Below are 93,726 nucleotides of genomic sequence, written 5' to 3'. Positions count from 1 at the left end.
GGCAGGAAGAGGGAGAGGGGCAGCGGGGGAAGGCGCGGGGGCAGCGGGCGCTGGGTGAGGGCGGTGGGGCGGCGGGTGCCGGGGTGTCGGGTGGCGGGGCCTCGCGTGGTGGGGGCGGCGGTGTTTCCGGCAGCGCGGTCGCCAGATCCGTCGCCGAGAGGAGTACGGCCAAGGCCGCGGCCAAGAGGACCGCCACCAAGTCGGCGACGGCGAAATCGGCCACCGCGCGGAAGGCCGCCGGGAAGGCGGCCACCGCGCGCGGTGCGGTGAAATCGACCACCACGCGGGGCACTGCCGCGAAATCGACCACCGCGCGCGGTGCTGTCACCAAGTCGGCCACCGCGCGCGGCAGTGCCGCCCAGTCCGCCACCGCGAGCGGTGCCGCGGCGAAGACGAGCGCCGCGAAGAAGGTCGCCGCCGCGAAGTCCGCGGCCGCCGAGACCAGGGGCGCCAAGGCCGTGTCGGCGAAGTCCGCCGCCAAGTCGGCCACCGCGCGCGGTGCTGCCAAGTCCGCCGCCGAGTCCGTCGCCAAGAAGACGGCGTCACCCACGCGGAGCAGCGGGCGGGCGGCGGCCAAGGCGGCGGCCGGGCGGTCCTCCCGGAGCGGCCGTCGTCGGGCGGGCTCCGCCTCCCGCACCCGAACCACGGGCTGAGCGCAGCGATGGTCGGTGCGCTTCTGACGCGGTCCCAGGACGCCGTCTCCGGGTTCGTGCTGGCCGGACCCCGCCTGCTCGCGCGCGGCACCGCGCCCGCCGTGGGTGCCGCGGCCGGCGCGGTCGCGGGCACCGCACGGGCCGGGGTGCGCGGCGCCGACTTCGCCGCGCGGGCCGCCCGGGTGGCCCGCGCGGCGCTGCCGGGCGGCAGCCGGGAGTGGCGGGCCGGGCCCCGGGCGCACCTGGCGCTCAGGCCGGTCTCGGCGGACGAGGCCCGCCTGGCGGGCGGCACGGAGCACCTGGCGCGGCGGGTGGCGGCGGAGCTGGCCGAGCACCCGGACGTCCTGCTCGCCTACTGGGACACCGGCCTCGCCAGGCTGGTGGTGACCGCCACCGAGGACGCGCTCACCGACCGCGTCGTGGAGCGCGCCACCGGCATCGCCGAGCGCCACGGACTCACCCGGTCGGAGCGGCCCGAGCGGCGGGAACAGTCGGACGCGGAGGTGTCGGCGGACGAGCCGGACCACCCCGGCGACCCGGTCTCCGTGCGGGTCGCGGCGGCCGCGCTCGGGGCCGACGTGCTGGGCATCGCCGCGGCCGTGACCGGTGCGCGCCTGCGGCTGCCCGCGTCGCCGCGGCTGGTCACCGCCGTGGCGACGCTGCTGCGCGAGAACCCGGCGTTCCGCGCCTGGCTGCGCGAGCGGCTCGGCGACCACCGCACGGACGTGGCGCTGGCCGCCGCCAACGCGGTCGTGCACGGAGCCGGGCAGAGCCCCACCTCGCTGGTGCTCGACGGGGCGCTGCGCACCTGCCAGTTGACCGAGGCCGTGGCGCGGGCGGCGGCCTTCGAGGGCGTGCACGACCAGCTCTGCGCGCCCGGACGCGGCAGTCTGCCCGCCGCGGGGGAGCTGCGCCCGCCGCCGCTCACCTCCCCGGCCCAGGACTACGCCACCCACGCCTCGGCCGGCAGCGTCGCGGGTGCCGCGGCCACCCTGCTGGTCAAGCACGACCTGTCCGAGGCGGCGGAGGCGGTGCTCGCCGGTTCGCCCAAGGCGGCGCGTTACGGGCCCGCCGCGTTCCACGCCGTCCTGAGCGCCGCGCTGTCCCGTACCGGAGTGCTGGTGCGCGATCCCGCCCGGCTGCGGCAGTTGGAGACGGTCCGCACGGTCGTCCTGCACCCCAGCGCGCTGCGGGCGCCGGGAGCGGGCGCGGACCCGTGGACCGAGGACGTGCTGGACGCGGCGCGCCGTGCGGGCCTGCGCGTGGTGATGGTCGAGGACCCGGCGCTGGCCGACTTCACCGGCCTCGCGGACCAGGTCGTCGGCGCCGGGCGCCCGTGGGGCGAGGTCGTCGCCGGTCTCCGTGCCGAGGGCGGCGGCGTCGTCACCGTCGTACGGCCGCGGGCCGGGGACGGCCCGGAGGTGCCGGCCGGGCTGCTCGGCGGGGACGTGGCGGTGGCGCTGGCCGACACCGACGGCCCGGTGGCGTGGGGCGCGGACGTGATCGCCACGCAGGGCCTCGCCGACGTGTGGCGGCTGCTGCGGGCGGTTCCGGCGGCCCGCGCGATCGGGCGCAGGTCGCAGACGCTGGCCCGGTCCGGGGCCGCGCTGTCGGGACTGCTCGTGGCGGTCGGCGAGGCGCGCGGCAGACGCCGGGGCGGTGTGTCGGCGCTGCTGGGGATGCGGCACGCGCCGGTCGACGCGAGCGCGGCGCTGGCCCTGCTGTCGGGGACGCGCGCGGCGCTCGGCGTGGCGGCGGCCCGCGCGCCGCGCCCGCGGCCCAGGGTGGCGTGGCACGCGCTGGACCCTGACGCCGTACGGGACCGGTTGGAGCGGGAGGGCGGGCCCGAGCCGTCCGCCGCCGAGCAGGCCGCGGCGCGGCTGCGGGCCGCCGCCGACCGGGCGGGCCGGGTGCGGGTGCTGGCCCCGGCACGCTGGTCGTGGCAGCTGGCCCGGGCCGTGCGCGGTGAGCTGGACGACCCGCTCACCCCGGTCCTCGCGGTCGGCTCGGCCGCCTCCGCGATCCTCGGGTCGGTCGTGGACGCGTTGCTCGTGGTCGGCGCCCTGGATCTGAACGCGCTGGTCGGCGGCTTCCAGCGGCTGCGGGCCGAGCGGGCGCTCTCCGGGCTGCTCGCGGAGCAGAAGCAGAAGGCCCGCCTGGCGGAGGACCCCGCATCGGGGGACGGGCACGTCGGCCTCGGCGAGGAGCCTGGCGCGGAGGGGGAGTACCGCGCCCCCGGGCGGTCCGGCGGCGGGGGATCCTCGGTCCCGGCCGAGGCGCGCCCGTCGCGGACCGGCGGGACCGGTGGGACCGGTGGGACCACGGTGCCGGTCGGGGACGGGCCGCGGGAGGCCCCCGGAGAGGCCCCCGCGCGGGGCGAGCCGCGGATCGTGGACGCGGCCAAGCTGCATCCCGGGCACGTGATCGAGCTGAAGGCGGACGACGTGGTACCCGCCGACGCGCGGCTGCTGTGGGAGGACGGTCTGGAGGTGGACGAGTCCGCGCTGACCGGCGAGTCGCTGCCGGTGGACAAGTGCGTGGACCCGGTGCCCCGTGCTCCGGTGGCCGAGCGGTCCTGCATGGTCTTCGAGGGCACGACCGTGGTGGCCGGGCGGGCCCGGGCCGTCGTCGTCGACACCGGCGACCACACCGAGGCGGCGCGGGCGGTCGCGCTGGCCGCCCGGACCCCCTCGGCGGCCGGGGTGCAGGCCCGGCTCCAGGAGCTGACCCGCAAGGCACTGCCGCTCACCCTGGCGGGCGGCGCCGCGGTGACCGGCCTCTCGCTGCTGCGCGGGGCGCCGGTCAGGCAGGCCGTCGCGGGCGGCGTGTCGGTGGCGGTGGCCGCCGTGCCCGAGGGGCTGCCGCTGGTCGCGACGGTGGCGCAGCTCGCGGCGGCCCGCCGCCTGAGCCGCCACGGCGTCCTCGTGCGCACCCCGCGCACCCTGGAGGCGCTGGGCCGCATGGACACCGTCTGCTTCGACAAGACCGGCACGCTCACCGAGAACCGCCTGCGGCTGACGCGGGTCGCGGGCCCCGACGGCACGGTGCGCCGGGTCGGCGACCCGGACGCCGCCGACGCCGTACGGACCGCCGCGCGCGCCTGCCCGCGGCTGAACGGCGACGGTGCCCGGCCCACCCACGCCACCGACGAGGCGGTCCTGGAGGCGGCCGGGGACGACCCGGAGTGGATGCAGGAGGAGGGCCTGCCCTTCGAGACCTCCCGCGGCTACGCGGCCGCCGTGGGGCGCGAGCGCAAGGGCGAGAGCGGGGGCGGATCGGCCGTGCTGGTGGTCAAGGGTGCGCCGGAGACGGTGCTGCCCGCCTGCGCCGGTCTGCCCGCGGACACCGCCGGCGTGGCGCAGCGGCTGGCCGGTGCCGGGCTGCGCATCATCGCGGTGGCGCGGCGTTCCCTGGCCGAGGGCGAGAAGGCGGCCGACGTCCTCGAACAGCCGCCGTCCGGGCTGGAGTTCACGGGGCTGCTGGCGATCGCCGACGTGCCCCGCGAGACCTCCCCGGCGCTGGTGCGCGGGCTGCGCGAGGCGGGCGTACGGCCCGTGGTGCTGACCGGCGACCATCCGCAGACCGCCCGCGCCATCGCCGTCGACCTGGGCTGGCCCGAGGACGCGGTCGTGGTCACCGGCGACGAGATCGCCGCGGCCGACCGCACGGCGCGCTCGCGGATGCTGCGCGACGCGGACGTCGTGGCCCGCGTGGCGCCGGAGCAGAAACTCCAGGTCGTCGAGTCGATGCGGGACGCCGGGCGGGTCGTCGGCATGGTCGGGGACGGCGCCAACGACGCCGCCGCGATCCGCGCCGCCGACATCGGCGTCGGTATCAGCGCCCGCGGCTCGGCCGCCGCCCGCAACGCCGCAGACCTGGTCGTCACGGGCGACGACCTGCTGGTTCTGGTGGAGGCGGTGCGGGAAGGCCGGGCGCTGTGGCACAGCGTCGCCGACGCCATCGCCATCCTGATCGGCGGCAACGCGGGCGAGGTCGGCTTCGGCATCCTCGGCACGGTGCTGGGCGGCGCCTCGCCGCTGTCGACCCGGCAGATGCTGCTGGTCAACCTGTTCACCGACCTGTTCCCGGCGATGGCGGTCGCGGTGACGCGGACGGGCGACCCGGAGCAGGAGGCCGCCGACGCGGGCGCCCCCCTCGGGGCGGCGGTCCTGGGCGAGCCGCTGCTCCGGGAGATCCGGCACCGGGCCCTGACCACCGCGCTCGGCGCGACCGCCGCCTGGCTGTTCGGCCGCTGTACACCGGGCACGCGGCGCCGCTCGACGACGATGGCACTGTGCGCGGTCGTCGGCACCCAGCTCGCCCAGACCCTCGCCGACCGGCGCGAGAGCCGCCTGGTGCAGGTGACGTGCCTGGGCTCCGCCGCCGCGCTGGTCGCCCTCGTGATGACGCCGGGCGCTAGCCGCCTCTTCGGCTGCACACCGCTGGGTCCGGTGGCCTGGACGGGCGTGGCCGCGGCGATCGTCCTGGCCCTGGCGGGACAGCGGGCGCTGCCGGGCGTGGAGGCCGCGGTGACGCGGTACTGGCCGAAGGTGGCGGAACGGCTGCCGGCGGCGGTGCGCTGACGTCGCCCGGCAACACGGGCGCCCACGCCGGCCGGACTGACGTCTCCGTGCCGGCACGGTGCTGCCGGCTGGACTGACGTCTCCATGGCGGCACGGTGCTGCCGGGCCGGACTGGCGTCCCCCTGGCAGCACGCCGCCCGTGCCGGCCCCTGGCAGCACGCCCCCCCCCGTACCGGCCGGGGAGGGTTCAGGCCCCCGTCCGGGACGCCTCCCGTACCTCCGGGGCCGCCAGGCGCTGTGCCGTGCGTTCCGCCGTGCGGTGGGCCCAGCGGCCGTTGGTGACGGCGCCCAGGACGAGGACCGCGAGGCCGCAGGCGGCCAGGATCCACCAGCCGGGGCGGGAGGCGGAGACGAAGGTGTCCCGGTACGCCGAGGCGCTCACGCCCGCCGCCAGGACCGCGCCGACCACCGCCACGCCCAGCGTCTGGCCCAGCTGGCGGCTGGTGGAGGCGACCGCCGCGGCGACCCCGGCCTGGGCGCGCGGCATGCCGGAGACGGCGGTGTTGGTGATGGGCGCGTTGACGAAGCCGAAGCCGACGCCGAACAGGACGTAGCCGACGAAGAGGGTGACGTCGGAGGTCTCGGCCTCGAACGCGGCGAACAGCGCCCCGCTCACGGTCAGCGCGCCGCCCGCGATCAGCAGCGGCAGCCGCGGCCCCCGGCTGCCGACCAGCCGCCCGGACAGCGGGGCGCAGAGGAAGGTCGGGACGGCCATCGGCAGCATCCACAGACCGGCCTCCAGGGCGCTGAGTCCGCGTACGTTCTGCAGGTACAGCGTGGACAGGAAGAGGAAGCCGCCCAGCGCGGCGAAGGCGCTGATCGCGATGACGGTGGCCCCGCTGAACGGCGCCGACCGGAAGAAGCGCAGCTCGATGAGGGGCTCGGCGCGCCGGGGCTCGTACAGGAGCAGGCCGGCGAGGGCGGCGAGCGCCAGCACGGCGAACGGCAGCACCGTCGTGAGTCCGGCGTTCGGTGCCTCGATGATGGCGTAGGTGAGCGAGCCGAACAGGACGATCACCATCAGCTGGCCCAGCGGGTCGGGGCGGCGGCCCTTCGGCGCGCGGGACTCGGGGACGAAGCGCAGGGTGAGCAGGAGGGCGGCCAGGCCCACCGGCAGGTTGACCCAGAAGATCGAGCGCCAGCCGACCGACTCCACCAGTACGCCGCCCACCAGCGGACCGGCGGCCATGGATATGCCGACCACCGCGCCCCACACGCCGATCGCGCGGGCGCGCTCGCGCGGGTCGGTGAAGGTGTTGGTGATGATCGACATGGCGACCGGGTTGAGCATCGAACCGCCCACCGCCTGCATCATCCGGAAGACGACCAGCGAGGACAGGTCCGGCGCCAGGGAGCACAGCAGCGAACCGAGGGTGAAGACCACCAGGCCCGTCATGAAGACCCGCTTGCGGCCGATCCGGTCGGCCGTGGAGCCGGAGAGCATGAGCAGGGCGGCCAGCACGAGCGTGTACGCGTCGATCGCCCACTGCAGGCCCGAGGTGCTCGCGTGCAGGTCGCGCTGCATGGAGGGGAGGGCGACGTTGAGGATCGTGTTGTCGATGCTCACGATCAGCAGGCTCATGCAGCAGATGGCGAGCACGAGCATCCGGCGGCGGTGGGTGAGCTCGGGCATGGACTTCATCGTACGCCCATTTCGATAGTGCGGTTAACTAATGACCCATGCATGGTCTTTGTCCACAGGCTGTGCGGGGCATCGGCGCACGTGCGTGACAATGGGGGAATGTCCACGCTCACCACGCCCGCCCCCGGCACCGCCGCCGCACCGCTGCGGATCGGTCCGCACACCGTCGCGCCGCCCGTGGTCCTGGCCCCGATGGCCGGGATCACCAACGCGCCGTTCCGCACCCTGTGCAGGGAGTTCAGCGGCGGCAAGGGCCTGTTCGTGAGCGAGATGATCACCACCCGCGCCCTGGTCGAGCGCAACGAGAAGACCATGCAGCTGATCCACTTCGACGCGACCGAGACCCCGCGCTCGATCCAGCTGTACGGCGTCGACCCCCTGACCGTCGGCAAGGCCGTCCGCATGATCGCGGAGGAGAACCTCGCCGACCACATCGACCTGAACTTCGGCTGCCCCGTCCCCAAGGTGACCCGCAAGGGCGGCGGCTCGGCGCTCCCCTACAAGCGGAACCTGCTGCGGGCCATCGTCCGCGAGGCCGTCACCGGCGCCGGTGACCTGCCCGTCACCATGAAGATGCGCAAGGGCATCGACGACGACCACCTCACCTTCCTCGACGCCGGCCGGATCGCCGTCGAGGAGGGCGTCGCCGCCATCGCCCTGCACGGCCGCACCACCGCCCAGCACTACGGCGGCACCGCCGACTGGGACGCCATCGCCCGCCTCAAGGAACACGTCCCGGAGATCCCGGTGCTGGGCAACGGCGACATCTGGTCCGCCGAGGACGCGCTGCGGATGGTGCGGGAGACGGGCTGCGACGGCGTCGTGGTCGGACGCGGCTGCCTGGGGCGGCCGTGGCTCTTCGCCGACCTGGTCGCCGCCTTCGAGGGGCGGACCGACGCCTATGTGCGGCCCGCCCTGCGCGAGGTCGCCGACGTGATGGTCCGGCACGCGACGCTGCTGGGGGAGTGGATCGGCGACGAGGCGCGCGGCGTCATCGACTTCCGCAAGCACGTCGCCTGGTACCTCAAGGGCTTCGCCGTCGGCTCCGAGATGCGCAAGCGGCTCGCGATCACCTCCTCGCTCGCGGCACTGCGTGCCGGTCTCGACGAACTGGACCTCGACCAGCCCTGGCCCGCCGGCGCCGACGGCCCCCGCGGCCGTACCTCCGGCAACAACCGGGTGGTCCTGCCGGACGGCTGGCTGAAGGACCCGTACGACTGCGCGGGCGTCGGCGAGGAGGCCGAGCTGGACACCTCCGGCGGCTGACCGGCCCCTTCCGGCGGCCGACCGGACACCCAGGGGGCTGACGAGCCCCGGAGGCTGGACACCTCCGGCGGCTGACCGGACACCCCCTCCGGAGGCTGACCGGCCCCCGCACGCGGGCCCCGGACCGGTCAGCCCGTCGGGTGCGGGGTGGAGCCGTACGCCGTCAGGAAGGCGTCGCGGAAGGAGCTCATCCGCCACACCGGTGCGTCGTGGGCCGGCTTGAGGCCCTTCGTCCAGTTCCAGTCGTCGATCGCGTCGAGCACCTTCGGGTCCTTCGCGACGACCGACACCGGCACGTCCCGGCTCGCCTTGTCGCCGCTCACGCGGGCGATCGGCTGGTGGTCGCCGAGGAAGACGAGGACGGTGTCGTCGGTGCCGTAGCGCTCCAGCCACTGGGTGAGACTGGTGACCGAGTACTGGACCGACTTGCCGTACTCCTCCTTCGAGCGCCGCGAGTCGGTGAGAACCTCCGACGGCTCCACGCCCGCCGCCTCGATGCCGTCGTACACCGAGCCGTCGCCGATCCCGTCCCAGCCGACCAGCTCCGGGATCGGCGCCCACGGCTGGTGGCTCGACGTCAGGACGACCTCCGCCATCAGCGGCCTGTCGCGCTTCTTCCCGTGCTCCAGGCGCTGGAACGCCTCCAGTGCGTACTGGTCCGGCATCGTCGACCAGCTGAACTTCGGCCCCCGGTAGCCCACGTCGAAGGCGTCGTAGACCTTGTCGAGGCCGTACCACTTCGCCTCCGGCCACCCCTTCTGCACGCCCGGCATGACGCCGACCGTGTCCCAGTCGCCGGTCTTGCGGAACGCCTTGGTGAGGGTGAGGTGGTCGCCGGCGGTGACGGTGCGGTAGCGCTGCTGATTGTCCACCCACAGGCCCGACATGAAGGTGGAGTGGCCGAGCCAGCTGCTCCCGCCGTACGTCGCCGACGTCAGCCAGCCGCTCTTCGCCCGGAAGCCCGCCTTCTCCAGCGCCGCCGTGCCCGTGTCCAGCGTCCGGTCGACGCCCGGCGCCGTCACCGGGTCCTCGATCGCGGTGCGGCCGTAGCTCTCGATGAACGTGAAGATCACGTCCTTGCCGCGTAGGTCCGGCACCAACTGGGCACCGGGCGTGGCCCCGAACCGGTCCGACTTCGCCTCCTTCGCGAAGGCCGCCTCGTCCCGCAGGGTGTCCCGCACCCGGTTCGCCTGCGCCTCGACCGCCCGCGAGGCGCTGGTGGTCGCGACCGCCGGGCCGAAGGTCTGCACACCGAGCGCCGCGCAGGCCAGCCACACGGTGGCCGCCATCAGCGCGCCCCGGTTCGTCCGCTCCCGGTGCGCCACGAGCAGCTCCCCGAGCCGGACCACCGCCAGCGCCATGACGACCAGCAGCAGCACGGTGAGCACGACCGCGCCGACGGAGGCCCAGAACGCCGCCGCCCCGCCCATCGAGTCCGCCACGTAGGACTGGGCGTCGTCGAGCAGGCCCCAGTCGAGGACGACGTTGAAGCCCCGGCCCAGGTACTCGGTGAATCCCATGTCGAGCAGGTTCAGCACGGTCAGCGCGCCCAGACCGGTGCCGAGGAACGCCGCGAGCACCAGGCGCGGCACGCGCGGCAGTTGCAGCAGCAGCACCGCCGCGACGACCGCCTCCGCCGGGATGCGCGCGAACCGGCTGGGTTCGAGCGCGGCGAAGCTGTTCGGCAGCAGCAGCGCCCCGAGCACGAGCACGGCCGCGAGGACGGTGGTGGTCCGGCGCAGGACGAGCGCCGCACGCGGGTGCCGGGCGCGCCAGGCCCGCCAGTGGGCGAGGCGCGCCCGGAGGGCCGAGGACGGCGACGGCGGTGGGGTGGGTTCGGGTGAGTCGGGGTCGTCGGCGGCGTTCTGCGGCGGCCGGCGGAAAGGCGTGGAGACGGGCACCCGAAGGTCCTTCCGTGCGAAACCCGGTGGGTGGCGGGCCCCGGCGAGGGGGCCGGGAGCCCGCCGCACTCTCGTACGTCGGCGGGGAGCGGTCCGTTCACCGGCCCGGTCATCCCGGTCGTCCGGTGCCGTCCAGCGGTCCGCATGGTGGAATCCGGCGGCTCTCGGCAGGGTGATTCTCGCCACGCTTGATAGCTGACCTGCTCAGATGAGCGGATCTTGAGCGACTCCACTTCCCTAAGCTGTGGCACTGAGTGCCAGCCCTTGATCGTTCATCGATCGAACTCGGACGTGCGGAATGCTGCTCATGTGAGCGGATTGAGGGGTGTCTCTCGCTCCATCCCTTCAAGAGGTGAAAACACCGCTCGCCACTCGCTTGCCAAGCCTTGACTTTCGATCCACTGGCGGACGGGTGGTTACAGGCGCATGACGCACAAGTGGACGTACCCAGGTGCCTTTGATCTGGGTACATTCCTCGCCGTCAGGGCAGCCACCGCGTCCTCGAGGAGTCGAGACCCGTGTCGGAAAACAAAGATCCCCAGGTAGCGCACACGGCGAAGTTCGTTTACGACTTCACCGAGGGCAACAAGGACCTCAAGGACCTCCTCGGTGGCAAGGGCGCCAACCTCGCCGAGATGACCAACCTGGGCCTCCCGGTCCCTCCCGGCTTCACCATCACCACCGAGGCCTGCAAGACCTACCTCGACAGCGGCGAGGAACCGGCGGCACTGCGTGACGAGGTGAGTGCGCACCTCGACGCCCTCGAAGGGAAGATGGGCAAGAAGCTCGGCCAGGCCGACGACCCGCTCCTCGTGTCGGTCCGCTCCGGCGCCAAGTTCTCCATGCCCGGCATGATGGACACGGTCCTCAACATCGGCCTCTCCGACCGGTCCGTGCAGGGCCTGGCCCAGCAGGCCGGCGACGAGCGCTTCGCCTGGGACTCCTACCGCCGCCTCATCCAGATGTTCGGCAAGACCGTCCTGGACGTCGACGGCGACCTCTTCGAGGAGGCCCTGGAGAAGGCCAAGCAGGCCAAGAAGGTCGCGGTCGACACCGAACTGGAGGCCGCCGACCTCAAGAAGCTCGTCACCGTCTTCAAGAAGATCGTGAAGAAGGAGGCCGGCCGGGACTTCCCCCAGGATCCGCGCGAGCAGATGGACCTCGCCGTCAAGGCGGTCTTCGAGTCCTGGAACGGCGAGCGTGCCAAGCTCTACCGCCGCCAGGAGCGCATCCCGCACGACCTCGGCACCGCCGTCAACGTCTGCTCCATGGTCTTCGGCAACCTCGGCCCCGACTCGGGCACCGGCGTCGCCTTCACCCGCGACCCCGCCTCCGGCCACCAGGGCGTCTACGGCGACTACCTCCAGAACGCCCAGGGCGAGGACGTCGTCGCGGGCATCCGCAACACCGTCGCGCTGGCGGAGCTGGAGCGGATCGACAAGAAGTCGTACGACCAGCTGATGCAGATCATGGAGACGCTGGAGAACCACTACCTGGACCTCTGCGACATCGAGTTCACCATCGAGCGCGGCCAGCTGTGGATGCTCCAGACCCGCGTCGGCAAGCGCACCGCGGGCGCCGCCTTCCGCATCGCCACCCAGCTCGTCGACCAGGGCCTGATCGACGAGGCGGAGGCCCTCCAGCGGGTCAACGGCGCCCAGCTCGCCCAGCTGATGTTCCCCCGCTTCGACGACGAGGCGAAGGTCGAGCAGGTCGGCCGGGGCATCGCCGCGTCGCCGGGCGCGGCGGTCGGCAAGGCCGTCTTCGACTCGTACACCGCCGTCAAGTGGTCCCGCTCCGGCGAGAAGGTCATCCTGATCCGCCGCGAGACCAACCCCGACGACCTGGACGGCATGATCGCCGCCGAGGGCATCCTGACCTCGCGCGGCGGCAAGACCTCCCACGCGGCCGTGGTCGCGCGCGGCATGGGCAAGACCTGTGTCTGCGGCGCCGAGGAGCTGGAGGTCGACACCAAGCGCCGCCGGATGACCGTGCCCGGCGGGCACGTCGTCGAGGAGGGCGACGTCGTCTCCATCGACGGCTCCTCCGGCAAGGTCTACCTCGGCGAGGTGCCGGTCGTGCCGTCGCCGGTCGTCGAGTACTTCGAGGGCCGCATGCACGCGGGCGCCGAGGACGCCGACGAGCTGGTCGAGGCCGTGCACCGCATCATGGCCTTCGCCGACCGCAAGCGCCGGCTGCGGGTGCGCGCCAACGCCGACAACGCCGAGGACGCGCTGCGGGCCCGCCGGTTCGGCGCCCAGGGCATCGGGCTGTGCCGCACCGAGCACATGTTCCTCGGCGACCGGCGCGAGCTGGTGGAGCGGCTGATCCTGGCCGACACGGAGGCGGTGCGCGAGGAGTCCCTGAAGGAGCTGCTCCCGCTGCAGAAGCAGGACTTCGTGCAGCTCTTCGAGTCGATGGACGGCCTCCCGGTCACCGTCCGCCTCCTCGACCCGCCGCTGCACGAGTTCCTGCCCGACATCACCGAACTGTCGGTGCGCGTCGCGCTCGCCGAGTCCCGCCAGGAGCCGCACGAGAACGAGCTGCGCCTGCTCCAGGCCGTGCACCGGCTGCACGAGCAGAACCCGATGCTGGGCCTGCGCGGCGTCCGCCTCGGCCTCGTCATCCCGGGCCTGTTCACCATGCAGGTCCGCGCCATCGCCGAGGCCGCCGCCGAGCGCAAGGCGGCCAAGGGCGACCCGCGCGCCGAGATCATGATCCCGCTGGTCGGCACGGTCCAGGAGCTGGAGATCGTCCGCGAGGAGGCCGACCGGGTCGTCGCCGAGGTCGAGGCCGCCACGGGCACCAGGCTCAAGCTGTCGATCGGCACGATGATCGAGCTGCCGCGCGCCGCGCTGACCGCCGCCCAGATCGCGGAGGCCGCCGAGTTCTTCTCCTTCGGCACCAACGACCTGACCCAGACCGTGTGGGGCTTCAGCCGCGACGACGTCGAGGCCAGCTTCTTCACCGCCTACCTGGAGAAGGGCATCTTCGGCGTCTCCCCGTTCGAGACCATCGACAAGGACGGCGTCGGCTCCCTGGTCGCCGCCGCCGCGCAGGCCGGCCGCGCCACCCGGCCCGACCTCAAGCTCGGTGTCTGCGGCGAGCACGGCGGCGACCCGGAGTCGGTCCACTTCTTCCACGAGGTGGGCCTGGACTACGTCTCCTGCTCCCCGTTCCGCATCCCGGTGGCCCGCCTGGAGGCCGGCCGCGCGGCGTCGCGGTCCAAGGGCAGCGACCACAGGTAACCCTCAAGGGGTCCCAGGCCCCGGAGCCGCCGTCTGTCACCCGACCCTCACCGATCGGCGGCGGCTCCGGACCACGGGAAAGGGCGGCACCCGTGCGGGGGTGCCGCCCTTTCGTGCGTCCTGCTGCCGCGTGTCCGTGCGCCTACCGGCTCACGGTCAGCCCGCGCCGTTGCTCCGGCGGCGCCGGGCGGCCAGCAGCAGACCGCCGCCCGCGAGCACCACGGCACCGCCGGCCGCCGCGATGTACGGCGTGTTGTCGTTGCCGCCGGTCTCGGCCAGGTCGGTGCCCTGCGCTCCGGCGGCCTGGTCCCCGTCCTGACCCGAGTCCTTGCCGCTGCCGGCACCGGCAGCGTCGTCGCTGCCGTCCTTGTCACCGGCGGGCACGAAGCCGGCGGGCGGGTTGTCGCAGCCGGTGCCGTCGTTGTCGCGGTCCAGGTGCTTGCCGTAGTGCTCGTCGGTCGACGGGATGTCCTTGTACCCGGCGGCGTACGCCTCGGAGCAGTTCTTGAACGGGTGGGCGCCGTCGTGCGCCTGGGCGGCGGCGGTCGGCAGGGCGGCCAGGGCCAGCGCGGCGACGGCCACGGCGGCGGGCTTGCGGATGAGGTTCATCAGGAGTCCCGTGAATGGTGTGGATGAGCGGATAAGAAGTGACGAATCACTGAGGTGACGAAGGTATTGAGAGGGGGAAGCTGTGGGGGAGATATGAAGGACTCGTGATGCGAACGTGACGTGACCGGACGGTAGCTCTCCGCTCAGGGGTGCCGGACGCGTACGGTGGACGGGTCCGGACCAGGGTCGGAGCCGGGAAGGAGCCGCGGATGACCGGCTGGAACACGGGCGACATCCCCGCCCTGAGCGGGCGGGTGGCCGTCGTCACCGGCGCCAACGGCGGCCTCGGCCTCGTGATCTCCCGGGAACTGGCGCGCAAGGGCGCGACCGTGGTGCTCGCCTGCCGCAGCGAGGCGCGGGGGAGAGCGGCTGTGGAACGCCTCCTCGGCGAGGTGCCCGGCGCCGCCGTGGAACCGGCGCGACTGGATCTCGGGGACCTGGCGAGTGTGCGCGAGTTCGCCCACGGGCTGCCGTACGAGCGGATCGATCTGCTCGTGAACAACGCCGGCGTGATGGCGATGCCCCACGGGACGACGGCGGACGGCTTCGAGACGCAGTTCGGCGTCAACCACCTGGGTCACTTCGCCCTCACGGGGCTGCTGCTGCCCACCCTGCTCGCCACGCCGGGCGCCCGTGTCGTGACCGTCTCCAGCTTCATGCACCTGCTGGCCAACGTCGACGCGCGCGACCTCAACAGCGTACGGCGGTACGGCCGTTGGACCGCCTACGCCCGCTCGAAGTCCGCCAACCTGCTCTTCACGCACGAACTCTCACGCCGGCTCGCGGCCCGGGACGGAGCCTGGGACGTGCGCGCGGTCGCGGCCCACCCCGGATACGCGGACACCGACCTCTCGGTGGTCGGGCCCCGCGCCGAGGGACGCCATCTCGTCGAGCGGCTGGCGCGGCTGCGCAGCCGGGTCCTCGCCCAGTCCCCGGAGGCCGGCGCGCTGCCCATCCTGTACGCGGCGACCGCGCCCGGGGTCCCCTCCGACTCCTTCACCGGCCCGTCCTTCGCGATGTGGCGCGGGGCACCCGCCCCGTCCCGGCGGGCGCCCTGGACCCGCGACGACACGACGGGCGAGCGGCTGTGGGCCGCCTCCGAACGGCTGACGGGGGTCACGTACGAGGCCCTGCGGGCCTGAGGCGCCGCCGCCCCCCCCCATGCGGTGGTGCCCTACGCCGCCTTGACCTCGTACGCCGTCACCCGTACCGCCTCGTCGTCCAGGCACTCGCCGGTCGTGAGGTCGAAGCGCTGCTTGAGGAGCGGCGAGGCGACGAACGGGCGTCCCCGGTGGGTGCCGGTCAGGCCGCGGGACAGGACCGCCGCGCCGGTGAACGGATCGCGGTTGTCGATGGCGTACAGCTCGCCGTCGCGGCCGCGGAAGAGCGCGACCTGGCCGCCGTCCGGCAGCAGGGCCGCCACGCCCCGGCCCGGGAGCAGGGCGCCGAGGTCGCAGGCGGTGAACCAGTCGTCGGTCAGCCGGAGTTGCACCTTCAGATCGGTCGGGCGGGGCGCGAGGGTTTCGGGAGCCAGGGTCATCGGCGGGTGCTTCCTTCCAGGAGGTCGTCGCGGGAGTCGTCGCGGAGGTCGTCTCGTCGGCCGTCTTCCGTGGGGCGCCGCAGGCCGATGTCCAGCAGCGGCAGGTCGGGCTTCACCTGGTCGCGCTCGGGCACGAAGCCCACGACCGGGTCGGGGGTGTCGGGCGCGTTCACGAAGGACACGAACCGGGCCAGTTTCCCGGGGTCGTCGAGGGTCTCGGCCCACTCGTCGCGGTAGTGCGAGACGTGGGCGGACATCAGGGACTCCAGCTCGTCGCAGATGCCGAGCGAGTCGTGCACGACGACGTCCCGCACGTGGTCCAGGCCGCCCGGGACGCGCTCCAGCCAGGTGGAGGTGCGCTCCAGCCGGTCGGCGGTGCGGATGTAGAACATCAGGAACCGGTCGATCAGGCGGACCAGTTCGGCGTCGGAGAGGTCCTGCGCGAGGAGGTCGGCGTGGCGCGGGGTGGCGCCGCCGTTGCCGCCGACGTACAGGTTCCAGCCGCCCGCCGTGGCGATCACGCCGAAGTCCTTCGACTGGGCCTCGGCGCACTCGCGGGCGCACCCGGAGACCGCCGACTTCAGCTTGTGCGGGGAGCGGAGCCCCCGGTAGCGCAGCTCCAGGTCGATCGCCATGCGCACGGAGTCCTGGACGCCGTACCGGCACCAGGTCTGCCCCACGCAGGACTTCACCGTGCGCAGCGACTTCCCGTACGCGTGCCCCGACTCGAAGCCGGCGTCCACCAGCCGCGCCCAGATCACCGGCAACTGCTCGACGCGGGCGCCGAACATGTCGATGCGCTGACCGCCGGTGATCTTCGTGTAGAGCCCGAAGTCCCGGGCGATCTCGCCGATGACGATCAGCTTCTCCGGCGCGATCTCACCGCCGGGTATGCGCGGGACGACGGAGTACGAGCCGTTCTTCTGGAGGTTGGCGAGGAAGTGGTCGTTGGTGTCCTGGAGGGCCGCCTGCTCGCCGTCCAGGACGTAGCCGCTCGCGCCGATGCTCGGGGCGAGGGAGGCGATGATCGAACCGACCGTCGGCTTGCACACCTCGCAGCCCTCGCCGCCCCGCGCGCCCTCGCGGCCGTGCCGGTCGAGCAGGTCCCGGTAGGAGGTGATCCGCAGGGCGAGGACGATCTCGTACAGCTCCTCGCGGGTCTGCGCGAAGCAGCCGCACAGGCCCTTGTCGACCTCGACGCCGCCCGCCTCCAGTTCGGCGGTGACCAGTTGGCCGAGCACCTTGACGCAGGAGCCGCAGCCCGTCCCGGCTCTGGTGCACTTCTTCACCTCGGGCACGGTCGTGCAGGAGTGCTCGGTCACCGCGCCCCGGACGGCGCCCTTGGTCACGTTGTGGCAGGAGCAGATCACCGCGTCGTCGGGGAGCGCGGACGGTCCGAGCCGGGCCGGGGCACCCGCACCGGCGGGCAGTACGAGCGACTCGGGGGAGACGGGCGGGACCGAGCCGGTGAAGGCGCGCAGGGTGCCGTACGCCTCCGCGTCGCCGACCAGGATGCCGCCGAGCAGCGTGCCGTCGCGGCCCACCACCAGCTTCTTGTAGAGGCCGGCGCGGGAGTCGGAGTAGACGACGTCCAGGCAGTCCTCGGCGGTGCCGTGCGCGTCGCCGAAGGACGCCACGTCCACGCCGAGCAGCTTCAGCTTGGTGGACAGGTCGGCGCCGGTGAAGGACGCCTCCTGGGCCGCGATGGTCGCGGCGGCCGTCTCGGCCTGCTCGTACCCGGGGGCCACCAGCCCGTACACCCTCCCGTCGGCCGCCAGCGCGCACTCGCCGATCGCGAAGACGCGCGGGTCGGTGGGCGTTCGGCACTGCTCGTCGACCGTGATGCCGCCGCGCTCGCCGACCGCGAGCCCGCAGTCCCGGGCGAGTTGGTCGCGGGGCCGGACACCGGCGCTGAACACGACGAGGTCGGTGGCGAGTTCGGAGCCGTCGGACAGCTTCATGCCGGTGACGGCACCGTCCTCGCCGGTGACGATCTCCTGGGTGCCGACGCCCGTGTGCACGGACAGGCCCATCCCCTCGATGGTGCGCAGCAGCGCCGCGCCGCCGCCCTCGTCGACCTGCACCGGCATCAGGCGGGGCGCGAACTCCACGATGTGCGAGGTGAGTCCGAGGCCCTTGAGCGCGCCGGCCGCCTCCAGGCCGAGCAGCCCGCCGCCGACCACGGCGCCGGTCGTCGCCCGTGACGTCGCGTACTCCTCGATGGCGAGCAGGTCCTCGATCGTCCGGTAGACGAAGCAGCCCTCGGCGTCCTTGCCGGGGACGGGCGGGACGAAGGGGTAGGACCCGGTGGCGAGGACGAGCACGTCGTAGCCGACGACGAGCCCGGAGCGCGCGGTCACCTTCCGCGCGTCGCGGTCGACGGCCACCGCCGGGTCGCCGACGTGCAGTTCGATGCCCTGCTCGTCGAGGAACGCGAGATCGGTCAGCGACAGGTCCTCGGGGGTCTCCCCCGAGAAGTACGAGGTGAGCCGGACGCGGTCGTAGGCGGGGCGCGGCTCCTCGCACAGGACGACCACGCGGTGCGTGTCGGTCAGGCCGCGCTCGGCGAGCGCCTCCAGGAAGCGCTGGCCGACCATGCCGTGGCCGACCAGCACGATCGTCGGGGTGTCGGTGGTCATCGGGCGCCTCCGTCATGGGTGAGCAGGTGGAGCAGGGGGCCGCCGTCGGAGGGGAGCGGCTCTGCTCCCTCCCAGGCGCGCGCGAGCGCGCCGACGGTGCCGAGTTCGCCGACCAGGACCCCGCCGACCAGCCGGTCGTCACGGACGACGACCTTGCGGTACGTGCCCCGGGTGGCGTCGGCGAGCTGCACGACGTCGTCGCCGGGGCGGGGGTCGGTCTCGCCGAACGCGGCGAGGTCGAAGGGGGTGTCCGGCCCTCGGAGAGGGCCCTTGGGCCCGGTGATTCCGGTGATTCCGGTGAGGGTGAGCCGGGTCAGGGCACGGGTGCCGGTGTAGCGGGCGGTGCCGTCGCCGGCGAGCAGAGCGGCCAGCACACCGGCCTGTTCGAGGGCGGGCGCGGCCAGCCCGTAGACACGGTCCGCGTGCTGGGCGCAGTCGCCGATCGCCCGGATGTGCGGGTCGGAGGTGCGCAGCTCGTCGTCGACGACGACGCCCTTGCCGACGTCCAGCCCCGCCTCCCGCGCGAGCCCGACCCGGGGCCGCACCCCGCACGCGAGCACGACGAGATCGGCGCCGAGGGCGTACCCGTCGGCCAGCTCCACCGACCGCACCGCACCGCCGACGCTGCGCACGTCGCGTACCCGGCACTCGGTGTGCACCTCGACGCCGAGGCCCTCCAGATGCCGCCGCACGAGCGCGGAGGCGGCGGGGTCGAGCTGCCGTTCCATCAGCCGCTCGGACTGCTGGGCGAGGACGACCTGCGCGCCGCGCACGGCCAGCGCGCGGGCGGCGGACACGCCGAGGAGCCCGCCCCCGATCACGACGGCCCGCACGCCGGGCCGTACCGCCTTCGACAACCCGAGGCAGTCGTCCATCGTCCTAAACGCGTGCACGCCCTCGGGCAACTCGCGGTCCCGGGTGTACAGCCCGCGCAGAGGCGGCAGCACGGCGTTGGACCCGGTGGCCAGGACCAGCGTGTCGTACGCGATCACGGACCCGTCGGCGCACCGCACGGTCCGGCCCGCCCGGTCGATGCCGGCGACCCGGCCGCGCAGCAGCCCGGCGGGCGCGGGCAGGGCGGTCACCTCGGGGCCGTACCGCCCGGCCAGCACCTCGGCGAGCAGCACCCGGTTGTACGGGCGGTGCTCCTCGTCGCCGACCACCAGCGCGGGCGTGCCCAGCTCACCGAGGTGCCGGGCGAGCGTCACGCCCGCCGGTCCGGCGCCGATCACCACCACACGCGGGTTCGAGGTCATGGCACCGAGCGTGCGGCGCGGGTGTTACCCGTCCGCATCCCCCCTGTTTCCCACGGGGAACGCTGCGCTCAGCGGGGGAGGGGGCGGAGTGTGAGGGCGCCGGTGGCGCGCTCACCGTTCGTTGAGCCAGCCGCACACCCAGTAGTCCCCGTCCGCGTCGCGCTCGGCCACCCACTGGTACGTGACGTCACCCGCCAGTCCCCCCGAGGCGGGTCGCGCTGCGTGATCCGCACGTCGACGCTGAACCGGTCGGAGGCGGCGGGTATCTCGTACGGCAGGACGTTCCAGCGGGCCACGTAGTAGTCGTTGAGCGCGAACCCTTTCAGCGTGGAACGCAGCCGGGGACAGGTAGCCCGCCGCAGAGCCGTCATGTCCTGGGCGACCAGGGCGTCCAGGTACTCCGTGAAGACCTGGTCGACGGCCTGCGGGTCGAGCGGGGTGTGTTCGGGCGCGTCCGGGGAATCGGCGGCCGACGCCGTGGGCGTGGCGCCCTGCGTCGAGGACTGCGCGGGCGCGGACGGGGCGACGCCGCCGGCGCCCGGGGCGGCCGACGCCGTATGCGGTGAGGAGGGCGACGAGGAGGACGAGGAAGGACCGCCTGCGGAGTCACCGTCGGTCGTGAGCGCGATCGCCCCGGCGACGACTGCGCCGAGTACGGCCGCGGCCACGACCGCCAGGCCGACGGCCCGCCCGCGCCGCCGGCCGTCGAGCCGCCGGCCGTCGAGCGCGGAGCGGCCGGGGCCGGCGGGGCTCCCGCTCTGCGGGCGGCGGTCGGCACCGCCGTCCGCGGGGTGCTCCCTGGCACCGGCGTCCGCACGGCCGTCCGCGGGAGTGAAGGCGGCCGGGAGAGTGGCCTCCTGCCCCTCCTGCCCGGCGGTGGCGACCACGGTCGACGCGTACGGGCCCGAGCCGGGCGCGAGCAGGTCCAGGATCCGCTCCGGGGTGGGCCGGTGCACGGGTTCCTTGGACAGGCAGTCGGCGATCAGGGGGCGCAGCGCCTCGGGCACCGCGGACAGATCCGCCGGCTCGTGCACCGAGCGGTACATCAGCCCCATCGGTGTGCCGGTGCCGAACGCGCTGCCGCCGGCCGCCGAGACCAGTACCGCGCCGAGCGCGAACACGTCGGCGCTGCCGTCGGTGCCCAGCCCCTGTGCCTGCTCAGGCGCCAGGAAACCGGGTGTGCCGAAGGCCATCCCGGTGGACGTGAGCCGGGAGGACTCCACGGCCCGCGCGATGCCGAAGTCGAGCACCCGGGGGCCGTCCTCGGCCATGATGATGTTGCCCGGCTTGAGGTCGCGGTGGACGAGCCCGCAGGCGTGGATGGCCTGGAGCGCCTCGGCCAGGGCCGCCCCGAGCAGTCTCAGCCCGACCTCGTCCATCGGCCCCTCGTCCGCGAGCAATTCGGACAGCGTGGGCCCGGCGATGTACGCCGTGGCCAGCCACGGCCGCTCCCCGTCCGGCTCCGCGTCCACGACGGGGGCCGTGTGGAAACCGCCGACCTTGCGAGCGGCATCGACCTCGGCGCGGAACCGCTGACGAAAGTGGGGATCGGCGGCCAACTCGGGCCGCACCACCTTGACGGCCACGGCACGTCCCCCGCGTGACCGGGCCAGGTAGACCGTCCCCATGCCGCCGGCGCCGAGTTCCCGTTCCACGGTGTAGCCGCCGATGCGCTGCGGCGGGTCCGCCCCGAAAGCCATACGCTGCACGCCTCCCCGTTGCGATACGCGGGTCATTATGGCGGAGGCCCACGCACCGGGCCACGACGGCCGTGGGCACGGTGCCTGAACGTGCGACGACCCGGACGGTCTTCGGCGTGGCGGGACTCCGGCAGATGCCCAGGAACCTCAGAAGTCCCTCATCTCGATGGACGGCACACCTATCCCCTCCATAGGGTCGCGATCATGCCCGACATATCGCTGACCACGGTCGTTCTGCTCTGCCTGGCCGCCCTCGCGGCCGGCTGGATCGACGCGGTGGTCGGCGGGGGCGGCCTGCTGCTCCTGCCCGCGCTGCTGCTCGGGCTGCCCGCCGGGACCCCGGCCGCGCACGCGCTGGGCACCAACAAGGCGGTCGCCATCGTCGGCACCACGGGCGCGGCGGTGACGTACGCCCGCAAGGCGCCGGTGGACGTGCGCACCGCCGTACGCATCGGCCTGGCGGCGCTGGCCGGGTCGTCGGGCGGGGCGTTCTTCGCGGCGGGCATGAGCACGGAGGTCCTCAAGCCCGTCATCATGGTGGTGCTGCTGGCGGTGGCCGCCTTCGTGATCTTCCGCCCCGCCTTCGGCAGCGCCCCCGCGACCGGCCCGGCGACCCGCCGCCAGATCCTCGCCGCGATCGGCCTCGCGGGCCTCGGCATCGGCTTCTACGACGGCCTCGTCGGCCCCGGCACGGGCACCTTCCTGGTCCTGGCCCTCACCGCCCTGCTCCACCTGGACCTGGTGACCGCGTCGGCCACCGCGAAGATCGTCAACTGCTGCACCAACGCGGGCGCCCTGGCGACGTTCGCCTGGCAGGGCGCGGTGCTGTGGCAGTTGGCGGTCCTGATGGCCGTCTTCAACCTGGCGGGCGGCATGTTCGGCGCCCACACGGCCCTCAAGAGGGGCAGCGGTTTCGTCCGCGTCGTCCTGCTGACGGTCGTCTTCGCCCTGGTGGCGAACCTGGCGTGGGAGCAGTGGGTGGCGTAGCGGCCCGCCGGGGTCATGCGCCGGTCGTCCGGACGAGCCGGAAGACCGGGATCCTCCGGGTCGTGCGGGTCTCGTACGTGGTGAAGGCCGGGTCGGCCTCGGTCAGGCGGGCGTACCACGTGTCGCGTTCGGGGCCCGTCAGCTCGGAGGCGACCGCGCGGTACGTCTCCCCGCCGCGCTCGACGGTCAGCTCCGGGTCGGCCCGCACGTTGAAGTACCACGCCGGGTGCCGGTCCAGGCCGCTGTTCGACGCCGCCACCACGACCCGGTCGCCGTTCGGCCACGTACACCAGGGGATTGACCCGCGGCTGTCCCGACTTCGCGCCGGTCGTCGTGATCAGCACCAGGTCCTTGTCCAGCCACGCGCGGTTCACCCGGCCCTTGTTGGCGCGGAATTCGCTGATCACCCGTTCGTTGAAGGGCGCGTTGTCGTGCGGGTCGAAAGCGGAGTCGGTCATGCCCGGAGTCTGCCACCGGGGTGGGGTGCGTGCCCGGGCGTTCAGCGGCTGTCCGTGAGGTGGGCGAAGACGACGACGTTGCCCTGGTAGCCGGTGCTGCGGGAGTAGGGGCCGCCGCAGGTGATGACCCGCAGCTCGGGGCGGTCGGCGGCGCCGTAGACCTTCTCGTCGGGGAAGGCGTCGGCGGCGTACACCTCCACCGCGTCCACCGTGAAGACCGCGACGCCGCCGTCGCGCCGGTCGACCTCGATCCGCGAGCCCTTCCGCAGGGCGCCGAGGCGGTAGAAGACGGCGGGGCCCTTCGCGTTGTCGACGTGGCCGGCGACGATCGCGGTGCCCCTCTCGCCGGGGGTGGTGCCGGCCTCGTACCAGCCGGCCAGGTTCTTCCGCTCGGCGGGCGGTACGTCCAGGCTGCCCGTCTCCGTCAGGCCGAGGCCCGTCAGCGGGGCGTCGACGCCGATCGCCGGGATGCGGACGCGGTCGGGCGGGGACGGCGGCAGCGCGGGGGCGGCGGCGCCGCGGTCCGCCCGGGTGGACTGACCCGTGGCGGCCTGCGCGGCCGACGGCTGGGGCGGGGCCTCGGTGCGGGCGCCGCCGAGCAGCAGCCACGCCCCCGAGCCGAGCGCGACCGCGGTGACCGCGGCTATCGCCGTGTCCTTGACCCTGCGCATGACGTCCCCTCTCCCTCGCGTCCCTGAAAGGCCCCCTGCCCCCTCCGGGACGCGAGGGGCGTCGGACCCGGAGGGGGTGGGGAAGTGCGGTACCTGCGGACGGGCAGCGGAGGGTGCCCGTCAGATCCCGTCGCCTCTCGCCCGGCGATGCAGGAGCCAGGTACCGCCCGCGGCGGCGACGGCGAGAGCCGCCACGCCGGCCGCGGTCTGCACGGGGTCGGGGCCGAGAGCGCCGCCGACCCCCGTCTTCACGCTTCCCTTCGGGTACACCTGCTCGGCGGCCGACGTCAGCGTGACCACCAGGTCGCCCGTCACCCGCCGTTCGTCGTCCCCGCAGGTCGCGACGATCTCGTACGTCCCCGGCTGCGCGCTCGGCGGCACCTCGAAGTGGCCGGTCGCCTCCCCGTCGCCGGTGCCCGGCGCCAGCGGGAACATCCCCGCGCCGACCGCGCTGGCGTCGCCCGCCGCGGAGCCGCCCCCGCCGCACGCCGCCGTCACCATGGCCCGGTCGCCCGGGACGACCGAGGACGGGTACACCTTCAGGCCGCCGGGGGCCGCGGTCTCCCCGGCGTACACCGGGACCGCGGTGGCCGCGGTGGTCAGACCGACGGCCGCGGCGGCGAGCGCGGTACCGGTCAGCAGGCGGGCGGTGCGTCGCATCGGTGCTGCTCCTTCGAGCTGTTCGGTGGCCCCTGCTCTACCGAGGAAAGGGGCACCGGGCCCGGCCCGCTCCCCGAGCGCGCGCCCGCAATGGGATGAACGGGTGTCGCCCGTGCCGTCCGCTGCCGTATGCGGCGAGTTGTTTCAGCAGGTCATGCGAGCGTCGGGGACCGGCGGCGGAAAAGATCGCGCGGGGCGGGGGCGCGGGTGTGAACGGGTGACCGGTGCTCCGAACGGGACCCGCCCGGCCCCGCGCCGCGACCCCACCGGTCCGGCCCGGGCGCCGTGTCCCCCCACCGGCTCGCCCTGGGCGCCGTGTCCCCTCACCGGCTTGACCTCAAGCAAAGTCGAGGTAACAGGCTCTCCGCATGACACACACCGCCTCCGCCCACACCATGACCGCACCGCTCCGCGTGACCCTGCTCGTCGGCAGCAACCGGCACGGCCGCTTCGGGCCCGTCGTCGCCGACTGGCTCCTGGACCATCTGCGGGCCCACGACGACCTGGAGCCCGAGGTGGTCGACGTCGCCCGCACCGACCTGCCCACGACCCTGGCCCGGACTCCGGAGGCGACCGCCGCGCTGGCGGAGATCACTCCGAAACTGGCGGGCGCCGACGCGTTCGTCGTGCTCACGCCCGAGTACAACCACTCGTTCCCGGCGGGCCTGAAGAACGTCATCGACTGGCACTTCACCGAGTGGCGGGCCAAGCCCGTCGGCCTCGTCTCGTACGGCGGTCTGGCCGGTGGCCTGCGCGCCGTGGAGCACCTGCGCCAGGTCTTCGCCGAACTGCACGCCGTCACCGTCCGCGACACCGTCTCCTTCCACAACGCGGGCCAGTCCTTCGGCGACGAGGGCAGGCTCCGGGACCCGTCGGGGCCGGACGCGGCCGCCAAGGCGATGCTCGACCAGGTGGTGTGGTGGGGCCGCGCCCTGCGCGAGGCCAAGGAGAAGCGCCCCTACGACGACGTGCGGGACGCGTAGCGAACCCGGCCCGCCCCGGCTGCCATAGGTGACTCCTATGGCAGCCGCTCACTTTTCGTCTTTGTCTCCCGCCGTTTCGCGGATTTACCGTGAAACAGCTCGACGGGGCCGGTTCTCCGTCGAGCGGACAATCCTGCGACATTGAAAAGGATCGGTGTGGTGACCGTGGACGACGTGAAGGGTTCGGAGATGCAGGAATTCGGCGGATCGGGGAATCAGGAATTCAAGGGAAAGCGTGCCCTCGTCACCGGTGGTACGCGCGGGATCGGGGCGGCCGTCGTCCGGCGGCTCCTCGACGCGGGTGCCGAGGTGATCGCGACCGCCAGTTCGGAGCGGAGCGCCGCGCCGGAGGGGGCCGCCTTCGTCCGCGCCGACGTGCGGACGGCGGCCGGCACGGCGGCCCTCGCCGCCGCCGCGCGGGAGACGTTCGGCGGGGTCGACCTCCTGGTCCACAACGCGGGCGGGGCCAAGCCCCACCTGGACGGGCTGACCATCCCCGACGACGTGTGGCAGGAGTCCCTGGACCTCAATCTCCTCGCCTCGGTGCGGCTGAACTCCTTGCTGGTGCCGGACATGCGGGAACGCGGCTCGGGTGCCGTCGTGCACGTGTCCACGGCCGCGTACCTGCCCCCGGCACCGCCGTTCCTGCACTACCAGGCCGCGAAGACCGCCCTGGAGAGCTACAGCCGCGGACTGGCCCAGGCGCTGGCCCCCTCGGGGGTACGGGTCAACACCGTGAGCCCCGGCCGGACCTCCACCCCCGGCGGCGAGGAGACGCGGGAGTACTGGGACAGGCTCGGCGCGGGTCCCGGCGCGGTCGACACCCCGCCGCTGGGACGCGACGGCCGGCCCGACGACATCGCCCACGCGGTGCTGTTCCTCCTCTCCGAACGGGCGGGCTGGGTGACCGGGACCAACCTCGTCGTGGACGGCGGAGAATATCCGCGGGGCTGATTCCGGGGGACAGGTGCGGAGCTTCGCAATACGGCAGCAGAAGGGAATTCGGCGTGGGTGCGTACAACGGTAAGAATGTGGTGATCACCGGTGGCAGCAGTGGAATAGGGCTGGGAATGGCCAGGGCGCTCGTGGACGGCGGGGCGCGGGTCGTGATCACCGGGCGCTCCCGGACCTCCCTCGATGCCGCGCTGAAGCAGCTCGGCGGGAGGGCGTCGGCCGTCCGGGGAGACGTTTCCTCGCTCGCCGACCTGGACGCCCTGGCCGACCGGGTGAAGGAGGAGGTCGGCAGCGTCCACGGCCTGTTCGTCAACGCGGGCATCTCACCCCTGACGCCCTTCGAGTCGACCACCGAAGCGGCGTACGACGAGGTGTTCGCGACCAACGCCAAGGGCGCCTTCTTCACCGTGCAGAAGCTCGCCCCGCTGATGGGCGCGGGCAGCGGCGTCGTCTTCACCACCTCGGTCGCGAACACCGTCGGCCTGCCGGACACCAGCGTCTACTCGGCCAGCAAGGCGGCGGTGCGCTCGATGGCCCGGACCCTGTCCGCCGATCTGCTGCCGCGCGGCATCCGGGTCAACGCGATCAGCGTCGGGCCCGTCGACACCGGGATCCTGGAGCGGGTGATGACGCGGGAGGCCGCCGCGGAGTTCAAGGCCGAGCGCGTCGCCGAGAATCCCATGCGGCGGTTCGGGACCTACGAGGAGATCGCCGGGGCCGCGGCGTTCCTCGCCTTCGACGCCACCTACACCACCGGCACCGAGCTGACCGTGGACGGCGGCTCCTCCCAGCTCTGAGTGAACTTGTGCCAGGTCTCCTGGCGCAGGAAATCCAGCAGGGCCAGCTCCGCCGGACCCGCGCCGGGACGGACCGCGGCGACGACGGGCTGGGAGACGACCGGCGAGACCGGGCGTACGAGGTGCTCGTGCCCCGGGGGTACGGCGGACGCCGGGACGAGGGTCACCCCGAGCCCGTGGACCACCCAGCGCACGGCGGTCGCCGTCTGGGAGACGCGGGCGGTGGTGGCCGGAGCCATCGTGTTGTCCTCCAGCACGTCGAGGAGCACGCCGTCGAGCGCGCTGCCGTGGCCGAACCTCACCCACGTCTCCCGCTCCAGTTCCCGCAGCTCGACCCGGTCGGCGGCGAGCTGCGGGTGCCCGGCCGGCAGCACCACGACGAACTCCTCGTCGCCGAGGTGGTGACCGGCGTACAGGCCCTCCTCGCACGGGCCGGCCATCAGCGCGAGGTCCAGGACACCGCCGCGGGCCAGCCGCTCCAGCTCGGTGGGGTTCGGCTCCTCGAAGACGGTCACCTCCAGCCGCGGGAAGCTGCGGCGCAGTGCGCCCAGCGCACCCGGCAGCTGCCGCGTGCCCAGTCCCATCTGGACCGCGACCAGCAGCTCGCCCGCCAGCTCCGAGGCACCGGCCCGCGCGGTCGCCCGGGCCCGCCGGGCCGCCTTCACCGCGATCTCCGCCTCCACCAGGAAGGCGCGGCCGGCGACCGTGGGCACGAGGCCGGCCGGCGTGCGGGAGAACAGCTCCACGCCCAGCTCCCGCTCCAGCCCGCGGATCTGCTGGGACACCGAGGGCTGGGCGACGCGCAGCACGTCCGCCGCCGCCGTCACCGAGCCCTGCTCGGCGACGGCCAGGGCGTACTCGAACTGGCGAAGGCTCATCGGCTCCCGTCCCTCCCGGCGGCGGACCACACCGTGGTCTCCCCGCCAGCGTACGCAAGCGCGGGCGAGCGTACGCAGGTGCGGGCGTGCGGGGGAGCAGGCGAACGGGGGCGCCGGCTGCCGTCAGGCCACGTTCACCGCGCTCCACGCCGCGCCGACCGCCGCGTACTCGTCGCTGTCGGTGCCGTACAGGTCGTCGGCCGCGCGCAGGGTGGCGGTGCGGGCGCCCGCGTAGTCCGTGGACGAGGTCATGTAGACGGTCAGCGCCCGGTACCAGACGTCCCCGAGCTTGTCCCGGCCGATCCCGGTGACCGTGGAGCCGTCGCAGGTGGGGGAGGAGTAGGCCACGCCACCCACGGTCCGCGCGCCGCTGCCCTCGGCCAGCAGGTAGGCGAAGTGGTTGGCGACGCCGGAGGAGTAGTGGACGTCCAGGTCGCCCAGCGAGGTGTCCCAGCAGTCGGCCGAGGCGCCGTCCCTGCTCGGCCTGTCCATGTAGCGCAGCGCCTCGCGGCCGAAGCCGTCCCGCACGACCTTCTCGCCGATCAGGTAGTCCCCGGGGTCGGCCGCGTTCGCCGCGTGCCACTCCACCAGGGTGCCCAAGACGTCCGAGGTCGCCTCGTTGAGCCCGCCGGACTCGCCCGAGTACGCCAGTGCCGCCGTCTTCGACGTCACCCCGTGCGACATCTCGTGCGCGGCGACGTCCAGCGAGACCAGCGGCCCGAAGGTCGTCCCGTCACCGTCGCCGTACGTCATGCAGAAGCAACTGTCGTCCCAGAAGGCGTTGTTGTACTTGTTGCCGTAGTGCACGCGGTTGTACGAACCCTTGCCGTCGCCCGCGATGCCGCTGCGCCCGTGGACGTCCTCGTAGTAGTCCCAGGTGGCGTCGGTGCCGTACTGCGCGTCCACGGCGGCCGAGGCGCGGTCGTCCGCGCCGCCCGTGCCCCAGTGGTTGTCGGCGTCGGTGAACAGCGTCGCGGGCGCCCGCACCAGGCAGATGGTCAGGATGCAGAGGTCGGTCTGGTTCTCCGCGTCCCCGGTGTACGTGCCGCCGCGCGTCGCGTCCTCGAGCCGGTACGACGATCCCGAGCGCGTCGTCTCCAGCGGCACCGTGCCGCCGTACAGCGACGCGCCGTCGCCCGACACCGACTCGACGGTGTCCCAGGCGTCGATGCGGGCGCCCGTGCCCGCGTCGGTGAGCACGGTGCGGGCGACCGGGTTGCCGAGGGAGTCGAGCGCCGCCGCGTCCGTCCGCCAGGCCAGCTTCGGCGCGCCGTGCAGGGCATCGACGACCAGCTCGGACTCGGCGGTGAGCTTCTTCAGCAGCTCGCCCGGGTTGGCGGCGCGCAGGGCGTTCGCGGCCAGGTCGGCGGCCTCGGGCGACGCCAGCTTCGGGGCGACGGTGGGGAGGGCGAGCGGGGCCGTCGTCGCGCGGTCGGCGTCGCGGAAGTCGCCGTCGGGGGTCAGGTGGACGACGAAGTCGCCGCCCAGCACCGGGAGTCCGCGGTACGTGCGGTCGTAGCGGACGTGCTGGGTGCCGTCCGCGTCGACGACGACGTCGCGGGCCTCGGTGTCCTGCGCGCCGGTCAGGTCCAGTGCGTCGGCGTGCTCCAGCAGGGCCGCCGCCGCGTGGTCGAGGGCGGCGGCGCGGGAGGGGACCGGCCGGTCGGCGGCGGTGGCACCGGGGGCGAGGGCGGCGACCAGGAGGGTCGCGGTGGTGGCGGCCGTGCCGGCCAGGGCGAGACGGGAACCTCTGGCATGCCGTATTCGGCTCATCGATCTCCTCGGAACGGGCGCGTTCGGCGCGTTCGACGCGTCGGCACGGGGCCGGGTGCGGGGCACTGGTGCGGTGCTGACTCGGATTCAAAGGCCCCGGACATGACAAGTCCATAGCGCCGACGTGGAGATCATGAGGGGAGAGGATGACCGGGACGCCCCCTGCCCCGGCTGCGTCCTGGCTACCGCGGCACCGTCTCCACCCGCACCGCGCACACCTTGAACTCCGGCATCCGCGAGGTCGGATCGAGCGCCGGGTTGGTGAGGTTGTTGGCGCGGCCCTCGCCCGGCCAGTGGAAGGGCATGAACACGGTGTCGGGCCGGATGCCGGTGGTGATGCGGGCCGGTGCCACCGCCCGCCCCCGCCGGGACACGACCGCCAGCGGGTCGCCCTCGGCCGCCCCGAGCCGCGCCGCCAGCCGCGGGTGCAGCTCCACGAAGGGGCCGGGCGCGGCGGCGTTCAGCTCGGGCACGCGCCGGGTCTGCGCCCCGGACTGGTACTGCGCCACGACCCGGCCCGTGGTCAGCAGCACCGGGTACTCCGCGTCCGGTTCCTCGGCGCTCGGACGGTGGGCGACGGGCACGAAACGGGCCCGGCCGTCGTCGGTGGCGAAGCGGTCGAGGAAGAGGCGCGGGGTGCCGGGGTGCGGGGTGCCGGGGTTCGAGATCTCGGGGTGTGCCGTGTCGGGGGCCGGAGTCTCGGGGTGTGCCGTGTCGGGGGCCGGAGTCTCGGGGTGTGCCGTGTCGGGGGCCGGAGTCCCGGGGTGCGGCGTGTCGCGGGCCGGAGTCCCGGGGCTCGGCGTGCCGGGGTGCGGCACAGACCCGTCGCCCGCGCCCGCGCCCGCGCCCGTCGCCGGACACGGCCAGAAGACCCCGTTCTCCTCCGCCAGCCGCCCGTAGTCGATCCCCGAGTAGTCCGCCGGGCCGCCCGCGCTCGCCCGCCGCAGCTCCTCGAACACCTCCTCCGGCTCGGTCGGGAAGCCCTTCTCCACGCCGAGCCGGGCGGCCAGCCCGTGCAGGACCTCCAGGTCGCCGCGGACCCCGTCCGGCGGCGTGATCGCGCGCCGCCGCAGCAGCACCCGGCCCTCCAGGCTGGTCGTCGTCCCCGACTCCTCCGCCCACTGCGTCACCGGCAGGACGACGTCGGCGAGTTCCGCCGTCTCCGAGAGCACCACGTCGCACACGGCGAGGAAGTCCAGCGACCGCAGCCGCCCCTCGACGTGCGCGGCGCGCGGTGCGGACACGACCGGGTTGGAGCCCATCACCAGGAGGGACCTGATGTCCGTGCCCAGCGCGTCGAGGAGTTCGTACGCGCTGCGCCCCGGACCCGGCAGTGAGTCCGGGTCCACGCCCCACACCCCGGCGACGTGCCGCCGCGCCGCCGGGTCGGTCAGCTTGCGGTAGCCCGGCAACTGGTCGGCCTTCTGCCCGTGTTCGCGCCCGCCCTGCCCGTTGCCCTGCCCGGTCAGACAGCCGTACCCCGACCGGGGGCTCCCCGCCCGCCCGGTCGCCAGGCACAAGTTGATCCACGCGCCCACCGTGTCCGTGCCCTTGGCCTGCTGCTCCGGTCCGCGCGCGGTCAGCACCATCGCCGCGTCCGGCGCGCAGAACAGCCGTACCGCTTCCCGCAGTTCGGGCACCGGTACGCCGGTGATCCGCTCCACGTACTCCGGCCAGTGCGCCATCGCCGCCGCCCGCGCCTCCTCCCAGCCGGCCGTGCGCTCCTCGACGTAGGCCACGTCGACCCGGCCCTCGGCGACCACCAGGTGGAGCAGGCCCAGCGCGAGCGCCAGGTCGGTGCCGGGCCGGGGGGCGAGGTGCAGGTCGGCCTGGTCGGCGGTCCTCGTCCGGCGCGGGTCAACGACGATCAACGTGCCGCCGTTCTCGCGGAGTTCGCTGAAGTAGCGCAGGGACGGCGGCATCGTCTCGGCCGGGTTCGACCCGACGAGGATCACGCAGCCCGTCCTGGGGATGTCCTCCAGCGGGAACGGCAGTCCCCGGTCGAGCCCGAAGGCCCGCGTGCCGGCCGCCGCCGCCGACGACATGCAGAACCGGCCGTTGTAGTCGATCTGCGAGGTGCCGAGCACCACCCGGGCGAACTTGCCCAGCGCGTACGCCTTCTCGTTGGTCAGCCCGCCCCCGCCGAACACCCCGAGCGCGTCCGCCCCGTACTCCGCCCGTGTCCGGACCAGGTTCCGGGCGATCCGGTCCAACGCCTCGTCCCACCCGGCCGGCACCAGCGCGCCGTCGTCCGACCGCACCAGCGGCGAGGTCAGCCGCGCCCCCGACGCGAGCACCGCCGGTGCCGTCCGGCCCTTGCCGCACAGCGCACCCCGGTTCACCGGGAAGTCCGCGCGCTCGGACACCTCGACGGTCCCGCCGTCCGCGGGCGTCAGGTTCATCCCGCACTGCAGGGCGCAGTACGGGCAGTGGGTGGGGACGGGGGCGGCGGCCGTCCGCTCGCCGGTGCGCTGCATGGTGCCGGTGCTCTGCATGCCGCCCAGCCTGCGTCTTGCGTGTTACGCGACCGTGCGGCGCCCCGTTACGCCGCCGGGACGGTGCCCTCCCCGCCGCCGGCGCTGTGCGGTGAGGACGGCCTCACCGCACACCGGCGAGGGCCCGCTCCACCCCCGGCTCCCTCGGGCCGAGGAAGTGCGGGTCCGGCTCGAAGACCGCGTCCACCGCCGCCTTGCCCGCCGCGAGGACCTCCCGCGCGCCGCCGTAGTACCAGGTCACGTCGTGCCGGTCGGCCACCCCGACGCCGTACGACGCCACCCCCGCCTCCTGGCACAGCGCGACCGCCCGCCGGATGTGGAAACCCTGGCTGATCAGCACGGCCCGGTCGACGCCGAAAATCTTCTTCGCGCGGACGCAGGAGTCCCAGGTGTCGAAGCCCGCGTAGTCGCTGACGATCCGCCCGCCGGGCACGCCGTGCCGGACGAGGTAGGCGCGCATGGCGTCCGGCTCGTCGTACTCCTCGCGGCTGTTGTCCCCGCTCACGAGGACGACCTCGATCCGCCCCGCCCGGTACAGCTCGGCCGCCGCGTCCAGCCGGTGCGCCAGGTACGGCGACGGCTCCCCGTCCCACAGCCCGGCGCCGAAGACGACGGCGACCTCGGTGCGCGGCACGTCGGCGACGGTACGCAGCCGGTCGTCGGTGACCAGGCGCAGCCACGTCGCGGGCAGCAGCGCCAGCACGCATGCCGCCACGGCCGCCTGGATCAGCCTCCGCCGTCCCGTGCGGGTGCGCGGCAGGCGCGGTCTGCGGAGTCTCGGGCGGCGCATCGGACGATTCCCTCCCCGGTGGGTTCCTGCCACCAGGGACGCCCGGGGGGACCGTCCGGTTCACCGGGTGCCGGGGCGGACCGTCCGGTTCCACCGGCGCCCGGGCGCGGGCCGTCCGGTTTCACCGGGTGCCGGGGCGCCGTGTGAACCGAACCGTAAACCTCCGTGACACCCCCGCAACGGGGAGGCAACGTCAGGCGGCCACCCTCGACGCATGACGGCGACGACACGGACGGGCACACGGACGGGCGGCACGACGAGGACGGCGGCGGGTACGAAGGCCCGGGCGACCGGCCCGGCGCGTACGGCGCTCCCCGGGGCCCCAGCCCCCACCCCCGCCCCCGCCCTGGTCGTCGTCGCCCACGGCAGCCGCGACCCGCGCGCACTGAGCACCGTACGGGCGCTCCTCGGCGAGGTCCGCGCCCTGCGCCCCGCCCTGCCGGTGCACCTCGGCCACATCGAGCTGAACGAGCCCCTGCTGCCCGACACGCTCGGCGCCCTCGGCGACGCCGAGCCCGCCGTCCTGGTCCCGCTCCTGCTCAGCCGCGGCCACCACGTCACCCGCGACATCCCGGAGATGGCCGGGGCCTTCCCCGCGCGCACCCGGGTGGCCGCCCCGCTGGGTCCGCACCCCCTGCTCGTCGACGCCCTCCACGCCCGACTCCTGGAGGCGGGCTGGCCCGCCCGCGTCCCGGCCGACGGGGCCGTGGTCCTCGCCTCCGCCGGCTCCCGGGACCCCCAGTCCCGGGCCGGCACCGCCCGCACGGCCACCCACCTCGCGGCCCGCCTGGGCGTCCCGGTGCTCCCCGCGTACGCCTCGGCGGCGGCCCCGACGGTCCCGGAGGCGGTCCGCGCCCTGACGGCCCGGGGTTACCGCCGCGTCGCCGTCGCCTCGTGCTTCACGGCCCCGGGCCGCTTCGCCACGGAGTGCGCGGCCGCCGCCCCCTGGATCGTCTCCGCGCCGCTGGGCACCCACCCGGCGATGGCCCGCCTGCTCCTGCACCGCTACGACGAGGCGCTGCGGACGGTCGGCACCGCCGCACGCCGGGCGGCGCTGGTCCCGTAGCGGGCCGGGACCGCCACCGCCCGGCGGCGACGGCCCCGCCAGCGGGCCGCGGCTGTCAGACCTTCCCCGTACTGTTCCTGACATGGAAGGCACCGCACCCGCATCCCCGTACGACCCCGCGTCGGCGGCCCGCTACGCCCCCGAGCCGGACAAACGCCCCGGCCGCACCGCCTTCCAGCGCGACCGCGCCCGCATCCTGCACTCCGCCGCGCTGCGGCGCCTCGCCGGGAAGACGCAGGTCGTCGCGCCGGGGGAGGGCAGCCCGGTGTGGGACGCCAGCCCGCGCACCCGTCTCACGCACTCCCTGGAGTGCGCCCAGGTCGGCCGGGATCTCGGCGCCGCCCTCGGGTGCGACCCGGACCTCGTCGAGGCGGCCTGCCTCGCCCACGACCTGGGACACCCGCCCTTCGGGCACAACGGCGAACAGGCGCTCAACGCGTTCGCCGAGGACTGCGGCGGCTTCGAGGGCAACGCCCAGTCCCTGCGGCTCCTGACCCGCATCGAGCCCAAGCGGTTCACCGAGGACGGCCCGGTCGGCCTCAACCTCACCCGCGCCACGCTCGACGCCGCCACCAAGTACCCGTGGCCGAGGGGCGCCCACCCCGGCGGCCCGGCCTCGACCAAGTTCGGCGTGTACGACGACGACCGGCCCGTCTTCGCGTGGCTCCGCGAGGGCGCCCCCGCCGCCCGCACCTGCTTCGAGGCCCAGGTGATGGACTGGGCCGACGACGTGGCGTACTCCGTGCACGACCTGGAGGACGGCCTGCACGCCGGCCACATCGACCCGAACTGCCTGCTCGCCGACCCCGAGCGCGAGGCCGTCTTCGGGATCGCCGTCGGCCGGTACGTCCCGGAGGGCACCGACCACGCCGAACTGGCGGCCGCCCTCGACCGGCTCCTCGCCCAGGACTGGTGGCCGCACGGCTACGACGGATCGGCGGTCGCCCAGGCCCGGCTGAAGGACGCCACCAGCCAGCTCATCGGCCGCTTCTGCCTCGCCGCCGAGACCGCCACCCGGGCCGCGTACGGCGCCGGACGGCTCACCCGGTACGCCGCCGAACTGGTCGTGCCCCGCGGGACCCGCGCGGAGTGCGCCGTCCTCAAGGCGGTGGCCGTCCGCTACGTCATGCAGCGCACCGAGCAGGAGCGGCTCCGCGCCGACCAGCGGATCGTCGTCGCCGAACTGGCCGAGGCGCTCACCGCCCGCGCGCCGGACGGGCTCGACCCCCAGTTCCGCGCCCTCTTCGACGCGGCCGGCGACGACCGGGCCCGCAAACGGGTGATCGTCGACCAGATAGCCTCCCTCACCGACGCCTCGGCCCGTTCGCTTCACGCCCGCCTGACGGGGCATCAGTGACACTGGCCGCGGGACGTGCGGGCCCCGGCCGCACTCCGGGAACGGCCTCCGGAACACGGCACGCCGTGGCCTGATCGAGCCCGATCGGGTCACTCCCCCTTCCCGCACCACGCCGCGTGCGGGACGCTCGCATGTGGCGGCACCCTGACGAGGAGGCAAACAAGTGGTCGACGCGGATCAGACATTCGTCATCGTCGGAGGCGGCCTGGCGGGCGCGAAAGCGGCCGAGACGCTCCGCACGGAGGGATTCACCGGCCGGGTGATCCTCGTCTGCGACGAACGCGACCACCCCTACGAACGCCCGCCCCTGTCCAAGGGCTACCTCCTCGGCAAGGAGGAGCGCGACAGCGTCTTCGTCCACGAACCCGCCTGGTACGCGCAGCACGACATCGAGCTGCACCTCGGCCAGACCGTCGTCGCGATCGACCGCGCCGCCAAGACCGTCCACTACGGCGACGACGGCACCCACGTCAGGTACGACAAGCTGCTCCTCGCCACCGGCGCCGAACCCCGCCGCCTCGACGTCCCCGGTACCGGCCTGGCGGGCGTCCACCACCTGCGGCGCCTCGCCCACGCCGAGCGCCTCAAGGGCGTCCTCGCCACCCTCGGCCGGGACAACGGCCACCTCGTGATCGCCGGCGCCGGCTGGATCGGCCTGGAGGTCGCGGCGGCGGCCCGCGAGTACGGGGCGGAGGTCACCGTCGTCGAGCCGGGTCCGACCCCGCTGCACGGCGTCCTCGGCCCCGAGCTGGGCGCCCTCTTCGCCGAGCTGCACGAGGCGCACGGCGTCCGGTTCCGCTTCGGCGTCCGGCTGACCGAGATCGTCGGCCAGGACGGCGTGGTGCTGGCCGCCCGTACCGACGACGGCGAGGAGCACCCGGCGCACGACGTCCTCGCGGCGATCGGCGCCGCCCCGCGCACCGCGCTCGCCCAGGCCGCGGGCCTGGAGATCGCCGACCGCGCGGCCGGCGGCGGCATCGTCGTCGACGACCACCTGCGCACCTCCGACCCGGACGTCTACGCGGCCGGTGACGTCGCCTCCTTCCACCACGCCCTGTTCGACACGAACCTGCGCGTGGAGCACTGGGCGAACGCCCTCAACGGCGGTCCGGCCGCCGCCCGCGCGATGCTCGGCAAGGGCCTCGCCCACGACCGCGTGCCCTACTTCTTCACCGACCAGTACGACCTGGGCATGGAGTACTCCGGCTGGGCGCCGGCCGGGTCGTACGACCAGGTGGTGATCCGCGGGGACGCGGCGAAGCGCGAGTTCGTCGCCTTCTGGGTGAAGGAGGGCCGGGTGCTGGCCGGGATGAACGTCAACGTGTGGGACGTCACGGAGCCGATCCAGCAGCTGATCCGCTCGAAGTCCCCGGTGGACACGGACGCCCTCGCCGACCCGCACGTCCCGCTGGACAGCCTCGTCGCATAGCTGCCGGCCGGTCGCCGTAGACTTCACGCGTGGCAGGACGGATCAACGACGAGGACGTGAAGGCGGTACGGGACGCGGTCCCGATCGACGCCGTCGTCTCGGAGTACCTCCAGCTGCGCAACGCCGGCGGCGGCAACCTCAAGGGGCTGTGCCCCTTCCACGACGAGAAGTCGCCGTCCTTCCAGGTCAGTCCGAGCAAGGGGTTCTTCCACTGCTTCGGCTGCCAGGAGGGCGGCGACACCATCACGTTCGTGATGAAGATCGACCACCTCACCTTCTCGGAGGCGGTCGAGCGCCTGGCCGGCCAGGCCGGCATCACGCTGCGCTACGAGGAGGGCGGGTACAACCCGACCCACCAGCGCGGCGAGCGCATCCGCCTCGTCGAGGCCCACAAGATCGCCGCCGAGTGGTACGCGGAGCAGCTCGCGACCGGCCCCGAGGCGGAGACCGGCCGCGCCTTCCTCGCCGAGCGCGGCTTCGACCAGGCCGCCGCACAGCACTTCGGCGTCGGCTACAGCCCCCAGGGCTGGGACCACCTCACCCGCTTCCTGCGCGGCAAGGGCTTCAGCGACAAGGAGCTGCTGCTCTCCGGCCTCTCCCAGGAGGGCCGCCGCGGCCCCATCGACCGCTTCCGCGGCCGGCTGATGTGGCCCATCCGCGACATCGGCGGCGACGTCGTCGGCTTCGGCGCCCGCAAGCTCTACGAGGCGGACAACGGCCCGAAGTACCTGAACACCCCCGAGACGGCCATCTACAAGAAGTCCCAGATGCTCTACGGCATCGACCTCGCCAAGAAGGACATCGCCAAGGCGTCCCGCGCCGTGGTCGTCGAGGGCTACACGGACGTCATGGCCTGCCACCTCGCCGGTGTCACCACGGCCATCGCGACCTGCGGCACGGCCTTCGGCGGCGACCACATCAAGATCCTGCGCCGACTCCTCATGGACAACGGCTCGGCCCGCGTGATCTTCACCTTCGACGGCGACGCGGCCGGCCAGAAGGCGGCCCTGCGCGCCTTCGAGGACGACCAGAAGTTCGCCGCCGAGACCTACATCGCCATCGCCCCCGACGGCATGGACCCCTGCGACCTGCGCCTGGCCAAGGGCGACGACGCGGTCGCCGACCTGGCGGAGCCGCGCACCCCGCTCTTCGAGTTCGCGCTGCGCCAGATCGTCTCCCGCTACGACCTGGACACCCCGGCCGGCCGCGCCTCCGCGCTCGACGAGGCCGCCCCGGTCGTCGCCCGCATCAAGAACAGCGGCGCCCAGCACGAGGTCGCCGTGCAGCTCGCCGGGATGCTGGGCATCCTCGACACCCAGTTCGTCGTCAAGCGGGTCGCCCAGCTGGCCCGCTGGGCCCGCGACCGCGGCGGCAAGGGCCCCGCCCCCGACCAGCGGCAGCGCGGCACCGCCCCGCAGCAGCAGGCGGCCCCCGCACGGGCGGCGGCCCCGGGCCCCGCCCTCAACCTCCGCAACCCGGTCTTCGCCACCGAACGCGAACTCCTCAAGCTCGCCCTCCAACGCCCCGACCTGGTCTCCCCGGCCTTCGACGCGTACGGCGTCGACGAGTTCACCGCCCCGCCCTACGCCGCCGTGCGCGAGGCGATCCTGGAGGCGGGCGGCGCCGAGTTCGGCGTCCAGGACCCGCAGGACTACCTGGTCCGGGTCCGCGAGGCCGCTCCCGACGACGCGGTGCGCGCCACGGTGACCGAACTGGCGGTGGAGGCGATCATGCGCCGCGCGGTCGACGAGATGTACGCGGGCGAGGTGCTGGTCAGGGTGCGGCGCCGGGCCGTCGAGCGCCGCGTGCACGACGTCAACGGCCGCCTCGCCCGCCTCTCCGGCCACGGCGACCCCGCCGAACTCACCGCCGTGCAGAACGAGCTGTGGGTCCTCCAGCAGTACGACCAGACGCTGCGCACCCACGGCGCCGCCGCCCTCTAGATCCCGTCGTCCAGGCCCCGTCGCCGTCCCGTCGTCGAACGGGCCCCGGCCACTTTCGGGTGACGTCCGGTCACGGCCCGGACGCAAAAAGTCGTCGCACGCCTCTCGTGGCGGCGATGTGTCGTACCCCACACTGGGGGCGGTACCCGAGTCCTCGGAGCGCGGCCCGTCACGCCCCCGCGGGTCGTCGATCCCCGTGGCCGCGTTCCACGCGTACGGGGCGGGCAGCGGCGAGCGAGCCGGCTCCGCCCCCGAAGTACCGCCGCCGGCCCCCGCCGGCCGCGTCCATCCTGGAGGTCGCCCCCGTGCAGACCCAGACCCTCACCCAGTCCGACACCGGTACCGGCGGCGCGGAGCCGGACGCGGAGCGCGGACTGCTCGTCGCGATGCCCGCGCAGCCCGGTGCCGCGCCGGCCGCGCACCGCCCCGGCCGCCCGGCGGACGCCCCCGAGCCCGCCGAACCGCCGCCGCCGACCCGCACGGAGTCCGGCGGGCCCTCCTCCGACCTGTTCCGGCAGTACCTGCGCGAGATCGGGCGCATCCCCCTGCTCACGGCCGCCGAGGAGGTCGACCTCGCCCGGCGCGTGGAGGCCGGGCTGTTCGCGGAGGAGAAGCTGCGGCGCACCCCCGGCCCGGACGAGCGGCTCGCCCTCGACCTGGACCGGCTCGTCGTCCTGGGACGCGTCGCCAAACGGCGCCTGATCGAGGCGAACCTGCGGCTCGTGGTGTCGGTGGCCAAGCGGTACGTCGGGCGCGGACTGACCATGCTCGACCTGGTCCAGGAGGGGAACCTGGGGCTGATCCGGGCCGTGGAGAAGTTCGACTACGCCCGGGGCTACAAGTTCTCCACCTACGCCACCTGGTGGATCCGCCAGGCCATGTCCCGCGCCCTGGCCGACCAGGCCCGCACCATCCGCGTCCCCGTCCACGTCGTGGAGCTGATCAACCGGGTGGTCCGCGTCCAGCGCCGCATGCTCCAGGAACGCGGCTGCGAGCCGACCTCGCAGGAGGTCGCCGCCCACCTGGACCTGCCCGCCGAACGGGTCGGCGAAGTGCTGCGCCTGGCCCAGGAACCGGTCTCGCTGCACACCCCGGTCGGCGAGGAGGACGAGGTCGCCCTCGGCGACCTGATAGAGGACGGCGACGCCGCCAGCCCCGTCGAGTCGGCCGCGTTCCTGCTGCTGCGCCAGCACCTGGAGGCGGTCCTGTCCACCCTCGGCGAACGCGAGCGCAAGGTCGTCCAGCTCCGCTACGGCCTCGTCGACGGCCGCCCCCGCACCCTGGAGGAGATAGGCCGCCTCTTCGGCGTCACCCGGGAGCGCATCCGCCAGATCGAGTCCAAAACCCTCAGCAAACTCCGCGACCACGCCTACGCGGACCAGCTCAGGGGCTACCTGGACTAGCCCCCAGCTGCGGGCAGTCGTGCCGCCGGGGCGGCACGGGTGGGCGCAGCGGCACCCCGACGCCGGGCAACGCTTCAGCCCGCGCCCCCAGCCACCGCGCTCCCGGCCACCGCGTTCCCGGCTCCCGAGCCCCGCCCCTCAGTCCACCTCGGCCACCGCCTGCGCGAACTGCGCCTTGTACAGCCGGGCGTACGCCCCGTCCGCGGCGAGCAGCTCCGCGTGCGCGCCCTGTTCCACGATCGCCCCGTCCTCCATCACGAGGATCGTGTCCGCGTCCCGGATCGTCGACAGCCGGTGCGCGATCACGAACGACGTCCGCCCGTGCGCGAGCTTCGCCATCGCCTTCTGGATCAGCACCTCCGTCCGCGTGTCCACGGACGACGTCGCCTCGTCCAGCACCAGGATCACCGGGTCGGACAGGAACGCCCGCGCGATGGTGACGAGCTGCTTCTCGCCCGCGCTCACCCCCGTGCCCTCGTCGTCGATCACGGTGTCGTAGCCGTCGGGCAGCGTCCGTACGAATCGGTCGGCGTGCGCGGCCCGCGCGGCCTCCTCGATCTCCCCGCGGGTGACGTCGCGGGACGCCCCGTACGCGATGTTCTCCGCGATGGTGCCGCCGAACAGCCAGGTGTCCTGGAGCACCATGCCGATGCCGGCCCGCAGCTCGTCCCGGGACATCTTCGCGATGTCGACGCCGTCCAGTGTGATCCGGCCGCCGGAGACCTCGTAGAACCGCATCAGCAGGTTGACCAGGGTCGTCTTGCCGGCGCCGGTCGGGCCGACGATGGCGACCGTGTGGCCCGGCTCGACCTTCAGCGACAGGTCCTCGATCAGCGGCTTCTCGGGGTCGTAGCGGAAGGAGACGTGCTCCAGCTCCACCCGCCCGCGCAGGTTCTCCGGCCGGGCGCCCGGGATCGGGTCCGCGGACTGCTCCTCGGCGTCGAGCAGCTCGAAGATCCGCTCCGCCGACGCGACGCCCGACTGCACCAGGTTCGCCATCGACGCGACCTGCGTCAGCGGCATCGAGAACTGCCGGGAGTACTGGACGAAGGCCTGCACGTCGCCGATGGACAGCGTGCCCGAGGCCACCCGCAGGCCGCCGACCACCGCGACCAGCACGTAGTTCAGGTTGGACACGAACATCATCAGCGGCTGCATGATCCCGCTGTTGAACTGCGCCCTGAACCCCGCCTCGTACAGCGCGTCGTTCTGCTCGGCGAACTGCTTCGCCGACTCCTCCTGCCGCCCGAACACCTTCACCAGCGAGTGCCCGGTGTACATCTCCTCGATGTGCGCGTTCAGCTGCCCCGTCGAGCGCCACTGCTGCACGAACTGCGGCTGCGACCGCTTGCCCACTCGCGTGGCCACCACGTACGACAGCGGCACGGTCACCAGCGCGACCAGCGCGAGGATCCACGAGACGTAGAACATCATCGCCAGCACGCCGATGATGGTCAGCAGCGAGTTGATCAGCTGGCCCATCGACTGCTGGAGAGTCTGCTGCATGTTGTCGATGTCGTTGGTCGCCCGGGACAGCACCTCGCCGCGCTGCCGCTTGTCGAAGTACGACAGCGGCAGCCTCGACAGTTTCGCCTGCACGTCCTCGCGCATCCGGAACACCGTCCGGTTGACCGACCGGTTCACCAGCCGCGTCGCCACCACCATCAGCAGCCCCGCCACCGAGAACGTCGCCAGCGCGAGCAGCAGCACCTCGCCGACGGCGCCGAAGTCGATGCCCTGCCCCGGCGTGAAGTCCGTGCTGCGGAGCATGTCGGCCACGTCGCCGTCACCGCGCTCGCGCATGGACGCGAGGACCTGGTCCTTCGTGGCACCGGACGGCATGTCCCGCCCGACGATGCCCGCGAAGACCAGGTCGGTGGCGCGGCCGAGGATCTTCGGCCCGACCACGTTGAGGCCGACGCTGAGGACGACGCACGCCAGCAGCGTGAACAGCGTCGCCCGTTCCGGCCGGAACCGGGCGAGGAGCCGTCTGACCGACCCCTTGAAGTCCATCGACCGCTGGTCGGGACCGCCCCCGGCCATCATGCGACCCGCAGGCCCCGCCATCAGGCAGCCTCCGCTTCCGTCAGCTGGGAGAGCACGATCTCCCGGTAGGTCTCGTTCTCCGCCATCAGCTCGTGGTGCCCGCCCACGCCGACCACCCGCCCCTCGTCCAGGACGACGATCCGGTCCGCGTCCCGGATCGTCGACACCCGCTGCGCGACGATCACCACGGTCGCCTCGGCCGTCTCCCGGCCCAGCCCGGCCCGCAGCGCCGCGTCGGTGGCGTAGTCGAGGGCGGAGAAGGAGTCGTCGAAGAGGTAGATCTCCGGGCGCTGGACCAGCGTCCGCGCGATCGCGAGCCGCTGGCGCTGACCGCCGGACACGTTCGTGCCGCCCTGCGCGACCGGCGCGTCGAGGCCGCCCTCCAGCGCGGCGACGAAGTCCTTGGCCTGCGCCACCTCCAGCGCGTGCCACAGCTCCTCGTCGGTGGCGTCCGGATTGCCGTAGCGCAGGTTCGTCGCGACGGTCCCCGCGAAGAGGTACGGCTTCTGCGGCACCAGGCTCACGACCTTGGCCAGCGTCTTCGGATCGACGGTCCGCACGTCCACCCCGTCGACCAGCACCTGGCCGTCGGTGGCGTCGAAGAGCCGGGGCACCAGGCCGAGGAGGCTGGACTTGCCGCTGCCGGTCGAGCCGATGACGGCGGTCGTCTCACCCGGCTTCGCCACGAGGTCGATGTTCCTGAGCACCGGCTCCTCGGCCCCCGGATAGCGGAAGCCCGCCCCCCGGATCTCCAGATGCCCGTGCCGGCGCAGCCGCGTCACCGGCGCCACCGGCGGCACCACGCTGCTCTCGGTCCCCAGGACCTCCTGGATGCGCTCGGCGCACACCTCCGCGCGCGGCACCATCATGAACATGAAGGTGGCCATCATCACGGACATGACGATCTGCATGAGGTAGGCGAGGAACGCGGTCAGGTCGCCGATCTGCATCCCGCCGCTGTCGATGCGGTGCGCGCCGAACCACACCACCGCGATCGACGACAGGTTCACCACCGTCATGACCACCGGGAACATCAGCGCGAGCAGGTTGCCGGTGCCGAGGGCCACCTCGGTCAGCTCGGTGTTGGCCTTCCGGAAGCGCTGCTGCTCGTACTCGTCGCGCACGAAGGCCCGGATGACGCGGTTGCCGGTGATCTGCTCGCGCAGCACCCGGTTGACCGTGTCGAGGCGCACCTGCATCTTCCGGAACAGCGGGCGCAGCCGCCGCACGATCAGCGTCACGCAGACCGCGAGGACCGGCACGACCCCGAGCAGCACCCCGGACAGCGGCACGTCCAGGCCGAGCGCCATCACGACGCCGCCGACGGACATGATCGGCGCCGACACCATCAGCGTGAACGTCATCAGGGCCAGCATCTGGACCTGCTGCACGTCGTTCGTCGTCCGCGTGATCAGGGAGGGCGCGCCGAACTCGCCGACCTCGCGCGCCGAGAAGGACTGCACCCGGTCGAAGACGGCGCCCCGCACGTCCCGGCCCAGGGCGGCCGCGGTGCGCGCGCCGTAGTAGACGGCGCCGATGTTGCAGACCACCTGGGCCAGCGAGATGCCGATCATCAGGGCGCCGTAGCTGAGGATGTAACCCGAGTCACCCTTCACGACACCGTCGTCGATGATGCCCGCGTTCAGGGTCGGCAGGTAGAGGGAGGCGCAGGTCTGCAGGAGCTGCAGCGCCACCAGCAGGGCGATGGGTCTCTTGTAGGGCCTGAGATAGGTCCGCAGTAGTCGTATGAGCACGCTGGGTCTCTCGGAGTCGGCGACACGGGGCGGGTGGTTGCCCGTGGCCCCCATCGTCGGACACTCCACCCGCGTTACCTCAACCGATTAACCCAAGAGCGCGGCAAATTCCGGCCTACGGGCGGTAAGCGCGGGTCGCCCGGCCCTCGAAGGCCGCGTCGGGAATCACAGCGCACCCGGGTGGGTCTGCTCCCGCACCGACACGTACTGCTGGCGCACGGCCTGCCCCACCGCCAGCTCCTCGCCCGGCTCGAGGACCTGCGCCACCGCGCCCTGCCAGACCGGGGGAGTGCGCGGGTCCAGCGTGCCCTGCGAGGCGCCCAGCGCCCAGGCCGCCTGCCGGGCCGCGCCGATCGCCGCGTAGTCCGCGGGCTGCGGTACGACGACCTGCGCCCCGAACAGCGCGGGCGCCGCCGCCTGCACCGCCGGCAGCTCGGCCGCCGCGCCGAGCAGGAACACCCGCCGTACGTCCACGCCCCGGGCGCGCAGCACGTCCAGGGCGTCGGCGAGGCCGCACAGCATGCCCTCGAACGCGGCCCGCGCCAGGTGCTCCGGCCGCATCGACTCGCGGCGCAGACCGGCCAGCGTCCCGGCGGTGTGCGGCAGGTTCGGCGTCCGCTCGCCCTCCAGGTAGGGGAGGAGCACCAGCCCGTGCGCGCCGGGCGTCGACTTCATCGCCAGCTCCGACAGGCTCTCCAGGTCCGGCATGCCGAGCAGCTCGGCGGCGCCGCGCAGGGCCCGTACGGCGTTCAGGGTGGTGACGACCGGCAGGTGCATGCCGGTGGCGTCGGCGAGGGAGGTGATCATGCCGTACTGGTCGACGAGCGCCTCGGGATGCACGGCCATCACGGACCCCGACGCGCCCAGCGACACCACGGCGTCGCCCAGCCCGATCCCGAGCCCGAACGCGGCGGCCTGGGTCTCGCCGGTCCCGGCGGAGATCAGCAGCCCCTCAGGCGTCGTACCGGCCGCCTCGGCCGGGCCGATCACCTCGGGGAGCATCACCTGGTGGCCGAGGGCCAGTTCGACCAGGTCGGGACGGTAGCCGCCGGTCGCCGCCGACCAGTAGCCGGTGCCGGAGGCCCCGCCCCGGTCGGTGGTCCGCCGCCCCGGCCGTCCGAGCAGCTGCCACACCAGCCAGTCGTGGGCCTGGAGCAGTACGGCGGTCCGCGCGGCGGCCTCGGGCTCGCTCCGGGCCAGCCAGCGCAGCTTCGTCACCGGCTGCGCGGTCTGCGGCACCGAGCCCACGGCCCGCGCCCAGGCCTCGCGCCCGCCGAGGGCGTCGATGAGGTCGGCCGCGGCGACCTGCGAGCGCTTGTCGCCGCCGACCATGGCCGGGCGCACGGTGTTGCCCTGCGTGTCCAGCGGCACGACCGAGTTGGCCTGCGCCGACACGCCGATGGCCTGAACACCTTCGAGCAGCCCGCCGCCCGCCGCCTCGCCGAGGGAGAGCAGCCAGGCCTGCGGATCGACGTCTGCGGGCCGGCCGCCGCCCTCGGGACCCTCCAGCGGGTGCGGCGCATAGCCCTGGCGCAGCACGGCACCCGTGTCCGAGTCGCAGACGACGATACGAGTGAAATCGGGCGAACTGTCCAACCCGGCGACTATCCCCATACCCGAAATTCTGCCGCACCCGGACGGGTGTCCGTACCCGGTGGGGGCACGGCGTCAGGTGCTGCTGGTCCCCCAGTCGTCGAGACCGCTGCCGTTCGTGCCGCGTTCCCGCAGCGAGCGGACCCGCTGGGCCACCGAGTCCGGCATCCGGTCGCCGACCTTGTCACTGACCACGTGGTAGGCCTTGTCGGCGAAGTGCCTGCCCTGCTGGGCCGCCGACTCGGCGGTGTTGCGCACCGCCGGGTTCTGTGCGACCTGCTGCGCGGACCTCCGCAACTGCTCGTAACGCTCCCGCCCGGCCTTGGTGCCGAGCACGTAACCCACCGCTAGTCCGACGACGAACGTGAGCCGGTAACGCATGGTGGCCACCCTTCTTTTCGCTGGCTCCGAGGTGCCGGAGAGTACCGATTGGCGGAGCACCCCCCTGCTTGCGCTAATGTATGTGTCGCAGCGAGCGCGCGCCCCCTGGCACGTACCCGGGTCAACGCGTTCGATGCGACACGAGACTTTCCTCGGTAGCTCAATTGGCAGAGCAGCCGGCTGTTAACCGGCAGGTTACTGGTTCGAGTCCAGTCCGAGGAGCTCGGTCCTCCGTAGCTCAATTGGCAGAGCAGCCGGCTGTTAACCGGCAGGTTACTGGTTCGAGTCCAGTCGGGGGAGCGCGGTGAACGAGGACCCTCCGGGGTCCTTTTTCATGTGCCCTCAGGTCCGTTCCGTGTCCCGGGAACCACGCGGCACGCTGCGGAGTCTTCAAGGTCATGAAGGCAGCCGTGGAAGCCGACCATCCGAGGCAGGAGATCGTATGAGCGGCTATGCTGCGGCAGACGGCGCGCACAAGTGTGCGCGACACGCCGCTATGGGGCGGTAGCTCAGCCGGTTAGAGCAGCGGACTCATAATCCGTCGGCCGTGGGTTCGAGTCCCACCCGCCCCACCACAGCAGAAACCTTGGGACCTGCAGATACACCCGATCCCGGCCCGGGGGAACGCCTCCGGGACTTGGTGAGCGGTCACGGACAGCAATGGCCCCGGGGGTGAATCAGAAGGCACCGGCTCGTCATGCCTGACGAGCCGGCGGTGTCTGATGCCGAGTGCTGCCCCAACGGACACCTGGTTGCCGAGGCTGAACGCGTGGTGTCGTGAGGTTGCTCAGGCGGGCCTGATGGTCAGGCCGGCCGTAACTCCTCGCGCCACTGCTGCCGGTCGGCGGTCCGTCCGCCCCCTGTGGGTACCGCACGTCCCGGTGATTCCGCACAGGCGACGAACCGTCAGCCCCTACGACATCACCAGGATGGCACGACTCTGGAGGTCCTCCAGCCCCGGGGGCACCCACTGGCACCAGGGCCCAGTTCACGCCGGCTGGATGGCGCCCGGCAGCTCGTGGACGGCCTTGACGAGGGGGGCGAGCGCGGGGTCCTCGGCCGCCTCGTCCAGGGCCTTGCGCAGGGCGGTGTTGTGGGTGGGACGGGACTCGTCCAACAGGCGCATGCCGGCGTCGGTCACATCCGTGTAGATGCCGCGACGGTCGGTGGGGCACAGATAGCGCGATAGCAGCCCGCGCTGTTCCAGCCGGGTCACCAGTCGCGTGGTGGCGCTCTGGCTGAGCACAACGGAGTCCGCGACCTGACGCATCTGCAGGTGGCCGCCCTCGCCGTCGTGCTGTCGGCCGAGCACGTCGAGGAGCGAGTATTCGCGCGCGCTCAGCTTGTGTTCTGCCTGGAGTGCGCGTTCGACGCAGCTTTCGATGCGGCCGTGCAGCAGTGAGAGGGCAGACCAGCTGTGTGCCAGTGCGGTCATCGCCGGATCGGTGGCGGTCATGGGCAGCTCCCTCGGGCTGGTCTGGCAGGCGGCGGGTGCCGCACCGACGGGGGACTGCCGGCGCAACCCTGGTTCACTGTACCCGCGCTTGCAATTATCCAGCGTGCGCAACTATTGTGTGCGCAGGTAAGGGGTGGATGCATCGTCCGTCCAGGAGGTTACCGCCCCGCCTTGTCCCTTTGCGTCGTCCGAGGACCCTTGTCATGCCGCTCGCACTGCTTACCGGCCCTGGCCGTCGGGGCATATGGAATCGGCGCCACAGAGTGCGTGATCAAGGGGCTGCTGCCATAAGTCGGCGCGGATCTCGGGACGCCGGTTCCGACGGCCGGCCCTCTGGTCACCGGTTGCGCCCTCGGCCTCCTGTCCGGCGCGCCGAGCAGGACCGTCCTGGGCGCCAGTCCCCTCGAAGCCGCAGACCCTGCAACCGCGGCCCTCGCCTCTGCCTCAGACGCCGGTCTGGCCCACGACGCAGGCGCCGTTCCGGCCGTGGCGAGCGCTATCCGCTCTTGGCCGCCGTGACACGCGGCCGTCCATCCCTCATCTTGGGAAGTGACCCCGCTGACCACCGCCGACGCCGAGACCCTCATCGCTGCGGCACGCCGTGATACTGACGAGGCGGAAGTCCCCGTCAGTATCACCGTTCTCGACGGCGGCGGGCACCTGTCGGCCTTCCGTCGCGACGAGCGCGCCGTGCTCATCTGCGGCGGGACCGGCACCGCCAAGCCCCACACCGCCCGGCAACTGAACGAACCGACCGCCGAAGTCGCCGACCTGGTCAAGCCGAACGGCCTCCAGCACTCGTTGCCCACGGCGCTGAACAAGCCCCTGCTGTTCATCGGTGGCGGAGCGCCCGTCCATCGCGGCGGTCAGCTCATCGGAGCACTCGGGCTCGGTGGCGGTGCTGCCGAGCAGGACCGCGGCTTCGCCCAGCCCGCGCTCCAGGCCCCCTCTGACCAGTATCCGCTCGTACCGGTCAGTGCTGATCAGCACTGACCGGCAAGGAAAGTACCGACAGCACCACCGAAAGGCCCCCATGACTGGCATCCCGAACATCACACTCGACAATGGTGTGGTCATGCCGCAGCTCGGCTTCGGCGTCTTCCAGGTCTCCGACGAGGAGACCACCGCCGCCGTCGCCCACGCCATCGAGGCCGGTTACCGCAGTATCGACACCGCTGCGGTATACGGCAACGAGGGAGGTGTCGGCAAAGCCCTCAACGCCTCCGGCCTTCTCCGCGAGGAACTCTTCGTCACGACCAAGCTGTGGAACGACGACCAGGGCAAGGACAAGGCCTTGGCCGCATTCGATGCCTCCCTGGACGAGCTGGGTCTCGACTACGTCGACCTCTACCTGATCCACTGGCCCACCCCGGCCCGCGATCTGTACACCGAGACCTACAAGGTGTTGGAGGAAATCCTGGCGGGCGCACCCGCGCCATCGGCGTCTCGAACTTCCGGGTTCCCGACCTGCAGCGGCTCCAGGGGGACACGGGTGTCACCCCGGCCGTCAACCAGATCGAGCTGCACCCCGCGCTTCAGCAGAACGAACTGCGCGCCTTCCACGCCGAGCACGGCATCGCCACCGAGGCATGGAGCCCGCTGGCCCAGGGAGCGGTCCTCGGGGACGAGCTGATCGTGAGGATCGCCGGAGCACACGGAGTGTCCCCGGCGCAGGTGGTGCTGCGCTGGCACCTTCAGAGCGGCAACATCGTGATCCCCAAATCCGTCACTCCCGAGCGCATCCGGCAGAACCTCGACGTCTTCGGCTTCGAGCTGAGCGACGCCGACATGTCCGCCATCGCGGGCTTGGACCGCGGTCTGCGCACCGGCCCGGACCCCGACACCCTCAACTGACCACCGCCCCGAGCGCCCGTCCCGTCCCTCGTGTCACGGGGGCGGGTTCTCGGGGCACCTGCCGTACACCGGCACCGGATTCCCTACAGCCTCACACCCTCGACAAGGAGGAACCATCGTGCAGATCGACCTTTCCGGCCGCACCGCCCTGGTCACCGGCTCCACCCAGGGCATCGGATACGCCATCGCAGTCGGCCTCGCCCGCGCCGGGGCCCGAGTCGCCGTCAACGGGCGGAGCGTAGAGCGCGTCACGGCCGCAGTGGATCGGGTGCGTGCCGACTCCGGCAACGACGACGTCATCGCCGCAGTGGGCGACCTGGCGACCGAGGAGGGTGCCGCGGCCGTGTTGGAGGCCGTTCCGACAGTCGACATCCTGATCAACAATTTGGGCATCTTCGGCACTGCTGCCCCGCTGGAGATCGACGACGCCGAATGGCGCCGGTACTTCGAGGTGAACGTCCTCTCCGCCGTCCGGCTCATCCGCGCCTATCTGCCCGGCATGACGGAACAGGGCTGGGGTCGCATCCTCAACCTCGCCAGCGACTCGGCCGTGGTCATTCCCGCCGAGATGATCCACTACGGCATGACCAAGACCGCGCTGCTCGCCGTCAGCCGCGGCTTCGCCAAGGAGGCGGCCGGCACGGGCGTGACCGTCAACTCCGTCATCGCCGGCCCGACGCACACCGGCGGCGTCGAGGACTTCGTCCGTGAGCTGGTCGGCAACAAGCTGCCCTGGGACGAGGCGCAGCGCGAATTCATGATCAAACATCGCCCGCAGTCCCTGATCCAGCGCCTCATCGAGCCCGAGGAGATCGCCAACATGGTCGTCTATCTCTCCTCGTCCTACGCGTCCGCGACCACCGGCGGCGCCCTGCGTGTCGACGGTGGCTACGTCGACTCGATCCTGCCCTGAGCGGCCCGGCAGCCGCCGGTTTCTGGTCCCCACGTGGAGACCGGAGCGCCAACTCATGAGTCAGCACCCATGCGCCGATAACCCGCGCTTACATTTAATGGCGTACGCAAGTAACGTCGTGTGCAAGTAAGGCTGCGCAGGGCCCGCCCGAGGCGCCGAGCGGCTCGCCACCACGCACGAAAGGGAGCTCACCTGATGAGCCTCACCCACCTGCTGCCCGGGTCGCTGGGCTTCGGAACCGCCCCCATGGGCAACATGTTCCGCGCCATCCCCGAGGAAGAGGCCCAAGCCACCCTCCAGGCCGCCTGGGACCAGGGCATCCGTTATTACGACACCGCACCGTTCTACGGTGCGGGACTGGCCGAGATACGGCTCGGTGAGCTGCTGGCCCAGCAGCCCCGGGACTCCTACGTCCTCTCGACGAAGGTCGGCCGCGTCATCCTCGACGAGGAAGAAGATCCGTCCGCCCGCGAACTCGGCGAGAAGGGCGGCCTGTTCGAGCGCGGCCGCCTCAACAAGATGGTCGACGACTACACCGCTGACGCGACCAAGCGCTCCATCGAGGACAGCCTCAAGCGGCTGAACACCGACCGGCTCGACATCGTCTGGGTGCACGACATCGCCCAGGACTTCCACGGCGACCGATGGCTCGCCCAGTTCGAGACGGCCCGCACCGGGGCCTTCCGGGTCCTGGACGAGCTGCGGGATCAGGGCGTGATCAAGGCCTGGGGCCTGGGCGTCAACCGAGTCGAGCCCGTCGAGCTCACCCTGGTCCTGGACGAGCCACGCCCCGACGGCTTCCTGCTGGCCGGCCGCTACACCCTGCTGGACCACCGCCAGGCCCTCCAGCGGCTGCTGCCCACGGCGCAGGAGCAGGGCGTCGACATGGTCGTCGGCGGCCCTTACAGCTCCGGCGTCCTGGCCGGCGGCACCCATTTCGAGTACCAGGAGGCCCCGGCGCACATCCTGGAAACCGTCCGGCGTATCCGTGAGTTGGCCGCCCGGCACGGGGTGTCGATCAAGGCCGCCGCGCTCCAGTTCGCGCTCGCCCACCCGGCCGCAGCCGCCGCGATTCCCGGCGCCACCCGCCCCTCGCGCATAGCCGAGGACCTCGGCGCCCTGCGCGAGGAGATCCCTGTCGCCTTCTGGCACGACCTTCGCGCTGCCGGTCTGCTCGACCCGGCGGCCCCGCTCCCCGCCGGAGTCTGACCCGCCCCGTTTCCCCCTCGCTCCCCCCACGTAAAGGACCACCATGGCCTCCACTTCCGTGAGCCGCGTCGTCCAGGCCTCCCCCGAACAGGCCTGGGAGCTGATCGGCGGCTTCCACTCCCTGCCCGACTGGCTGCCGTACATCCCCAAGACCGTCTCCGAGCAGGGCGGCCGGGCCCGACGGCTGACCAACGCCGACGGCGGCGTCATCGTCGAGCGGATGACCGCGTACAGCGCCGAGGAGCGCTACTACAGCTACGCCATCCTCCAGGCGCCCTTCCCCGTCACCGGCTACCTCTCCACCCTCCGCGTCTTCTCCGTGCCCGGCAGGCCGGAGGCCGCCGAGATCCAGTGGTGTGGACGCTTCGTTCCCGAAGGCGTGAGTGACGAGGAGGCCGAGACCCTCTTCACCGGCATCTACCGTGACGGGCTGGAGGCCGTGTCCACGGCCCTCGCGACTCGATGAACGAGGTCACCAGGACCGGGTCCTGATGGCGGATGGCCTGTGACCGGACACCGCAGCAGGCCCCGCAGCGAGGGCCCGACTGGTCGCCTGACCAGCCGGGCCCCTCGCTGTTCTGTCTGTGCCCCTGACCTCGGCTCGCCGTCGCCACCTGGAGGACGAGCGCTGCAACGCCACCGCTGCTGCCGCGGCGCTGTCGGGTGCCCAGGCAGCGAGCGCCTGGGCAGCGGCCCGGAGGCTCAGAGCAGGGAGAGTTCCGTGGTGAGCTTCTCCAGGGGCTGCCAGGTCAAGCCGACAAGCGCCGCGTGCTTCCATGCGATCCGCCCTCCGGGGGCGATGAGGAACACCGAGCGCCTCAGGCCGACGCCGGGGGCGGCGACGCCGAAGAGCTTGGCCACGGTGCGGTCCGGATCGCTGAGCAGGGGCATGCGGAGGTTGTTCGTGCGAGCGAACTCCTCGTGACTGTCGACGTCCTGCGGGCTGATGGCCCAGACCTCGGCACCCAGTTCGGTGAACTGCTCCAGCCCGCTCGAGTAGGAGCACAACTGCTTCGTGCAGACACTTGAGTTGTCCTGCGGATAGAAGGCGAGGACCAGGGGGCGCGCGCGTTCGATGTCGAGCCTGTAGGTCCCCCGGGTGAAGTCACCACCGAGCAGCACGCCTCCGGAGAGGACGAACTCCGGTGCCGTACTCCCTGTTTCTATCGAGCCTGCCATTGTGTCTCCTTGTATGCCGTCTGTGCTGGGTGAGCCGGTGCGAATGTCGTGCCGTTCATCGGGTGGCCGTCGCAGCCTGCCGGACCAGACCGGTCACGGTGTCCGGGCGGGTCAGCATGACGGCGTGGGGCGAGTTGACCTCGGTGGTGTGTGCGTGAGCCCGCTTGGCCATGAAGCGCTGGGTGGCCGGGGGCAGAGCGTGGTCCTGGCGCGTGACCAGGTACCAGGAGGGAATGTTTCGCCAGGCGGCGTTCGTCGCGGTCTCCTCGAGGGCGGCGGCGCTGATCGGCCGTTGCACGGCGGCGAGGCTGTTGGCCTTGCGTGCGGACAGGGACGCGGCGAACACGTCACGGTACTTGTCGGGCTTGATGGAGAGGTCCACGCCGCTCACGCCGTTGCCCATGTCGAAGGGAACGGGGTTCAGCGCGTCCGGTGTGGCGTGCGAGCCGGGATTCTTGGCGACCAGCGCGCCGAGTGACTCGCCCTTGTCCGGCGTGAAGGCCGCGACGTAGACGAGTGCCTTCACATTGGGCTCCTCCGTGGCAGCCTCCCCGATGACCGCGCCGCCGTAGGAGTGCCCGACCAGGACGACCGGACCTCCGATGCTTTCGATCCGGCTCTTCACATAGGCCGCGTCCGAGGCGAGCCCGCGCAGGGGGTTGGCGATCGCCTGTACGGGATATCCCTGGGCCTGCAATCGGTCGATCACCGGGCTCCAGCTGGAGGAGTCGGCCCAGGCGCCGTGTACGAGCAGGACGGTCGGCTTCGGCGCCGAGTGCGAGGCGGCAGCTGCGGTGGCGGCGGTCTTCCCGTCATCCGAAGGGCTGCTGGCGAGGGCGGGGACTGCGACGGCGGCCAGGGCTGCCGCGCCGGCGACCGCGAGTACGGCGCGACGGGTACGGCGTACGGGCCGGGTGTGACGTCGGGACATGGTGTGCCTTCTCTGCTGGTTGCATGAGGAGACCCGGAGGGCTCCACTGGTAGATGGAACGTTCTATCTACTTCGCTGACCGTACTGCTTGCTTTCGTGATCGTCAATCGACGACTGAATCGCTGGAAGCGGCGGTGGCTAAGGAGTTGGCCAGTAGTGAGTTATCTGTACCCGAGGGATCGAGAGTGCGGTCGTCTCGCCGTTCTGCCGAGAACGGTCGTTCCGGTAGAGTGGTGCAATGACCCCGCCCCAAGCCTCCGCGACAGCGTCTCCGGCCCGAGCCCGGCTCCTGGAGACGGCCTCCGCCATCTTCTACGCCGACGGCATCCGTCACGTCGGCGTGGACCGCATCATCGCTGAGGCTCAGGTCACCCGGGTCACCTTCTACCGCCATTTCCCCAGCAAGGAAGACCTCGTGCTCGCCCATGTCGAGCAACGCGACCAGCAGATCAGGTCGGTGGTGACGGAGGCGTTCCGGACGAGTACCGACCCCGAGGCCCTGCTGCTCATGATGATGGCGGGCATCGGGGCGGAGATCTGCGGGCCGGGCTTCCGTGGCTGCCCGTTCATCAACGCTGCCGCCGAGTACCCGGACCCCGGGCATCCTGTCCGGCGGGCGGTCCAGGCCCACCGGTCCTGGTTCCGGCAGACGGTTCTGAACCTCGCGACCGCCGCGGGTTGCACCGACAGCGAGCACACCACCGCGGTGCTCATTCTTCTGCGGGACGGTGCGATGGCTGGGGGAGACCTGGACGATCCGCAATCGGTGCGTGAGCATTTGATGCGGACTGTCTCCGCCGTTCTTGAGGACGGGCGGAAAGCCCGGTAAAGGGCCGTGTCCGCCCGGCCGGTTCCTACCTCGCTCTCCCGTTCACCCCAACTGACAGGTTGGAAAATGCAGCAGCCGCAGAACGAACTCGGCGCCTTCCTGCGCGCGAACCGTGCCCGCACCGAACCGTCCGACGTGGGTCTGCTCGCAGGTGGTGGCAGCCGGCGAGTCAAGGGTCTGCGGCGGGAAGAGGTGGCTGTGCTCGCCGGCGTGAGCGTCGACTACTACGCGCGCCTGGAACAGGGGCGCGAGCGCCACCCCTCGCCGCAAGTGGTCGATGCGGTGGGGCGGGCGATGCGCCTGACACCGGACGCGCGGACCCATCTCTTCCGGCTGGCGGGCCTTCACCCCGCACTCACCTCGGCCGCGGGCCGCGATCTGGTCCACTCCTCCCTGCTGCACATGCTGGACGCCTTTCCCGCAGCAGCCGCCTACGTGCTGAGCCCCGCCTTCGACGTACTCGCGAAGAATGCCGTCGCCACCGCGCTCCTCGCACCCTTCGAGGGAACCTCGAACATGGTCCGGGTGCTGTTCCAGCATCCTCGTGCGCGAGAGGTCTTCGTCGAGTGGCCTGTCGTGGCGCGCGCCACGGTGCACGCGCTGCGGCTGCACGCGGGTCGGTTCCCCGACGACCTCGGCATCAGTGGTCTTGTGGACGAGATGGCGCGGGAATCACCGGACTTCAGGGGGCTGTGGCAGGAGAACGAGGTCGAGAGCATGACCCGCGCGTACAAGGTGTTCGTGCTGCCTGGGGTCGGCCGTATCGAGCTGACGTACCAGACTTTCGACGTCCACGACGCTCCGGGACAGCAGCTTCTGGTCGGCGTTCCCGAGCCCGGCAGTGCGAGCGCCGCGGCGGTCACGTCCCTCGTGGCGCCGGCCGAGCGCGGCGCGACGACCATCGTGTGATGCCCCGCCGAACCTGCTACGCGGGGATGAGAGAGCTCTACGCCGCGTCCGATCCACGCGGGGCCGCCCCGCTCGCGGCTCCCGGATAGGTTCGTTCCATGATCACCACTTCCGCTCGGCTGCTTCGGTTGGTGTCCTTGCTGTCGAGCAGACCCACCTGGTCCAACGCGGAACTCGCACGGCAACTGGACGTCACCGAACGCACGGTGCGCCGGGACGTCGACAAGCTGCGTGAGCTCGGCTACGGCGTGGAGTCCGTGCCGGGGCCGGGCGGCGGCTACCGCTTCGGCGCGGGCAACCGCATGCCGCCGCTGAACCTGGACGACGACGAGGTCTTCGCCGTGGCCGTGGCGCTCAGGGAAGCCGCACACGGTGCAGCACTCGGCGCTGACCCGGCAGCACTGTCGGCACTGCTGAAGCTGCGGCAGATCCTCCCCACCCGGATGGCGAGGCGGCTGGCGGGCCTCGACGCCACCGTCGAGCACACCCCGCGCTGCGAGACGCCCCGGGCGTCCTCCGACGTGCTGTTGCTCCTGGCCTCCGTCTGCCGTGCCTCCGAGCGCACCACACTCACCTACCGCGACATGCACGGCACCACCACGGTCCGGTGCGTCGATCCGCACCGCCTCGTGTACACCGGCGCCCACTGGTACTTCGTGGCCCGCGACGTCGGACGATCGGCCTGGCGGACGTTCCGTGCGGACCGGGTCGTGAATGTCGAATCCACCGGGGAAGTGGTCGAAATGCTGGACGCCCCGGACGCCGCGCAGCTGGTCTCCGACACCATCACCCGCACCGGATATCCCTTCTTCGCCCGCGTCCGGCTCCCGTTGTCCTACGACGATGCCCGGCGCCTGGTGGCACCCATCGTCGCCACCCACGAACCCGACGGGCCCAACGCGACGGTCATCAGCATCGGCGGGTCCGACCCCGATCAGCTCGCCGGTTACCTCCTCAGCCTTCGCACGCCGCTGGAAGTCCTGTCGCCCGACTCCGTTCGCGAGGCCCTGATCGCCCGGCTCGACGCTCTGTATCGAGGAAACGAAGCGGGCCGGCGGAAAGCCGACGAGCAGCAGTGACGAGCCGCTTCTGACGACGGCGCGGGTCCCAAGCAGCGACCGGTGAGAAACCAGGACCGCACGTGTCCGGGTCTGCTCCTAGCCTGGATGCAAGGCACACAGCGCCGAGCGCGTCACCGCTCGGGACCGGCCTTTCCCGCAGTCCCACTTCTTACCTGTTCATGGGAGCGCATCATGTCAGCCACCCCCCGCCTGCTGGTCTACGGAGCCACCGGTTACACCGGGAAGCTTGTCGCCGAGCACGCCAAGGAGTCGGGCCTCGACGTCGTCGTGGCCGGCCGCAACCAGGAGCGCGTCAAGGCACTCGGTGAGGAACTCGGCGTCGACAGCCGCGCTTTCACGGTCGACGACCCCGCACTCCTGCGCGACGCGCTCGACGGCATCACCGTGGTCCTGAACATCGCCGGCCCCTTCCACCGCACCGCGGGCCCGCTGATGGACGCCTGCATCGACAAGGGTGTGCACTACCTTGACACCACCGCCGAATACGACGTGTTCGCCGCCGCACGCTCCCGGCACGCCGAGGCCGCGACCGCCGGCGTGATGGTCATGTCCGGCGCAGGATGGGACGTCGTGCCCAGCGACTGCGTGGCCGCCCACGCCGTGGCGCGTGTCCCCGAGCCCGTCAGTCTGCGCCTGGCGCTCAAGCTCCTCAGCGCGACCCCCGAGGAGTCGGAGGGGCTGAACCTCTTCTCCCGAGGGTCGATCGTCAGCGCCACCGAGGGCATCGGTGACCTGGGCGTGCTGGTCCGCAGGGACGGGGACATCGTCGCGTTGCCGGAACCCAAGGCGGCCGCGTTCGACTTCGGTGACGAGGGCCCGGAGGAGTGCGTGTCCGTGTCCATGGGCGACCTGATCACCAGCCACTACGCCACGGGCGTGCCCTCGATCGAGGTGTACGTGCAGCTCGGCCAGCCGCTCCCCATCGACCTGGACCTCTCGACGCTGCCCGACGGGCCCACCGCACAGGAGCGGGAGGTGGGACGCAGCAAGGTCGTGGCCGAGGTCACCGGCCGGGACGGCAGCGTGGTCCGTTCCCTGATCGACACACCGACCGGTTACCGGTTCACCCAGCTCTCCGCTGTGGAGATCGCCCGCCGCGTGCTGGCCGGCTCCTTCACGCCCGGTTTCCAGTCGCCTTCCTCCGCCTATGGCCCCGAACTGGCTCTCGCCGTTGGTGACTCGCAGATCAAGGACCTGTAGGGGACGCGCGGGTGGGCCGGTCCACCCGCGGATTCCGAGTGGAACATGGGTGTGTGGCACCCAGGAAGACGGGTCCTTCCTGGCCGGTCGCCGCGCGAACAGACTGAGGGTGTTCGCCCGCCGGGGCGAGCGAATCCCCCCCCGTCGAAAGGCCACTGCCATGTCTGCTTCCACCTCCTCGATCTCCAGCGCCCGACAGATCGAGAACCTCATCGCCCGCTACTCGCACCTCGTCGACGAGGGCGACTTCGCGGAGTTCGGCGCACTCTTCGAGAACGCGGAGTTCGTGTCGGGCGAGGTGAGCCTCCGGGGCGGTAAGGCCATCGAGAACCTGATCAGCTCGATGCTGGTCGTGCACGACGACGGGACCCTGCGTACCCGGCACATCACGACGAACATCCTCATCGAGGTGAACGAGGACGACGACAGCGCGGAAGCGCGGTCGTACTACAACATCCTCCAGGCAGTGCCCGGCCTCCTGCCGCTGCAGATGGTGGCGGGCGGACGCTACCGCGACCGCTTCGAGCGGCGTGAGGGGGCGTGGTCCTTCGCCCGGCGTGAGGTCACCATCGACTTCACCGGCGACACCCGATACCACCTCAAAACCCCGCAGGACGCCTGAAGCGCACCGAAGGGCCGGCTCGCGTCGGGCACGCCGGCTTCCGGTGCGCCGAGCCGAGAAGGAGTTCGGATGCGCATGCGTGTGCCCTCCATGGTGCCCGTTGGGTCGGCACGAACCCGCGGGCATGCCGGGGAGCCGCAGGAGAACTCCCTGGGGGAGTTCCTTCGGGCCCGCAGGTCCCGGCTGGCTCCCTCGGACGTCGGCCTGGGCACCGGTGGTCGCCGCCGTCGGGTGGATGGACTGCGCCGGCAGGAGGTGGCGGTCCTGGCACACGTCAGCGCCGACTACTACAGCCGACTGGAGCAGGGCCGGGAGCGACACCCTTCGCCCCCGATCGCCGAATCCCTCGCCCAGGCCCTTCGTCTGCCCCCCGACGCACGAAGCCACCTGTTCCGTCTCGCCGGACTCAACCCGAACCTGCGTCCCGACACCGCCCGCGGACAGGTGCACCCGGAACTACTGCACATACTGGACGCTTCTCACCAGACAGCGGCCTACGTACTGAGTCCCAGCTTCGACATCCTGGCGGCCAACGCGCACGCCCGAACACTGCTGTCCCCCTTCGCCGGCACCGACGAGGCCGGCACCGATCAGAACCTGCTCCGGATCCTCTTCACACACCCCGAGGCGCGCACCTACTTCACCGAATGGCCTGTGGCCGCCGCCGGCTCGCTGCACACGCTGCGTCTCAACGCCGTCCGGCTGCCCCAGGACACCGACATCGCGGACCTCGTGACCGGACTGTCCGCCGGGTCGGCCGACTTCGCGAGGCGCTGGGAGAACGGCGCGGCGATCGGCCTGGACCACGCGTACAGAAGGGTGGTCCACCCGGCAGCCGGACACATCGAGCTCTCGTACCGCGTCCATGGCGTGGCGGCCGTCCCGGGACAGCACCTGCTGGTCGGAGCTCCCGCCCCGGGAAGTCGCAGTGCCGAGTCCTTCACCTACCTCGCGGCCATGGGCGGACAGCAGCCATGACAACCACGACCGCCTACTCGTCTCCCCCCGTACAGGCGGCAGAGAAAGAGATCACCATGAACACACGTGCGCACATCGGAGTCACCGGACTCGCGGTGATGGGCCGAAACCTGGCCCGCAACTTCGCCCGACACGGCTACACGGTCGCCGTCCACAACCGGACCGCGTCGCGTACCAGAGCCCTCATGGACGAGTTCGGTCACGAGGGCACCTTCGTACCGGCCGAAACGGCCCGGGATTTCGTCGATGCCCTGCAGCGTCCCCGCCGCCTCATGATCATGGTGCAGGCGGGCGCGGCCACGGACGCGGTCATCGACGAGTTCGCCCCGCTGCTGGAGTCCGGAGACATGATCATCGACGGCGGGAACGCCCACTTCGCCGACACCCGGCGTCGTGAGACGGGTCTGCGTGCACGCGGTATCCACTTCGTCGGAGCAGGGGTCTCCGGCGGTGAGGAGGGCGCGCTGAACGGGCCGTCCCTCATGGTGGGCGGTTCGAAGGATGCCTACGCCGTCCTGGGCCCCATGTTCGAGAGCATCAGTGCTCATGTCCACGGGGAGGCCTGCAGCACGCATATCGGGTCCGACGGCGCCGGTCATTTCGTGAAGATGGTCCACAACGGCATCGAGTACGCCGACATGCAGCTCATCGCCGAAGCCTACGACCTCCTTCGCCAAGTGGCTCAGTACAGTCCGGCCGAGATCGCCGAGATCTTCCGCACCTGGAACAAGGGGCGACTGAACTCCTATCTGATCGAGATCACCGCTGAGGTGCTCTCCCACACGGATGCCGACACTGGCAGGCCCTTCGTCGACGTGGTCGCCGATGCCGCCGGACAGAAGGGCACAGGCCGCTGGACCGTACAGACCGCCCTCGACCTCGGCTCCCCTGTCACGGCCATCGCGCAGGCGACCTTCGCACGCGCGGCGTCCGGACAGTCCGCCCTGCGTACCGCATATCGTCCGCTGCCCGGCGGTCTGCACGTACCGAAGAGTCGCTCCGAGGCAGAACGCTTCACGTCACAGGTCGAGCAGGCGCTGTACGCCTGCAAGGTCATCGCGTACGACCAGGGCTTCACCATGATCCAAGACGCCGCGCTCGCATACGGCTGGGACATCGACTTCGGAGCGGTGGCCGGCATCTGGCGAGGCGGCTGCATCATCCGCGCCGCCTTCCTCGACCGCATCCGCACGGCGCACAAGGCCGCCCCCGACCTCGTCAGCCTGCTGGCCGAGTCCGGGTTCGCCGAGGAGATCACCGCAGCCCAGGTTCCCTGGCGCGAGGTCGTCGCCACCGCTGCCCGACGTGGTGTCCCCGCTCCCGCGTTCGCCGCGGCACTGTCGTACTACGACACTCTGCGGGCTGACCGGCTGCCCGCCGCGCTGCTGCAGGGCCAGCGGGACTATTTCGGCGCTCACACCTACCGGCGTACCGACCGGCAGGGCGCCTTCCACACGCACTGGGCGCATCCCGACCGCCCCGAAACAGACGCCTGATCCGGACCGTCACGTCCACAGTCACCGACGGTCTGCCTGGGTGTGGCACACCCACCCTCGCACAACCTCCCTCTTCGGGGCCCTGTCGGCGAGTGTGGAGTCCACACCCCACCGCGGACTATCCCGCATCCGCAGTTCTGAGATTCCGAGAACCCAGAAGGAAGCACCATGTCACTCACCTCGTACCGCACCCTTGGCCGCTCGGGGCTCCGCGTGAGCCCTCTCGCCTTCGGCGCGATGAACTTCGACGACGGCAGCTGGGGTTCCGGCCCCGAGACCTCGTTCGGGCTGCTGGACCACTACCTCGACGCCGGTGGCAACTTCGTGGACACCGCGAACATGTACAACGGCGGCGCCTCCGAAGAGACCCTGGGCCGCTACTTCGCCCAGCGTCCCGGCCGCCGTGACCGCGTCGTCCTGGCGACGAAGTTCGGCGGCAGCATGGCGGCCGACGACCCCAACTCCGGCGGGGCCGGCCGCAAGGCGATCCGCGCCCAACTGGACGCATCTCTGCGGCGGTTGAATACCGACTACATCGACCTCTACTGGATGCACCAGTGGGACCGGCACACTCCCGTCGAGGAGACCCTTTCCACCCTCACCGATCTGGTCCACGCGGGCAAGGTCAATGCCATCGGCCTGTCCAACGTGCCCGCCTGGTGGGTCGCCGAGGCTGCTACCACCGCCCGGCTGCGGGAGTGGGAGCCCGTCGCCGCACTCCAGGTCGAGTACTCCCTGCTCGCCCGTAGCGTCGAGGGCGAGACCTTCGGAGTCGCCCGCCGCTTCGGCCTCGGCATCACACCGTGGAGCCCGCTGGCCAGCGGCGTCCTGTCCGGCAAGTACTCGCGCACCACCACCGAGGTAGCCGGTTCCGGGCGCACCGCGTACGCCGCCTCCTACCTGAGCGAACCGACCTACGTCCTCCTCGACGCCCTGCGGGAGATCGCCGACAGCTTCGGTACGACAGTGGCAGCCGTGGCGCTCGCCTGGGTCCGGCAGCGCTCCGAGGTGACATCCACCCTGGTCGGCGCCCGGACCCAAGAGCAGCTGGCCGCCAATCTCGCCTCGCTCGACATCACGCTCACCGACACGCAGATCACCGCACTGAACAGCCTCACGGCACCCACCCTCGACTACCCGCACAGCATGATCGAGTCCATGGTCGGCTTCCAGCAGGGTGACACCACGGTCAACGGCCTGTCCGCCAAGGCGTTCGTTCGCTGACCTCCCTCAACAGCACTGCGTGACGAGAACGGAACACACCATGGCCGAGACACTCGAGATCACCACCTTGCGCCCAGCACCGGGCCTCACCGCCGACGACTTCGTGAAGGCGAACGCGGACATCGACGCCTACCTGAAGCGACAGCCCGGCTTCCTGTGGCGACGCATCGTCGAGACCGACGACGGACGCGTCATCGACATCGTCGCCTACGACAGCCTGCCGCACGCCCGCACCGGCGCCGTCGGCATCACCGGCGAGATGGCGGACTCTCCCGTCCACGCCACGATCGACCACGACAGCGTGGACTGGCAGCTCACCACCGCACTGCACCACGTCACATGACGGAGAGACCAGCATGCCGTTCGCCGACGAACTCATCAGCCGCCACACCGTGCAGAACCTCACGCACGCCATCCGGGCCGCCGCTCCGGACACCACCCTCACGGCACTGCACGCGGCAGCACGGCAGATCGGCCCGCTGGCACTCAGACAGCGCGCCGACCTGCTGCGCGACGCACTGCTGACCGACCTGCCGGGCGATTACGCCACACTCGCCCGGACGGTTCGAACAGCCCGGGACAACGCACCTCAGTTCACCGGATGGTTGATCTGGCCGGTCACCAGCGCGCTCGCCACCCGCGCCGTCCAGGAAGGCGAGACCGCCCCCTTCGACGACGCGATGGCACTCCTCGCCGAGCTCACCGGGCGACTCTCCTCCGAGTTCGCGATCAGAACACTGCTGCGACACGACCTCGACCGGGCGCTCAACACCATCGTGAGCGACTGGACCGGATCGGCAGACCCCGACGTGCGCAGGCTCGCCTCCGAAGGCACCCGTCCCTACCTCCCCTGGGCGGTACGGGTGCCGCAGATCCTGACCCGTCCCGGAGCGACGGTCCCCATCCTGGACACCCTCTACCGGGACGAGAGCGCATACGTACGCCGCTCGGTCGCCAACCACCTCAACGACCTCAGCCGCGACCATCCCGAGGTCGTCGTCGACACGGCGCGCCGCTGGCTGGACAGTCCTGACGCCACCACGGAGCGCCTGGTGCGGCACGGGCTGCGCACGCTCATCAAGCGCGGCCACCTTGGTGCACTGGAACTGCTCGGTTTCGCTCCCGCGGTCCTGGACGTGGTCGGGCCCCGACTGGACCGGGACGTCGTCCCTCTTGGCGAGAGTGTCCAGCTCACCGCCTCAATCCGCAACGTAGGTGCTTCTGCGGCGCGGCTGACGATCGACTACATCGTGCATCACCGCAAGGCCAACGGAACCCTGACCGGTAAGACCTTCAAACTCGCCACCCGAACCCTCGCACCGGGTGAACAGACGGAGGTGATGCGGGAGCACTCGTTCCGGCCGATCACGACACGGCGCTACTACCCGGGGCGGCACGCAATCTCCCTCCAGATCAACGGAGTCGAGTCCGACCGGGCCGCATTCGAACTGGCCCCCACGGACACACCGTGACGTGCGGCACGGAGGGAAGCGGGGCGGTCTCCGGGCCCCTGTAGGCGATCACCGGCCACGTTCACCTCGCATCGTGTGTCACCCGTCTGCCGACAGACCTCATCACCACACCGACAGACCAGGACCAAATTCGTCCGCATCTGCCTCTAGCGTCGTCAGTGACATCGATTGCCCCGGAGGGACCCTCAATGAACGAGATGCCGACACACGACGAGAAGGCCGGCCTCATCGAGGCCGAGGACAGGGCGCTGCAGGTCCGAGCCCAGTACGAGCAGATCGAGCAGCGCATTCTGGGCCGGACCTGGACACTGCCGGAACTCGCGCTCGGCTTCACGAACGACGCAGCCTACGTCGGGCGCCTGGTGCTGGCCGCCGAGAGCACCTGGGGCATCGACGGTGACGTGGACGCCGAACTGCGGCACAAGCTGGCCGAGTGCCTGTGGTGGGTCTTCGTACTCGCCGATCGACTCGACGTTGATATGCCGGAAGCCTACGAGGCCACCATGGATCGCATCGGCGATGGCCTGCAGCGGACCTTGGAGGCCATGCCCAAAGGCTGACAAGCCGCTGGTAGTCCAGCGGCGTACGTCATGGTCAACGGCTTGAGCGTGGACCTGCTGGTGGGTTGGTGCCGACGAGGGGGAGTCGCCCGGCGAGTCCCGCGAAGAATGACCATGCCTGTGCGTAGTGACAGTGCAAGGTGCTGTCGCCGTGCTTCGAGGTAGCGAAGTCGACGGCCCACCGCAGGTTCCTGATCCGGTGAAGAGCCCGTATCCGGGGCCGGACTCCAGGTGGAACTCTGTATCGCGTGGACGACGCAGGACGATCCATCGTCGGTGTTCTGTCCGTTCGCTGGACCCGACCTCTTCGGGCTGTACGCACGCTGATGCGCTTGCCTCAGAGCCCTTTGTCCCGCCTTCACGGACATTTCCTGCGCCCTCGTGTGCTACCTCAGGCACGCAGACACAGGTTGAGATGGCTTCCTGAAAGCCTTCATTGTGAGGGCGACGCCCGTACGATCACCGACGCCCTGGCACCGGCCGGCCCAGACAGTCGCGAGCGGGGCCCGGACGTCGTGTCTTGACGGGCTGAGCGAAAGACTCATTGAGTAGGTGCGGTGTTCGTCAAGATGCTGATCCTCTGGGACTCTGACCGCAGCGGACACGCCAGAGCTTGTGCGCGCGCCAAAGGCGACGTTCCTCTCGGTGGGCGGCTCGGGCCGTCCGGGGACCGAGGCTTTCTATCGCAAGATGGCCTTCGTTACCGCGGTGGAGGCGTCCCTACCCGGTGCGTCGAGGATTTCTCCATCGGATGCATGTGTCATCGAGATTCTCTACTGGTATCCGAAGCAGGCCGAATCTGTCGAGATCGAAGACTTTTACACCGGCAACAGCATCGATCTCCTTGAGTACCGCATCACCACCCGCGTCGCCGACTCGACCACCCATAACGCAATTGTGTCGGCCCGCCGTGACGCGGCGGGCCGTGCCGACGATCCGGGTGGCGAAGTGGAGCTGTTCACCTTGCCCGAGAGCCTTGTGGTGCAGGTGATGCATCACGGGCCTTTCAAGGACGAGTTCGAAACTCTCGCTCGGCTTGGCGCGTTCGCCCGTGAGAGGAACCTTCGGCGCTCCGGTCCGCATCGAGAGATCCACATCGACCCCTTTACCGCACAGACGCCGCAGGACGCGTTGCGGACCATCTTGCGTGACCCTGTCGCCTGACCTGCGGGTCTCACCAATGACCGCGGTTCGAAGCCCGCAATAGGATCGCCGAGCGTCCCGCGCTCTCGCCGTGGTGTTGGCCTACTGCCCGGTAGACGAGGGTGAGGGGCAGATCCATGTGGTCGACCAACGCCGTCGTGCGTCGTTGACTCAACCCCTGCCCGCCTCTGACCGTTCGGTGACCTTGCCGGACGGCCCCTCTTGTCACCGGACAGAGGCGCCTCATGTCGTAACCGCCCGGGGGCCCGCCCAGGCGGGCCCCGGCGGCCGGTAGCCGGGGCCGTCGCCCTGGTTGACCGTTTCGGGAAGGCCTAGCAGTGCCGTCCTCCGAAGCCAGTGGCTCACCCTCGAGTGCGGAAGCAGCTGCTGGCGTTCGCCGCTGCCACCACACTGGGCGGCACTCGGTCGAAGAAGGTAGGCCGATCTGAGTTGTGTAAACCCGCGGTCAGCCGGCGGGCTGGCTTCGAGAGCGTCGGGCGCTGAGACCGAAGAGGGCAACGAGCACGGCGGCGGTCCCTAGACCGGCTGCTGTCCAGAAGGCACCCGCCAGGCCGGGGACGAAGGCGCGGGGCTCGCCGCCGCTCGTGTGGACCGCGACGATGACGGCGATGCCGAGGGAGCCGCCCACCTGCTGAACCATCTGCAGGAACCCGGACATCGACCCGCTGTGCCGGGCAGGCACTCCCTCCATGATCAGCATCGTCCCGGGGGTGAACACGAGGGCGACACCGAGGCTGTGGAGCACCAGGGGAGCCACGACCCCGCCGACGTAGGTGCTGGAGTCGTCCAGGGCGGCGAACCAGATGAAGCTGATGGTGACCAGCGCCGTGCCGAGGACGAGCAACCGACCGGCTCCGAACCGCCGTACGAATGCGGGCACGAACTGCGTGACGATCAGGATGGTGCCTGTCAGGGGCAGGAAGGCGAGGCCGGCGACCAAGGCGCTCATGCTCAGCTCCCGTTGGTAGAACTGCACCAGCGTGAACAGCAGGGAGAAGTGGACCCCCACGGTGAGCCCCATGGCGCCCAGGGCCGTCGCGCGCTTGCGATGACGAACCAGGGAGAGGTCGAGCAGCGGGAGTTTGACGCGCCGCTCGACGGCGACGAACGCGGTGAGCAGAACGAGAGCAAGGATGAAGGTGACCAACGTTCCCGCGGTGGCCCAGCCTGTCTCTGCGGCGTGCACGAAACCGTAGACGAGGGCCAGCGACCCGAGGGTCGCGGTGATCGCTCCCGCCACGTCCACCCGGCCGCCGGTCGGCCGGTCCTCCTTGACGAGCCATTGGACGACGAGAACGACGACGGCCCCGATGGGCAAATTGATCAACAGCCCCCACCGCCAGGAGAAGAAGGCGGTCAGCGCGCCACCGACGATCAGGCCGAAGGACGAGCCCACTGCGGAGGCGGCGGTGAACAGGGCCATGTTCCGGCTGCGGGCATGCTCGTCTCGGGCGATGGCGGTGATCAGGGACAGGATGCTCGGTGCCGCGATGGCCGCTCCGACTCCCTGCGCCACCCGGGCGACGACCATGATCGTCGCGTCGGGGGCGAGGCCGGCGGCCAGTGACGCGAGAGCGAACAGCACTGTTCCGATGGTGAAGACCCGGACTCGGCCCAGAACGTCGCCGAGCCTACCGCCGAGCAGCATGAGTCCGCCGAAGGCCAGCGCGTAGGCGTTGGGCACCCATGACAGACCGGCGGGGGAGAAGCCGAGATCCTGTTGCAGCTGGGGGAGTGCGACCGTCACCACCTGCGCGTCGAGTTGCAGCATGAGCTGCGTGGCCAGGATGGCGACCGTGGCCAGGGCGACGAAGCGCGGCACGGCCACGGTGGGCACCCTGCGGTGTTCCGTCGGGGCCGGGGATGTATCGGCATCGCTGCCGGTGTGGACGGACATGCCACCTCATAGGGGGATGGGTTGATGAAAAGGCGGAGGGAGGCCGCACGGGCGAGCAGCTGGCACCTGAACGAGGGATGAGGAGTTGCTTCTCGCTCGGCACGGCCGTGTAGTCGAAGCGATGCCGTTAGTGTAACTAAGGTGGATACACTTTAGCAATTGTCGACGGCGGCCCGGGCTTCGACCGCGAGAAGCCCCGCGTCGTCCGCGACGTATGAAGGGCTTCTCCTCGTGGTGTCACCCGCCCGTGTGGCAGGACCGATACGGAGAGGGGTGAACATGAAGAACTGGATGACCGGATAGCACTCGTCACCGGCTGGGGGGCGGTTATCGGGCGTGTCGTCGCTCAGTGAGCTGACGGTGACAACCCTGGTATGAGCCTGTACGCAGCATCCAAGTCCGCCGCGCACTGTTCGGCACGCTCCTGAGCACAGGGGTTGGGTGGCCGAGGCGCCCGGGTAAATGGTCTCAGCCCCGGCCCTATCGAGACCGGGGGCTTCCGTGAATCCCAGGGCGAGACCTCGGGGGAGGCTGAGCGCACCGGGAACGCTGGGCCACGACCCCCTCGGTCGTACGGGGAAGCCGGCAGGGATGCCTCGGCGGCTCTCTTCCTCGCCACCGACGAGAGTTCCTTCGTGACCGGTAGGGAACTTCACGTGGATGGCCGTATGGCTATCAGGCGCCCAGCGTGTCGGCGGTCGTGCGGCCGACACCTTGGTGTCTCGCGAGCCAGGGGCGATCGCGAGGCACGCAAAGTCGTCCTACCGGTACGCCAAGAGGGAGCGCCGTACGCCGGGCCGACGGCCACAGTTGCCGCGGCCGAGCGGCGTGACCTCGTGAACGGTCAGCGGGCCCCGGCGGATACGGAGTGGAACGCCAGCGTGTCGCGCAGGACGTCTGCCACGGTGGTGGCCGACAGTGACCGGCAGAGAGCCTCAGTCGCCTCTTGATACACCTGACCCAGGGTGTGCTGGATACCGAAACCCACGTAGCACTCCGCGTTGGGATCCGAGGCGTGCATTCCGAAGATCGGCTCCTCAGGGAGTGCCTGGTAGACGTTGAGAAGTGAGATCTTCTCCGCCGGACGGGCGAGGTTCCAGCCGCCGTTGCGTCCGTGGGTGACCTCTACCAGTCCGGCATCCTTGAGCTGCCCGAGGCAGCGTCGGATGACGACGGGGTTGGTGTTGACGCTGGTCGCGATGCGCTGGGACGTCGCGACCTCTTTGTCGGTGCCGCGCCGGTCGTACGCCAGCCAGGTCAAGATGTGGACGGCCAGGCTCATACGGCTGTTCGCGCTCACGCGGGCTCGCCTCCCTTGGTCGATGCCGGTACTGGCTGGCGCTCGCGCACGCTGCCGGCGACACTAAAAACTGTAACAGTTACAGAAAAACCGGGCGACGCGTGCTCTAGCGGTGTCGCATGCCGCTCGGGCGTCCGCGATCGTGACGCAGGCCACCCGTGGCAAGTCACGTGCCGACGTTGCTCGCGGAGCTGGGCTGCGCCGTTCGTCCCTGCTGTGCGGATATCGCTCACGCCCGACAGGGACCACTGGTCAAGCTTCTGGCCGAGGGGATCGCTGAGGGAAACGGTGATGCGCTGGGGCGTTGCGTCCCCTTTGTCGATGCCGCGCCGGTCGCACGCCAGCCAGGTCAGGATGTGCATGGCCGGACTCATGCGACCTTTCGCGCACACGCCGCACGCCCCTGACCTCTTTTCCACGAGGAAGCTCCCCGCTCCGCCTGCGCTGGAAAGCATAACGACCGACGTTGCACCGGTATTTCATGGTCACCGCGCCTGGGCAGTGCGACCGTGCGCGCCTACGGAGGCGGGCAGCTGGGGCGCCCATGCATACCGCCGTGCGCACTTCCTGCAGGGTTCCGCACGGCCGGAAGGACGGTTTCGCTGCTGCCCAGTCCGCGGTGAAACGGCCTGCGGGCCGTCTGCTTCCTAGACCTGGGCGAGGCCGCCATCGACGAAGAGTTCGGCACCCGTGGTGAACGAGCTCTGGTCGGAAGCGAGGAAGACGGTGGCGGAGGCCACTTCGTCCACGTGCCCTACCCGCCCCATGGGAATGGAGCTGGCGAAGTTTTCCTTGAGTTCGCGCTGCGCATCGGCGTCATCGCCCGCGAAGCGCAGGAGACCGGGGGTCTCGACGGGGCCGGGGCTGATCGAGTTGACCCGAATTTTGCGTCCCGCCAGCTCGGCCGCCCAAGACCGGGCGAAGTTGCGCGCAGCCGCCTTGGTGGCGCTGTAGACGCTCATCGCCGGAATGCCCTGGGAGGCATTGGTCGAGGAGGTGAGGATGACAGAGGCACCCTCGGGAAGGAGCGGGAGCGCCTTCTGCACAGTGAAGAACATGCCCTTGACGTTGATGTCGAACGTTCGCTCGTACTCCTCCTCTGTCACGTCTGCGAAGCCTGTGACGCCGCCCACTCCTGCGTTCGCGAACAGCACATCGAGCCGTCCGCTGCGCTCCCTGATGGTCGCGAACAGGGCGTCGAGATCATCGAGCCTGGACACGTCGCTCTGCACTCCCACGGCGTCCGCGCCGATCGCTGCCACAGCGGCATCGAGCTCGGACTTGCGGCGCCCCGTGACGTAGACGGTGGCGCCTTCCCGTGCGAAACGCTTGGCTGCGCCCAGGCCGATACCAGTGGTACCGCCCGTGACCAGGGCGATCTTTCCGTCAAGCTGTCCCATTGCCCACTCCTTGGAGAATTGCTCTGAGGCTGGCTCTGCAGGCTGCGGGGGGCCCGCCACCTCCAGTGAAGGACGCCGGAGGTGCTGCACCAGCCGCTCAAATAAAATATAACAGCTTTGATTACACTTTGCCGTGGGTGTCGGCGGCGACCCGCATCAGCGGTGTGCCGCCGCCCCCTCACCTCGCCGCACTGTCACGCCGTGGTGCCGCGACGCGACCTTGTGGCAGCCCGGGGACAGACCATAAAGGCGAGCGGGCCGCGCCGGACGACGGCAGGCTCGGGCCCGCCCGTGTCCCTAGTTCTGTCCGCCCTGGAGGAACGGGTAGTCGGTGTACCCCTCGGGACCGGATGTGTAGAAGAGTGCCGGGCGCGGCACGTTCTCCACGTGCTCGCCCCGCCAGCGCTCCACCAGGTCGGGGTTGGCGATGGCCGCTCGACCCACGGCCACGACATCGGCGTGAGCGGCCTCGATCAGCTCCACCGCTTCCTCGCGCGTGGTGATCGAGGCGGACCCGCTGTTGGCCATCAACTTGCCCCCGAAGCGCCGGCGCAACTGCTGAGCCAGGTCTCCTCCCAGCTCCTTGTGCAGGAGGGAAAGGTAGGCCAGGCCCAGCGGGCGCAGTTGGTCGAGCAGGTGGCCGTAGGTGGCCAGGACGTCGTCCCTGTCGGTCTCCAAGGCGTCCTTGATGTTGCGTTCGGGTGAAATTCGCAACCCGACCCGCCCGGCGCCGACGGCCTTCGCCACCGCCGTGACCACCTCGACGACGAAGCGGGCCCGGTTCGTCGGTGTACCGCCGTACTCGTCGGTGCGGTGGTTCGACGCCGGGGAGAGGAACTCGTGCAGCAGGTATCCGTTGGCGGCGTGGACCTCTACGCCGTCCAAGCCGGCCTCGATCGCCCGGCGGGAGGCCGTGACGAAGTCCTCGAGTGCTGCTCGGGCTTCCGGGACGGTCAGTGCCTGCGGCACCGGGTAAGGCTGCTTGCCCTTCTCCGTGTGTCCCTCACCGTTGATCGCGATCGCGCTGGGAGCCAGGATGCGCAGCCCTCCGTTGACATCGGGGTGGGTGACGCGACCGGCGTGCACGACCTGCATCACGATGCGGCCGCCTTGAGCATGCACCGCCTCGGCCACCCGCCGCCAGCCGGCCACCTGCTCGTCAGTGACGATGCCCGGCTGCCCCACGAAGGCCTGCGACTCGCGGCTGGGGTAGACGCCCTCGGTGACGATCAGACCGAGGCTCGCTCGCTGCCGGTAGTGCTCGACCATCAGGTCACCGGGGACGCCGGAGGAACCCGACCGCATCCGAGTCAGCGGGGCCATCGCGACACGGTTCGCGAGTTTGATGTCTCCGAGTGAATCGGGCGTGAAGAGGGACGGCTTCGCGGATGTCGCTGCCGACGTCATTGATGTGACTCCGTTCCGGGATGGGTGCACGCACGGGTGGGGCCGGCTGCTGCGGTGTGGTGCGGGAGCGCTCGGTCCGTTCCATCACCACTCGCCGGAGGGCTACGCCCCCTTGGGTCAACGGCCAGGAGCCCTCACGGGCCCACTTTTCCTTGCTCCGCGGGACGGCCGTTCCGGGCAGTGCGACGATGTGTAAGCTGTATCAAGGTTCGTTACATTAACGCGCCGACCGGCACCCCCTGTCAACTTTCAGGAGCACCCCTCATGCCCGCACACCTCCACTCCCTTTCAGAAGCCCCGTTGAGTGAGGGCTACGACGCCGCCACCCGTGGTGACCCGGAGTTCGCTCAGCACTTCGAGCACCGCTTCACCACCATCGACGGCCTTCAGATGCACTACGTCGTCGGAGGCGACGGCCCCCGCACCATCGTGCTGCTCCACGGCTTCTCGGAGAGCTGGTACGAATATCGGGCGATCATGCCCGACCTGCTGCCGGGTCACACGGTCATCGCCGTGGATCTGCCGGGACTTGGGGACACCACCGGCGAGCTACCCTCGCACGACAAGGCCACGCTCGCCCGCTACGTGCACCGCCTGCTCCTCCACCTCGGCCACCAGGAAGGGGTGCAGCTGGTCGCGCACGACTTCGGCAGCGCCGTCGCTTATGCCCTTGCGGCTCAGTGGCCCGAACAGTTCGGCGGCTTGATGATCATGGACTTCGGCCTCGTCGGCGGTTCACTCACCTTCGACCAGCTCAAGCCGCTGTCGTTCCACTTCTCCTTCTTCCAGCAGGAACCGCTCTTCGAGCAGCTCGTGGCCGGACAGGAGCGCCTCTTCCTGTCGTACTTCTATCAACTGCTCGGCGCACCAGCCCCGGAGAAGAGCCTCGACGAGTACGCGCGGGTCTACGGCCGGCCGGGCGTGCTGCACAACGGGTCGCGCTACTACCAGGCATGGCCGCAGGACGAGGCCGACAACCGCCGCCTCATGCGCAAGCCCCTGGACATGCCCGTCCACATCATCGCCCAGGCGCAACTCTTCGACACGTTCCACACTGCGCTCAAGGACGCCGCTCCGCAGGCGACAGGCAGCCCTGTCGAGGGAGTGGGGCACTGGCTCCTGCACGAGGCACCCGGACGGGTACTCGGGGAGATCAAGACCTTCTTCGACTACCAGGACTGATCGTTACCGTCCCCACTCCGCACCACCCCCATAAGGAGGAAAACGTGCTGGACCACGTGGAGATCCAGGTCGCCGATCCCGAGAAGAGCGCGGCGTTCTACGACGCCGTGCTCGCACCTCTGGGCGCCAGCCGTCGTATCGAGCACCAGCAGCGTATCGGCTACGGGCCCGGGCGCCCCGAGTTTTGGATCGGTCCGGTCGTCGGACCGGCATCGCCCTCCCGCGAGACGCACCTCGGCTTCGCGGCGCCCGGCCGTGACGCGGTCGACGCCTTCTACGCCGCGGCCGTGGCCCAGGGGGCGCCGGTTCTGCACCAGCCGAAGGTGTGGCCGCAGTACCACGACAGCTACTACGCCGCCTTCGTGCGGGACCCGGACGGCAACAACGTGGAGGCCTTCTGCGAGAACCCGGCCTGATGCCGCTCGGCGTAACCGGTACGAGCGAGGGCCTAAGCGGAAATGATGATGACGCCGCGTTTTCCTGCTTGCGCTCGTCCGGGACAGTAGCGGTCGTCCCGCCTTGAAGAGGGCCCCGTTCCACCGAGGGTATTTGGTGCGGGGCGGGCCGGGCGTGACCTGGTGGGTTAGCCGGTGTCGGCCCCGGCTTTGCTGACGCGGGGGCGGTCGGTGGCGATGTTCGGGAACACGTGGATGCCACCGCCACCAACGGGCCCCTCGCGCTCGTCTACGGTTTCATCCATACCACTGAGTCCCCTGGCCGATCCCGTCCTTCGTTCTCGCAGCAGTACTGCTGCTGGGCTGAAGGCCGGCCATCGTGGCTCATCGGCGGCACCCAATCGGCCATCCTCTTCGTGGTCGTGCAGTACTGCCAACGCACGCTGCGGTTCGGCACCTGACGTCGGGCTTCGCTTTCACTCACGCTCACTGGGGCGCTCCTGGTCACGGTGAGTTCGTCGCTTCCCGGCCCTCGACTCCGCCGGCAGCTACGCCACGGGCCGTCCTGCCCGCGCTGCTCATCCAAAGCGTCGGGGCGGCCATGGGTTTCACCCCGACCGCAGTGGTGATCAGGCCCGGTCCGGAAGCGGAAGACGCCGGCTCCATGTCAGGCCTACTCCAGACCACCCAGCAGGTCGCAGGCTCCCTCGGCTTCGCGATCACCGTCGCGTCCATGTCGCAGGTGACAACGCCGCCACCTTCCCCGCCAGCCCGGGCCCGACCTTCTGCGAAGCGGCAGCCACGACCTTCGCCGCCACGCTTCTGGGCCTGTTCGACCTTCACCCGCCCGGTGGCGGAGCCTGCCCGACAGCTCCGATCTCCTACCCGAAACAACGCACACCACAGGCCCTCGGCCACAACACCAGAAGGAGGAACTGATCATGGGACAGCTGTCCGACAGGGTCGCTCTCATCACCGGCGGCACGGCAGGTATCGGCCTGGCCACCGCCCGGCGCTTCATCAAGGAGGGAGCCTTCGTCTACATAACCGGCCGACGGCGACCGGAACTTGATGCCGCCGTCGAGAACCTCGGCACCCAGGCCGCCGGCGTCCAGGGCGACGTCGCCGACCCTCATGCCATCGACCAGGTAATCAGCGCGATCAGGCAACGTCACGGCCGGCTGGACATCGTCTTCGTCAATGCGGGCGGCGGCAGCGTGCTCCCTCTGACCGAGATCACTCAGAAAGACTACGACCGGCATTTCTCCGTCAACGTGGCCGGAGCGCTGTTCACCGTGCAGAAGGCCCTGCCTCTGATGACGAACGGCGGCTCCATCATCCTCGTCGGTTCGGTCAGCGCCTCCCGCAACGTTCCCCAGATGAGCCTGTACGGCGCGACCAAGGCCGCCCTGCGCAGCCTGGGCCGTTCTTGGGCCTACGAACTGACTGAACGCGGCATCCGCGTCAACATTTTGAGCCCTGGCCCCATCGATACCCCTGCCACCTACGTCGCGGCCGGGGCGCACGACGACGAGTCCCGGCAGCAGGTCAGGGACCAGATGGGCAGCAGCATCCCCCTGGCCCGCATCGGCCGTCCCGAGGAAGTGGCCGCCACCGCGGTGTTCCTGGCTTCCGACCAGAGTTCCTTCACCACGGGCGCCGAACTCTTCGTCGACGGCGGCCTGGGACAGATGTGACCGCACACCCCCACCACCGACCACGCGACCGGACGGGCCGCTACAAGCCGGCCGCCCAGGAGGTACGGACATGACACGCGATCCCCACACCTGGCACATCACCGCCGCCTGAGCAGGCCTGGGGCAGTCACTCACCGAGACGCTGCTCCAACAGGGCCACCGCGGCGCGGCGACCGCGATGACGGCGTCGCCTGTGTGGACGAGTACATCGACACGCAGCACGCCAGCGACGTGCTGCTCCCCGACCTGACTTCTCCCGTCCACCAACGACCAATTCATGCACCACAGAAGCAAAGGAAAAGGGTAATGACGCAGAACACCCAGCAGATCGACGGTCGCGACGAAGCAGAGATCCGGTCGGTGATCCTTGGATATGTCGAGGCGCTGGACAGCCGTGACTTCGGTCAGCTTGCGGACGCGTTCACCGACACCGCAGAGCTCGAAAACACCTTTGAGAGCTACATCCCGGGCGGCGAGGACTTCACCGGCGTGCTGGCCCGGGGCGCGAACGAGATCGCAGGTGCCATCGGCGACCTCATGAGGCGGCTCGATGCCACCCAGCACTTCCTGGGAGCGATCTGGATCGAGGCCTCCGACGAGGGAGTACGCACGCGAACACAGATCATCGCCCACCACCACCGCGGCACCGGTTTCTACCACACCGGCGGCACGTACACGGACTCATTCGTCCGCACCGACAACGGGTGGCGCATCGACCGCCGTGTATTGCACACCTTGTGGACCACGGGTGAGCCGAGCGTGGTCACAGGTGCCTGAACTCCTGCCGGATTGAGCGGCCGCTCCAGTGGCGAGAGGGCCGACTCCGGGCTCAGCGGTAGCTTGCTGGTCCGCTCTCCGCTAGGGACGGCGATGCAGCCGAGCCCGGCGCAGCCGGCAAAGTGGGCCGCTCCGCGCCGGCATGGAACTCGAGCACTACGCAGCGTGACAGGGGGCAGGTCGAGGCCGGTAGTCTTTCCCGTCTCGTAGGAGGAGTCAGGAACGCGGCCGGGGATTCTTTCTGCGCTCCTCGGAGCCAGTTGTTGTACGTGTACAGGGGCGGTGTGGCGAACGCCTAACCAACCCCCGTTCGAGCCGGACCGAGCGGGACGCAGTCGGACGGAAACGGGCCGCTTTGTCCGTTGTTTTGGCATCGTTGCAGGTGGGAGGCGTCACTCTTATGGGTTCGAGTCCCACCCGCCCCACCGAGCGTCCCCAGACAGGACCGTTCTGACCTGGGTAAACGCGTTTGTGGGTGGAGTTTCGCGTGTGGCGTTCGCCTCACGATGGTGTGGCGACCGCGGATTCTCGCGCATCGAAGGTGACCTCTAAGCGGCTTTGACCTGGAGGTTGTAGCGACGCTTTCTTGGAGCCTCGTGGAACGGTCCTACGGCCCTCCCGTGAGGGTTCACCTGCACCGAGCATCCGTACCCGTGGTTCCCCGGCGAAGTGGTCCCGCTTTTCGGGTTGCGGCCAGGCCGGGGGTGTGGTGCCCGTGACTGTGGCTTGCGGGGGTCTGTCGGCGATCGGGTCGCGTCTGCCTCGTGCCTGATGGCCCGCGCAAGGGAATGTTGGTGATGTATCGTAGTTATGTACATCACGGACTCTCGGTGAGGAGTGGCTGGTATGTCTGTTACCCAGGTCGATCTTGATGACGAGGCGCTGGCCGAGGCGATGCGGCTCATGGGTGTCTCGACGAAGAAAGAGACGGTCAACGGGGCTCTGCGGGACTACGTGGCGCGCATCAAGCGGTTGGAGGCTGCCGAAAAGCTGGTCGCGCGGGGTGAGCGGGGCGAGTTCGAGGCCGCGGCTGCGGCGCATGCGGCTTCCAAGCGCGCCCGGCGGGCAGCCTTCGAGTGATCACGTACCTCCTCGACACCTCCGCGCTCTGGCACCTCTTTCGCACGCCGGGGGCGTTGCTGCCCTGGGAAGGGCACATCGCCGCGGGCGTGTTCCACATCTGCGAGCCCACGAGGGCGGAGTTCCTCTACTCGGCCACCAGTCCGGCCCACCGCGACGAGTTGGCCGAAGAGGTGGATGCTCTTTGCCAGTCCTCGCCAGTTCCCAAGAACGCGTGGCGCTGGGTCGATACCGCGCAGTACAAGCTCACCCAGCAGGGACAGCACCGGGCCGCCGGGCCCATCGATCTTCTGGTGTGTGCGACCGCGGTTCATCACGGCCAGACCGTGCTCCACGTCGACAACGACTTCGCCACGGTGGCGGCGGTCCTCAAGGAAGTGCAGCAGCGCGACGTGCGCGCCTGACGATGTCCAAGTGGGGCGCCGTGAGAGGCTGGCTCACTGCCCTCAGCCTGTTGCCCGCGTGAGACGAAAGTACCTGCGCCCAGAGCGCGGCCCTGGGTTCGAGTCCTACCCGCCCATCGCCCAGCCGATCCCGGACCAGCATCGCGGGCGCCCCTCCGGACAGCTCGCCGCCGAGGACTTCGAGCCGGCGTCAGTCGGTGCCGCTAGTGGCATCGTGAGGTGCGACCCGGACGAGGATCTTGCCGCGGCTGTCGCCCCGGAAGATGCGTGCGAGTGCCTCCGGTGCTTGCTCCAGTCCGTCCAGGACGACCCGCTCGTGCCGAAGTCGGCCGTCGCCGAGCCGGGCAGCCAGTTCCGCGGTGATCTCGTCGAAACGGTCGGCGTGGTCGGTGACCAGGAAACCGCGTGCGGTGGCACGCTGCTCGACCAGTTCCACCAGGTTGCGGATGCCATGACGCTGGGCGGGGTCGGCGCTGTAGTCCGCGATCATGCCGCACATGGCGATACGGCCTCCGGTGTTGATCCGGCTCAGCACATGGTCCAGTATCTCCCCGCCCGCGTTCTCGATGTCCGCGTCGATGCCGTCATGGGTGGCCTCGTCGAGCCGGTCGCGCCAGTGCGGGTCCCGTCGGTCGACGCAGGCGTCGAACCCCAGTTCCTCGACGACGTAACGGCACTTGTCCGGCCCTCCGGCCAGCCCGACCACCCGTGCACCGCGTTCCTTCGCGAGCTGGCCGGCGATCGATCCCACCGCGCCGGCGGCCGCGGAGACCACGACCGTTCCGTCCGGCTGCGGGTCGGCGATCTCCACCGCGAGCCAGGCGGTGATGCCGGTCAGACCCAGCACACCCAGCAGGTCCTCGAGCGATGCGGGCAGGGGGTCGGGCAGCACGGTGAACGGCGTCTCGAGCTCGGCGTCATCGGCCACCTGGTAGTCCTGCCAGCCGGTGAACCCCCACACGTGCGCGCCGACCGGCAGATCGGTGCGCCGTGAGGCGACCACCCGGCCGATGCCCAGTCCGCGCATCACCGCGCCCTCCCGCACCGGAGGCAGGTCGCTGCGTATGTCACTCATGAAGACCCGGCTCGACGGGTCCACGGAGAGCATCGACGTCCGGACCAGGGCCTGCCCGTCCTGCAGCGCGGGTACCTCCGTCGTCACCAACTCCAGGCCGGGTTCCTCGGTGAGCCCCGTGGGGCGCTTACTCAGCCTGAACGCTCGGTTCTTCTTGGCGGTGGGCATCCGTGTCTCCTCGTTCGCAGTCGGGTCCGGGCGCGGCGAAGTCGCCCGCCCGGGCCGGCACCTGCGGCCCGCATGCGCCGGCCGCGGCGTCCCGCTCCGGGGCGCCTCTGCCAACGTATGCGGGTCCGCTCGGCAGCACCGTGTACGTGCACGCCGCGAGGCGGTACGAGGCGGCCGTCCCGGCCACCGGACCCGCTCAGATCTCCTCGAGGGGCTCCGACGGTGGCGCGTCGCGCGTGCGGGCGCCCTTGCCGCGGTACTCCTGCGGGGACATCCCGTGGACGGCCCGGAAACGCCGGTTCAGATGACTGCTGTCGACGAAACCCCACCGCCGCGCCAGCGCCGCGATCGTCGCGTCCCCGGTCAGCAGTTCCTCGCGCACCCGGGCGATCCGCTTGGCGCGCAACACCCCCGTGAACGTGGCACCCGCGTCGCTGAACAGCCGCGTGAGGGTCCGCACCGAAATGCTGTTCGCCGCCGCCACCTGTTCCGCCGACAGGCCCCGGTCGCCGAGATGACTCTCCAGGTATCGCTCCACCGCTTCCCGCCGGGCGGGAAGCGACGCCGACTGCAGCGCGCCCCAGCCCAGCTCGAGCAGTGCGTTGCGCGCCGCGACGACGGCCGCGCCCGACAGCTGGGGAAGCGATGTGCTGAGGGAGTCCAGATAGCTCCGCAGCAACTGCATCTCAGGCATCGGGCCGCGCGCCGGCTCACCCATGCGCATCCAGCATCCCGCGTCATCGAGAAGACGGCTTCGCACGATGAGACTGCGCACGACGACGGGCTCGCGCGCCGTCACCCGTGCCGGACGGCGGCTCTCCCAGGAGAGGGCATCGCCCGGGCGCAGCAGCCAGTCGTGACCATCCTGACGGAAGACCGCGCTCCCCGCACCCAGCACGGAGACGATCAGGTAGTCGTCTCCCGTCTCCGCGATCTGACGAGGGCCGCGTACACCACTGAACGGGCCTGATTCCCAGTCCACCAAGGCGACGTCATCCACCCAGCGACGCTGGACCGCGGCTGGGCCCGGGGCCGGGTCCGACGGCGACGTCGACGGGAAGCGCAGCGACCACGGCAGATCGGTCACCGCCCCCAGGAGATGCTCCCAGCCTGCGGCATCGGACGGCCGTACGAACCCATCACTCCATGGCCGGGTATCTGTTTCCTCGAGCACCCGATTCAGCTTAGACAACGAGCGAAACGCTCGGGAACGGGCAGATGTGCTACGTACGAACGTGCCGAGCCCTTCGATCGGCACGGCCCCCGGCGGCACACGAAACGCGGACGACAAGGCTACGGACCCGGCCGCGCATTCAACCGATGTTCTCGACCGCCGCCAACGAGAGGGTCCGGTCACGTGGTTCGTCACGGGACTCGCGGCGCGGCAGATCCTCGACGGGTCGCCGGAGCGGCTGCGGACGCGGTTCGACGAAAGCTTTCGAACGCAGGGCCCGCCTCTTTGGCCGAGCTGCACCGTCCGTCCGGCGCGGGCGGGTGTCCGGTGGGTGTGGATGCCGCGTTGCCGGGCACTCGCATCGCTGCAGCACTAAGGGCCGTCACCGCGAGGCTCTGGGGGGATATGGAGTGAGGCCCCCTCAGTGGTGCACCGAAGTCGTCCGCCTCGGACGCACGGTGATGTCTGACGTGGACCTGACGATGGGAAACCTCGAAATGATCGTTCTTGGGCTTATTCTGCTGATTATCGGCCTGCTTGTGGGTCTCGGGCTGCTGACGACCATCGGTGGCATCCTCATCGTGGTGGGCGCCATCCTGTGGATCCTGGGTGCGACCGGCCGCGCGGTCGGTGGACGCAAGCACTACTTCTGACGCCGGGGTGCCTGCCGCCCGCGGTAGCGGGTGAGGAGTCTCGGGAGAAGTGCGGGGCCGGGTTGCGGATGCGCAACCCGGCCCCGTCGGTTCAGGTGGACCAGACGACGTTGCCGTTGTGGGAGATGACCACCTTGCCGTCCTTCCGCAGCACCAGTTCGGCGCCCTCCTTGCCCCAGGTCTGGGAGGCCCAGATGGGGCGGTCCTCGCCGTTGTGGATGACCAGGTTGCCGTCGGACTGGAAGATCGCCCGGTGGTTCTCGCCGAAGGTCATCGACGCCCAGGTCGCCTTGCCCTTCTCGTTGTAGACGACCAGGTTGCCGTCGGGCTGCATCACCATGCGGATGCGGTTGGTGGTCCAGGCCTGGTTGACCTCCAGGGTGCTGACGGCGCGGACCGTCGAGGTCGTCCAGTCCGGCGTCGGGGACGGCTTGGCCTTCGGCTTCGGCTCGGGCTTCGGCGCGGCCTTCTTCTCCGGTGCGCTCGTCGCGGGTTCCGGTGCCGGGGGCGGGGCGACCGCCTTCACCGGCGCGCTCGGCTCCGGCTTCTCCTTCGGCGTCGCGCTGGGCTTCTCGGCCACGTAGTCGTCCAGGGCGGCGCCCGCCGAGCCCGGGTCCAGCACCGTGTCCGCGTCCTCGGCGGCCAACTTGGCGCTGTCCGGCCGCTTCTCGTCCTCCGCGCCGCCCGCCAGCAGCAGCGGTACGGCTATCAGGACGGCGCCGAGGATCCCGGCCACGGCCAGAACGGGCTTGCGGGGGCGCCCGTTGTCGACGCCGGTGGCGGTCTTGGCCGGGGGCGGTGCCGCGACGGCCGCCGCGACGGCCGTGCGCCTTCCGGCCGACTCCGGCTCCTTCGCCTCGGCGGTGGCGGCTGCCGTCGCGGTCGACTCCTCGCCCGCTTCGGCTGCTTCACCTGCCTCGGCCGCTGCCGCCGGGGAGGCGGGTGCGGGTGCGGGGTCCGCGGCGGGCGCGGTGTGCTCCTCCGCCGCCGGGGGTGCGGCGGTGGTCGACGGTGGGGTGTCCGGGGAAGAGCCGGAGGCCGGCGTCGTGTTCGTGCCGGAGGCGGGCTTCTGCGAGGACATGCGATGTACTCCTTGGGGGCGGAGCGCGGCGGATCCGACGGCGTACCGGCGTATCGAACATAGCCCGTACCGGCGTGCGATGGTTCCCTGCCCCGGCAACGCGGTCCGTCGCTATGTCCGAGTGCGGGTGACTGATCCCGCAACGTCCCCGGGCCGGGCGGTGAACGGGCACGTGGGAGGCCTGTTCGGGCAGGCCTCTACATGCCCACCGCGCAGGTCGTTGTGGCATTCTGTTGCCCCCGACCGATCAACGTCGGGTCACAAGGACCAAGAGTTCAAGAGTTCAGGTGGACATGCGGCCCGGAGAGCAGATGGAGGCCACGTCAGGCACGCCGGCCTCGTCGCCCGGGCCCGGTGCCGTCGAGGCCGGTGACACCCCCGAGATACCCGAGGCCGTCCGTGCCGCGGCCCGGCAGGCGCCGGGACACTGGATCGGCGTGGTGGACCCGGAGTGGCCCGAGGAGCGGACCCCGCCGGAGTGGGCGGTGCTGGGGGAGTGGCGGTCCGGCGACGAGGGCGACGTCGGCACCTACCGCGCCAACCCCGCGTACCGCCCCTCCGCCCGGGCCCTCGGCTGGCCCGAGCCCACCGACCCCGTCGACGCGGCGGCACAGCGGGCCGCCACCGGATACGGCTCCGTGGACGAGGCGCTCGCCGCGCTGGCGGCCGCCGAGGTCACCGTCGTGGCCGGACCGGACGGCGCTCCGCTGGCGGCCGCGGGGCAGGACGGAGAGCCGGTGGTGCTGGTGTTCACCTCACCGGCACACGCGTTCATGTCCGCCACACTTCGCCATGAGACCCTTCCCGCCCGGGAGCTGACCCGCTCCCTGGCCGGTTCCCCCACCCTCTCGCTGCTGGTCAACGCCGGTGCGGTCGCCCCCCTCCTGGTGCCGGCGGCCCGCGTTCCGGTGGATGGCGGCGAAGTTCCCCCAGGCCCCTTGACCCACACCTCAGGGAGGTACCCGTGACGCGTTCGACGCAGCAGCCCCCCACATCTCCGGCTGCGCGTGCGGAGTCCGGTCCCCACGGCGAGCGGAGTTCCGCCGCCGAGTCCGAGTCCATGCCCGAGTCCAAGTCCAAGTCCACATCCGAGTCCCCGGTCAGTACGACGGCGGAGGGCTCGGCCTCCGGTTCCGGCGCAGAATCGTTTCCCGAGGTGAAGCCCGAGGCCGGGACGGCATCGGCGGGCGAGGCCGAATCCCCGGCTGAGAAGGCGCCGAAGGCAGAGGAGGCGGAGGAGGCGGAGGAGGCGGAGGAAGCCGAGGCGGCGGAGCGCGAGCCCGTGGCCCTGGCTCTGGCCCAGGCCGCCGACGGGCCCGCGGAGGACTCCGGCACAGGTGTCGGCACAGGTGTCGGCACCGGCGTTGACACCGACGCCGATGCCGGCGGTGCCTCCGCCGCCAAGAGCCGGCTCCCGCTGCTCGTGCGGACCATGACCGCCACCGCCATCGACAAGCCCGACGACGCCGTCAGGCCGGTGGGACGGCCGGGCCGGGCCGTGCTGGCCGCCGCCGCGGTCGGCGGCGCGCTGCTCGTCGCGGTGCCGTTCCTGCTCCTCGGGCCGGACGACGAGGACAAGGAGGACAGGGCCTCGACGACCGCGGCGACCGTCCTCGGCGGGGACCAGGAGGAGGAGACGGGCGACTTCGCGGTCAGCCCTCCCGAGGCCGGGGACCCGGCGGACGACGAGAAGGAGTCCGAGAAGCCGAAGGCGCCGCCCGCGCCGAAGACGGACTCCGGCGACGCCGAGAAGGCCGCCGCGGCCGAGAGGGCCGAGAAGGAGAAGAAGGCGGCGGAGGAGAAGGCCGCGAAGGAGAAGGCGGAGAAGGAGAAGAAGGCCGCTTCGGAGCAGGGCTCCAAGGACTCCGGGAAGGACGTTGCCAAGAACGGGGGCAACGCCGCCGCGGGGCCGGCCCTCGGCTTCCCCGTGTCGTTCCACAGCCACCTCTCCGGCCGCTGCATCGACGTACCCGCCAGCGCCTTCACCGACGGGCAGGGGCTGTGGATGTGGGACTGCAACAACACCGACGCGCAGAAGTTCCAGTTCGCCTCCGACGGCACGCTCCGCCTGAAGGGGCTGTGCATGGACGTCGCCGGGGCCAACTTCGCCAACGGCACCCCCATCCAGCTCGCCAACTGCACCGGCGTCGACGCGCAGAAGTTCGCGCTCAACGAGGCCCACGACCTCGTGAACACGGCCGTGGGCATGTGCGTCGAGATCGAAGGCCACGACCACAACGCCCAGGCCCGTGTGCAACTGTGGACCTGCACGGGGCTGGACAACCAGAAATGGAGCGTCTGAGCAGGGAGGCGGTCGTCCGTTTCCCGGTTCGCCGGGGCCCTGTCCAAGACGCAGACTGAGCAAGGAGGTTCGCGCGTGTCGCGCCAGGTACTGTCGGTCGGCCCCGACGACCGGGACCGTTTCCGGACGATCGGTGAGGCACTCGCTGCGGCTCGTACCGGCGCGCTCATCAGCGTCCGGCCGGGGACGTACGCGGAGAACCTGGTGATCCACACCCGGGTCACCCTCACCGCCGCCGAGGGGCGGGGCACCGTGGAGATCCGGCCCCGGTCGGGCAGCGTCGTCGCGCTGCGCGCCGACGCCGTGATGCTCTCCGAGCTGACCCTGCGCGGGGCCGACGCCGAGGCGCCCGCCGTGGACGTACGGCGCGGCCAGGCCGCGCTCGACGGCTGCGAGATAGCCGGTGCCGCCTGGACGGCGCTGCTGGCCGGCGGCACGGGTTCGCTGGCGCTGCGGGACTGCCGGGTGAGCAACTCCCAGGGCGCGGGCATCGTGGTCACCTCGACCACGCCGACCACCGTGGAGAGCTGCACCCTCGAACACCTCGGCACCAGCGGCCTGGTCGTCGCCGAACAGGGCGAGGTCCGCGTCCGCGGCTGCACGGTGCGCGACGCCCGCGGCAACGGCGTCCTCGCCAACGGCGACTCCCGCGGCTCGCTGGAGGACTGCGACCTCTCCTCCACCGACAAGCCGTCCCTCGCCCTGGAGGGCAACTCCACCCTGACGGTGAGCCGCACGGTCGTGCACGACACCAGCAACGGCGTCCACCTGAGCAGCGCCGGCCGTACGACCCTCGAGGACGTCCGGATCACCGGGGCGTCCGGCACCGGCATCACCCTGGCCGCGGGCACCGACCCGGTACTGCGCCGCTGCCGCGTCTCCCGCACCCGGGGCCACGGCGTGGTCGTCACCGACCGGGCACGCGGCACCTTCGAGGACTGCTGGATCGACGGCGCCCAGGGCGTGGCCCTGCGGGTCGCCGGGGCGGCCTCCCCGGCGCTGACCGGCCTGACCGTCCGCGACTGCGCCGAGACCGGCCTGCTCCTGGAGGAGGACGCGGCGGCCGAGCTGGACCGCCTGGAGGTCATCGGCGGCGCGCCGGCGATCGCGCTGCGGGCCGGGGCCAACCCGCTGCTGCGCAGGGCCCGCCTCGTGGAGCCGTCGGGCGACGGCATCACCGCCACCGGGGACGCCCGCGGCCGGGTCGAGGACTGCGAGATCGTGCAGCCGGGCGGCTCGGGCGTGCGCGCGGCGAGCGGCAGCACCCTGTACCTGGCCGGCGGCGGTGTCTCCGGCGCCGTGGACAGCGGACTCGTCCTGGAGGACGGCGGCAGCGTCACCGTCCGGGACTTCCGCGTGGAGAACGCCGGCGCGGAGGGCATCGTCGTCGACTCCGGCGGCGAACTGACCGCCAACCGCACCTCGGTGCTCACCCCGCAGGGCCACGGCGTGCTGCTGCGCGAGGGCGCGATCGCCTCGCTCAGCGGCTGCGAGGTGGCCGGCGGCGCGCAGGACGGCTTCCGGGTGGAGACCACCGCGCCGGTCTCCCTCGTCAACTGCCTCGCGCGGGAGAACGAGGGCGGCGGCCTGGTCCAGACCGCCCCCGGCGAGCGGCTCGCCGTCGAGGGCCTCAGCAGCACCGGCAACGGCAAGCGCGACGCCTGGGGTTCGGGCAGCGCCGAGAACACCGACCCGGCGGGCTCGGGCGCCGCCGACGGCCCCGCCCAGGACCGGCCCGACGGCCCGCTGGGCGCCCTGAACGCGCTGATCGGCCTGGACAACGTCAAGGAACAGGTCCGTACGCTGGTCAACCTCACCCAGCTCGCCCAGCGCCGCGAGCAACTCGGCATGTCCGCGCCGCCGATGAGCCGCCACCTGGTCTTCACCGGCCCGCCCGGCACCGGCAAGACCACCGTCGCCCGCCTCTACGGCGCGATCCTCGCCGAGCTGGGGTCGCTGCGCGACGGCCACCTCGTGGAGGTCTCGCGCGCCGACCTCGTCGCCCAGGTCGTCGGCGGTACAGCGATCAAGACCACCGAGACGTTCGAACGGGCCCTGGGCGGTGTGCTCTTCGTCGACGAGGCGTACACCCTCACCTCGGACAGCGGGCACGGCGGCGCCGACTTCGGCCGGGAGGCCGTGGACACGCTGCTGAAGCTGATGGAGGACCACCGCGACGAGGTGGTCGTCATCGTGGCCGGCTACACCGACGAGATGACCGGGTTCCTCGCCTCCAACCCCGGCCTGGGCTCGCGCTTCTCGCGCACGGTCGAGTTCGAGAACTACACCGTGCCCGAGCTGGTCGCCATCATGGAGAGCATGTGCGCCGCGCACCAGTACGAGCTGGGTGAGGGCACGGCGGCCGCGCTGGCCGCGCACTTCGACGCGATGCCCCGGGGCGCCGGGTTCGGCAACGGGCGTGCCGCACGCGGCGTCTTCGAGGAGATGGTGGACCGGCAGGCGGTCCGGCTCGCCACGCTCCAGCAGGTCGGCGAGCGCGACCTCAGACTGCTGCTGCCGGAGGACGTCTCCGCGACCGCCGCCGAGCAGAGCGCCGGGACCGGCGTACCGGAGAACGACCCGCTGACCCGCCTCGGCGACATGGTCGGCCTCGCCGAGGTCAAGCGCGACGTCACGGACCTGGTCAACCTCATCACCACGGCCCGCCACCGCGCCGCCGCCGGACTGCCGGTGCCCTCGCTCAGCCACCACCTGGTCTTCACCGGCCCGCCCGGCACCGGCAAGACCACCGTCGCGCGGCTGTACGGCGAGATCCTCAGCCAGCTGGGCATCCTCCCGCGCGGCCAGCTGGTCGAGGCGGCCCGCGCCGACCTGGTCGGCCGGTACATCGGACACACCGCCCAGCTCACCCGGGAGGTCTTCGAACGGGCCCGCGGCGGCGTCCTCTTCATCGACGAGGCGTACACCCTCACCCCGCGCGGCGGCGGCAACGACTTCGGCCAGGAAGCGGTCGACACGCTGCTGAAGCTGATGGAGGACCACCGCGACGACGTCGTGGTCATCGTCGCCGGCTACACCGGCGAGATGGAGCGCTTCCTCTCCTCCAACCCCGGCCTGGCGTCGCGCTTCCCGCGCCGGATCGCCTTCGCCGACTACTCCTCCGAGGAGCTGGTCACCATCGTGCGCACCCAGGCGTCCGCCATGGGCTACGAGTGCGGTCCCGGAACCGGGCCGCTGCTGCGGGAGCACTTCGACTCGCTGCCCCGCGACCAGTCCTTCGGCAACGCCCGGCTGGCCCGGCAGGTGGTGGAGTCGATGGTCACCCGGCAGGCCGGACGGCTCAGTTCGCTCGCCGCGCCCACCCTGGAGGACCTGCGGGTCCTGCTGCCCGAGGACGTCACCGCGGCGACCCCGAAGGCGGCCCGGTGAGGCGCCGCGACCGCGTAGGCGGCACGGTGGAGCGCCGCGGCCGTGAAGGCGGCGCGCCGGCGCGCCGCGGGCCGGGTGCGGGGCGTCCGCTGTGCGGCGTCGCGCTGGCCGCCGCAGTGCTGCTGCCGGTGGCCGCGCCCGCCGCGGCGGAGCCCGGGGGCGCGGTGTCCGCCGCGGCCGGGGTCGCGGACGGGGCGCACGCCGTGGCCGGGTCCGCGGGGACGCGGGCCGCCGTGGCCGGGGCCCCGCGCGCGGTGCCCGCCGCCGACGGCAAGAGCCAGGGGCTGCCGCCGATGCCCTCCGCCTTCGATCCCGGCACCCAGGGCGTGCCGTGCACCGCGGCCTCGCCCGAGAAGGCCGAGAAGCAGGACTGGTCGCGCCAGCGCCTCGACCTGGCCCGGGTGCACCAGCACGGCGCCGGAGCGGGCACGACCGTCGCCCTCGTCGACACCGGGGTCCGGGCCGGCGCCGCCGGGCTCGGCGACCGGGTCACCGCACGGGGAGACGCCGGCGACGACTGCGTCGGACACGGCACCTTCCTGGCCGGGCTGATCGTCGGGGAGGGCTGGGGCGACACCCGGCTGCCCGGCGTCGCGCCGGGTGCGAAGCTGCTCGCCCTGCGCGGCACCGACGAGCGCGGCACGGCCGACGCCGCGCTGGTCGCCCGGGCGGTGCGGGACGCGACCGCCGCCGACGCGGACGTCATCGCCATCGGGGTGGCCCTGTACAAGCGGGACAAGGAGCTGACCTCGGCGGTCGCCGACGCCCTCGACGCGGGCGCGGTGGTGGTCGCCGCCGCCACGCCCGACCCGCCGAACGCCAACGCCACGCAGGAGACGCCGACCCGCACCTACTACCCGGCGGGTGAGCCGGGCGTCCTCTCCGTCGCCGACATGCTGCCCAGCGGCGCCCGCCCGGGCGACGCCCTGCCCACCGACGGCGTCGACCTGGCCGCGCCCGGCGCCGGGGTGGTCTCCGGCGGCCCGCGCGGAAACGGCCACTACCTGGGGGCCGGTGCCTCGGTCGCCGCCGCGTACACCGCCGGGACCGCCGCGGTGCTCCGTGCCGCCCGCCCGGACGACACCCCCGGGGAGATCGTCCACCGGCTGACGGCCACCGCCTACCCGGCGGACATCCCGCAGCTGGACGCCTACGCCGCCGTCACCACGGTGCTCGGCGACGCGGACGCGGACGCCGGCGCCCGGCCGCGGACCGAGGCGGGGCCGGTGACCGTACGGGACACCGCCGACGCCGACGGGGCCGCGGACCGCGCCACCGTCTTCGTGCTGCTCGGCGCCGCCGGTGTCCTCGCCGTGCTCTGGGCCGTCGTCGCCGTCCCGCGCGCCCGCGCCCGCGGCTGGCGCCCGGCGGACACCGCCCGGGACTGAGCACCGGCACCGCGTCCCGTTCCGCCCGGACTCGTACGGATTCGTACGGATCCGGGCGGATCCGTATGGACGCATGCGGGCCCGGCGGGCGAGAGGTGCCACGCCGGTGTGCCCGGTCCCGCCCACGAGGAGGTTTCCCTGTGCGCCCGGCCGCCGCTTCGTACGGCGTGGCCGCGCGCCGGGGCCGGGCAGCACCGGGGGACGCCCGCCCCTCCGCCGGACGCCGGAACGCCCGGGGCCGCCACCTGAGTGGCCGCCCCGGGCGCTCCCGCGCACCGCTGGTCTCAGCTCTCCGGCGCGTCCTCCACCAGTGCCGTCTGGATCAGCCGTGCCTTGCGGCGGGCGACGTGCAGGGCGCGGCCGGGCGGGAGGTTGCGCGGCTTGGTGTTGCCGAACAGGTTGCCCTCGGTGGGCGGGCAGGACAGCAGCACCCCCGGGTTGTTGGCCTCGTCGAGGCGGCGCAGCAGCGCGTCGCTCATGGCCCGCCCCGCGCCCATCGCGCTGCGGGCGACGACCAGGTGCAGGCCCATCTCGAAGCCGAGGGTCAGGTGCTCGAAGAGCGGCTCGAACGGGCTCTGGAAGGAGTTGCCGGAGACCATGTCGTAGTCGTCGACGAGGACGAACAGGCGGGGGCCCGTCCACCAGTCGCACCGGCGCATCCGGGACGGGGCGATGTCCGCTCCGGGCACCCGGGTCTTCAGAGCGCGGGCCGCGCCCTCGACCGTCTCCTTGAGGTTGTCCAGGGAGATGACGTGCCCGATGCGGTACTCCTCGGGGATCGTGTCCACCAGCGTACGGCGGTAGTCGACCACGATGATCTTCGCCTCGTTGGGCGCGTACCGGGCGGTGATGCCCTCGGTGATCCGGCGCATCAGGTTGGTCTTGCCGCTCTCGGTGTCGCCGATCACGGTCAGGTGCGGCGTGCGGCTGAAGTCGTGCCAGACCGGCTCCAGGGCGTCCTGGTCGATGCCGAGCGCCAGCCGCATACCGCCGCCCTCCGTGGGCTGCGGGGCGGGGAGTTCGGCCACCGGCAGCCGGTGCGGCAGCATCCGGACCTGCGGGGCGGACGGGCCCGTCCAGTGCCGGGAGATCTCGGAGACCAGGTGGGCGACGCCCTCGCCGAGGTCCTCCAGGGAGCCGCTGCCGTCGATGCGGGGCAGACCGGCGAGGAAGTGCATCTTGGTGTCGGGGGTGATGCCGCGCCCTCCGGTGCGGGGCACCGAGCGCGCCTTGCGGGTGTCGACCTCGGAGTCCATCGGGTCACCCATCCGCAGTTCCAGGCGGGTGGCGGACTGGTCGCGGACCTGCGCCGACAGCTCCACCCAGCGGGTCGTGCTGATCAGCAGGTGGATGCCGTAGTTGAGGCCGCGCGCGGCCAGCTCGTTGAACTTCGGCACCAGGTCGTCGTAGTCCTGGCGGACCGTCGACCAGCCGTCGACCACCATGAACACGTCGCCGAAGGGCTCGTCGGGGAACTCCCCGGCGGCCCGGCGGCGCCGGTAGGACTGCATCGAGTCGACGGTGTGGTCCACGAAGAACTGCTCGCGGCGGGCCAGCAGCGTCATCACCTCGGCGACGGCCCGGTGCACGCGCTCCGGGTTGAGCCGGGCCGCGACGCCGCCGACGTGCGGGAGCGAGGCCAGCTGGGAGAGGCCGCCGCCGCCGAAGTCGAGGCAGTAGAACTGCACCTCGGCCGGGGTGTGGGTGAGCGCGAGGGCCGTGATCAGGGTGCGGGTCAGGGTGGACTTGCCGCTCTGCGAACCGCCCGCGATCGCGACGTGGCCGCCGGCCCCGGACAGGTCCACGACGTGCGGGTCGCGGCGCTGCTCGAAGGGCTTGTCGACCAGGGCGACCGGCACGCGCAGCCGGCCGGTGCCGTGCCAGCCGGCCGCGGTCAGGCCCCGCTCGGGGTCGGCGGCGATGCCGGGCAGCAGCGTGTCCAGCGGCACGGGCGTGTCCAGCGGCGGCAGCCATACCTGGTGCGCGGCGGGACCCGACCCGCGCAGCCGGTCCAGGGCCACCGCGAGCAGGGTCTCCTCCTCGCCGGCCTCCTCGGCGGCCGGCTCCGGCTCCGCCGTCGGCTCCGGGGCACGCGGCACGACCCAGCCGCTGGTCCACGGCACCACCTGGCTGGCGACCCGGGCCCGGGCCACCGCGCCGGTACGGCGGGCGTAGGTGCCCGAGGAGTAGGCGGCGCGGAACCGGGTCAGCGACTCCACACCGGACTTCAGGTAGCCGTTGCCGGGTGCGGCGGGCAACTGGTAGGCGTCCGGCACGCCCAGCACACCGCGGCTCTCCATCGCGGAGAAGGTGCGCAGGCCGATCCGGTAGGACAGGTGGCTCTCCAACTGGTGCATGCGGCCCTCGTCCAGGCGCTGCGAGGCGAGCAGCAGGTGGACGCCGAGCGACCGGCCGAGGCGGCCGATCATCACGAACAGGTCCATGAACTCGCGGTGGGAGGACAGCAGTTCGCTGAACTCGTCGACCACCACGAACAGGCTGGGCAGCGGGGTCAGATCGGCGCCGCCCGCGCGGGCCCGCTCGTACTCCAGGGCGGACGTGTGGTTGCCGGCCGCGCGCAGCAGCTCCTGCCGGCGCATCAGCTCGCCGTGCAGCGCGTCCTGCATGCGCTCCACGAGGGCCGCCTCGTCGGCGAGGTTGGTGATGACGGCGGAGGTGTGCGGCAGCTCCTCCAGGCCGAGGAAGGTGGCGCCGCCCTTGAAGTCGACGAGGACGAAGTTGAGGGTCTCGGAGGAGTTGCTCAGCGCCAGGCCCAGGACCAGGGTGCGCAGGAGTTCGCTCTTGCCGGAGCCGGTGGCGCCGATGAGCAGGCCGTGCGGGCCCATGCCGCCCTGCGCGGACTCCTTGATGTCCAGCTCGACCGGGCGGCCGTCGACGCCGACGGCCACCGGCACCCGCAGCCGCGCGGAACCGGTCTGCCGGGCGAAGTGGGCCGGCGCGTCGTGCCGGTGGAGGTCGGGGATGCCCAGCAGCGTGGTCAGCTCGATGTCCGTCTCCAGCGGCTGGGCGATGTCGGTGCCCAGGCTGATCCGGCGGGAGGTAAGCAGCCGGGCCAGGGACTCGGCGCCCAGCGGGCCGAGCCGGTCGGGACGGCCCAGCGGCACGGACCGCTCCTTGCGGCTGCGGTCGGTGCGCACCAGGCTGACCGTGTCGGGGCCCACCGTCAGGCGCAGGGTGTTGCGGCCCGGACGCCAGCGCAGGGCACCCGACACGTCCAGGAGCAGCGCGTTGCGGTAGCCGTGGCCGGCCCAGCGGTGACCCTCGGGCACGGTGACGCCGTCCAGGACGACGACGGTGAAGGGCTCGTCACGGCCGGGCCGGGCGTCCGGGTCGAAGCCGGGACGCTCGGCGAACTCGCTGCCCAGCAGGTCGTCCAGTTCGGTGAGGTCCGCGGTGATCCGGCGGACCGACCCGGCGCCGTCCTCCTCATGCGGGTCCAGGACGTGCGGCAGCCACTTCGCCCACTCCCAGTCGGAGCGCCGGTCGTCACTGGCGCAGACGGCGATCCACAGCTCCTCGGGGGCGTGGAAGACGGCGAGTTGCGCGAGCACGGCACGCACCAGGGCAGCCAGCGCCTCGTCGGCGGGGCTCGTCGCCCGTACGCTGGTTCCGGCACCCGCCGTACCGCCCGTACCGCCGAGCGCCTGACCCTGCGGCGGCACCTCCGGGGCGGCGCCGTCCTCGCCGGCGGCGTCCTCGGGGCGCAGCAGGATGCGGGCCGAGGAGCGCAGGTAGAGGCCGATGGGCTGCTCGGGGATGGTCGAGTAGGCGCGGATGAAGCGGCGCAGGGCGTGCGCGCACAGCGGTTCCAGGTCCTCGACCGGCCGGGTCGAGACCGGGTTGAGGGAGAGGGCGAGCTGCTGCTCGCCCACCGCGAGGCGGACCTCGCCGAAGTCCTCGTCGGCCGGACGCCGTTCCCACAGGCGCGAGGTGCGGGCCAGGGACCGCAGGGAGGCGGGGTCGGGATGGCGCCAGGCGAGCGCCCGCTGCTGCTCCACGACGGTCGCCCGGACCCGCTTGCGGATCTGCGTCAGGTAACGGAGGTAGTCGCGGCGCTCGCCCTTCAGTCGCTGCTTGCGCTCGCCGGAGCGGCGCATCAGCTGGCCGAGGAGCATGGCGGCGGCGGAGAGCGCCATGACACCCAGCGCCAGGTACATGAAGACGCCGTTGCCGCCGCCGGGGCGCAGGAACATCAGCATCATCGACATGGACATGAGTGCCATCGGCAGGTATGTCCAGATCGTGGAGGTGTCCGGCACGGTCTCGGAGAGGACCGGCGGTTCCTGGAGGGTCAATTGCCCTTCGGGCATCTCCGGTCCGCGCCTGCGGGCGGGACGGCGAAACAGCACCACACTCAAGGACCGAACCTCCGCTATCAACTGGGCATTGCGCCCCGGCCGCCAAACGGCGCGCCCGGGACGGACAGGCTGTACCGCGCCGGTTCCGGGCGGCCCGCGGTCCGGTGGAAGTCACGTGAATATTCCGGGCGGGAAACGGGCGCGGGACTTCCGGTCCGGGCAACTCCCATTCAAGTCGCGGTGCGAGGTCCGCGACCCGATCCGACGGGCGTAGGCAGTAGTCTGCATTCACCGAACGCGGCCTGTCCACGCGGGGCAGGCATACCGCTCGGTATGAGGTCCGCATTTCCGTGACCGTTCCGGTGCCGGGACCCCTCTGCCCCATCCCGCACGCGTTCCGTATTCTGCTCCCGTCCCCTTTACGTGGAAGTCCTTCTGCCGAAGTCCCCCCACGGATGACGAAAGTTGTGCTGATGACCGACAGCACGGTGGCCGAACTGTGCCGCCTGACCGTACGTGCGCCGAGCGTCTCCGTCGACCTGGCCGTCCCCGCCGACGTACCGGTCACCGACCTGCTGCCCACCCTGCTGCGGTACGTGGGCGAGGAGGTCGAGGAGGCCGGGCTCGACCACGCCGGCTGGGTACTGCAACGCCTGGGCGACGCCCCGCTCGACGAGGAGACCACCCTCGCCCGCGCCGGGCTCGCCGACGGCGAGGTGCTGTACCTGCGCCCGCACACCGAGGTCCTGCCCGAGGCGCGCCTCGACGACCTGGTGGACGGCATATCCGACACGGTCGGCCGGCGGATGTACACGTGGAGCCCGAAGGCCGCCCGCGGCCTGCTCGGCGGTACGGCGGTGGCGACCGTGGTCCTCGCCCTGGTGCTGGTCTTCTGGCCCGGCGTGGACGGCTCCGGTTCGCTGCGGGTGATCTGCGCCGGGGTGGCCGGACTGCTGGCGCTCGCCGGCGCGGGCTCGGCCAGCCGCGCGGTCGGCGACCGCCTCACGGCGACCGTCCTCGGCCTGCTTGTCGCCCCCTGTCTCGCGCTGGCCGGCTGGGTCCTGCCCGGCGGCGACCTCACCGGCCCGGACACGGCACGGGTGGTGGGCGCGCGGCTGCTCGCCGCGGGCGCCGCGGGCGCGGGCGGCGCGGTGCTGGCCCTCGCGGCGACCGCCGTGGGCGCCCCGGCCCTGTTCGCGACGGCCCTGGTGGCGGTGGCCACCGCCATCGCCGGGGCGCTGATCGGCTACACCGGTCTCGACGCGCCGGCCGCGGTGGCGCTGGTGATGGCGGTACTGGCCCTGGGCGCCGGAGCCGTCGCGCCGTTCGCCTTCAAACTGGCCGGCATGCGGATGCCCGCGCTGCCGTCCTCCGCCAGTCAGTTGCAGGAGGGCATCGAGCCCTACGCGGGCGACGAGGTCGCCGAACGCACCGAACTGGCCGGACGCTGGGTGACCGCGCTGTTCGCGGCCACCGGCACCGCCGCCGTGGCCGCCCTGGTCGTCCTCGCCGAACGCCCGGACCTGCCCGAGGTGCTGACCGCGCTCGTACTGAGCCTGCTGCTGCTCCTGCACTCCCGCGGCCTGGTCGCCGTCGGGCAGCGGCTGACGCTGGCGCTGCCGGGCGTCCTGGGCCTGCTGCTGCTCGCCCGCGCCTGGGCGGTGGACAGCGACGGCGACATGCGCCTGGTGGTCTTCGCGGTGCTGCTGGCCGCCGCGTCCGCACTCGTGATCGCCACCTGGACCGTTCCGGGCCGCCGGATGCTGCCGTACTGGGGCCGCGCGGCGGAGCTGGCGCACACCGTCTTCGCGGTCGCGCTGCTGCCGCTCACCCTCTGGGTGGCCGGCCTCTTCGGCTGGCTGCGCGGACTGTTCGGCTAGCTGCGCGGACTGTTTCGGCTGGCTGCGCGCACTGTTCGGTCAGGGGGTGTCGTTTGGATCTGGTCGGTTACAGGCAACGGCGCCTTCCAGTCGACCCGAGCGGGGTCTGGTGCGTGCAGCTGCAAGGCGGAGGAGGGCGACAGGGCGGAGCCCTGGCAACCGACGACAACGCCGCAGATGCGCGTGCCAGACCCCGCGACCCCCGGCAAGATCCAAACGACACC

General features: G+C 71.8%; 70 protein-coding genes, 3 tRNA genes and 5 pseudogenes. 48 read left to right on the top strand and 30 right to left on the bottom strand.

Annotated elements, in window-relative coordinates:
- Both IG94_RS42560 and IG94_RS43415 read left to right on the top strand, forming a co-directional pair.
- A pseudogene (locus IG94_RS42560) lies at nucleotides 1-653 on the top strand (hypothetical protein); the annotation flags it as partial.
- A gap of 8 nt (nucleotides 654-661) precedes the next feature.
- Nucleotides 662-5,236 (top strand): cation-translocating P-type ATPase, encoded by a 4,575-nt coding sequence (locus IG94_RS43415; RefSeq protein ID WP_031033999.1) that lies wholly within the window; start codon nucleotides 662-664, stop codon nucleotides 5,234-5,236.
- Between the two features lie 187 nt (nucleotides 5,237-5,423).
- Here the strand turns inward: IG94_RS43415 and IG94_RS0110925 are convergent, their stop codons facing one another.
- Complete coding sequence (locus IG94_RS0110925) at nucleotides 5,424-6,869, bottom strand: MFS transporter (RefSeq protein WP_031033996.1); 1,446 nt, start codon at nucleotides 6,867-6,869, stop codon at nucleotides 5,424-5,426.
- A gap of 108 nt (nucleotides 6,870-6,977) precedes the next feature.
- Between IG94_RS0110925 and dusB the strand changes: the two genes are divergently transcribed.
- Nucleotides 6,978-8,144 carry a tRNA dihydrouridine synthase DusB gene (gene dusB, locus IG94_RS0110920; protein WP_031033993.1) on the top strand — a complete coding sequence of 389 codons (1,167 nt, stop codon included), beginning with the start codon at nucleotides 6,978-6,980 and terminating at the stop codon, nucleotides 8,142-8,144.
- A gap of 128 nt (nucleotides 8,145-8,272) precedes the next feature.
- Here dusB and IG94_RS0110915 read toward each other — a convergent pair whose 3' ends face one another.
- Complete coding sequence (locus IG94_RS0110915) at nucleotides 8,273-10,045, bottom strand: alkaline phosphatase family protein (RefSeq protein ID WP_031033991.1); 1,773 nt, start codon at nucleotides 10,043-10,045, stop codon at nucleotides 8,273-8,275.
- A gap of 518 nt (nucleotides 10,046-10,563) precedes the next feature.
- On the opposite strand from IG94_RS0110915, the gene ppdK reads away from it, so the two are divergent.
- Nucleotides 10,564-13,293 carry a pyruvate, phosphate dikinase gene (ppdK, locus tag IG94_RS0110910; protein WP_031033989.1) on the top strand — a complete coding sequence of 910 codons (2,730 nt, stop codon included), beginning with the start codon at nucleotides 10,564-10,566 and terminating at the stop codon, nucleotides 13,291-13,293.
- A 156-nt stretch (nucleotides 13,294-13,449) separates the two neighbouring features.
- On the opposite strand, the gene IG94_RS0110905 is transcribed toward ppdK, so the two are convergent.
- Nucleotides 13,450-13,902 (bottom strand): excalibur calcium-binding domain-containing protein, encoded by a 453-nt coding sequence (locus tag IG94_RS0110905; protein WP_031033987.1) that lies wholly within the window; start codon nucleotides 13,900-13,902, stop codon nucleotides 13,450-13,452.
- Between the two features lie 209 nt (nucleotides 13,903-14,111).
- On the opposite strand from IG94_RS0110905, the gene IG94_RS0110900 reads away from it, so the two are divergent.
- Nucleotides 14,112-15,044: an oxidoreductase gene (locus IG94_RS0110900; protein WP_031033984.1), complete on the top strand. Its 933-nt coding sequence runs from the start codon at nucleotides 14,112-14,114 to the stop codon at nucleotides 15,042-15,044.
- Between the two features lie 32 nt (nucleotides 15,045-15,076).
- On the opposite strand, the gene nirD is transcribed toward IG94_RS0110900, so the two are convergent.
- From nirD to IG94_RS44320, 4 genes are all read right to left on the bottom strand, one after another.
- Nucleotides 15,077-15,442: a nitrite reductase small subunit NirD gene (gene nirD / locus IG94_RS0110895; RefSeq protein WP_031033980.1), complete on the bottom strand. Its 366-nt coding sequence runs from the start codon at nucleotides 15,440-15,442 to the stop codon at nucleotides 15,077-15,079.
- A complete protein-coding gene (nirB, locus tag IG94_RS0110890) occupies nucleotides 15,439-18,081 on the bottom strand; it encodes a nitrite reductase large subunit NirB (protein ID WP_031033978.1) in 2,643 nt (880 codons plus the stop codon). The genes nirD and nirB overlap by 4 nt, the downstream gene beginning before the upstream one ends.
- Nucleotides 18,078-19,337: an NAD(P)/FAD-dependent oxidoreductase gene (locus tag IG94_RS0110885; protein ID WP_031033974.1), complete on the bottom strand. Its 1,260-nt coding sequence runs from the start codon at nucleotides 19,335-19,337 to the stop codon at nucleotides 18,078-18,080. The genes nirB and IG94_RS0110885 overlap by 4 nt, the downstream gene beginning before the upstream one ends.
- Before the next feature lie 68 nt (nucleotides 19,338-19,405).
- Nucleotides 19,406-21,037, bottom strand: a complete 1,632-nt coding sequence (locus IG94_RS44320) for a serine/threonine-protein kinase (RefSeq protein ID WP_224326181.1) — start codon at nucleotides 21,035-21,037, stop codon at nucleotides 19,406-19,408.
- Between the two features lie 204 nt (nucleotides 21,038-21,241).
- Here IG94_RS44320 and IG94_RS0110875 point away from each other — a divergent pair, with 204 nt between their 5' ends.
- Nucleotides 21,242-22,024: a sulfite exporter TauE/SafE family protein gene (locus IG94_RS0110875; RefSeq protein ID WP_031033970.1), complete on the top strand. Its 783-nt coding sequence runs from the start codon at nucleotides 21,242-21,244 to the stop codon at nucleotides 22,022-22,024.
- 13 nt (nucleotides 22,025-22,037) lie between these two features.
- On the opposite strand, the gene IG94_RS44045 is transcribed toward IG94_RS0110875, so the two are convergent.
- The 4 genes and pseudogenes from IG94_RS44045 to IG94_RS0110860 form a co-directional block, all read right to left on the bottom strand.
- Complete coding sequence (locus IG94_RS44045; RefSeq protein WP_282916616.1) at nucleotides 22,038-22,283, bottom strand: nitroreductase/quinone reductase family protein; 246 nt, start codon at nucleotides 22,281-22,283, stop codon at nucleotides 22,038-22,040.
- 76 nt (nucleotides 22,284-22,359) lie between these two features.
- Nucleotides 22,360-22,482: pseudogene (locus tag IG94_RS44040) on the bottom strand (hypothetical protein); the annotation flags it as partial.
- A 41-nt stretch (nucleotides 22,483-22,523) separates the two neighbouring features.
- The gene (locus IG94_RS0110865; RefSeq protein ID WP_031033968.1) at nucleotides 22,524-23,153 is read right to left on the bottom strand and encodes a class F sortase; all 630 of its coding nucleotides are present in this window, start codon (nucleotides 23,151-23,153) and stop codon (nucleotides 22,524-22,526) included.
- 120 nt (nucleotides 23,154-23,273) lie between these two features.
- Nucleotides 23,274-23,813 (bottom strand): hypothetical protein, encoded by a 540-nt coding sequence (locus IG94_RS0110860; RefSeq protein ID WP_031033966.1) that lies wholly within the window; start codon nucleotides 23,811-23,813, stop codon nucleotides 23,274-23,276.
- Nucleotides 23,814-24,181: 368 nt separating this feature from the next.
- On the opposite strand from IG94_RS0110860, the gene IG94_RS0110855 reads away from it, so the two are divergent.
- The 3 genes from IG94_RS0110855 to IG94_RS0110845 all read left to right on the top strand — a co-directional run bounded on the left by IG94_RS0110855 (nucleotide 24,182) and on the right by IG94_RS0110845 (nucleotide 26,547).
- Nucleotides 24,182-24,796: an NADPH-dependent FMN reductase gene (locus tag IG94_RS0110855; protein ID WP_031033963.1), complete on the top strand. Its 615-nt coding sequence runs from the start codon at nucleotides 24,182-24,184 to the stop codon at nucleotides 24,794-24,796.
- Between the two features lie 189 nt (nucleotides 24,797-24,985).
- A complete protein-coding gene (locus IG94_RS0110850; RefSeq protein ID WP_031033961.1) occupies nucleotides 24,986-25,750 on the top strand; it encodes an oxidoreductase in 765 nt (254 codons plus the stop codon).
- A gap of 53 nt (nucleotides 25,751-25,803) precedes the next feature.
- On the top strand, nucleotides 25,804-26,547 hold the full coding sequence (locus IG94_RS0110845) for an SDR family oxidoreductase (protein ID WP_031033958.1): 744 nt from the start codon (nucleotides 25,804-25,806) through the stop codon (nucleotides 26,545-26,547).
- Here the strand turns inward: IG94_RS0110845 and IG94_RS0110840 are convergent.
- From IG94_RS0110840 to IG94_RS0110825, 4 genes are all read right to left on the bottom strand, one after another.
- A complete protein-coding gene (locus tag IG94_RS0110840; protein WP_031033956.1) occupies nucleotides 26,496-27,425 on the bottom strand; it encodes a LysR family transcriptional regulator in 930 nt (309 codons plus the stop codon). The two genes, IG94_RS0110845 and IG94_RS0110840, sit on opposite strands and share 52 nt — an antisense overlap.
- Before the next feature lie 123 nt (nucleotides 27,426-27,548).
- Nucleotides 27,549-29,198, bottom strand: coding sequence for a M4 family metallopeptidase (locus IG94_RS0110835; RefSeq protein WP_031033954.1), 1,650 nt, complete (start codon nucleotides 29,196-29,198; stop codon nucleotides 27,549-27,551).
- Between the two features lie 182 nt (nucleotides 29,199-29,380).
- Entirely contained in the window at nucleotides 29,381-31,675 is a 2,295-nt protein-coding gene (locus tag IG94_RS0110830) for a molybdopterin oxidoreductase family protein (protein WP_031033952.1), read from the bottom strand.
- Nucleotides 31,676-31,796: 121 nt separating this feature from the next.
- Nucleotides 31,797-32,483 (bottom strand): SanA/YdcF family protein, encoded by a 687-nt coding sequence (locus IG94_RS0110825; RefSeq protein WP_031033949.1) that lies wholly within the window; start codon nucleotides 32,481-32,483, stop codon nucleotides 31,797-31,799.
- A 214-nt stretch (nucleotides 32,484-32,697) separates the two neighbouring features.
- On the opposite strand from IG94_RS0110825, the gene IG94_RS0110820 reads away from it, so the two are divergent.
- The 5 genes and pseudogenes from IG94_RS0110820 to IG94_RS0110800 all read left to right on the top strand — a co-directional run bounded on the left by IG94_RS0110820 (nucleotide 32,698) and on the right by IG94_RS0110800 (nucleotide 39,681).
- Nucleotides 32,698-33,549 carry a sirohydrochlorin chelatase gene (locus IG94_RS0110820; RefSeq protein WP_078892250.1) on the top strand — a complete coding sequence of 284 codons (852 nt, stop codon included), beginning with the start codon at nucleotides 32,698-32,700 and terminating at the stop codon, nucleotides 33,547-33,549.
- An 82-nt stretch (nucleotides 33,550-33,631) separates the two neighbouring features.
- Nucleotides 33,632-34,906: a deoxyguanosinetriphosphate triphosphohydrolase gene (locus tag IG94_RS0110815; RefSeq protein ID WP_031033945.1), complete on the top strand. Its 1,275-nt coding sequence runs from the start codon at nucleotides 33,632-33,634 to the stop codon at nucleotides 34,904-34,906.
- Nucleotides 34,907-35,069: 163 nt separating this feature from the next.
- Nucleotides 35,070-36,335 carry an NAD(P)/FAD-dependent oxidoreductase gene (locus IG94_RS0110810; protein WP_031033941.1) on the top strand — a complete coding sequence of 422 codons (1,266 nt, stop codon included), beginning with the start codon at nucleotides 35,070-35,072 and terminating at the stop codon, nucleotides 36,333-36,335.
- A gap of 29 nt (nucleotides 36,336-36,364) precedes the next feature.
- The gene (gene dnaG, locus IG94_RS0110805; RefSeq protein ID WP_031033939.1) at nucleotides 36,365-38,278 is read left to right on the top strand and encodes a DNA primase; all 1,914 of its coding nucleotides are present in this window, start codon (nucleotides 36,365-36,367) and stop codon (nucleotides 38,276-38,278) included.
- 118 nt (nucleotides 38,279-38,396) lie between these two features.
- A pseudogene (locus tag IG94_RS0110800) lies at nucleotides 38,397-39,681 on the top strand (RNA polymerase sigma factor).
- Nucleotides 39,682-39,819: 138 nt separating this feature from the next.
- On the opposite strand, the gene IG94_RS0110795 reads toward IG94_RS0110800, so the two are convergent.
- From IG94_RS0110795 to IG94_RS0110780, 4 genes are all read right to left on the bottom strand, one after another.
- Entirely contained in the window at nucleotides 39,820-41,748 is a 1,929-nt protein-coding gene (locus IG94_RS0110795; protein WP_031033934.1) for an ABC transporter ATP-binding protein, read from the bottom strand.
- A complete protein-coding gene (locus IG94_RS0110790; RefSeq protein ID WP_031033931.1) occupies nucleotides 41,748-43,481 on the bottom strand; it encodes an ABC transporter ATP-binding protein in 1,734 nt (577 codons plus the stop codon). The genes IG94_RS0110795 and IG94_RS0110790 overlap by 1 nt, the downstream gene beginning before the upstream one ends.
- Before the next feature lie 165 nt (nucleotides 43,482-43,646).
- The gene (locus tag IG94_RS0110785; protein ID WP_031033930.1) at nucleotides 43,647-45,095 is read right to left on the bottom strand and encodes a xylulokinase; all 1,449 of its coding nucleotides are present in this window, start codon (nucleotides 45,093-45,095) and stop codon (nucleotides 43,647-43,649) included.
- A 54-nt stretch (nucleotides 45,096-45,149) separates the two neighbouring features.
- On the bottom strand, nucleotides 45,150-45,455 hold the full coding sequence (locus tag IG94_RS0110780; RefSeq protein WP_031033927.1) for a YtxH domain-containing protein: 306 nt from the start codon (nucleotides 45,453-45,455) through the stop codon (nucleotides 45,150-45,152).
- A 149-nt stretch (nucleotides 45,456-45,604) separates the two neighbouring features.
- On the opposite strand from IG94_RS0110780, the gene IG94_RS0110775 reads away from it, so the two are divergent.
- From IG94_RS0110775 to IG94_RS0110765, 3 genes are all read left to right on the top strand, one after another.
- Nucleotides 45,605-45,677, top strand: a tRNA-Asn gene (locus IG94_RS0110775).
- Between the two features lie 5 nt (nucleotides 45,678-45,682).
- A tRNA-Asn gene (locus IG94_RS0110770) sits at nucleotides 45,683-45,755 on the top strand.
- Nucleotides 45,756-45,953: 198 nt separating this feature from the next.
- Nucleotides 45,954-46,030: transfer RNA gene (locus IG94_RS0110765), tRNA-Ile, on the top strand.
- A gap of 413 nt (nucleotides 46,031-46,443) precedes the next feature.
- Here the strand turns inward: IG94_RS0110765 and IG94_RS0110760 are convergent.
- Complete coding sequence (locus IG94_RS0110760; protein ID WP_031033924.1) at nucleotides 46,444-46,911, bottom strand: MarR family winged helix-turn-helix transcriptional regulator; 468 nt, start codon at nucleotides 46,909-46,911, stop codon at nucleotides 46,444-46,446.
- A gap of 198 nt (nucleotides 46,912-47,109) precedes the next feature.
- Between IG94_RS0110760 and IG94_RS43405 the strand changes: the two are divergent.
- The 6 genes and pseudogenes from IG94_RS43405 to IG94_RS0110735 form a co-directional block, all read left to right on the top strand.
- Nucleotides 47,110-47,304, top strand: a pseudogene (locus IG94_RS43405) (hypothetical protein); the annotation flags it as partial.
- Nucleotides 47,305-47,460: 156 nt separating this feature from the next.
- Nucleotides 47,461-47,904, top strand: a complete 444-nt coding sequence (locus tag IG94_RS0110755; protein WP_052410624.1) for a GlcG/HbpS family heme-binding protein — start codon at nucleotides 47,461-47,463, stop codon at nucleotides 47,902-47,904.
- Nucleotides 47,905-47,944: 40 nt separating this feature from the next.
- Nucleotides 47,945-48,765: pseudogene (locus IG94_RS38530) on the top strand (aldo/keto reductase).
- A 118-nt stretch (nucleotides 48,766-48,883) separates the two neighbouring features.
- Complete coding sequence (locus tag IG94_RS0110745) at nucleotides 48,884-49,678, top strand: SDR family NAD(P)-dependent oxidoreductase (protein WP_031033920.1); 795 nt, start codon at nucleotides 48,884-48,886, stop codon at nucleotides 49,676-49,678.
- A gap of 195 nt (nucleotides 49,679-49,873) precedes the next feature.
- A complete protein-coding gene (locus IG94_RS0110740; RefSeq protein WP_031033918.1) occupies nucleotides 49,874-50,887 on the top strand; it encodes an aldo/keto reductase in 1,014 nt (337 codons plus the stop codon).
- A 43-nt stretch (nucleotides 50,888-50,930) separates the two neighbouring features.
- The gene (locus IG94_RS0110735) at nucleotides 50,931-51,353 is read left to right on the top strand and encodes an SRPBCC family protein (protein WP_031033915.1); all 423 of its coding nucleotides are present in this window, start codon (nucleotides 50,931-50,933) and stop codon (nucleotides 51,351-51,353) included.
- 236 nt (nucleotides 51,354-51,589) lie between these two features.
- On the opposite strand, the gene IG94_RS0110730 is transcribed toward IG94_RS0110735, so the two are convergent.
- Nucleotides 51,590-52,066 (bottom strand): peroxiredoxin, encoded by a 477-nt coding sequence (locus IG94_RS0110730; protein WP_031033913.1) that lies wholly within the window; start codon nucleotides 52,064-52,066, stop codon nucleotides 51,590-51,592.
- A 55-nt stretch (nucleotides 52,067-52,121) separates the two neighbouring features.
- The gene (locus tag IG94_RS0110725) at nucleotides 52,122-52,997 is read right to left on the bottom strand and encodes an alpha/beta fold hydrolase (protein WP_031033909.1); all 876 of its coding nucleotides are present in this window, start codon (nucleotides 52,995-52,997) and stop codon (nucleotides 52,122-52,124) included.
- A 238-nt stretch (nucleotides 52,998-53,235) separates the two neighbouring features.
- Here IG94_RS0110725 and IG94_RS0110720 point away from each other — a divergent pair, with 238 nt between their 5' ends.
- The 12 genes from IG94_RS0110720 to IG94_RS39635 all read left to right on the top strand — a co-directional run bounded on the left by IG94_RS0110720 (nucleotide 53,236) and on the right by IG94_RS39635 (nucleotide 64,533).
- Entirely contained in the window at nucleotides 53,236-53,826 is a 591-nt protein-coding gene (locus IG94_RS0110720) for a TetR/AcrR family transcriptional regulator (RefSeq protein WP_031033907.1), read from the top strand.
- Between the two features lie 66 nt (nucleotides 53,827-53,892).
- Nucleotides 53,893-54,735 carry a helix-turn-helix transcriptional regulator gene (locus tag IG94_RS0110715; RefSeq protein ID WP_031033906.1) on the top strand — a complete coding sequence of 281 codons (843 nt, stop codon included), beginning with the start codon at nucleotides 53,893-53,895 and terminating at the stop codon, nucleotides 54,733-54,735.
- 98 nt (nucleotides 54,736-54,833) lie between these two features.
- Nucleotides 54,834-55,814 (top strand): helix-turn-helix transcriptional regulator, encoded by a 981-nt coding sequence (locus IG94_RS0110710; protein ID WP_031033903.1) that lies wholly within the window; start codon nucleotides 54,834-54,836, stop codon nucleotides 55,812-55,814.
- A gap of 174 nt (nucleotides 55,815-55,988) precedes the next feature.
- A complete protein-coding gene (locus IG94_RS0110705; protein WP_031033901.1) occupies nucleotides 55,989-57,017 on the top strand; it encodes a saccharopine dehydrogenase family protein in 1,029 nt (342 codons plus the stop codon).
- A gap of 160 nt (nucleotides 57,018-57,177) precedes the next feature.
- Nucleotides 57,178-57,639: a nuclear transport factor 2 family protein gene (locus IG94_RS0110700; RefSeq protein WP_031033899.1), complete on the top strand. Its 462-nt coding sequence runs from the start codon at nucleotides 57,178-57,180 to the stop codon at nucleotides 57,637-57,639.
- A 75-nt stretch (nucleotides 57,640-57,714) separates the two neighbouring features.
- Nucleotides 57,715-58,617: a helix-turn-helix transcriptional regulator gene (locus IG94_RS0110695; protein ID WP_224220740.1), complete on the top strand. Its 903-nt coding sequence runs from the start codon at nucleotides 57,715-57,717 to the stop codon at nucleotides 58,615-58,617.
- A 56-nt stretch (nucleotides 58,618-58,673) separates the two neighbouring features.
- On the top strand, nucleotides 58,674-60,113 hold the full coding sequence (gene gndA / locus IG94_RS0110690; RefSeq protein WP_031033895.1) for an NADP-dependent phosphogluconate dehydrogenase: 1,440 nt from the start codon (nucleotides 58,674-58,676) through the stop codon (nucleotides 60,111-60,113).
- Nucleotides 60,114-60,281: 168 nt separating this feature from the next.
- Entirely contained in the window at nucleotides 60,282-61,337 is a 1,056-nt protein-coding gene (locus IG94_RS0110685; RefSeq protein WP_031033894.1) for an aldo/keto reductase, read from the top strand.
- A 40-nt stretch (nucleotides 61,338-61,377) separates the two neighbouring features.
- A complete protein-coding gene (locus IG94_RS0110680) occupies nucleotides 61,378-61,680 on the top strand; it encodes a hypothetical protein (protein ID WP_031033892.1) in 303 nt (100 codons plus the stop codon).
- A gap of 13 nt (nucleotides 61,681-61,693) precedes the next feature.
- A complete protein-coding gene (locus tag IG94_RS0110675) occupies nucleotides 61,694-62,809 on the top strand; it encodes a DNA alkylation repair protein (RefSeq protein WP_031033890.1) in 1,116 nt (371 codons plus the stop codon).
- Nucleotides 62,810-62,997: 188 nt separating this feature from the next.
- Nucleotides 62,998-63,369, top strand: coding sequence for a nucleoside triphosphate pyrophosphohydrolase family protein (locus IG94_RS0110670; RefSeq protein ID WP_052410623.1), 372 nt, complete (start codon nucleotides 62,998-63,000; stop codon nucleotides 63,367-63,369).
- A gap of 615 nt (nucleotides 63,370-63,984) precedes the next feature.
- Nucleotides 63,985-64,533 carry a GyrI-like domain-containing protein gene (locus IG94_RS39635; RefSeq protein ID WP_031033886.1) on the top strand — a complete coding sequence of 183 codons (549 nt, stop codon included), beginning with the start codon at nucleotides 63,985-63,987 and terminating at the stop codon, nucleotides 64,531-64,533.
- A 445-nt stretch (nucleotides 64,534-64,978) separates the two neighbouring features.
- Here the strand turns inward: IG94_RS39635 and IG94_RS0110660 are convergent, their stop codons facing one another.
- On the bottom strand, nucleotides 64,979-66,430 hold the full coding sequence (locus IG94_RS0110660) for an MFS transporter (RefSeq protein WP_224326178.1): 1,452 nt from the start codon (nucleotides 66,428-66,430) through the stop codon (nucleotides 64,979-64,981).
- A gap of 437 nt (nucleotides 66,431-66,867) precedes the next feature.
- On the opposite strand from IG94_RS0110660, the gene IG94_RS44315 reads away from it, so the two are divergent.
- Complete coding sequence (locus IG94_RS44315) at nucleotides 66,868-67,380, top strand: SDR family oxidoreductase (RefSeq protein ID WP_078892249.1); 513 nt, start codon at nucleotides 66,868-66,870, stop codon at nucleotides 67,378-67,380.
- Here IG94_RS44315 and IG94_RS0110655 read toward each other — a convergent pair.
- The 3 genes from IG94_RS0110655 to IG94_RS0110645 form a co-directional block, all read right to left on the bottom strand.
- Nucleotides 67,275-67,730 (bottom strand): Rrf2 family transcriptional regulator, encoded by a 456-nt coding sequence (locus IG94_RS0110655; RefSeq protein WP_043373277.1) that lies wholly within the window; start codon nucleotides 67,728-67,730, stop codon nucleotides 67,275-67,277. The two genes, IG94_RS44315 and IG94_RS0110655, sit on opposite strands and share 106 nt — an antisense overlap.
- Before the next feature lie 647 nt (nucleotides 67,731-68,377).
- Nucleotides 68,378-69,130 carry an SDR family NAD(P)-dependent oxidoreductase gene (locus IG94_RS0110650; RefSeq protein WP_031033879.1) on the bottom strand — a complete coding sequence of 251 codons (753 nt, stop codon included), beginning with the start codon at nucleotides 69,128-69,130 and terminating at the stop codon, nucleotides 68,378-68,380.
- 297 nt (nucleotides 69,131-69,427) lie between these two features.
- Nucleotides 69,428-70,537, bottom strand: a complete 1,110-nt coding sequence (locus tag IG94_RS0110645; RefSeq protein ID WP_031033876.1) for an alkene reductase — start codon at nucleotides 70,535-70,537, stop codon at nucleotides 69,428-69,430.
- A gap of 264 nt (nucleotides 70,538-70,801) precedes the next feature.
- Here IG94_RS0110645 and IG94_RS0110640 point away from each other — a divergent pair, with 264 nt between their 5' ends.
- From IG94_RS0110640 to IG94_RS0110610, 6 genes are all read left to right on the top strand, one after another.
- Nucleotides 70,802-71,719 carry an alpha/beta fold hydrolase gene (locus tag IG94_RS0110640; RefSeq protein ID WP_031033874.1) on the top strand — a complete coding sequence of 306 codons (918 nt, stop codon included), beginning with the start codon at nucleotides 70,802-70,804 and terminating at the stop codon, nucleotides 71,717-71,719.
- 44 nt (nucleotides 71,720-71,763) lie between these two features.
- On the top strand, nucleotides 71,764-72,135 hold the full coding sequence (locus tag IG94_RS0110635) for a VOC family protein (RefSeq protein WP_031033872.1): 372 nt from the start codon (nucleotides 71,764-71,766) through the stop codon (nucleotides 72,133-72,135).
- 920 nt (nucleotides 72,136-73,055) lie between these two features.
- Nucleotides 73,056-73,811 carry an SDR family NAD(P)-dependent oxidoreductase gene (locus tag IG94_RS0110625; RefSeq protein WP_031033869.1) on the top strand — a complete coding sequence of 252 codons (756 nt, stop codon included), beginning with the start codon at nucleotides 73,056-73,058 and terminating at the stop codon, nucleotides 73,809-73,811.
- Between the two features lie 195 nt (nucleotides 73,812-74,006).
- Nucleotides 74,007-74,588 carry a nuclear transport factor 2 family protein gene (locus IG94_RS0110620; RefSeq protein ID WP_157852239.1) on the top strand — a complete coding sequence of 194 codons (582 nt, stop codon included), beginning with the start codon at nucleotides 74,007-74,009 and terminating at the stop codon, nucleotides 74,586-74,588.
- An 846-nt stretch (nucleotides 74,589-75,434) separates the two neighbouring features.
- Nucleotides 75,435-75,668: a type II toxin-antitoxin system VapB family antitoxin gene (locus IG94_RS0110615; protein ID WP_028426397.1), complete on the top strand. Its 234-nt coding sequence runs from the start codon at nucleotides 75,435-75,437 to the stop codon at nucleotides 75,666-75,668.
- Nucleotides 75,665-76,072, top strand: a complete 408-nt coding sequence (locus tag IG94_RS0110610; protein WP_031033862.1) for a PIN domain nuclease — start codon at nucleotides 75,665-75,667, stop codon at nucleotides 76,070-76,072. Before IG94_RS0110615 ends, IG94_RS0110610 begins: the two co-directional genes overlap by 4 nt.
- 190 nt (nucleotides 76,073-76,262) lie before the next feature.
- Here the strand turns inward: IG94_RS0110610 and IG94_RS0110605 are convergent, their stop codons facing one another.
- Both IG94_RS0110605 and IG94_RS42855 read right to left on the bottom strand, forming a co-directional pair.
- The gene (locus IG94_RS0110605) at nucleotides 76,263-77,315 is read right to left on the bottom strand and encodes an NADP-dependent oxidoreductase (protein ID WP_031033860.1); all 1,053 of its coding nucleotides are present in this window, start codon (nucleotides 77,313-77,315) and stop codon (nucleotides 76,263-76,265) included.
- A 196-nt stretch (nucleotides 77,316-77,511) separates the two neighbouring features.
- Nucleotides 77,512-78,402, bottom strand: coding sequence for a helix-turn-helix transcriptional regulator (locus IG94_RS42855; RefSeq protein WP_031033858.1), 891 nt, complete (start codon nucleotides 78,400-78,402; stop codon nucleotides 77,512-77,514).
- Nucleotides 78,403-78,986: 584 nt separating this feature from the next.
- Between IG94_RS42855 and IG94_RS38520 the strand changes: the two genes are divergently transcribed.
- The gene (locus IG94_RS38520) at nucleotides 78,987-79,142 is read left to right on the top strand and encodes a DUF6131 family protein (protein WP_107060505.1); all 156 of its coding nucleotides are present in this window, start codon (nucleotides 78,987-78,989) and stop codon (nucleotides 79,140-79,142) included.
- Between the two features lie 91 nt (nucleotides 79,143-79,233).
- Here IG94_RS38520 and IG94_RS0110590 read toward each other — a convergent pair whose 3' ends face one another.
- Nucleotides 79,234-80,223 (bottom strand): mannose-binding protein, encoded by a 990-nt coding sequence (locus tag IG94_RS0110590; RefSeq protein ID WP_031033856.1) that lies wholly within the window; start codon nucleotides 80,221-80,223, stop codon nucleotides 79,234-79,236.
- A gap of 311 nt (nucleotides 80,224-80,534) precedes the next feature.
- On the opposite strand from IG94_RS0110590, the gene IG94_RS0110585 reads away from it, so the two are divergent.
- The 4 genes from IG94_RS0110585 to IG94_RS0110570 all read left to right on the top strand — a co-directional run bounded on the left by IG94_RS0110585 (nucleotide 80,535) and on the right by IG94_RS0110570 (nucleotide 87,303).
- Nucleotides 80,535-81,191, top strand: a complete 657-nt coding sequence (locus IG94_RS0110585) for a type VII secretion system-associated protein (protein ID WP_031033854.1) — start codon at nucleotides 80,535-80,537, stop codon at nucleotides 81,189-81,191.
- Entirely contained in the window at nucleotides 81,188-82,525 is a 1,338-nt protein-coding gene (locus tag IG94_RS0110580) for an RICIN domain-containing protein (protein ID WP_031033851.1), read from the top strand. The genes IG94_RS0110585 and IG94_RS0110580 overlap by 4 nt, the downstream gene beginning before the upstream one ends.
- Before the next feature lie 75 nt (nucleotides 82,526-82,600).
- Complete coding sequence (locus tag IG94_RS0110575; protein ID WP_031033849.1) at nucleotides 82,601-85,915, top strand: right-handed parallel beta-helix repeat-containing protein; 3,315 nt, start codon at nucleotides 82,601-82,603, stop codon at nucleotides 85,913-85,915.
- A 26-nt stretch (nucleotides 85,916-85,941) separates the two neighbouring features.
- On the top strand, nucleotides 85,942-87,303 hold the full coding sequence (locus tag IG94_RS0110570) for a S8 family serine peptidase (RefSeq protein WP_052410627.1): 1,362 nt from the start codon (nucleotides 85,942-85,944) through the stop codon (nucleotides 87,301-87,303).
- Nucleotides 87,304-87,587: 284 nt separating this feature from the next.
- Here the strand turns inward: IG94_RS0110570 and eccCa are convergent, their stop codons facing one another.
- Nucleotides 87,588-91,634, bottom strand: coding sequence for a type VII secretion protein EccCa (eccCa, locus tag IG94_RS0110565; protein ID WP_052410621.1), 4,047 nt, complete (start codon nucleotides 91,632-91,634; stop codon nucleotides 87,588-87,590).
- A gap of 461 nt (nucleotides 91,635-92,095) precedes the next feature.
- On the opposite strand from eccCa, the gene eccD reads away from it, so the two are divergent.
- Nucleotides 92,096-93,502: a type VII secretion integral membrane protein EccD gene (gene eccD / locus IG94_RS0110560; RefSeq protein WP_031033845.1), complete on the top strand. Its 1,407-nt coding sequence runs from the start codon at nucleotides 92,096-92,098 to the stop codon at nucleotides 93,500-93,502.
- Nucleotides 93,503-93,726: the final 224 nt, after the last annotated feature.

The sequence above is a fragment of the Streptomyces olivaceus genome, from assembly GCF_000721235.1.
GTDB classification, from domain to species: domain Bacteria; phylum Actinomycetota; class Actinomycetes; order Streptomycetales; family Streptomycetaceae; genus Streptomyces; species Streptomyces olivaceus.
Note: the sequence above shows the minus strand (reverse complement) of the source record. Positions and strands in the feature narration are given on the sequence as shown.

Excerpts from the sequence above, each read along its gene's own strand:
- IG94_RS0110605 (WP_031033860.1), bottom strand. The coding sequence starts at position 77,315 with ATGCCCACCGCCAAGAAGAACCGAGCGTTCAGGCTGAGTAAGCGCCCC.
- eccCa (WP_052410621.1), bottom strand. The coding sequence starts at position 91,634 with ATGCCCGAAGGGCAATTGACCCTCCAGGAACCGCCGGTCCTCTCCGAG.
- IG94_RS0110660 (WP_224326178.1), bottom strand. The coding sequence starts at position 66,430 with ATGTCCGTCCACACCGGCAGCGATGCCGATACATCCCCGGCCCCGACG.
- IG94_RS0110820 (WP_078892250.1), top strand. The coding sequence starts at position 32,698 with ATGACGGCGACGACACGGACGGGCACACGGACGGGCGGCACGACGAGG.
- IG94_RS0110590 (WP_031033856.1), bottom strand. The coding sequence starts at position 80,223 with ATGTCCTCGCAGAAGCCCGCCTCCGGCACGAACACGACGCCGGCCTCC.
- IG94_RS0110925 (WP_031033996.1), bottom strand. The coding sequence starts at position 6,869 with ATGCCCGAGCTCACCCACCGCCGCCGGATGCTCGTGCTCGCCATCTGC.
- IG94_RS0110680 (WP_031033892.1), top strand. The coding sequence starts at position 61,378 with ATGGCCGAGACACTCGAGATCACCACCTTGCGCCCAGCACCGGGCCTC.
- IG94_RS0110650 (WP_031033879.1), bottom strand. The coding sequence starts at position 69,130 with ATGGGACAGCTTGACGGAAAGATCGCCCTGGTCACGGGCGGTACCACT.
- IG94_RS0110585 (WP_031033854.1), top strand. The coding sequence starts at position 80,535 with ATGGAGGCCACGTCAGGCACGCCGGCCTCGTCGCCCGGGCCCGGTGCC.
- eccD (WP_031033845.1), top strand. The coding sequence starts at position 92,096 with ATGACCGACAGCACGGTGGCCGAACTGTGCCGCCTGACCGTACGTGCG.
- IG94_RS0110840 (WP_031033956.1), bottom strand. The coding sequence starts at position 27,425 with ATGAGCCTTCGCCAGTTCGAGTACGCCCTGGCCGTCGCCGAGCAGGGC.
- IG94_RS0110850 (WP_031033961.1), top strand. The coding sequence starts at position 24,986 with ATGCAGGAATTCGGCGGATCGGGGAATCAGGAATTCAAGGGAAAGCGT.
- IG94_RS0110900 (WP_031033984.1), top strand. The coding sequence starts at position 14,112 with ATGACCGGCTGGAACACGGGCGACATCCCCGCCCTGAGCGGGCGGGTG.
- IG94_RS0110695 (WP_224220740.1), top strand. The coding sequence starts at position 57,715 with ATGCGTGTGCCCTCCATGGTGCCCGTTGGGTCGGCACGAACCCGCGGG.
- IG94_RS0110795 (WP_031033934.1), bottom strand. The coding sequence starts at position 41,748 with ATGGCGGGGCCTGCGGGTCGCATGATGGCCGGGGGCGGTCCCGACCAG.
- IG94_RS0110640 (WP_031033874.1), top strand. The coding sequence starts at position 70,802 with ATGCCCGCACACCTCCACTCCCTTTCAGAAGCCCCGTTGAGTGAGGGC.
- IG94_RS0110735 (WP_031033915.1), top strand. The coding sequence starts at position 50,931 with ATGGCCTCCACTTCCGTGAGCCGCGTCGTCCAGGCCTCCCCCGAACAG.
- IG94_RS0110720 (WP_031033907.1), top strand. The coding sequence starts at position 53,236 with ATGACCCCGCCCCAAGCCTCCGCGACAGCGTCTCCGGCCCGAGCCCGG.
- IG94_RS0110675 (WP_031033890.1), top strand. The coding sequence starts at position 61,694 with ATGCCGTTCGCCGACGAACTCATCAGCCGCCACACCGTGCAGAACCTC.
- IG94_RS0110710 (WP_031033903.1), top strand. The coding sequence starts at position 54,834 with ATGATCACCACTTCCGCTCGGCTGCTTCGGTTGGTGTCCTTGCTGTCG.
- nirD (WP_031033980.1), bottom strand. The coding sequence starts at position 15,442 with ATGACCCTGGCTCCCGAAACCCTCGCGCCCCGCCCGACCGATCTGAAG.
- IG94_RS0110885 (WP_031033974.1), bottom strand. The coding sequence starts at position 19,337 with ATGACCTCGAACCCGCGTGTGGTGGTGATCGGCGCCGGACCGGCGGGC.
- IG94_RS0110705 (WP_031033901.1), top strand. The coding sequence starts at position 55,989 with ATGTCAGCCACCCCCCGCCTGCTGGTCTACGGAGCCACCGGTTACACC.
- IG94_RS0110645 (WP_031033876.1), bottom strand. The coding sequence starts at position 70,537 with ATGACGTCGGCAGCGACATCCGCGAAGCCGTCCCTCTTCACGCCCGAT.
- IG94_RS0110825 (WP_031033949.1), bottom strand. The coding sequence starts at position 32,483 with ATGCGCCGCCCGAGACTCCGCAGACCGCGCCTGCCGCGCACCCGCACG.
- nirB (WP_031033978.1), bottom strand. The coding sequence starts at position 18,081 with ATGACCACCGACACCCCGACGATCGTGCTGGTCGGCCACGGCATGGTC.
- IG94_RS0110855 (WP_031033963.1), top strand. The coding sequence starts at position 24,182 with ATGACACACACCGCCTCCGCCCACACCATGACCGCACCGCTCCGCGTG.
- IG94_RS0110780 (WP_031033927.1), bottom strand. The coding sequence starts at position 45,455 with ATGCGTTACCGGCTCACGTTCGTCGTCGGACTAGCGGTGGGTTACGTG.
- IG94_RS0110725 (WP_031033909.1), bottom strand. The coding sequence starts at position 52,997 with ATGTCCCGACGTCACACCCGGCCCGTACGCCGTACCCGTCGCGCCGTA.
- IG94_RS0110860 (WP_031033966.1), bottom strand. The coding sequence starts at position 23,813 with ATGCGACGCACCGCCCGCCTGCTGACCGGTACCGCGCTCGCCGCCGCG.
- IG94_RS0110715 (WP_031033906.1), top strand. The coding sequence starts at position 53,893 with ATGCAGCAGCCGCAGAACGAACTCGGCGCCTTCCTGCGCGCGAACCGT.
- IG94_RS0110740 (WP_031033918.1), top strand. The coding sequence starts at position 49,874 with ATGAGCCTCACCCACCTGCTGCCCGGGTCGCTGGGCTTCGGAACCGCC.
- IG94_RS43415 (WP_031033999.1), top strand. The coding sequence starts at position 662 with ATGGTCGGTGCGCTTCTGACGCGGTCCCAGGACGCCGTCTCCGGGTTC.
- IG94_RS0110835 (WP_031033954.1), bottom strand. The coding sequence starts at position 29,198 with ATGAGCCGAATACGGCATGCCAGAGGTTCCCGTCTCGCCCTGGCCGGC.
- dusB (WP_031033993.1), top strand. The coding sequence starts at position 6,978 with ATGTCCACGCTCACCACGCCCGCCCCCGGCACCGCCGCCGCACCGCTG.
- IG94_RS0110615 (WP_028426397.1), top strand. The coding sequence starts at position 75,435 with ATGTCTGTTACCCAGGTCGATCTTGATGACGAGGCGCTGGCCGAGGCG.
- IG94_RS0110815 (WP_031033945.1), top strand. The coding sequence starts at position 33,632 with ATGGAAGGCACCGCACCCGCATCCCCGTACGACCCCGCGTCGGCGGCC.
- IG94_RS0110905 (WP_031033987.1), bottom strand. The coding sequence starts at position 13,902 with ATGAACCTCATCCGCAAGCCCGCCGCCGTGGCCGTCGCCGCGCTGGCC.
- IG94_RS0110700 (WP_031033899.1), top strand. The coding sequence starts at position 57,178 with ATGTCTGCTTCCACCTCCTCGATCTCCAGCGCCCGACAGATCGAGAAC.
- IG94_RS44320 (WP_224326181.1), bottom strand. The coding sequence starts at position 21,037 with ATGGCTTTCGGGGCGGACCCGCCGCAGCGCATCGGCGGCTACACCGTG.
- IG94_RS0110625 (WP_031033869.1), top strand. The coding sequence starts at position 73,056 with ATGGGACAGCTGTCCGACAGGGTCGCTCTCATCACCGGCGGCACGGCA.
- IG94_RS0110785 (WP_031033930.1), bottom strand. The coding sequence starts at position 45,095 with ATGGGGATAGTCGCCGGGTTGGACAGTTCGCCCGATTTCACTCGTATC.
- IG94_RS0110685 (WP_031033894.1), top strand. The coding sequence starts at position 60,282 with ATGTCACTCACCTCGTACCGCACCCTTGGCCGCTCGGGGCTCCGCGTG.
- gndA (WP_031033895.1), top strand. The coding sequence starts at position 58,674 with ATGAACACACGTGCGCACATCGGAGTCACCGGACTCGCGGTGATGGGC.
- IG94_RS0110730 (WP_031033913.1), bottom strand. The coding sequence starts at position 52,066 with ATGGCAGGCTCGATAGAAACAGGGAGTACGGCACCGGAGTTCGTCCTC.
- IG94_RS0110760 (WP_031033924.1), bottom strand. The coding sequence starts at position 46,911 with ATGACCGCCACCGATCCGGCGATGACCGCACTGGCACACAGCTGGTCT.
- IG94_RS0110875 (WP_031033970.1), top strand. The coding sequence starts at position 21,242 with ATGCCCGACATATCGCTGACCACGGTCGTTCTGCTCTGCCTGGCCGCC.
- IG94_RS0110865 (WP_031033968.1), bottom strand. The coding sequence starts at position 23,153 with ATGCGCAGGGTCAAGGACACGGCGATAGCCGCGGTCACCGCGGTCGCG.
- IG94_RS38520 (WP_107060505.1), top strand. The coding sequence starts at position 78,987 with ATGATCGTTCTTGGGCTTATTCTGCTGATTATCGGCCTGCTTGTGGGT.
- IG94_RS0110670 (WP_052410623.1), top strand. The coding sequence starts at position 62,998 with ATGAACGAGATGCCGACACACGACGAGAAGGCCGGCCTCATCGAGGCC.
- IG94_RS0110830 (WP_031033952.1), bottom strand. The coding sequence starts at position 31,675 with ATGCAGCGCACCGGCGAGCGGACGGCCGCCGCCCCCGTCCCCACCCAC.